General features: G+C 58.7%; 60 protein-coding genes, 1 tRNA gene and 22 pseudogenes. 23 read left to right on the top strand and 60 right to left on the bottom strand.

The window, feature by feature from the left end:
• Window positions 1–17: 17 nt before the first annotated feature.
• The gene (locus A3AS_RS49310) at window positions 18–254 is read right to left on the bottom strand and encodes a helix-turn-helix domain-containing protein (RefSeq protein WP_245283305.1); all 237 of its coding nucleotides are present in this window, start codon (window positions 252–254) and stop codon (window positions 18–20) included.
• Between the two features lie 107 nt (window positions 255–361).
• Between A3AS_RS49310 and A3AS_RS45690 the strand changes: the two genes are divergently transcribed.
• Window positions 362–1,015, top strand: a complete 654-nt coding sequence (locus A3AS_RS45690) for a plasmid pRiA4b ORF-3 family protein (RefSeq protein WP_245283302.1) — start codon at window positions 362–364, stop codon at window positions 1,013–1,015.
• Window positions 1,016–1,605: 590 nt separating this feature from the next.
• On the opposite strand, the gene A3AS_RS0128495 is transcribed toward A3AS_RS45690, so the two are convergent.
• Both A3AS_RS0128495 and A3AS_RS0128485 read right to left on the bottom strand, forming a co-directional pair.
• Window positions 1,606–2,337 (bottom strand): FkbM family methyltransferase, encoded by a 732-nt coding sequence (locus tag A3AS_RS0128495; RefSeq protein WP_018320914.1) that lies wholly within the window; start codon window positions 2,335–2,337, stop codon window positions 1,606–1,608.
• 871 nt (window positions 2,338–3,208) lie between these two features.
• Complete coding sequence (locus A3AS_RS0128485; protein WP_256375107.1) at window positions 3,209–3,922, bottom strand: M24 family metallopeptidase; 714 nt, start codon at window positions 3,920–3,922, stop codon at window positions 3,209–3,211.
• 84 nt (window positions 3,923–4,006) lie between these two features.
• On the opposite strand from A3AS_RS0128485, the pseudogene A3AS_RS45685 reads away from it, so the two are divergent.
• Window positions 4,007–4,592 (top strand): annotated as a pseudogene (locus tag A3AS_RS45685) (transposase); the annotation flags it as partial.
• 331 nt (window positions 4,593–4,923) lie between these two features.
• On the opposite strand, the pseudogene A3AS_RS50155 reads toward A3AS_RS45685, so the two are convergent.
• A pseudogene (locus A3AS_RS50155) lies at window positions 4,924–6,147 on the bottom strand (IS110 family transposase).
• A 243-nt stretch (window positions 6,148–6,390) separates the two neighbouring features.
• Between A3AS_RS50155 and A3AS_RS47710 the strand changes: the two are divergent.
• A pseudogene (locus tag A3AS_RS47710) lies at window positions 6,391–6,629 on the top strand (IS256 family transposase); the annotation flags it as partial.
• A 723-nt stretch (window positions 6,630–7,352) separates the two neighbouring features.
• On the opposite strand, the gene A3AS_RS0128470 reads toward A3AS_RS47710, so the two are convergent.
• The 6 genes from A3AS_RS0128470 to A3AS_RS0128450 form a co-directional block, all read right to left on the bottom strand.
• Window positions 7,353–8,588 (bottom strand): NAD(P)/FAD-dependent oxidoreductase, encoded by a 1,236-nt coding sequence (locus tag A3AS_RS0128470; RefSeq protein WP_018320911.1) that lies wholly within the window; start codon window positions 8,586–8,588, stop codon window positions 7,353–7,355.
• Complete coding sequence (locus tag A3AS_RS43960) at window positions 8,585–9,418, bottom strand: TIM barrel protein (protein WP_018320910.1); 834 nt, start codon at window positions 9,416–9,418, stop codon at window positions 8,585–8,587. The genes A3AS_RS0128470 and A3AS_RS43960 overlap by 4 nt, the downstream gene beginning before the upstream one ends.
• A gap of 69 nt (window positions 9,419–9,487) precedes the next feature.
• A complete protein-coding gene (locus A3AS_RS0128460; RefSeq protein WP_049815015.1) occupies window positions 9,488–9,808 on the bottom strand; it encodes a Rieske 2Fe-2S domain-containing protein in 321 nt (106 codons plus the stop codon).
• Window positions 9,809–9,916: 108 nt separating this feature from the next.
• On the bottom strand, window positions 9,917–10,927 hold the full coding sequence (locus A3AS_RS0128455; protein WP_018320908.1) for a sterol desaturase family protein: 1,011 nt from the start codon (window positions 10,925–10,927) through the stop codon (window positions 9,917–9,919).
• Window positions 10,928–12,382: 1,455 nt separating this feature from the next.
• A complete protein-coding gene (locus A3AS_RS47705) occupies window positions 12,383–12,619 on the bottom strand; it encodes a hypothetical protein (RefSeq protein ID WP_157644412.1) in 237 nt (78 codons plus the stop codon).
• 44 nt (window positions 12,620–12,663) lie between these two features.
• Entirely contained in the window at window positions 12,664–13,833 is a 1,170-nt protein-coding gene (locus A3AS_RS0128450) for a M20 aminoacylase family protein (RefSeq protein ID WP_018320907.1), read from the bottom strand.
• An 880-nt stretch (window positions 13,834–14,713) separates the two neighbouring features.
• On the opposite strand from A3AS_RS0128450, the gene A3AS_RS0128445 reads away from it, so the two are divergent.
• A complete protein-coding gene (locus tag A3AS_RS0128445) occupies window positions 14,714–15,190 on the top strand; it encodes an Lrp/AsnC family transcriptional regulator (RefSeq protein WP_026202460.1) in 477 nt (158 codons plus the stop codon).
• 765 nt (window positions 15,191–15,955) lie between these two features.
• Here the strand turns inward: A3AS_RS0128445 and A3AS_RS0128440 are convergent.
• Window positions 15,956–16,708 carry a GntR family transcriptional regulator gene (locus tag A3AS_RS0128440; protein ID WP_026202459.1) on the bottom strand — a complete coding sequence of 251 codons (753 nt, stop codon included), beginning with the start codon at window positions 16,706–16,708 and terminating at the stop codon, window positions 15,956–15,958.
• Window positions 16,709–16,799: 91 nt separating this feature from the next.
• Here A3AS_RS0128440 and pcaB point away from each other — a divergent pair, with 91 nt between their 5' ends.
• Entirely contained in the window at window positions 16,800–18,161 is a 1,362-nt protein-coding gene (pcaB, locus tag A3AS_RS0128435; RefSeq protein WP_018320904.1) for a 3-carboxy-cis,cis-muconate cycloisomerase, read from the top strand.
• A 604-nt stretch (window positions 18,162–18,765) separates the two neighbouring features.
• Here the strand turns inward: pcaB and A3AS_RS0128430 are convergent.
• The 7 genes from A3AS_RS0128430 to A3AS_RS0128405 all read right to left on the bottom strand — a co-directional run bounded on the left by A3AS_RS0128430 (window position 18,766) and on the right by A3AS_RS0128405 (window position 25,385).
• On the bottom strand, window positions 18,766–19,560 hold the full coding sequence (locus A3AS_RS0128430) for a 3-hydroxybutyrate dehydrogenase (RefSeq protein ID WP_018320902.1): 795 nt from the start codon (window positions 19,558–19,560) through the stop codon (window positions 18,766–18,768).
• A 36-nt stretch (window positions 19,561–19,596) separates the two neighbouring features.
• Complete coding sequence (locus A3AS_RS43950) at window positions 19,597–20,433, bottom strand: acetoacetate decarboxylase family protein (RefSeq protein ID WP_198293733.1); 837 nt, start codon at window positions 20,431–20,433, stop codon at window positions 19,597–19,599.
• A 488-nt stretch (window positions 20,434–20,921) separates the two neighbouring features.
• A complete protein-coding gene (locus tag A3AS_RS0128420) occupies window positions 20,922–21,500 on the bottom strand; it encodes a MaoC/PaaZ C-terminal domain-containing protein (RefSeq protein ID WP_018320900.1) in 579 nt (192 codons plus the stop codon).
• A 123-nt stretch (window positions 21,501–21,623) separates the two neighbouring features.
• Window positions 21,624–21,788, bottom strand: a complete 165-nt coding sequence (locus A3AS_RS47700) for a hypothetical protein (protein ID WP_020508754.1) — start codon at window positions 21,786–21,788, stop codon at window positions 21,624–21,626.
• A gap of 152 nt (window positions 21,789–21,940) precedes the next feature.
• Window positions 21,941–22,180, bottom strand: coding sequence for a hypothetical protein (locus tag A3AS_RS0128415; RefSeq protein ID WP_018320899.1), 240 nt, complete (start codon window positions 22,178–22,180; stop codon window positions 21,941–21,943).
• Between the two features lie 144 nt (window positions 22,181–22,324).
• Window positions 22,325–24,130, bottom strand: coding sequence for an ABC transporter permease subunit (locus A3AS_RS0128410; protein WP_084674932.1), 1,806 nt, complete (start codon window positions 24,128–24,130; stop codon window positions 22,325–22,327).
• A 76-nt stretch (window positions 24,131–24,206) separates the two neighbouring features.
• On the bottom strand, window positions 24,207–25,385 hold the full coding sequence (locus tag A3AS_RS0128405) for an ABC transporter ATP-binding protein (RefSeq protein ID WP_157644411.1): 1,179 nt from the start codon (window positions 25,383–25,385) through the stop codon (window positions 24,207–24,209).
• Between the two features lie 920 nt (window positions 25,386–26,305).
• Between A3AS_RS0128405 and A3AS_RS45675 the strand changes: the two are divergent.
• Window positions 26,306–26,695, top strand: a pseudogene (locus A3AS_RS45675) (MFS transporter); the annotation flags it as partial.
• 6 nt (window positions 26,696–26,701) lie between these two features.
• Here the strand turns inward: A3AS_RS45675 and A3AS_RS0128395 are convergent.
• From A3AS_RS0128395 to A3AS_RS0128340, 9 genes and pseudogenes are all read right to left on the bottom strand, one after another.
• Window positions 26,702–26,965 (bottom strand): annotated as a pseudogene (locus A3AS_RS0128395) (transposase); the annotation flags it as partial.
• A gap of 270 nt (window positions 26,966–27,235) precedes the next feature.
• On the bottom strand, window positions 27,236–27,838 hold the full coding sequence (locus A3AS_RS0128390; RefSeq protein WP_018320895.1) for a plasmid pRiA4b ORF-3 family protein: 603 nt from the start codon (window positions 27,836–27,838) through the stop codon (window positions 27,236–27,238).
• Window positions 27,835–28,291 (bottom strand): annotated as a pseudogene (locus tag A3AS_RS0128385) (transposase); the annotation flags it as partial. The pseudogene A3AS_RS0128385 and the gene A3AS_RS0128390, both read right to left, overlap by 4 nt.
• Window positions 28,292–28,620: 329 nt before the next feature.
• Window positions 28,621–29,733, bottom strand: coding sequence for an IS110 family transposase (locus A3AS_RS0128380; protein WP_018320894.1), 1,113 nt, complete (start codon window positions 29,731–29,733; stop codon window positions 28,621–28,623).
• 341 nt (window positions 29,734–30,074) lie between these two features.
• On the bottom strand, window positions 30,075–31,430 hold the full coding sequence (locus tag A3AS_RS43940) for an LLM class flavin-dependent oxidoreductase (RefSeq protein WP_018320893.1): 1,356 nt from the start codon (window positions 31,428–31,430) through the stop codon (window positions 30,075–30,077).
• A 1,394-nt stretch (window positions 31,431–32,824) separates the two neighbouring features.
• A pseudogene (gene ribB / locus A3AS_RS0128355) lies at window positions 32,825–33,977 on the bottom strand (3,4-dihydroxy-2-butanone-4-phosphate synthase).
• 258 nt (window positions 33,978–34,235) lie between these two features.
• Window positions 34,236–34,724, bottom strand: coding sequence for a flavin reductase family protein (locus A3AS_RS0128350; RefSeq protein WP_157644410.1), 489 nt, complete (start codon window positions 34,722–34,724; stop codon window positions 34,236–34,238).
• A gap of 147 nt (window positions 34,725–34,871) precedes the next feature.
• Window positions 34,872–35,372 (bottom strand): flavin reductase family protein, encoded by a 501-nt coding sequence (locus A3AS_RS45670; protein ID WP_157644409.1) that lies wholly within the window; start codon window positions 35,370–35,372, stop codon window positions 34,872–34,874.
• A 1,015-nt stretch (window positions 35,373–36,387) separates the two neighbouring features.
• Window positions 36,388–37,458 (bottom strand): ABC transporter substrate-binding protein, encoded by a 1,071-nt coding sequence (locus tag A3AS_RS0128340; protein ID WP_245283298.1) that lies wholly within the window; start codon window positions 37,456–37,458, stop codon window positions 36,388–36,390.
• Window positions 37,459–37,883: 425 nt separating this feature from the next.
• Here A3AS_RS0128340 and A3AS_RS0128335 point away from each other — a divergent pair.
• The 3 genes and pseudogenes from A3AS_RS0128335 to A3AS_RS0128325 all read left to right on the top strand — a co-directional run bounded on the left by A3AS_RS0128335 (window position 37,884) and on the right by A3AS_RS0128325 (window position 41,012).
• Window positions 37,884–38,276 (top strand): annotated as a pseudogene (locus tag A3AS_RS0128335) (Lrp/AsnC family transcriptional regulator).
• 604 nt (window positions 38,277–38,880) lie between these two features.
• Window positions 38,881–39,324 carry a hypothetical protein gene (locus A3AS_RS47695; RefSeq protein ID WP_157644408.1) on the top strand — a complete coding sequence of 148 codons (444 nt, stop codon included), beginning with the start codon at window positions 38,881–38,883 and terminating at the stop codon, window positions 39,322–39,324.
• A gap of 8 nt (window positions 39,325–39,332) precedes the next feature.
• The gene (locus A3AS_RS0128325; protein ID WP_026202455.1) at window positions 39,333–41,012 is read left to right on the top strand and encodes an MFS transporter; all 1,680 of its coding nucleotides are present in this window, start codon (window positions 39,333–39,335) and stop codon (window positions 41,010–41,012) included.
• A 1,390-nt stretch (window positions 41,013–42,402) separates the two neighbouring features.
• Here the strand turns inward: A3AS_RS0128325 and A3AS_RS0128320 are convergent.
• Entirely contained in the window at window positions 42,403–43,761 is a 1,359-nt protein-coding gene (locus tag A3AS_RS0128320) for an LLM class flavin-dependent oxidoreductase (protein ID WP_026202454.1), read from the bottom strand.
• Between the two features lie 1,471 nt (window positions 43,762–45,232).
• On the opposite strand from A3AS_RS0128320, the gene A3AS_RS0128300 reads away from it, so the two are divergent.
• Entirely contained in the window at window positions 45,233–46,033 is an 801-nt protein-coding gene (locus A3AS_RS0128300) for a class II aldolase/adducin family protein (RefSeq protein WP_018320882.1), read from the top strand.
• A gap of 279 nt (window positions 46,034–46,312) precedes the next feature.
• Here the strand turns inward: A3AS_RS0128300 and A3AS_RS50150 are convergent.
• From A3AS_RS50150 to A3AS_RS47680, 4 genes and pseudogenes are all read right to left on the bottom strand, one after another.
• A pseudogene (locus A3AS_RS50150) lies at window positions 46,313–47,154 on the bottom strand (IS630 family transposase).
• Window positions 47,155–47,445: 291 nt separating this feature from the next.
• Window positions 47,446–47,940 (bottom strand): tyrosine-type recombinase/integrase, encoded by a 495-nt coding sequence (locus A3AS_RS43930; RefSeq protein WP_245283297.1) that lies wholly within the window; start codon window positions 47,938–47,940, stop codon window positions 47,446–47,448.
• A 1,302-nt stretch (window positions 47,941–49,242) separates the two neighbouring features.
• The gene (locus A3AS_RS0128275) at window positions 49,243–50,022 is read right to left on the bottom strand and encodes an HpcH/HpaI aldolase/citrate lyase family protein (protein WP_084674935.1); all 780 of its coding nucleotides are present in this window, start codon (window positions 50,020–50,022) and stop codon (window positions 49,243–49,245) included.
• Between the two features lie 21 nt (window positions 50,023–50,043).
• A complete protein-coding gene (locus A3AS_RS47680; protein ID WP_157644406.1) occupies window positions 50,044–50,193 on the bottom strand; it encodes a hypothetical protein in 150 nt (49 codons plus the stop codon).
• A gap of 843 nt (window positions 50,194–51,036) precedes the next feature.
• Between A3AS_RS47680 and A3AS_RS47675 the strand changes: the two genes are divergently transcribed.
• Window positions 51,037–51,309 (top strand): hypothetical protein, encoded by a 273-nt coding sequence (locus A3AS_RS47675; RefSeq protein ID WP_157644405.1) that lies wholly within the window; start codon window positions 51,037–51,039, stop codon window positions 51,307–51,309.
• A gap of 335 nt (window positions 51,310–51,644) precedes the next feature.
• Here the strand turns inward: A3AS_RS47675 and A3AS_RS43925 are convergent, their stop codons facing one another.
• A complete protein-coding gene (locus tag A3AS_RS43925; protein ID WP_018320875.1) occupies window positions 51,645–52,535 on the bottom strand; it encodes a LysR substrate-binding domain-containing protein in 891 nt (296 codons plus the stop codon).
• 1,200 nt (window positions 52,536–53,735) lie between these two features.
• A pseudogene (ald, locus tag A3AS_RS0128255) lies at window positions 53,736–54,841 on the bottom strand (alanine dehydrogenase).
• Window positions 54,842–55,318: 477 nt separating this feature from the next.
• On the opposite strand from ald, the gene A3AS_RS0128250 reads away from it, so the two are divergent.
• The 3 genes from A3AS_RS0128250 to A3AS_RS49295 all read left to right on the top strand — a co-directional run bounded on the left by A3AS_RS0128250 (window position 55,319) and on the right by A3AS_RS49295 (window position 57,239).
• The gene (locus A3AS_RS0128250) at window positions 55,319–56,041 is read left to right on the top strand and encodes a LuxR family transcriptional regulator (protein ID WP_018320874.1); all 723 of its coding nucleotides are present in this window, start codon (window positions 55,319–55,321) and stop codon (window positions 56,039–56,041) included.
• Between the two features lie 276 nt (window positions 56,042–56,317).
• Window positions 56,318–56,797 carry an acyl-homoserine-lactone synthase gene (locus tag A3AS_RS43920; RefSeq protein WP_256375105.1) on the top strand — a complete coding sequence of 160 codons (480 nt, stop codon included), beginning with the start codon at window positions 56,318–56,320 and terminating at the stop codon, window positions 56,795–56,797.
• A gap of 142 nt (window positions 56,798–56,939) precedes the next feature.
• Window positions 56,940–57,239: a LysR substrate-binding domain-containing protein gene (locus tag A3AS_RS49295; RefSeq protein WP_026202451.1), complete on the top strand. Its 300-nt coding sequence runs from the start codon at window positions 56,940–56,942 to the stop codon at window positions 57,237–57,239.
• A 716-nt stretch (window positions 57,240–57,955) separates the two neighbouring features.
• On the opposite strand, the gene A3AS_RS0128230 is transcribed toward A3AS_RS49295, so the two are convergent.
• The 3 genes from A3AS_RS0128230 to A3AS_RS45660 all read right to left on the bottom strand — a co-directional run bounded on the left by A3AS_RS0128230 (window position 57,956) and on the right by A3AS_RS45660 (window position 61,065).
• Window positions 57,956–58,651 carry an SDR family oxidoreductase gene (locus tag A3AS_RS0128230; protein ID WP_026202450.1) on the bottom strand — a complete coding sequence of 232 codons (696 nt, stop codon included), beginning with the start codon at window positions 58,649–58,651 and terminating at the stop codon, window positions 57,956–57,958.
• An 84-nt stretch (window positions 58,652–58,735) separates the two neighbouring features.
• Window positions 58,736–59,590, bottom strand: a complete 855-nt coding sequence (locus tag A3AS_RS0128225; RefSeq protein WP_049815013.1) for a CmcJ/NvfI family oxidoreductase — start codon at window positions 59,588–59,590, stop codon at window positions 58,736–58,738.
• Between the two features lie 485 nt (window positions 59,591–60,075).
• Complete coding sequence (locus A3AS_RS45660) at window positions 60,076–61,065, bottom strand: threonine/serine dehydratase (RefSeq protein ID WP_157644404.1); 990 nt, start codon at window positions 61,063–61,065, stop codon at window positions 60,076–60,078.
• 253 nt (window positions 61,066–61,318) lie between these two features.
• Here A3AS_RS45660 and A3AS_RS50145 point away from each other — a divergent pair.
• From A3AS_RS50145 to A3AS_RS0128210, 3 genes and pseudogenes are all read left to right on the top strand, one after another.
• A pseudogene (locus tag A3AS_RS50145) lies at window positions 61,319–61,588 on the top strand (autoinducer binding domain-containing protein); the annotation flags it as partial.
• Window positions 61,577–61,691 (top strand) — tRNA-OTHER (locus tag A3AS_RS47670). The pseudogene A3AS_RS50145 and the gene A3AS_RS47670, both read left to right, overlap by 12 nt.
• A gap of 668 nt (window positions 61,692–62,359) precedes the next feature.
• On the top strand, window positions 62,360–62,665 hold the full coding sequence (locus tag A3AS_RS0128210; protein WP_026202449.1) for a hypothetical protein: 306 nt from the start codon (window positions 62,360–62,362) through the stop codon (window positions 62,663–62,665).
• Between the two features lie 473 nt (window positions 62,666–63,138).
• Here the strand turns inward: A3AS_RS0128210 and A3AS_RS43915 are convergent, their stop codons facing one another.
• The 3 genes and pseudogenes from A3AS_RS43915 to A3AS_RS45645 all read right to left on the bottom strand — a co-directional run bounded on the left by A3AS_RS43915 (window position 63,139) and on the right by A3AS_RS45645 (window position 66,338).
• Window positions 63,139–64,356 carry an ATP-binding protein gene (locus A3AS_RS43915; RefSeq protein ID WP_084674927.1) on the bottom strand — a complete coding sequence of 406 codons (1,218 nt, stop codon included), beginning with the start codon at window positions 64,354–64,356 and terminating at the stop codon, window positions 63,139–63,141.
• Between the two features lie 1,404 nt (window positions 64,357–65,760).
• Window positions 65,761–66,110 (bottom strand): annotated as a pseudogene (locus tag A3AS_RS0128200) (hypothetical protein).
• Window positions 66,111–66,123: 13 nt separating this feature from the next.
• Window positions 66,124–66,338: pseudogene (locus A3AS_RS45645) on the bottom strand (hypothetical protein).
• A gap of 131 nt (window positions 66,339–66,469) precedes the next feature.
• Between A3AS_RS45645 and A3AS_RS47665 the strand changes: the two are divergent.
• Both A3AS_RS47665 and A3AS_RS47660 read left to right on the top strand, forming a co-directional pair.
• Entirely contained in the window at window positions 66,470–66,613 is a 144-nt protein-coding gene (locus tag A3AS_RS47665; protein ID WP_157644403.1) for a hypothetical protein, read from the top strand.
• Window positions 66,614–67,060: 447 nt separating this feature from the next.
• A complete protein-coding gene (locus A3AS_RS47660; protein WP_157644402.1) occupies window positions 67,061–67,228 on the top strand; it encodes a hypothetical protein in 168 nt (55 codons plus the stop codon).
• Window positions 67,229–68,329: 1,101 nt separating this feature from the next.
• On the opposite strand, the gene A3AS_RS49915 is transcribed toward A3AS_RS47660, so the two are convergent.
• The 8 genes and pseudogenes from A3AS_RS49915 to A3AS_RS49270 form a co-directional block, all read right to left on the bottom strand.
• Window positions 68,330–68,725 (bottom strand): methyl-accepting chemotaxis protein, encoded by a 396-nt coding sequence (locus A3AS_RS49915; RefSeq protein WP_305803870.1) that lies wholly within the window; start codon window positions 68,723–68,725, stop codon window positions 68,330–68,332.
• Window positions 68,670–68,960, bottom strand: coding sequence for a methyl-accepting chemotaxis protein (locus A3AS_RS49285; RefSeq protein ID WP_305803869.1), 291 nt, complete (start codon window positions 68,958–68,960; stop codon window positions 68,670–68,672). The genes A3AS_RS49915 and A3AS_RS49285 overlap by 56 nt, the downstream gene beginning before the upstream one ends.
• A gap of 138 nt (window positions 68,961–69,098) precedes the next feature.
• A complete protein-coding gene (locus A3AS_RS49280) occupies window positions 69,099–69,626 on the bottom strand; it encodes a HAMP domain-containing protein (protein ID WP_245283296.1) in 528 nt (175 codons plus the stop codon).
• Window positions 69,627–69,708: 82 nt separating this feature from the next.
• A pseudogene (locus A3AS_RS49275) lies at window positions 69,709–70,629 on the bottom strand (TauD/TfdA dioxygenase family protein); the annotation flags it as partial.
• Between the two features lie 158 nt (window positions 70,630–70,787).
• The gene (locus A3AS_RS0128170; RefSeq protein ID WP_026202445.1) at window positions 70,788–72,563 is read right to left on the bottom strand and encodes an ABC transporter permease subunit; all 1,776 of its coding nucleotides are present in this window, start codon (window positions 72,561–72,563) and stop codon (window positions 70,788–70,790) included.
• Between the two features lie 11 nt (window positions 72,564–72,574).
• Entirely contained in the window at window positions 72,575–73,624 is a 1,050-nt protein-coding gene (locus A3AS_RS0128165; protein ID WP_018320868.1) for an ABC transporter ATP-binding protein, read from the bottom strand.
• 305 nt (window positions 73,625–73,929) lie between these two features.
• On the bottom strand, window positions 73,930–75,036 hold the full coding sequence (locus tag A3AS_RS0128160; protein WP_026202443.1) for an ABC transporter substrate-binding protein: 1,107 nt from the start codon (window positions 75,034–75,036) through the stop codon (window positions 73,930–73,932).
• Between the two features lie 623 nt (window positions 75,037–75,659).
• On the bottom strand, window positions 75,660–75,737 hold the full coding sequence (locus A3AS_RS49270; RefSeq protein ID WP_245283304.1) for a hypothetical protein: 78 nt from the start codon (window positions 75,735–75,737) through the stop codon (window positions 75,660–75,662).
• A gap of 24 nt (window positions 75,738–75,761) precedes the next feature.
• On the opposite strand from A3AS_RS49270, the gene A3AS_RS49265 reads away from it, so the two are divergent.
• Window positions 75,762–75,914 carry a hypothetical protein gene (locus A3AS_RS49265; protein ID WP_245283306.1) on the top strand — a complete coding sequence of 51 codons (153 nt, stop codon included), beginning with the start codon at window positions 75,762–75,764 and terminating at the stop codon, window positions 75,912–75,914.
• Here the strand turns inward: A3AS_RS49265 and A3AS_RS49260 are convergent.
• From A3AS_RS49260 to bioB, 9 genes and pseudogenes are all read right to left on the bottom strand, one after another.
• A pseudogene (locus A3AS_RS49260) lies at window positions 75,915–76,040 on the bottom strand (pantoate--beta-alanine ligase); the annotation flags it as partial.
• A gap of 51 nt (window positions 76,041–76,091) precedes the next feature.
• Window positions 76,092–76,140, bottom strand: a pseudogene (locus A3AS_RS50140) (hypothetical protein); the annotation flags it as partial.
• Between the two features lie 8 nt (window positions 76,141–76,148).
• Window positions 76,149–77,020: pseudogene (gene panB, locus A3AS_RS43910) on the bottom strand (3-methyl-2-oxobutanoate hydroxymethyltransferase).
• Between the two features lie 395 nt (window positions 77,021–77,415).
• Window positions 77,416–77,751 (bottom strand): hypothetical protein, encoded by a 336-nt coding sequence (locus A3AS_RS47645; protein WP_157644399.1) that lies wholly within the window; start codon window positions 77,749–77,751, stop codon window positions 77,416–77,418.
• A gap of 848 nt (window positions 77,752–78,599) precedes the next feature.
• Window positions 78,600–79,856 (bottom strand): annotated as a pseudogene (locus A3AS_RS43905) (adenosylmethionine--8-amino-7-oxononanoate transaminase).
• Window positions 79,853–80,485, bottom strand: a complete 633-nt coding sequence (gene bioD / locus A3AS_RS0128125; RefSeq protein ID WP_018320865.1) for a dethiobiotin synthase — start codon at window positions 80,483–80,485, stop codon at window positions 79,853–79,855. Before bioD ends, A3AS_RS43905 begins: the two are co-directional and overlap by 4 nt.
• Window positions 80,485–81,637: pseudogene (locus tag A3AS_RS43900) on the bottom strand (8-amino-7-oxononanoate synthase). Before A3AS_RS43900 ends, bioD begins: the two are co-directional and overlap by 1 nt.
• Window positions 81,638–81,697: 60 nt before the next feature.
• Complete coding sequence (gene panD, locus A3AS_RS0128105; RefSeq protein WP_018320864.1) at window positions 81,698–82,051, bottom strand: aspartate 1-decarboxylase; 354 nt, start codon at window positions 82,049–82,051, stop codon at window positions 81,698–81,700.
• 12 nt (window positions 82,052–82,063) lie between these two features.
• Window positions 82,064–83,077 (bottom strand): annotated as a pseudogene (gene bioB / locus A3AS_RS0128100) (biotin synthase BioB).
• Window positions 83,078–83,301: 224 nt separating this feature from the next.
• On the opposite strand from bioB, the gene A3AS_RS0128090 reads away from it, so the two are divergent.
• Window positions 83,302–83,940 (top strand): GntR family transcriptional regulator, encoded by a 639-nt coding sequence (locus A3AS_RS0128090; protein ID WP_018320863.1) that lies wholly within the window; start codon window positions 83,302–83,304, stop codon window positions 83,938–83,940.
• Entirely contained in the window at window positions 83,937–84,185 is a 249-nt protein-coding gene (locus A3AS_RS43895; protein ID WP_018320862.1) for a Dabb family protein, read from the top strand. Before A3AS_RS0128090 ends, A3AS_RS43895 begins: the two co-directional genes overlap by 4 nt.
• Here A3AS_RS43895 and A3AS_RS48535 read toward each other — a convergent pair.
• Entirely contained in the window at window positions 84,093–84,413 is a 321-nt protein-coding gene (locus A3AS_RS48535) for a hypothetical protein (protein ID WP_198293734.1), read from the bottom strand. The two genes, A3AS_RS43895 and A3AS_RS48535, sit on opposite strands and share 93 nt — an antisense overlap.
• Between A3AS_RS48535 and A3AS_RS45625 the strand changes: the two genes are divergently transcribed.
• The gene (locus A3AS_RS45625; protein ID WP_371260726.1) at window positions 84,309–84,980 is read left to right on the top strand and encodes a hypothetical protein; all 672 of its coding nucleotides are present in this window, start codon (window positions 84,309–84,311) and stop codon (window positions 84,978–84,980) included. The genes A3AS_RS48535 and A3AS_RS45625 overlap by 105 nt on opposite strands.
• A gap of 862 nt (window positions 84,981–85,842) precedes the next feature.
• On the opposite strand, the pseudogene A3AS_RS45620 reads toward A3AS_RS45625, so the two are convergent.
• Together A3AS_RS45620 and A3AS_RS43890 are read right to left on the bottom strand one after the other, a co-directional pair.
• Window positions 85,843–86,043, bottom strand: a pseudogene (locus A3AS_RS45620) (ATP-binding protein); the annotation flags it as partial.
• A 23-nt stretch (window positions 86,044–86,066) separates the two neighbouring features.
• A pseudogene (locus tag A3AS_RS43890) lies at window positions 86,067–86,596 on the bottom strand (IS21 family transposase); the annotation flags it as partial.

Raw genomic sequence — 86,596 nt, 5'->3', positions numbered from 1 at the left:
GGTCACATGCTTGCGCCTTAGCTCGCGGGCAATAACGGACCAGTCAGGCTCTGCCACCTGCGGCGACCCGGCTTCACGCCGGGCACCCCGTACAGCCGTTGCTCTAGCTCGGCGTCGCTTATCGCTTCCGGGACTGGCCATACCAGACCCGCGCGCCCAAACCGCTTCAGTGTGTCACGTACCGTCGTCGGCCCGATGCCGACGCGCTCGCCAACCACGCGCGTCGAGAGCCCAGCCTCAAGGCTCAGCCTCATAATCTCGCGCACCTGGCGCATGATAACCCTCCTCGTCGGCATCCAATCCTCCCAGCTGCTTCCAGCCGGAGAAATGGCCCAACGATCGGGCCTCACACCATCCGAAAGTGCGCGCAATCAAATCGGAATGCTGCGCGGACAATGCTCGGAATGCTGCGCGCGATCATTTCGGAACCCTGCGCGCCATCAACTCGGTACGCTGCGCACCATCATCTCGGAATCGGCAATGCCTCGTCGTACCGGTGACCCTGCGTCTTGATCGGCTGCATCTGACGCTTCAGGCGGCGTTTGGCTGGACGGATAGCCATCTCTTCGAGTTCCTCGCTGGCGAAGAACATTGGGGCATCCCTGATCCCGATGGTGATTTTGGCCCCCAGCCCATCGATGCTCGCAAGGCGCGGCTCTGCGATATCGTTCAAGAGACCGGCGCCAAGACGATCCATTATCTCTATGACTTCGGCGACAGCTGGGACCATGTGATCAAGCTCGAAAAATGGTTCGACAACACGCCAACGGACGGTCTTCCACTCTTGCTCGATGCCGTCGGCCGCTGCCCTCCAGAGGATGTTGGAGGTGCGCCCGGGTATGCCGACTACCTCGATGCCATCGGCGACCCTACCCATCCGGAACATGAAAATATGCGCCTCTGGGGGCCAGAACAGTTCGATCCCAACGTCATCGATCGGACTGCGCTCGAGGCCGCCGTCAACGCATTGTCCGAAAAGTGGAAGCCACGCAGGCACAAGCTGCGATCAAAATAGACGTCAAGCCCAATCAAAAGGGCCGCAGAGCCACGCTTACGGTCTACGCCGGATGCATACCTCAAGACGCTCGGCTACCGCTTCGATCATATGGAAGGTTCTAGTTTCAGAACTAGGCGCCGACATAGACGCTCACATCGGCTCACAGACTCCGCAGCCGATAACTGATCGCTCATCCACTCCGCCAGATGGGGTCTCTTTGCCGCTTGCCGACTACGCGAGTCTTGCAGAGTTGAGAAATCGACGAGGATACTTCGAGCAGTGTCTGGCTCGATTTGCGGAAAGCATCTGCCGTGGCGGCTTTTCGGGCAGACACTACCCAACTCTGGAGCACCAGCGCCGTCGAGGGGCAGATCAACCGCCTCAGGGAAGCGCCAGATGTATGGTCGTTTAGGATGCGCTGCTCAGAAGGCTACTGGCATTCGCCTGACAACACACAATCGTTCAGGATCAAATGCAAAGGGGAGACTTGCAGCAGTGGACGCCCCCGCTCGGCTGCCATCCCCAATTGCCCCCGGAATATATCTCTGAGGGCCGCCCCCAATGGCCGTGCTTGATATATGTTCATCTTGTTGATTTGGGCGGTTGCATTACGTCAATCGCTCGAAGATGACGTTGTGGTGAGTGATTGCAGTAAGCCGGTATGATCTGCATTCCATCAAATTGATGATCCTAGCCCTGTTGCCCTTTAGAAAATGCTCACTTGGCTCGCACTGGACGATAGCAGGTCTGATGCGCTCGTAGTCAATAGCCTTAATGAGATCGTGATCCAGTCCTTCGCAATCGATCGACAAGTAATCGACCTTGTTGGCATAGGGGATCAATAGCTCATTGATGCTGAGAGCGCTCACCTCGATATGTTTTCGGATACCTCCTATGCCGTCGAGGTCGTCGAAACTTCTAATATGTGCTTCATCTAGAGACGAAAGCTCATGAGCGTTTCCTATGAAGAACTTGGCAGACACCTGTGGAGCAGGCAAGACAGCAGACGGCACGAGAACGTCGTTCGGACGCGCAGTTCGGATCAGTTCTCCCAATTCAGGATTGGGTTCAACTAAAATACCTCGTGCGCCTCTTTGGTACAGAAGGTAGGTATTCGAGCTAGAGATGGGGTGATTGGCCCCGATCTCAACATAGAACACACTGGCCCAGGATCTTTGGGTTTTGCAGAGTCTTGCCTCCAAGAGCCCTTCCACAATAACGTCTTCTCCGGCGTGTGCATAGCTAGCCATTGCGAAACGCTTGATCCGAGAGTGAGACCGCGGAAGATTGAGCCTGTCGATCTCCCGGAGTATGCACTGGTTCTCAATGTCGTAAAACATAAGTTCACCTCCATTGTAAGCTGCGGCCTTGGGCGCGAGCCGCCACGACTGGTTCTGCCCTGCTCGTCATCTCAGCAATCGGCGTGCCACGTGTGGAATGCTGTGCGCGCTTGCTTAGGCAGTGAAACCCACATGCGTCCCAGCATGCCCGCTGGCTGGCCGGCCGCGACACTTTGTCAGCTTCGCGACATCGAGGCCATCAACCTGACACGCGTAATGGACAAAGAGTTCAAGATGATGTCCACCCCTCTACCAAACTCGAACATCTGATTAAGGACGAATTGCGGTATGACGATCTCACATTGAGGCGCTCAGCGGTTGTGTGCCAAAGACCATCACGCAGTTAGGACCACTCGGGTCAGCGGCGGAGGTCTATCGCTAAATAGGAATTGCTCCATAAGCATGGACTTGATTTCGATGATACCCGTAGAGTGCGCCCTCGCGACCGAGCCCGGATTCCTTGATCCGCCAAACTGGGCGACGTCGGTGCCGAGCCCCCCCACTCGGTTCGCGCGCTCGGTTTGGCTGAGTTCGGTCCGATAGCCTCACCTGCCGAATGGCAGATGCAATGGCATACGGATCGGCTAGGCCGAGATGCTTGAGGCGAGCTCCATCAATCCTCGTGCCTAGCACTGTATCGCAGAACGATATCGACATACAGAAGTGAACGAAGCCGCGCTGCCGAATGACCTTACCGATACAGCTGTTCGTGCGGGCGCCCGCCGCGCTGTAGACCCAGGCACCATCGTGACCGCTTTTCACAGTGGCACGAGAATCAACGGGAATGGTGCGGGGTGCGCACCATTCCTGTCGTGCCCGGAGAGAAATGAGAGACGACGTGGCTTGCGCAAGTGCCCAGCACGTATCCATCCTACCGCTTGAGGATATCGTATTCAGGCGCTAGCGCCCTCTCAAACGACGACCGGTATCGTTCGAGAAGCACAGACTTAAGCAATTGCGCCCCATCTTCGATCACGACAACAACATCTTCGTGGACCATCAACTTCGGCGAGCCATCGAAATATGATGGATAAGTGGTGCTTGGTTCAATGTTGACGATCATGCGTTTAAGAATGGTCCTATCTTTGGGATGGACCGATGGCAGCTCTGGCATCCACAGACCCATCGAGTGACCCATTCGTCCGATTGTGCTCGCTTTGCCTCGATTCTCTGGGCTGTTTAGTACATCTGACATCGCTGTCCTAATATCGCAAATCGGCCTGCCTGGTTTCACTGCGGCAATTCCCGCCTCCATCCCGTTCCAAACGACTTGATAAGCATCTTGGGTATGCGGACCGGGTGCACCGAAGGCAAAGTGCCGATTGAAGTCGCTCCAATAAAGATTGAACAAACAGCCGGCATCGATAAACAGCAGATCTCCCTCAGAGAGAACCTTATCTGCCGGGACGCCGTAAGGACGCGTATAGCCCCCGCGCCCGGAGACTGCCGTTATCCTGGGCATCTTGTCGACACCGCGAGTGAAGCATTCAAGCTCGAAGATGCGGCAAACCTCTCGCTCCGTCATGCGGCGACGCAATTTTGGGAACATATTATCAAATGCTTCCGAGACACATCGGCATACAATACGAATTAGAAGTAAAAGGTGTGTCCGAACGGCCCCAAGCTACGACGTTCGCCCCGTGGGCAACGTGTCCGCCACATGAGCAAGTCCTCAACCTCGGTCTCCGAGGCTCTGGCGGCGCTGCTCGGCAAGGATTGTCGGCATCAGCCATCGGCCGTCTGAAGGACGGTTGGCTTGACGAACACACCGCGTGGCAGAGGCGCGATCTGTCGGCGAAGCGCTACGTCTACCTCTGGGCCAATGGCATCCATCTCCAAGCACGCCTCGAAGACGAAAGGCAGTGCATCCTGGTGCTGATCGGCGCGACACCGGAAGGCCGCAAGGAACTGGTCGGTTTTATCGATGGCGCCCGCGAGAGCGCGCAGGACTGGCGCGATCTGCTGCTGGACCTAAAGCGACGCGGGCTCGACGTGCCGCCGCGGCTCGCCATCGCCGATGGCGTGCTCGGGTTCTGGAAGGCCGCCGATGAGGCAGCAGCCGAAGGCCACGCGTTGCGGGAGATCTGGATGGCTGAAACGAAGGTCGCCACCGAGCTGACGTTCGACGCCCTTCATCGAGAGCTACGCGCTGAGATACGAGAAAGCGGCCGACTGCCTGAGCAAGGATCGAGACACGCTGCTCGCTTTCTACGACTTCCCGGCCGAGCACTAGAAAACACTTGCGAGCGACTGATGAGACGGATTAGCGATTTCTTTAGTGACCGAGATGACGATTGCGGAGATCGCTGCCAGTCCATTCTTTTGTTCGGCCGCCCTGCGGGCCATTCTTCCGTCCCGGCCATCGATCTCGCAGCCGGCGCGCGCAGGGGGGTCAAAAGCTGGTCGCATTTGCCGCCCACCGCAAGGCTTGGCTTTGACCGGCCCGAGCACGGCAGTACGCTGCCGTGGAACGGGACTGCACTCCTGGTATGGCTGGAATTTGCCATCAGCGGCGATTATGGTTGTCGGGCGCGGGCGACCTCGTGGCGAAGTGTGACGCGTCCGCCGCAAGCGTCACCGGACTGCCTATTTTGTCCTGCCGAGCTGAGGCGCCCGCGCGCCGGTTTTTGGCCGCCGCGGTTTCCACTGCGCCACGAATCGTTCGTAGCTTTGCTCCGCCTGGGCGGCAATCAACATCTCGCGGTCGCGCAGCACCTTGATGTTGTAGGCATAGGCTGGTCCACGCCAGCTGCCCTTCTGTTGCGGATGTCCGGCTTGAAGTTGCATCGCGCGCGTCTTGTTGACGACCAGCGCTGGGCGTGCGCACAGATAATCCTCGCCCTTCGTCAACAAATGCCAGCAAAGCACAGTGAGCTTGCGAGCCACGGCTACCGCGGCGATCTGATGGCCACGCCGGGCGTGGATTCGCACGAAAGAAGCACGCATTGGACCGGCCGCCTTTGCCGCTGCCCAGGCCGCCTCGACCAGCATGGCGCGCGCGTGACTGCGGCCGATCTTGCTGATGCGACCGTGATGGGCCGCTCCTAGTTCCGACTGCCGCAACCGCGGGTTCAGCCCGAAATAGCTCACCAGCTTCTGCGGGCCGTTAAACCGGCTGATGCCGCCGATCGCCGCCACGATCCCGGCCGCGACCGCCAGATTCACGCCGGCGATCGTCATCAGTGTTGACCGCGGAATCCTCGATTGCGTCCTGCGCGATCTCGCGGTCGAGCATGGCCAGGTCTTTCGCCAGCCGGTCAAGCTGCGGACGTGCCGAGCGATGGCCGCTCTCTCATCGTCCGGCAGCTGTTGAGCGGCCAACCACGCCCAGCCGCGAGCGTTGAAAAGATCGGCATGTGGGCACTTCGGGATCAGGTGTGCGTACAGGAATGCACCTCGTTCTTCAGCCGCGCGCGATGCCGCACGATCTGGTAGGGCCGCGCCACTATTCTGCGCTTGCGCTCGGTCTCCGCGTCAGGCGTCCAGATCCCCGGCAGGTATCCCGCCGCCTGCAGACTGGCGAACGTGCCGGCATCGATCTTGTCGGTCTTGACGTGAGCCTGGGCGATCACCTTCTGCAACGGATTGGCGAAAATCACCCGCGCCACGAATGGCGCCAGCACTCGCGAGACCGCCATGCTGTTGCCAGTCGCCTCGATCACCAGCTCATCACTGGCCAGCAGGTCTTGCCAAATCCCTCCAGCGCAGTCCGCGTCATATCAATGCGGCCCGCATGTCGGAGCCTGCCGTTCTCCCAAAGTACCACTTCCCGAAGGTTCGGTGGACATCAATGCCAATTACCTGTCGCATTCGCACGTCCTGCCAGACACATGACGGGAGCTGCGGGCGACACGACAACTACGGATTCGCGCTCTCGGCGCAACCGGGCGAGTCGCAGAGGCGCCCAGCTACTAACTCGAGCTCTCGGCTCATCGTGTGCATCGGCCTGCCCGCACATCGTGCTCCCGGTGCCTCTGTCCCGATGGTCGCACCATACGCCACGATGTAGAACACCGCAGCGAAACGTTGACACCGAGAACTCTCATACCGGTTACCAAGCCCATCAAAAGCACCTTCGCCAACGAGCGCCACCGCACCATCCGATCGCAGGGATGTCTGTCGAACGGGGCCGCGCTCGTCATGATCTTCAAACTGCTCGAGGGCGCACAGAAAAGCTGGCGCCTTCTCGATGGCCACAACCAGTTGCCAAAACTCATTCTTGATGTGACATTGGCGGGATCGAGGTCATCGCCGAGCCGACCGACCGTCAGCCCATAACAGCCGTCGCCTGACCGGCCCCGCCATCACCAAAAGTTGACGATAGCTCCGTTGGCGTCTGATCGGAAGGCTCAAAGAAAGGCTTACCGGGCGCCATTCGCACGAGAAGATCCCCTAGGGCGGCCAGCTCTTCGGTCCTGTCCACCGCATACGTGTGATAATATGCAACGGTGTAGGCCTGCCGCGCGATCGCGCTTGTGCCCGAAAGAAAGAGCGCCGAACCACGTCGTCGAATGAAGTGGGGAACGCGAGTAAGGCAGCCGAAATGATTGCAAGGACGCCAGGACAGGCAGCGTGACCTTCCAGAAGGCGCGTACAGAACCCGCGCCCTCGGTCAGGGCGTTTCATGTGTGCCTTTCACGCCCGCCGAAACTGTCATAGTGCGAGAATGATGTGAGCCAGAGCAAGCCCTGTTGCAGCTCCGATCAAACCAAGCAGCCATAGAGAGCCTAGAGCGGGATCGCGAGAATCACGCCGGGCACGATCATCGGCAAATGAGAGTTGCGGCAATGATTCCCTTTCCAGGAAACTGACCCGGATGACTGCGTATGCAGCTCGGACGGCAATCAGAATCGCAGCAGGGCTTGCAGGAAGCCCCACCTTAAGACTTGTCATGGCGTGATCCAGTCGTCGCGCTGGAGGGAGGACGTGCCTGAATGCGCGGCTGTGGTCGGTGCCGCGCGGCCTCGCCCTCAACGCGGCCGAATACAAAACTCGCCGCAACGCGGAACTTGATCCTAAACCAGTAGAGATTTCATATTAACCGCCGGGTCTGCGAGCGCCTCAGCCTTTGGAGCAAGCCGCCTGCCGATCATCATCTCGGCGAAGCGTATTTCCTTCGCGATGGCGCCCAGGCTGCCGAAGCCGCATGCGGCGACCAGGCGTCCGTCACTGGCCAGGTAGAAGAAGAGCTGGCCCTTCCCGCCGAGGTTTCTCGCTACCGGGACGTCTTCTTCACGACAGAGACCGGCGATTTGGAGCGTCTCGTCGTATTGATCCGACCAGAACCACGGCACGGTCTCGTAGGGGCGGTTCGCGCCCAATATGTTGGCTGCGGCCGCCGCACCCTGTTGCTGCGCGTTGCGCCATGCCTCCAGCCTGATCCGCTTGCCGTAGAGGCGATGCGGAAACGAACAGCAGTCGCCTGCCGCGAAGACGTGCGGATCCGAGGTAGCCAGCGTCTCGTCTAGCATGATGCCGTTGTCGACGGCGAGCCCCGCCGCCTGCCCGAGTTCGACGTTCGGCACGACCCCCACCCCAACGACCACCAAATCGGCGAGATGAGTGCGGCCGCCCGCGAGCACGACCTTGGAGCGTCCTTCGTTAACGTCGATACGCTCGACCATGGCGCCGGTCTCGATGCGCACGCCCGAACGCGCGTGCTTGGCCTTGATAAGTTCGGCCATCGGCGCTGGGACTGCCCGCATCAGCAGCCGCGGTCCGGCCTCGACCACGGTTACCGAAGCGCCTCTCGACACCGCGCTTGCGGCAACCTCCAGCCCGATGAAGCCGCCGCCGATAATGACCAACTCGCATCCTCCGCCAATGATGCGGCGAATAGCCAATGCGTCCGCATACGTGCGCAGCGTCGCTATTCTGCTTCCTGAGGCCGCCGGGATGCTCAATTTTCGAGGGCGGCCCCCGGTGGCAAGCAACAGTCGCTCGTAAGCCAGCCGCGCCCCGTCCGAGAGTGTGACCATGTGTGCCGCGCGTTCTATCGAGGCAACGTTGCGCCCTTGGAGATAGTCGATTCTTAACTCCGCTAAGCGCTCGGGCGAGACGAGCAGCTTTGGTCCGGGGTCCGCCTCCTCGATCAGGACCGCTTTGGACAGGGGCGGCCGCTCATATGGCAGCACAGTTTCGTTGCCGATCAGGACAACAAGGCCCCGCCAGCCGCCCTCGCGCAGGCCGATCGCGGCTGCCGTGCCGGCCTCGCCCGCTCCGACGATCACTATTGCGGGTTCGTTACTCAAGCGACCGAACCTTGATCGAAAAACGGTTGCGTATCAACAGCCGTACGCTCAAACACGTCGCGCACTAGAGACTTGATCAACAGAGCTTCCTCCCAGCGGTCGGTGGTGTCGTTACCCTCGCGATCAGTAATCGCATACGGCCGTGGGCCAAGTTCGCATGTGAAAGAGAGAAGCGCATCTGCACCCGCACGCTTTCGCCAGCTTCTGAAGCCGTATTCCCACCATCGCAGGAATAGGTCGAGCCAAACCTTATGCTGTGGGAACGTGATCTCAACCTGTATCTGCTCACGGGATGCGACGCGGCCGTGAAACGCCCATGTCCGACCGAGCACCTGCCGCACCAGGGCTTCGTCCTCGTCCGAGATCGGGTACCAGAATTCACGGCCGAGCAATACGTGCGAGAGGTCCGCCAGGATGCGCATCTCAGGAACCGCGTCGAGGAGATCGAGTGTAAACAGGAGGTCCGTCGTCATCCTGTTCCGATGCGTCTCGAAATAGATCGGCAACCCCGCCTCTCGTGCCACCCTGATCCAGCCTTCCAGCAGCGGGACGCAGTCCTCGACGCGGCGCGGGCGGACGTCGGGCTGCACGTTGAGATACAAGGCGCCGAGTTGCTGGCCGAGATCAATGGCGGCTTTCAGGTCATCAACCGTCTGTGGGAAGCACATACCCTCGACCGCGAGCCCACTACCAGCGAGGGCACGCGCGATCAGGGCAACATGCGCGGGATCCGTGCATGACGTGCTAACGCCATCGAACCCGGCTTCCATAATCCTCGTCAGGTTAAGCTCGATCGAGTGCTCAACTCCGTCGGGATGGCGCCGCTCCATTGCCCAGAGTGACTGCAGCACAATCAGACTCTGCTTCGACACGATCCTGTCTCCCTGCGCTGGCCCCGCTCAGATCTTGATCAAGACGGTGTCGCCCTCTAGCTTGACCTCATAGCTGCGCAGGTCGATGCATGCGGGCAGAGCGCGAGCCTCGCCAGTTCGGTAGTCGAAGGTTCCGAAGTGCTTAGGGCATTCAATGATTTGGCCATCGACAATGCCTTCCGCGAGATGAACCTTCTCGTGAGAGCAGTGGCCGTCAATCGCGAAGTAGTGGCCCTCCGGTGAGCGAACAATCACAAACGTGCGTCCTCCGTGGTCGAAGCGAAGCGCCTCTTCGGGCCCCAATGCATCGGCGGCGCAGGCCGCCACCCATTCTTCTGCGGCAATCAATTTAGCCTCTTTTAATTCCGGCCTTCGATAGCGTCGACCTCGACAGCTCGGTATATCTGATGCTGGACTTGGCGCTACCGACGGGCATAACCACCAGCATTTTCACCATCAATGCGACCCGCCGCGCGCGTACTTCTTTGCCTTGATCCGCTCATACATCGCCACGTCGGCCTCCGGCGAACCGTCATGTGCCGTGCCGAACCACTCATCAAACGGGATCATCTGGTCACCATAGTTCACCTCAAAGTACTTGTGATGCAGGTAATGCATGTATTCATCGGTGTCGATGAACTTCCCGTCGCCCGTCACGATGTGATGGAAGCCGAGATGACCCCGCGCTGGGCTCAGCGCCTTACCCATAAGTTGGAACATTGCGTGCAGCGGGTGCGAGGGCACGACGAAACAGATCAGCACGCTAGAGAAGTAGATGATGTGCTCAAAAGTGTGCATCGACAAGCCAGACCAGGGACCCGGATTAACGTTGTTATGATGCACCTTGTGGATGATGTGGTAGAGCGGTCCGACGTGGATTAGGCGGTGGATCAAATAGAAGTGCAAGGTCGCCCACATCTTCCCGAGCAGTAAAAGCGCGATGAAATAGGCCGGATGCTGTCCAAGATCGACATAAGGGATGTAACCATTGGCGAACATCCACCAGGTGAACACCTCGTAGGCCGTCCACACAGGTACGCCGCTGCACATCGTCCAGAACACGTTCTCGGCGGTCTGGTTTCCAAACATGAACGCCGGATTGTCCGTGTCGGGCCATTTAGCATTGTATTTGAAGTCGGTCTGCTGACGTCGCTGGATGTAGAGCACGGTATGGAAGCCGCCATAGACCAGAAGTGCCAGCGCCACATTGCGGAGGAGGATGAGTGAGATCCAACCGGCGCTGAACTCCCGCATCGTATTCAGCGAAGGCGTCAGATAGATCCACGCAACGAGCGAGATTGCAAAATAGAGTGAATTCCAGGGCCACAGAAACCCCGGATAGCCGAACAGCCAGGTTAGGAATTTCTTCGGCTGGGCCGGCCAGACGAAGACCGGCGCGCGCTTCGGCCGTCTGTTAGGTGTCCAGTACCCCCGTCTATCACGGGCGCCGTGTTTCGTGTCAGCCATATCTTTCTCCTAAATCGACATGCGCGGGTCGTGCTGCCCCATCCGGATGGTGGCTGGTCAACGAACTCGGCAAGCTCCTCCTCCCGCATTGCACGCCATGCTGTTTGTCAGGTTAGCAGAGAGCGGCGCCTGACGACGCCAAAAACCCGTTCAGATTGCAGCAATTCTGCAAAATGAGGCGACTTTGTATCGGATCTCAAGCCGAGCGGAGAGCCTTCCACCGGCTTCTCTTTATCGTGGTGCCCCCGAGAACGTGCATGTCGAATGCCGTTGAGTGTTTAGGAATGCGACTCCCGATGTCCAAATCCAATTACTCCATCGTACGATTGTGTAGGCACGGCTGATCGATATGCGAGCGCAAGCACGAACATCATCGTGTGCTCCGCAAGTGCAACCGCTTGGAACCGCGAACATTTGCAAATTTCGCGACCGCGCTGCTTCAATCTAAATGGAGAAAGCGCCCCCACTTGGCCGAGGTCATCAACGCCAGCACGCACCAACAAAATACCCTGAGTGCGGCTCGACTCAGCCCCCGCGTCGATTGGTGGACTTGCCTGCAGAAAGGCTACACCCGCAAGCACTTAATCGCTATGCACCACAGAAGCTTTCCTGCAGTCGCACCAATCCGGCGGCGCTCCATTCAGGTCAGGACGCTCAAAGCCGTTCACGATAAATCCACCTTCTGTGTTGGGGCAGGACTGCCTTAGTGGGGCAAGTCACGATCCTCTGTTTGGCTGAGAGCTGCCGGACTTGGCTTGGCGTAAGCAAGCACGGCGAGGTCTGCTGGCAGCTCACCATCAGGTCCAGTGACCGCGGCGTCTTCATGGGACCGTACATGGCGTGCGAAATCAATCCTTGCGAATGATCCGAGCACCCGCCGGATCAATGGTGGCGACATTGATTGCTCCAAGAGCCACATTCTCCGAATGTAGGCCTCGGGTGGTCGAAATTCTGCGTTTGAGCGGGATATGCGAAGTTTTTTATTCGATGGAGCGTTTATTCGCTGGAGCTGCCCGACCACGGCACGACAGGCGATCTGGGGTTTCCCGCCATGGACGCATCGCTGTCAAAGCCCGAAGATCATCGCGCTGTTCATCGCGGGGACAGGTCTGCGCAAAGCACAATGTGCTTGGACCCGTTGCTGCCGTGCGCATGCCGAGCATTCGAGCTTACAGGCAGGTCGAGAGCCAGAATTATGAAGGTGCACCGCCCGGTTTTCCGGGAATGGGGTCGCAATGTCGCGATCGGTAAGGCGCTCTGAGGCGACAGCTGATATTTCGGCAGCTCATCGGGATGTCGACGAGTCGTAGATCGCGGTGCAGCGGCGCCGGAAGTGGCTATGCGCGACCGATGTCGTCGAAGAGGACATCTCGATCGTGACATTCAGGGCGCCGGCCGCTCCCTGTATCCTTTTTTCGACAACGCTGGAGCTGCAGCTTGCGGCAACAAAAAGCTTTAAATAGCCGATACCGGCTCGCAACCGAGATCATCAACCGCCAACAGACTCATCGGGGAGTCGGAATGCTGCCAGTCGAGGCCAGGCAGCTGCGGCGCCTGATAGCCAAAGTTTATATTGGTGCGGCCGGCGAAGCGTTGCAAACCGCGAATCGAAACGCAGATCGCCGCAGCAGTGTGGGCTGCATGTGGCGGGATCGGCCCGCTTGGTCCGCTATTCCGCAAAATGCGGATCAAGATCGCGCTCGCCCGGCTCTGACAGCACTAGCCCGGCGAAAGTTTCAGACAGCCAGTGCCGTCTCAACTAAGTTCACCCAATAGCCGATGCCATAAGGCAGAGCTTCGTCGTTGAAATCATATGCCGGGTGGTGCAGGCCAGAGGTTGATCCATTGCCAAGGAGAATGAAAGCGCCGGGCCGGGCCTCAAGCATGTAGGAAAAATCCTCCGCGCCTATCCGCGGTTTGATTTTATTGTCCACGCAGACAGGCCCCACGAGATCGCGAGCCACCTTGATCGCCAGATTAGTTTCCTCCGTGTGGTTGAAGGTAACGGGGACAGATCGACGGTACTTGAACTCGACGTCCGCGCCAAATCCGCGTGCAATGCCTTGGGCGGCCGCAAGAATCTGCCGTTCGGCAAAGTCCCGCAGAACGGGTACCAGGGTTCTGACGGTGCCGGCCATTTCAACGCGATCAGGAATGATATTGTAGGCCTGAGCGGCGTTAAACTTTGTCACGGAGATCACGAGCGCCTCGATCGGGTTCGTGTTCCGCGAGACCAAGGTTTGCAAGCCGATGATGATCTGTGCTGCAATGACGACCGGATCGATGGCTTCATGCGGCTTGGCCGCATGACCGCCCTTACCTTTCACGACAATGTCGAAATCGTCCTGCGAACCCAAGATCGGGCCGTCGCAAATGCCAAACTTGCCGACCTCCATGCCAGGCGAGTTGTGCATCCCAAAAACCTGGGAGATGCCAAAACGATCCATGATTCCTTCCTGGACCATCCTTAGGCCACCTGATGGCAATTCCACTTCCTCCGCGGGCTGAAATATCAGGGCGACAGAGCCCTTGAAGTTACGGGTACTCGCAAGGTATTTCGCGGCGCCGAGCAGCATGGCCGTATGGCCGTCATGCCCGCACGCGTGCATCTTGCCAGGTATTTTCGACGACCAGGGTTTGTTTGATGCCTCAAGGATTGGCAAGGCATCCATGTCAGCCCTCAACCCGATCGTCGGCCCGTCTCCGCCTTCGCCCAGGATCAACGCGACAATACCCGTTTCAGCTATCCCGGTTTCAATATGATTGATACCGAACGAAGCCAGTTTCTCGGTCACGAACCTCGCCGTGTTGTGCACTCGATAATCGAGTTCGGGGTTTTCATGGAGGTAGCGGCGCCACGCGGCTGCCTCGGTCTGCAGATCCCGAAAAGTTTCAATGCTGCGCATGTCTGCTCTCAATCTTACGAAATCACACTCGATAGAGGTGTGCGGGTGCACTGCTAAGTATTTCCGCGCTGGGCTCCGTCACGATGACGAGCTCCCTAATCCAAAGCAGGTAGCCACTTTCGAACAAAATGGTTGGCCGGTGCGCGCGTCAAGGCCGGCGCGAGCCATCCGTCAAGCACCTTCTGGCCGGCGTTCGCAATTTGATCTCGAGACACCAGTTAGAGGAATCGCTGATGTGGCCATATGTCACCTCCATTGGTCTTGGGGAGGTTAGACTTGCACTTGTGTTCTTGTCGTGCGTTTTTTGGAGTGAAATCGCAGCATTGCTGCGCTCTATCGTATATGGCGCACGAAGACGGCGAGATTCGAGTTGCGATCACTCCATGCTGATTATTCCACGGATCTCACCAATTCGGAACGGCTGCCGCGCCGGCCATGCGGCGGGAGGCAAGAAGTGAACCGGAGCGGTCGTCAAGGGCGTGATCGCGATGAGCACGACTGCCGATGCGCGATGATGTGATCAAATCCCAGCATCGCGGTCGCGGCACCTCAACGAGCCCGCAATTCATTTTCCGGGCAAACGAGACGATGGAGCACAAACGTGCTTTTGCTCGCCCGCCGGCGATCGTCGATAAGCGAGGTCCCGCAACAAATCGCGATGGCACATACTTTAGAGCTGCCTCCTAGGAAGAGCGAGCATACGGGCTTTTGTGTCGAGCAGTTTGAAAAGCCATTGAAAGTCTCACGCGCCTGTTGAAATTGCCTGTTTACTCAGCATACTGCTGCCATAAATGTATTCTGCGTCGCACTTTCCTGTCGTTCGGAGGATTTCCTGCATCGTACAGGCATTTCGCGAAGCTCACCTCAGGTTGGAACGATGATGGAATACGACCGAATAGACGCTCGCATCCTCGAGATCGTGCAAAAGAACAATCGTCTAACTTCCGAGACTATCGGCGAACTGACGGGGCTTTCTGCTACCGCTTGTCAACGACGATTGAAGAGACTTCGCTCAGAAGGCATCATCGAGGCCGATGTCTCGATCGTTTCAGCGAAGGCGGTGGGAAGAGCTATTCAAATGCTTGTACTGGTAACTCTGGAGCGGGAGCGTTCAGATATCGTCGATAGATTCAAGAAGGCCATCAAATCGTCAGCTGAAGTCGTCAATGGGTTTTTCGTCACCGGCGACGCCGACTTTGTCCTATACATTACCGCGCGTAGCATGGAAGATTATGAGCAGTTCACTCGGCGATTCTTCTATGAGAACCCGGAGATCAAGGGTTTCAAGACCATGGTCATAATGGACCGGGTAAAAGCAGGGTTTGCCATTCCAATTGAGCCTCCGTCCGAGGATTGATGCGAGTATCTCACCCCGCAGATATATGCGTCTGCGCACATTTTCGTCGCTCACAAAGAACGCAAAAATCTGCACTTTCGGTCTCCTCCTCTATAGCGCTGTCTATCTTGAGCTGAGGGAGTTCTTTGCAGATTGGTTTCCTAGCAAACTTTAAGTAACGCGTTGGACTCATTTCAAATCCTGTTCGCGAATTAGCCACCAGCGGACACAGGGTTGTCGTCGAGCGCAGGCGTGTTGCGGCTGGTCACGGCTCCAATCCGGATGCGCCATTGCAGCATAGAGTGACAAACGGCTTTCAATTCCACGCACAGCGGGTCGTAACCACTGCGTAACACGCTAACAATCGATCGAGGCATGCTGCGACAAGGATTGTTCGTTTGTTCTCCGGGAGGTCGAAGCGCACCGCGACAAAGCTCTCAAGACATCGAACTGACGCCGCCGAGTTGCTACAGGATTCCTCCAGCGAATGAGACGCTGTTCAGGTCACTGGCCCAGGCCGCTAGCGGACCGATTACTACGATGTACAACACACTCGCAGCTCGGCTTCAACCGCCATCCCGCTGCGCTATACCGAAGATTCCGCGCCAGCTCCCGTCGCCACTACCGCCTGCGGGGCAAATCCAGCCGACGGGCGAACCCAGCATTGGGTAAAACTGGAGGGGAAGGTCAGAGTGCTTCGCGAGAAGTCGCATTACAGGGCCGAGCTACTCTGCTCGCCATCTCGCCGGGCCACGCGTTACCGCCTTGATCGCATCAGGCACCGGCTCACTCGGCTGTCCGTGCCTCCGGCCGGGTCAGCCGCGTCGAATATTGAAAGCGGTCGGCGGGATGATAGCTGACGGAGATCTCGATGAGCGAGCCCGGGCTTAGGATATATTGCCTGCGGATTTCGAGCGCATGGTCGCCCGGTCTGGCGGCGAGCGGACTCGCGATGTGATCCGGCAGTCCGCAGGCCGCGATGTCCTGCTGGATCTCGACGATGCGCCGGCCGGTGACGGTCTCGATCAGGTCGCCGAAGATTCCGCGATATTGCTTGAGCCGTGGCGCGATCTTCTGCGACAGCGACGCGTCGATATAGACGTCGGTCCAGCAGATCGGTGGCGCGCTACGCTTCCCGGGCACGCGCCGCAGGCTCGAGATGCGTAGCCAGCGGCTTCCCGGCTTGCAGCCGAGCTTTGTTGCGAGCGCATTGTCGGCAACGGCCTCTCCGATCTCCTGGATGGCGCGCTCGGTTTCGACACCGAACTGCTGGATCGCCTCAATCGAGCTCAGCGACTGCGCGAACGAGCCGCCGGCGCGTTGTGCGCTGGTGGCCTCGACGCGAGTACCGGCGCTCTTCTTGCGGCTGACGAGGCCCATGGCCTGGAGCTCGCGCATGGCGGCCCGAACGGTTGAGCGGCTGACCGAAAACTGCGCGGCCAGGTCGAGTTCGTTGGGGAGCAGCGATCCGACCGCATAGCGGCCGCTGGCGATCGCTTCCGTCAATTTCCTTGCAACAAAGGCATATCTCGTTTCCACGGCACCCGCTCCAGACCCAGTAAGGCCTTCTTGACCCGGCCACTATGTTCGTACATATTCTTATGTACGAACATATTGTAAGGAAGTGTCCATGGCGAGCACCGTTTTCGATTCTGCGCTCTTCCGCGACATGTTTGGCACGGGCGAGATGCGGGCCGTGTTCACCGACGAGGCGTTAGTGGGCCGCTATCTGGAGGCCGAGGCAGCGCTTGCCCGCGCCCAGGCGCGGGTCGGCGTCGTGCCGAAGGATGCCGCGGCAGCGATTGATACGGCATCCCAAACGATCAAGCTCGACTTCGACAAGCTGCGCCACGAAACCGAGATCGTCGGCTACCCGATCCTGCCGCTGGTCCATCAGCTTGCCGAGGCCGCCGGCGAGGCCGGCCGCTATGTCCACTGGGGCGCCACCACGCAGGACATCATGGACACCGCCAACGTGCTCCAGATCCGCGCCGCGCTCGACATCGTTGCGCGCGATCTGAAGGATTTGCGCGAGATTCTCGCCGACCTTGCCCGCAAGCATCGCGACACGCCGATGGCCGGCCGCACCCATCTCCAGCAGGCCCTGCCCGTGACCTTCGGCTACAAGGTCGCGATCTGGCTGTCCTCGATCGATCGCCACATTGAGCGCGTCGACCAGGCGCGGCCGCGCATCTTGCTCGGTGAATTCTCCGGCGCGGCCGGCACGCTCGCCTCGGTCGGCGAGGGCGGTCTGGAGATGCAGCGCCTGTTCTGCGAGGAGCTGGGTCTGCACCAGCCGTCGATCACCTGGCACGTGGCGCGCGACGGCATTGCGGAAGCGGTGACGCTGCTCGGTCTCGTCACCGGCACGCTCGGCAAGATCGCTACCGACGTAATGCTGATGTGCGCGACCGAGTTCGGCGAACTCTCCGAACCTTTCGTACATGGGCGCGGCGCTTCCTCCACCATGCCGCAGAAGCGCAATCCGATCTCCAGCGAGCTGATGCTCGCCGCCGCCAAGGCCGTGCGGCAGCACGTCGCCACCATGCTCGACGGCATGATCCACGACTTCGAGCGCGCGACCGGTCCCTGGCATCTCGAATGGGTGTCGCTGCCGGAGAGTTTCCTCCTCACGGCGTCCTCGCTCGCCAACGCAAAATTCATGCTTGCGGGCCTGGTCGTCCACGAAAGCTGCATGCGCGCCAACCTCGGCCTGACGCACGGTCTCATCGTCGCCGAAGCCGTGATGATGGCCGCAGCTCCCAGACTCGGCCGGCAGCGCGCGCATGACGTCGTCTACGACGCCTGCCGCAAGGCCATCGAAGGCGGCGGCGATCTCGCCGACATCCTCTCGGCTGTGCCCGACATCGTCGATGCGCTTGGCGGCGTCGAGGCCGTTCGTCGCCACTGCGACCCTGCAAACTACCTCGGCCTCTCCGGCCAGATGGTCGACCGCGTGCTCCGCCTCTCATCGACGGCCCGTCCTGTCTGAGATAGCCGACCGCCCATTCACACCCCGCAGATGTCCTGCGAAGGCGCCGCCAGAGCGCCGCTGCAAACGCATGTTTGCAACGAGGAAACGATGGCTGCCACAATGACGAATGTCGGCAACACTAGGATGAGGCCGCCCCCAGGAAGACGCCGATCTGGCGCAATCTGGGTTTTCAGGTCGCATTCAGGATGGTGCTGGGCATCATCGTCGGACTGAACTGGCCGGGCTTCGCGGCCTGCTGAAGATTGTCGGGGACATCTTCCTGCGCCTGATCAAAACGGCGATCGCGCGCTGGTCTTCCTTACCGTCGTGGTCGGCATCATCGCCGCCGGTGATTTCAAGCGCACACGCAAGGTGGGCCTGCTCGCGTATGGAACTGCGGCGCACCGGATCATGCAGCATGTGGGTTTCTCTATAGCGCAGCAAAGCATGAATTGCTCGGACGCTACTCTACTGACCTGCGATCCTCGGCACCATTGCCAAAAATGGGCTCCCTCTCGCCGTAATTCAGTGTGTCAGTTCGAGGGCCGGATCGATCCGCTACAGCGCCCCGCGGACACGATCAGCATGGCGTATCCCACTTTGCCTCCGAATTACGGCGCCGCTAGCGCGCGAGGCGGCCACCGTCCATGTTCCAGCCCACACCGCGGACTTCGTCGGCATCTGGCGTGCACAGGAACGAGACGAGCCCCGCGACCTGCTCAGGCTTCACGAATTGGCCCGATGGATGGCTTGCCGATACCAGCTCAGTCCCGGCGGTTTCGAAGCTGACTCCATCACGGGCCGCCCGGGCTTCGATCTGTCGCTCCACGAGCGGCGTCAAAACCCAGCCGGGGCAGACCGCGTTGCAAGTTACGCCCGTTCGGGCAGTCTCCGACGAGACCACCTTCGTCAGACCGAGTAGCCCGTGCTTGCTGGCGGCGTAGGCCGCCTTGTGTGGGACGCCGAAATAGCCGCTAACCGACGCAATGTTTATGACTCGGCCCCAATTGCGCTTCAGCATCGCAGGCAGCGCGCGCTGGATGGTCAGGAATGCCGCCGTGAGGTTGACCGCGAGTACGGCGTTCCACCGCTCCAGCGAGAACTCCGTTATCGGGGAGACGTGTTGGATTCCGGCGCTGTTGACCAGGATATCGATGCTGCCGACAGTCTCCTCGACCTCCTCGACGAGACTGGTAGCGGCTGCTGGCTCGGTCAGATTGCCACCGAAGTGTCGCGGCCGCGGCCCCATTTGTGATGTAGCGGCCGATATCGCTGCCTCGATCTGCGCAGCCTCGCCCAAGCCATGCAGGCACACCGTAGCGCCATCTTGAGCAAGACGTTGGGCAATAGCTAGACCAATACCGCTGGTCGATCCGGTGACGAGCGCGACGCGGCCTTCAAGGGACGTGTGAAGCATAGGCGGGACTTCTTCTTTGGCTGATGGAGACTGTGGTCAGGCCAGAGGGCGCTGTTGCGACAGGTCCGAATCGCCGCGGATCTCGACGCACCAAGCCTCGCGCTGCTCCAGAATCGGCAGAGCGGAGAGGGCCTGAACGATGTGGAACTGCGTCGGCATCTGCTCCCACGTCGCGGGACGAAAGTTCACCCGCCCCTTCCCAACACGCAATCTTTCGACGATAGGGTTGCCAGCCGGCGGCGTCAGACAGGCATGCGCAACGGCAGCTTTCCCCCACTCACCGGTTTGCGGGATGTACTTGTAATGCAGTGTGCCGTCACTGGGATGCTCGCCAAGGCCCGGATAGGCCGGGATTCGAGGCTCGGCTTCGGTGAGATCCGTGAGCTCCAGGATGGCGAACTCATGCCCCAGCCAAGACGCCGTACAGGTCACCCGATCGCCCATAACCCGGGGCGGCGGGAGCTCACACCAAAGTTTTGCAAAACCAAGCTCCTCCCGGCCGCTTAAAATTGGATCCGCGAGGTTTTCCCAAAGGACTGAGCAGAAGCTGCCGACCGCTTTTTCGCGCTCGCCATTGTAGGCTGCAGGGAAATTCACCTTCAGTATGGAATAGCCGCGCCCCGCAAGCCAAGGCAGCTCGCTCAGCACACGGAATTCCACTGTCACGATGGGATCGCCGGTCAGGCTGAACCCCGGGGGCAGCAAATGATTGAGGTGATCTCGGTCAGTGAGGAAGCTTACTGCCGCCTGCCACCGGTGAGGCGCTCTCGACCAGTCGAAAGGCTTGTTGTTCGGCCCCTGACGAGGTCCTGCCGTAGGCCCAAATCCATACGGCATTCGATACATCAGGCCCTGCTTATGGGCGTGAACCACGGGTGATCCTCCAGCTTCTCTCTACGCAAAATCTAACGTGACCAACGGGGGGCTTCCGCTGTCGCTGAACGCCGCCTACTTGACCACGAAAACAAACGAAAACTTAAGCTGCCACCAAGAATAAAGTCGTCAAATTCGGCCGTCGCGCGCCCCACATCAGGCGAATTTTGCTGGTTTAATGCAGAAGTTCGTCTCGCGCAGAGCCGTTGACGCAACCGAACCATAAACGGCTGAAATCCCGGTCAACTCATTGAGATCGTGAACCTGTGGCCGACCGCCGCACAAGGCAGTCGCGGGCGCGGTTGGTAGCGATCTACCGAGAACTAGCCTCGCCATTTCCGCGAGACGGTCCGGTGGCGGTCGGATCGATCCCCAATTGTGATGAGATCTCCGCTCGGCCGTGAAACGAAGAATACCATCGATATGACCGCAGCACAGTCAGGCCGCTTTTTACGACGGGTGAGATTATGAAGCGTGAATGGTGCCCTCTAGTGACCAACAATCTCTATTAATCCCCCTGCCAGGATCGGGGCTCCCTTTTCGTTTTGCGCCGAGAACCTGACCACCGAACCGTGTTTCTGGCTTACCAAGACGGTCATAGGACGACCTGCGATGATCGGCGCTCGGAAGCTCGCAGCGAGCCGTTTTAGGCGGCCGAGATTCTCGACCCCACTCAACCGAAAGGCTTCTCTCGCTGAGAGCGCCCAGGTGATGGTGCCGTGCACAATGATGTCTTCGAGACCTGCCGCAAGCGCAACTGCACGTTCCGTGTGGATCGGATTCCAGATCCGCGCACACTCCGAATAGGTGTGCGGCAACGAACGATCGAGGGAAAGCGGCACTTTGTGACTGTCGCTGTGCGAAACTGCCGTTAACTCGGAAAATCCTGCGGGTAGTTTGCCGACGGAAGCGGTGCCCAACGGAATCCCGCGCAGCATTCCGCCGGAGAAAGAGGTGCAAATTGGCTCGCCAGTTTCGTCGTCCATGTGATCAAAGCGGGTCAGCGTGAACGTCCCGGCGCGAGTTTGCCTCATAAAGATGACCGCGCTTGTGGTCGTCACGCTCATTCCAATTCGGAAAGGCCTGATGAAACGCGAGTCTTGAAGTGCATGCACTCCCATCCTGCGCTCTTCCGGCGTAAGCCCAATGGAGCTCGAACCCATTTCCAGGTCCGGCAAGCTCCATTCAAGTCAAACACAGAAGGTTGGAGGGACGATGAGTTCACACCCACGTGCATCGTCGAAATAAGTGTCTGACGTCAGCCCGAGCGAACCGGCGTACGCCAGCGCCCAGCGCGGCGTGATCGTGTTGGTCTTCTTGCGGGTATATCCGATCGCTCCGCTATTGATGGGCATCGCGAATCAAATCCTTTCAAGAAAGCGACGAGCGCTAGTAGGGGCGAGCACGTTACCGCACTGGTGGCCACGTTTAGGAGATCTACGTCCAACGCGGACCGGCGTCGCGGACACACACTCCAGACCAATTGACGCATCACCTGTGGACACCATCAGTCCCTGTCCTCGATGTGCTCGTGAGAAAGGATAATCGCTGTCGTATCAAGGGACCGGCCGGGATGCGCCTTGTCGAGCGCAGCAAGCAGGTCTTTGCTCGAATGCGTCTTGAACATTGACGATAGCGGCGGCTCAAGATGCAGAGCGTTCTGAACCCAGTCGACGGACTGCCCGACCTGACTCTCTTTTAGGTAGTGGATGCGGCAGTTGCGGTTGTCGATAGCTTCGAAAGCCAAGCGGCGGTGCGCTGGTTCAAAAATGGGCGGCAGGCGCTAACCGCGCTTGTAAATGAGGAGGCCAGAATTGCGTGCAGGTAATGGCCGTCTGCTGTCGCCTCCCGCTGCATCACCTTCGAATGTTGGATTGGGATTGAGCTAGGATCACGTCCTTCCGATTTCGGTAGGTTGCATGACCGGAGCCTCTCCCTTTAACTTCGCGCCTCTTTTGGCGGGCCATTCCGCGATGAACTTGAATCCTATCGTGGTCAGGATGAGCATCACCGACACAGCAGCGATAGTTGGATCAATTTCAAATCGAATACCTTCCCAGATCTTCACGGGGAGCGTCTTGGCACTTGTGCCCGAAAGGAAGAGCGCCAGAACCACGTCGTCGAATGATGTGAGGAACGCGAGTAAGGCAGCCGAAATGATTGCTGGACGCAGCACAGGCAGCGTGACATTCCAGAAGGCGCGTACAGGACCCGCACCCATTGTCAGGGCAGCGGCTTCTAACGTTTCATCTGTGCCCTTCAAGCCCGCTGAAACGGTCACGACTACGTATGGAAGTGCGAGAATGATGTGAGCTAGAGCGAGCCCAGTTACAGTTCCGATCAAACTGAAGCGGGCATAGAGAGCATAGAGCGCGATCGCGAGAATGACGCCTGGCACAATCATGGGCGAAATGAGAGTTGCGGTAACGATTCCTTTTCCAGGAAATTGCCCGCGTACGATTGCATATGCGGCTGGGACACCAATCAGAATCGCACCCGGGGTTGCAAGAAGACCGACCTTGAGGCTTGTGATCGTTGGTGTGACCCAGTCCTCGCGCGAGAAGAAGTTCTCAAACCAGCGCAAGGAGTAGGTCTGCGGAGGAAAGTGAAGATATGCCTCACCGGAAAGTGCAAGCGGAAAGATGATAAGGAGCGGAAGCACGAGGCAAACAAGCAACCCAAAGGACCAGCATTTTACAAACAGGTGGCGCGACACCAGCCGGGCAGATTGCTTACTCATTGCCGCTTGGGACGCGCGCAATGGGAAGAGTGCCGCCAGGATTCGCTCGCGCCAGACAAGGAGGTGGATTGGCCCGCGCTGAAAGACATGGCGCACGACCTGACCAAGGATTCCGGATGATGTTTCGATGTTCAGTGTCCGCTCATAGAGCAGCGAAAGAATACCAGTCACGCCGAGCAGCAATACCGACATCGCAGCCGCCAGGCCCCAGTTGCTCAATTCGTTGACCTGCTTTTCAACGGCCATCATGTACGTAATGTCGGAGAGTCCTCCCAGCACTGCCGGTATCACGAACATTCCGACTGAAAACATGAACACTAAGAGCGCACCAGCGAGAACTCCCGGCATACTCAATGGCAGCACAATCCAGAAAAACGCTGAAATCGGGCGCGAGCCGAGGCTTTCGGCAGCGGACAGCAGGCGCAGGTCGATTCGGCGCAGGCTGTTGTAGAGCGGCAAGATCAGGAACGGCAGCCCGATGTGTACCATGCCGACGTACACCCCCACCGTGTTGTAGACAAGCTTTAAAGGCACATTGATGAGCCCCAGGTCGGAGAGCACCGTGTTCACGATGCCGTTGCGGCCGAGTATCACAATCCAAGCAAAGCAACGTACGAGAGCGCTAGTCCAGAGTGGCAAGAGGATTAGCAGCGTCATGGTCCGGCTTGTTCGCTGCGACACGACACACATCGCATATGCAATTGGATAGCCGACGAGGACACAAAGTACCGCAACGACCAGTGAAAGTCGCAGAGTCTGGTTCAGGACGCGCAGCAAGAACGGATCGCGGAACAGCTCGACATAATTGGCGGTCGACCAGTCCTGATCTCCGAAGCTGAGGGATCCGATCTGAATAAGCGGGTAGATGTAGAGCGGCACAAGGAGCAGCATTGCTGGGACCAAGAGGCTCACGACACCAATACGGCGGCTTGCTCGCAATAACATGGCTCTGTTCATGTGTTGGACGTGCTTTGGATTGCAGGAGCGTGTGCCGCTCCGGTGTTGGGGTCACGACCGCTAGTGTTGCGGTGCACTATTCGGTTGGCGGCTCAAGAAATACGTGGACATCTTCCAAGCGCCACCCAACTGTCGCGTCACTGCCGATACTGGCCTGCGGAACGTGCCCGGGTTTGTTCTGCAATGTAGCTTCAATGATATCCCGTTCATTGAGAGCTACGCGGTACCGAATGAGATCTCCCGTGTACGCAATCTCCGTGATCCTCCCTTCGAAACGTTCTTGTGTCGCCGCAGCGTCATTGAGCACGATGCGTTCCGGCCTCACCATCAAGTGCGCCGGGCCTTTTGATGTTCGCGCCGCCTCAGGAACACGGCAGCGCAAGCCCCCAGCGGTGACAAGGCTCCATCGGTCTGCGTCTCCCACTTTCTGGAGCTCGCCCTTCAGGAAGTTAGATGTCCCGAGGAAGTCAGCGACGAAGCTCGACTTTGGGTGTTCATAGAGTTCGCTCGGCGAGCCGGATTGGACAACCCGCCCATCGCGCATGATGATCACACGATCCGACATCACGAGAGCCTCGGTCTGGTCGTGTGTAACGTTGATCACGGTAAGCCCGAGGTTACGATGGAGCTCGCGAATCTCAAACTGCATGCTCTCGCGCAACTTCTTGTCCAATGCGCTCAACGGCTCATCAAGAAGGAGGACCGGAGGATCGAAGACGAGCGCTCGGGCAAGAGCGACTCGCTGCTGCTGACCTCCAGAGAGCTGCCCCGGCACCCGCTCTCCAAGGTTGGGCAAGCGAACTAGATCGAGCATCTTCGCCACCTTCCGCCGGATTTCACCTTGGCTCTTACGGCGCATGCGGAGGGGGAATGCAATGTTTTCCGCGACCGTAAGGTGAGGAAAAAGCGCGTAGCTCTGGAAGACGACGCCAAGGTTGCGATGCTGCGGCCTAACATGGGTGACATCGCGTCCACCAATCGTGATCAGGCCGGTCGAAGGCTCCGTCAATCCCGCGATCATCATGAGTACTGTCGTTTTTCCGGAGCCGCTTGGCCCTAGCATGGTCACGAATTCTCCGGCGGCGACGTCAATGGACACATCATCGACCGCCCGAAGGCCGCCATACTCCTTGGTCAGCCCCCGCAACTGCACGCAACCGGCCTTTGTTTCGGGCATATCTTGGGCCGGATCATTCACTTGAATCTGCGAACGCTCCGAGAGCACAGTTCCGTACATAACTTCTGCGCTAGTCATCTTCAAAATCTCTACCTTCGATATCAGCGGGGAGCTTGAGCTTGGCGACTAAATAGGTACCGCAGCAGCCAGACTCCTCGCGGATGGAGGCCATCCACCGAGGATACTGAGGCGCGCGGACTGGGCCGCCGGTCCCGCTTACGACAGAATCCAGGCGCTCCACAGCAGTTTGTCAATCTCACGGCCTCTCTCGTCAGAGCCATCCTCCTTGGTCTACTGAGCGAATCGAGGTCGCTAGCCTTAGCCGTCCAAAGCACACGCCTCAAACGACGTCCGATCTTACATATTGCTCGGCCATCATGATCGGAATTCCAAGCTTGTCACTGGCTCGCAGCCGGAGAAGACACAAAAATGTAAACGTACGCTGGCGCAGAAATGCCGCGAAAATCGGCGGAACTTTGAATAAATTCTGCAGGAGCAGACCTAAATTAGCGAGAACCGTCATACATATCCGGCCGCTCGCCTAACTCCGCTGGCGGGCATCTTCACGACCGGTCAACAAGACGGCGCGCGTCAGCTTTCTCGGCATCCACGCCGCTGCCACTCGATAAGGTCTTGTGAACTGAAGTTGTGAATCGATTCTACGTCACCGGCGATGCTGACAGCGTACCATGGCAGCAGTTAAAGCTCGTCGCTTTGTGATAACGCGGGACATCAAGGCTTCAAAACAATAGTGGGACCGCCTAACGGCAGGTTGTTGTGATTCCCATACAGGTTTCCCCCTAACATTGATGAGGCAAGTGGCGTGTCAGACCGTGTGTCTTTGCGCTTTTTTTTCGTCGCCCACATGTTATTCAAACGCGAAACACCCGCATCCTTGCTCATCTAACCTATGGTGCTGCCTACAGTTGAGCTCAGTAGAACGGGTCTGAAGTCGATATGACTAGTCCGCCAAAGTCCGGACGTTCAGCCTCAACGGCATCACCTCGCCGCTGCGTTATGCCACCTTCCGGCACATCTGGTTTGCAAGCCTGCTATCCAATCTCGGCGTTCTGATCCAGAGCGTCGGCGCGGCATGGGCGATGACCGAGGTGACCTCGTCCGCCGACAAGGTCGCGCTGGTGCAGACTGCATTATTGCTGCCGGTGATGCTGATCTCAATGCCCGCCGGTGCTTTGGCCGACGTGTATGAACGCCGCATCGTGGTGCTGGTTTCGCTCGGGATTGCTTTGCTTGGTGCCACTGCGCTTACGATGCTCGACTGGATCGGTCTCACAACGCCGAATAGTTTGCTTGCCCTGTGCTTCGTGGTCGGCAGCGGGATGGCGTTAATGTGGCCGGCGTGGCAATCGTGTGTTTCTGAGCAGGTGTCCGCCATCGTATTCCAACCGCTCCATCAGAAGCCGCTCGGAGCGGATCGAATAAAACGCCTGCAACAGCATCGCCCGCAGCAGCTTCTCCGGCGGGATCGACGGCCGCCCAATCGGCGAATAGAGCGCGGCAAACTCGCGCTCCAGCACCGCCAGCGCCTCGTCCACGATCGTCGGGATCGCTCGCAGCGGATGATCACGCCGCACCCGCGCCTCCAGAGATCAACGTAGCTAAACAGCTCGCCCGTTTCGATTGTCGCCGCCGCGCACCCACCGTTTCCGAATCTCATCGGAGCCAATGAATCATGGTCGCCGGTCGGCGGCGAGCGCGTTTTTCAACAGCCTGCTCCTGTCAAGGGACACGATCAAGCGGAGCCGCTTCCGGCTGAGCGCCCGGACGCTGGACTTCGAAGGTGCCCACGGTAGGAGGCAGGGCCAAAGACGACGGTTGATCAAGCTCTCATGCGCGGGTTGGCTACCGCATGACCGTGGTTTCATCGTAAGCGGAGCTCTGCGGCCCTGTTGATTGGTGCCTGACGCCTATTTTGACCGCGTGACGCGACGCCGCGGCTTCCATTTGTCGGACAAAGCGTTGACGGCGGCCTCGATCGCCTTCCGGTCGACAACGTTGGGATCAAACTGCTCCGGACCCCAGAGTCGCATTTGTTCGTGCTCCGGATGGGCGGGGTCGCCGATGGCATCGAGGTATTCGGCATAGCCTGGCGCACCGCCTACGTCTTCCGGAGGACAACGACCGGCGGCATCGAGCAGGAATGGAAGACCGTCCGTCGACGTGTTGTCGAACCACTTTTCGAGCTTGATCACATGATCCCAGCTGTCGCCAAAGTCATAGAGATAATGGATCGTCTTGGCGCCGGTTTCGCGAACGATATCGCAGAGCCGCGCCTTGCTGGCATCGATCGGCTGGGGGCCAAAATCACCGTCGGGATCGGGGATGCCCCAATGTTCTTCGCCAGCGTGGAACTCGAAGAGATGGCTATTCGTCCAGCCAAACGCGGCCTGAAGCGTCAGATGCAGCCGATCAAGGCGCAGGGTCACCGGTACGACGAGGCATCGCATCACCTCCGGTTTCACGTCCTTGAGGGTCACCTTGATCCGGACGGCGGTCGTGTTGAGGCTCATGCCGCCAACCTAAGCAGTTCGTCCAGTCGCGCCGCAGGCCAGCCATTAACGAGCTTCGCGAGGACGTCGGAGAGCCAGTGCTCGGCGCTGACGCTATTGAGCTTACAGGTCTCGATTAACGAAGCTAGTACTGCCCAACTCTCGGCGCCCTCGTCGCAACCGCAAAAAGGGAGTTCTTGGCGTTGAGCTTGATCGGCCCATTGCACGCTCGACCGCATTCGTGTCCATCTCGATGCGCCCGTCATCAAGGTAGAGCGTCAGGCCGTCCCAATGACGCAGCGCATAACGCAAAGCCTTCGCCGTGTCGCTCTTCTGCGCAAGGTGATCAAGCGTTGCCTCAAACCACTGCTTCAAGGCTGCAGCCAGAGGCTGGGCATGCGCTTGTCGGCCCGCGCGGCGCTCGGCATCAGATCGGCCGCGGAGGGCTTTCTCGACCGCATAGAGCTGGGCGCTTTCCGCGACGATCTGTGCCTTCAAATCATCCGGCCAGTGCTTCCGGCCTGCGCCAGCATACACTTCGATACGTGGCGACAACGGTCGTCTTATGTCGTCCGAATGGTCGTCCATTGTGAGCACTCTTGCCGAAGATGACTCTTCTAACGGTGCTCGCAAATTTACGCACAAGCAATATCAGGGGCCTCGGCACCACGCTTACGTTTCATCTTGGGGCTGCCTCGGTCTAGGGGGCGAGCGTCAGCAATGCCGGCTCATAACAGGCCACGAGGATTCCCCACCGCGCCCTGCTTCCTGCCCTGGGCACCGATATGGTCGAGCAGCGCTCTTCAGGCGGCCGGCCCGAGTTCTACTTGACGAGTGATCGCCCACAGGAAGCCGACCATCTCGCGTGCAATGGCGGTGGTGACGATCACCTTGCGTTTGCCGGCCGCCAACAAGCGGCGATAGCGGGCGCACAGCCTGACCTGGGCCTTCCAGGCGATATCGCGGATAGCTTCAGGCAGGCGCTCGTTACGGTCATGGAGCTTGCGACTGACGCGGGCTTGCATGCGATAGGTCCATGCCCCCTCAATCAGAGCCCGCCTGGCCAGAGCGTTGCCAGCCTTGGTGATGCCGCCGCGTCGGATGGTTGCGCCGCTCGAATACTCCGACGGCACGAGGCCGAGAAAGGCCATCAACTGACGGGGGTTGTCAAAGCGAGAGAAGTCGCCAACCTCGGCAACCACCGTCGCGGCAACGATGAAGGCGACGCCGCGCATGGCCTGCACGGCCTCTACGAATGGCGTCATCGACCATTGTGGCGCCAGCTCCTCGATCCGCTTGGTCAAGCAGTCCACACGGGCCTCAGCGTTGGTCACGGCATGAATGTAGTCCTGCAGAACGATTTGGCTCGCCGGGTGATCGAAGCGCACCGTGGTGAGCCAGCGATGATAAGCCAGAGTCCATCCCCTCTTCCCGGCATAGATGCGCCCATGTCGCAGCAGGAAGCCTTGGAGATGTTGCCGCGCCTTGCCGAGCACACGCATCGCCGTGGTGCGGGCTCTCACCAAGTCGGGCATAGCCTCATGCGCAGCATCAGGAACCCACACGGCTGTCAGCTCGTCGCTCCGGTGCAGCTTGGCCAGCATCGCCGCATCGCGCCGGTCGGTTTTTACCCGATCCCCGGCTTTCATCGGGATCAGCGAGGGGGCCACCACGATGCAGTTGTGCCCCAGTTCCGTCAGTTGTCGATGCTGGCCATATCCGCAGGGGCCGGCTTCGTAACAAAAACTTACCTGCCGGTCACCCTTGCCAAGCTTCTTCGCCAGCTTGGCAATTTGATCGGCGCGATTATGGATGATCCCCAAGTTACGAACTTCCCCGCCGCGCATCGCTTCGGCCACTGCAACCGAAATCGTCGCCTTGTGCACATCCAGCCCCACGAAAATGCTATCGTTCATCAGGCCCGCTCCCCATGCTTGAGGCTCGGCGCCGGACCATCCGGCGCAACCCTCGATAGGAGCCTGCCGCGGGGCGGGCCGCCCGTCACCTCAAAGGGCAAACATACGGTCTAGCGGTGTCATGCCGTTCTTGATCATTGTGAGCCAGTATGACGGCTTTGACGCCCATTGGGCGTATCATTTGCACCGGCAACGCAGAGCGGCGTGGCAGGTTTCGTTCACCCATGCCACTCCATTCTCGCGCACAAAAGGCGGCACACTCGGCAGATCGAACTGCCGCAACATTTCCGAGAGCACGTGGGGCTTGAAGGCGCCATGAGCTTGGCCTGATCGCTCTGCGGCTATTCGCCAGTCACCGCCACGCGCTGGCGCTCTGCGAAGTATCGGTTGACGTGCTTTGGCAGACCGAGATTCCCTCGCAAGGTTGTGCTCTCGTATTCACTGCGGAAGCGGCCGCGTCGGCGCAGTTCGGGCAGTACAAGTTCGACGAAATCCACGATCCCGTGCGGTAGATGGGTCGGCGTGAGGTTGAAGCCATCGGCGGCCTCCTCGTCAATCCACGTCTCCAGGACGTCGGCGATATCCTCAGCCGTGCCAATCAGTACTGGGCCAGCACTGCCAACCGCCTGCCTCTGATAGAATTGGCGGACGGTCATATTCTCGTGTTGCGCAACCTTCCACATCTTGTAGGCGAGACTGCGAACGCGGGGGTTGACTGGTTCCGGCACCGGCCCGTCCAGCGGATAGCTGGATAGATCGCCGTACCAGTTGAACAGGCTGGCAAAACCTACGCGCGGATCGATGAGCTCCTGCAGCTGGTCGAATGTCGCCTGTGCCGCCGCGCGGGTGCGTCCGACGATCGTGGTGACCCCAACCATAACTTTCAGCAGCTCCGGTGCGCGGCCGTACTTGGCCATGCGCGCCTTCAGCCCAGCGTAGTAGGCCTTGGCATCGGCGAGATCCTCACCGGAGGCAAAGACGACGTCGGCGTTGGCTGCAGCAATCTCCTGGCCCTGCTCGTTAGCGCCGGCCTGCACCAGGATCGGCCGCCCCTGCGGAGTGCGCGGGGCGTTAAGCGGACCGCGCACGGAGAAAAACTTATCACGGTGATTAAGTATATGCAGCTTGGCTGGATCATAGAACTGACCTGAAACCTTGTCGTGGACGAAGGCATCATCTTCCCAGCTGTCCCACAGACCCGTGACGACATCGACGAACTCCTTCGCCCGATCGTAGCGGGTGTCATAGTCCAGATGCGTGTCGCGGCTGAAGTTCCAGGCCTCCTGCTCCGACCAGGAGGTGACGATATTCCAGCCGGCACGGCCGCCGCTGATCTTGTCGAGCGAGGCGTACTTCCGGGCGATGTGAAAAGGCTCGTTGTAAGTGGTGGAGGCGGTCGCAACTAGGCCGATATGGCTGGTCATCGGCGCCAGTGCGGCCAGCAGCGTCAGCGGTTCTAGCTCGACGTTCTGACTGGTGCGGGCGAGCGATCCCGGCGGATTATCGTCAGCCCGGATGCCGAGGCCGTCGGCGAAGAACAGCATGTCGAATTTGCCGCGCTCGGCGATGCGCGCGCTGTTGAGGAAGTACTTGAAATCTGTCGCGCCTCCCGCAGGGACCTCCGGATGCCGCCACGCCGCGGCGTGGTAGCCGAGGTATCGCATGGACAGTCCGAGTTTCATTTGGCTCTTGCTCATCGTGCAGTTTCCTTCAGTAAGTATAGCTGGCTTTTTCAAAGTGCTTGGGCACCAGATCGTGGTCTCAGGCGATCGGCTCAGATTGTGGCTCCAGGCCGGCGACGCCATAGCCGCTGGCAATTTCGTTGGCGATCAGCTCGCACTGCATTGCGTGGCTGATGGACTGAGATCTAGACGGCGGTCTCTGCCGGTGAACTTCACGTCGGCAGCCGCGCCAATGATGATTTGATCCGCTTCCTGCATTTTGTCTGCTCTGCGTCAGGTAACGTTAGGGGCGGCAGAGTGGAGCGTCAAAGAGCAAATCTTCGATGCCCTATCCAAGAAAGTTATAGGAAGCGGCTCCACGATGCCGCAACCCCGCGGCAGCCCAGCCTATCTCGTCGCGTAGGCAGACCGAAGGCGCTTCGTCACCTAGATACCGCTTGATGCAGGCCTGCCCACAGAATGACGAATCTTCGCCAGATCGAACTTTTCCGTGCTGTCATGGAAACAGGCTCGATCAGCCGGGCTGGTGAGTGGCTGTCAATTCCCACTGCGTCGGCTGATCCGAAATCTTGAATTCAGCGTCGAACTGGTGTTGGTCGAGCACTGAGCGCGGCATCACGCGACCTGAACGGGCTTTGTGCGATGCTGCTCACCGGGATAAGGCCGAGCTTGTTTCGGGATGTCCAAAAACACGAGTGAGCGGCTTTCGCTTATGGGCGCTGATCTTGCTGACGAATATTGGTGTCTTTCGTGCTGCGCTAAAGCCGCTGTCCATCGCCGGAACGTTCGAGACGCTGGGGTAAAGCCAAGGTCGTACATCTATGCCTTATCGGCCCGACTGTTCCCAATGTGCAGCTGCTGGTGTGCCGATTCGATCAATGACGAGGGCTACCGCCAGAATCCTCTGGTAAGGCGCGCTGGAAGACAAGGCGGGGCGAGCGGCTTCCTCAGCTCACCTCGAGAATCGCGAGCTGCAGCTTGTCGACCTGGTCTGGCCGAGAGTGTCTCAAAGTTTTTCGGCCAGGCCCACTGGCGGAGCTGCATGGCATATTTCTCTCGCGACGTCTTCATGCCGGCCGGTAAGCAGTGCGACGTCGCTCTGATCACGTCATGTACGATACGCCGACGGACGCCTTTAGTTTGTGCATCTCCCGATGCAACTCGGCAACAATCTCCAAGCCGCCCGACTGCGCCACATCGGCGGCACGCGCTGCGCGACCAAACGATATCTGAATTTATGACTGCTCAGGCAGTGCAACTGCCATCATCATTTGACCAGAGCAAGCCACTGAACAAGAATGCGAACGATTCTGGATGCTGTATCCGACATCCATGATCAGGATGTATGCCTCCTTGGGGCCGACGGGACCCGAGGTCGCACCGACCTCTCGATTCTTGTCGACCTCCTGTCAGAGGTTCGCGCGACCTGGAATGGGCTTCTGGCCGACCACTTTGAGATTGAAGCCTTCAAGGCCCACCATGCTCTTCTTGCTGTTCGTCAGCAGCACTAGCTCGCTGATCCCGAGATTGATTAGGATCTGCGCGCCCACTCCGTATTCGCGCAGTTCCTGGCCCGCCGGAGCTATCGGCTCGCCGGCGCGGCGGCGCTGCTCGGACAGTAGCAAGGTGAGCGGCTCGCGGATCAGCACGATGATGCCCCGGCCCAGCTCGGCGATATATTTCATCGAAGCCTCAATTTCGCCGCCGCGGCCACCGCTCCGCTGCCCCAGCGCGTCAGTGAACAGATTGACGGCATGCATGCGCACGGTGATCGGTCCCCCCACGGCGGGATCGCCCTTCACGAGAGCAACATGGTGCGCCTTGGTCACCTTGTTGAGATAGACGACGCACCGAAAGTCGCCGCCCCAAATGCTATCGAACGACGTCTCGCTGATGCGCCGAACGATCGAATCGTAGCGCCGACGGTAAGCGATCAGATCAGAGATGGTGCCGATCTTGAGATTGTGTTTCTGGGGCAAATGCAATCAGATCGTTGCGACGGGCCATTGTGCCGTCATCGTTCATAATCTCGCAGATCACGCCCGCCGGCGTGAGGCCGGCCAAGCGGGCGATGTCGACGGCGGCCTCGGTGTGGCCAGTTCGCTCGAGCACGCCACCCTCGCGCGCCACCAGCGGGAAGACGTGGCCGGGCGTCACAACGTCCTGTGGGCCGCACGAACGATCGATGGCGACGGCGACTGTACGGGCGCGGTCCGCGGCGGAAATGCCCGTCGTGACACCTTGGCGCGCCTCGATGGAAACGGTGAAGGCGGTCTCGTGGCGGGTGCTGTTGCTTGGCGACATCAGCGATAAGCCGAGTTGCTCGACGCGCTCGCGGGTGAGCGCGAGGCAGACCAGGCCGCGCGCATGTTTGGCCATGAAGTTGATGGCTTCCGCGGTTGCCCACCGGGCAGGAATAACCAGGTCGCCTTCGTTCTCCCGGTCTTCGTCGTCGACAAGGATGAACATCCGGCCCCTGCGGGCCTCCTCTATTATACCCTCGGGGGCCGCCTTCACCTCGCTGAAGGTGATGCGCCAAGCCTCCTTTTCGAGCGCATTCATGACCTACCTGCTCCATCTGTCAGCAAACGTAACGCCCGATGCTGATCGTCCCAGGGCTCGCGCGTCGATTGCGTCCCGCAATCAGCCGTCATAGGCCATGCACAGTTCGCGATGCTACGCCGGGCGAACAGGGCGAACAGGGCGATGCGGTTACCCTCGAAGACGCTGAGGCCAACAAATCGCGACAGCATTTTCGGTAGAGACATGAGCTTGGCCGATTTCAAATGAACGCTCTCCCGAAACGGAGCTCGCCCGGCTTCAGATTGTAGTGTAGCTTCCGGCGAAGCTTATCAACAGCAGCCTTGAGGCGTTCTGTACCCAATCAACAATTCGCCCCAAAAAAATGATGACGTCGTGGCGCTCGATCGCGTCTTCGACACGACAGTCGATGCTGCCGACGGCGCCAACGAGAATTGGCGCACCTGTCGCAAGAACCGTCCATTCGCCGGGCTTGAACCTGTCTGCGCCTTTCTCGTCACCTTGACCTCCGAACAAGCTCGCAAGATCGTCGCGCTCTTTCGGCAGGTAGTTGATTGCGAAATTGCCACTTTCGCTGATTGCGGAAAGTGCCGACGTCTTCCGACCGATCGACACCAGCATGGTAGGTGGGTTTGCCGTTACGTGCGTGGTAGACAAGGCCAGAAATCCTGCTGGCCCCTTCGATCCCTGCGCGGTCACGGCGGCTGCTCCGATCGCACGCATCCCAAGCAATCGCCAGAAGGTCTTCGTATCGATGTCTTTATCCATGCACGTCTCCAAATTCGTCATGGGTATTCCACAGCCAGCCTTTTAGGAGAATGCCCGGCCGCCTACATGCGGCGAACCATCAATCCCAGTTAGACGCTTCGAGCCGGCCACGGCGGCGCGCAGAGCTAAAGGAAGTCGAAGGTCCACTCAGGCTGGCTCTTCCAATCTCCGATACTGACCATTGCAATAGAGGAGACCTTGACCGTCTCGACACTGCATGGCCAGAACACGACCCACAAATACGTAGTGAGTTCCGTACAGAATATGAGTGGCCACCTCGCAATCCAAGCTGGCAAGTGCATCTGCTAGGACGGGTGCTCCAGACTTTAATTCATGCCAGCTAGCGCCACAGAACCGCTGTTCTGGCGCAAGCTTTGGTGTTGAGAAAAGGCTTGCGATCTCCTGCTGGTCTTGAGCCAAAACGTTGACCGCAAAGCAACGGCTCTGCAGAATGAGTTCTGCCGCCGATGCGTCTTTATTGACACAGACTAGAATCGATTGGGGGTCCATCGATAGCGAGCACATCGCCGTTGCAGTCAACCCATTCTTCTGTCCGCCACTGCGCGCGGTAATGATCACGACGGAAGAAGCAAGTTTCCGCATTACCGCGCGGAAGGAACTGTCCGCGGAAAAGCTACTGGCTGACAAAAATCCCTCCCGCGAGCTCAGTGAATGGCCGGCAGCACGACGCGATCGCCGAAGCGGCAGTCGCAGCCGACAAATATGCAAGCGATTGGATGGTACCTATCCACGTGAACGCGCCTGGCCGCCGTTGTCATCTTCCAGAGCCGCTTGCCCCAAGCAACGTCAGGAACTCCGCTGGAGCGACGTGTAAAGTGAGTTTTTTGTAACGGCGTTCGCCGCCATAATTCTTTCTGGCTTCCCGGACCAACATGCTCTTGCCCACACCGCATAGTCGGCCGGCAAGCGACGCGTCCACGCTCAGCCGTGGCGTCGCTCCGCGAGTTTCGGCCGCCGCGTTCCGGGAAGAGGGGGAGAGATCTTGCAATTGTCCAGCTCCTGTCCATTTTGTTTGCTTGCGCGTTGCGCTCGCAGTTAGAAGTAATGATATTGTTGGGGCTTAAGACAGCGAAGATCACCTACCATTGCAGCAATTCTGCAAAACATGCGGCGCTTTGTACCGATTTCGTCGCCCGAAACTCGGCATGACACACGCAAGGGATTGGAAGGTCCATAGATGCACAGTCATGCCCTTGTGACAGAGCCAGAGATGCCCACCTTTATCCTGGCCGTACGCGAACAATCGAACTGATACGCGTCGCCCGGCGCGAAGCTCAGAGCGCATAGGGATCCCGTTGCAGCGCTGCCAGTCGTGCATAGCGCCCCACCGCGTCTTAGCCGCCATAATAGCGGGCGGCGGGGAGGATCTCGCTGAGCCGCCCTAGGGCCAGTTGCTTGCGCGCCAGTTTCGCCGCGTTTAACGCCAGCTTCGCGCGAGTTCGTATTGCCTTGACCCAGCTTCGGACCACTGACAACGACTTGAATCAGCAAGCTCGCGCAATAGCAGGCCCACCAATACTTTCGCGCTATGGGGCGTCGCACTCGGCTGGGCGCTCGGCGGCATCATCGCGCGTCCATCGGATCTCGGCCGGCCGAGCTCGGCACCCGCGAGCTGCACCGGCGCCGCGCCAGGGCACTCCGCTCACTGCAGGATCCAAGCGTTCCACATTGCATTGTTTTTCTCAACATTGCTCTTTCCTGAGCCGTCGGTCTGGGCCCACCAACCGGGAGCCAAGTAGATCGCATGCGCCAAATTCTCCGCATAGGTGGGCGCCAGTTTCGCCCGCTCCGTGAGATCAAAGGCGCGCTTGTTGAGAGGACCTACCGCCTGCAACTTGGCCATGCCAGCTTGGCTTTCGGGTCGGGACGCGAACTCGATGAACGTTATGGCATTCTTGTAGTTCGTCGTCCCTTTCAGGATGGTCCAGTAGTCGTTCAGCAGGAGCGCCTGGTTCCACACGTAATCGACGGGCGCCCCCTGCTCCTTGGCTTGCTGGATACGACCCATGGGCGCCGCTCCGATGAACGCTTCGCCGGAGATCAACGCCTCAGGCCCCATCGCCCCCGTCGTCGTCCATTTGACAACGTTCGGTTTCAGTTGCGCGAGGGAATCGTAGGCGCGCTTTAGATCGATCGGATAGAGCTTATCAGACGACACGCCCTGGGCGAGAAGCGCGGCCTCAATGGTCGCAAGCACGCGGCCTTCCCCAGCATCGAGGATTCGCGGACCGGGAAACTTCTTGACGTCCCATACATCAGCCCAGCTCTTCGGCCCGTTCTCTCGAGAGTAATGCTTTGTGTTGAAGGAAATAACTTTAGCATAGACGAAAGTGCCGACCCCGTAAGGAGTTACTTTATCCTTCGGAAAGTCGGTGAAGGTCTTCTTGTCGACTGAATCATAATCAATCTTTTCGAGCACGCCCTCCCTCGAGAGGACGAAATAATTGTTCGACGTCAGCATGACGACGTCGCATCCGGGATTTCCGGTGTTAACCATCGCCCGCAACTTCGCCAGCGGCTGCTCGACCGTCTCGATGACCTTGATGCCAGTCGCCTTCTCAAACGGCCTGAAAATTGATTCGCGCAGCGCGTCCTGAAAGGTGCCACCGCTTGCAGACACGCAAACTTGCGCTTGATCCTGAGCCCGGCCAGGCGCGCCGGACACCAACGCAGCCAATCCCACTCCAAATGAAAGCAGCAGCTTAGCCCGCATTCACGCCTCCTTTTCCCTTGTTTTCGCCTGGCCCGCAACTCCGCTAGTGATGATTCTCGCGATGCAGGAAAAGCTCGTTCAGCCATGGCGAGCGCCAAATTGATATCCGCGGTACTCGCAACAAGCGACATCTGGGGCCCAGCGGCGGGATCGACAACAACTTCTCACTGCTTGTAGTCCAGCGGCAGTCGGCCGCTGCGGTCCTCGCGACAAAATCGCGGCTATGCCAGCCTCGCCGGCACTCCTAGCAAAACCTACTAAATGCGGATGTTTGTGCCGAACCATTGAGAGTCCCAAGCGTCATTTGTTCCGTCACGAATTTAGGGTACTAATGCCTCAGACAGATTTGCATCGCATTTCGCCGTCTTCTGTTGATTTCCTGCGTCGTACACTCTCTTTGCGACGAAATGCGCACGGATTCACGTATCCAATACGACCGAATAGACGCCCGCATCCTCGAGATCGTGCAAAAAGAATAACCGCCTAACTTCTGAAGAGATCGGAGAGCTCACGGGGCTTTCTACGGCGTGCCAGCGAAGACTGAAGCGGCTCCGTTCGGAAGGCATCGTCGAGGTCGACGTCTCTATCGTTTCGGCGGAGGCGGTAGGAAGACCTATTCATATGCTTGTGCTAGTGACTCTGGAACGCGAGCGCTCGGATATAGTTGATAACTTCAAGAAGGCATTGCTCGCGGATTATGAGCAGTTTACTGGGCGATTCTTCTATGAGAACGCGGACATCAAACGATTTAAGACAATGGTCGTGATAGACCGCGCAAAAGCGACTTTGCGATTCCATTAGAAATTCCGCAAGATTGACGCGACGCGAGCCGATGTCTCACGCCGTCGATCTGCACTTTCTCGCTCTTTTTCATCGTTTACTCGCATAGAACGACGAAACTCGGCACCGTCGCTCTTCTACTTTCTGGCTCTATCAGAGTCGCACTGGTATTCCGAAGGAAATTAAGGCCCTCGATAATCCGAACTCACTCGCGAACTAGTCCCCGGACACGGTTTGGTCGTCAGGCGCAGCTGTCGCGCACGAACGGCTTAGGCCTACGAACCCCGAGGACGCCATTGCAGCGTGATTTCGGCTTCAGACATTGCGCGTCGTAACCACTTCGCAAACAGCGAACAGGAATGGCTAAAGTAGGCCGCGAAGCCGATAGTTTCAGGAGAAGAGGAAATCCTGGGCGAGGCTTACTGCGGCGCTAAGACCGAATGACGTCTATCCACTGCTATCAGACTGGTCATCCTATCCGACCCGAGCGTCGCGCGTCCAATATTGCGAACGCAAGACTAAAGATGGAAAGGTCTTGAATCAGAGCTGTACTTCATACCCGAGTTACTCGATCACGAACTTTACCCATCCGCTCGACGAGACCATTGAAAGCACAGGAACTTGAGCCTTCAAGAGCTTCAGATGAGGTTCAGCCTGACCAAATACAATCTCGCCTCCGGCAAGCGTGACTTTGATGCAATGTTCACCGGATACAGCAGGAATTTCGCAGTCGAGACCATGGTCGAGCCGGAAGTGCCCTACCTGAGCGCGGTGAACTCCGCTCAGGGGCGGGACATCCTCGTATCCCATCCCGACAATGGCGCTGCTATTTCGACGAAGCTGACAAGGCTGCGTGCGAAAGGCCTCACGCTCACTTTCACCAGGGAGACAGGCAGATTGTCGCGCGCGAGTGACAAGTACCAGTTCCCAGGAGCACCTCAGGGCGTTAGCGGACCTCCTGAGGCTTTCGGACCCAAATTGCGCGAAGTAGAGGCGGTTGGAAAAGCACCTGCCCCCTTGTTAGCAGCACACTTTTCCGGACCAGCACTGAGTCCGGTGTCAACTCGATTATTGCAAGCGAGGTAAGAGCCGGGATGACTGATCTGCCCAAAGCCCAGACGTTCAGGGTTGATGGCATCACCGCGCCGCTGCGCTATGCAGCCTTCCGACATATCTGGCTGGCAAGCCTGTTGTCCAATCTTGGCATCCTGATACGGAACGTCGGTGCGGCGTGGGCCATGACGGAAATGACGTCGTCGGCTGACAAGGTCGCGCTGGTGCAGACCGCCTTTATGGTTCCGGTAATGTTGATCTCTTTGCTCGCGGGCGCTATTGCCGATATGTATGATCGCCGGCTCGTGGCGCTGGCTGCACTCTGTATCGCGCTTTGCGGCACGACCGCGCTGACTGCGCTCGAGTGGCTGCGTCTCACCACGCCGGATCTGTTGCTTGCACTTTGCTTTCTGGTCGGCAGCGGCGCAGCGCTGATGGGGCCCGCCTGGCAGTCCTCTGTCAGCGAGCAGGTTCCGGCCGAGGCGCTGCCGGCGGCGGTTGCGCTCAACGCCATCAGCTTCAACATCGCACGCAGTTTCGGACCCGCGATCGGTGGCATTGTGGTTGCTATCGCGGGTGCAGTCGCGGCGTTTGCACTTAACGCCGTGCTCTACGTTCCGCTCGTAGTGGCGCTCTTCCTCTGGAAGCGTGTGGCGGAGCCGTCGCGGTTGCCGCGCGAACACCTGACCCGCGCCATTGTTTCGGGGGTGCGCTATATCACGAATTCGCCGTCGATCAAGGTCGTGCTGACTCGCGCCATGGCAACCGGCGCGATCGGAGGCTCGATCTCGGCGCTCCTGCCGCTGGTAGCGCGCGATCTATTGCACGGTGGTGCGCAGACCTACGGGATCATGCTCGGCGCCTTTGGTCTTGGCGCTGTCATCGGCGCACTCTGTATCGGCGAGATGCGCAAGCACATGAGCGGCGAAGCCGCTGTGCGCGCCTGCACGCTCGCCATGGGCGGCGCGACCGCGGCCGTAGCGATGAGCCGTGAGCCAATTCTGACCGCAACCGCACTGGTTCTGGCCGGCGCGATGTGGATGATGGTGTTTACGTTGTTTGATATCGGCGTGCAGCTCTCCGCGCCTCGCTGGGTCGCAGGCCGATCGCTTGCGGTCTATCAGGCTTCGTACTCTGGGGGCATTGGGATCGGGAGCTGGGGCTGGGGCCGCCTCACCGATGCTGCTGGCGTCGAGATAGCGCTGCTTGTCTCCGCCACGCTGATGTTGCTCTCGGCGTTGCTTGGGCTCTGGCTTAGGATGCCGCGCATTAACGCGCGCAGCGAGGACGGCGAGGCACTCGCCGATCCCGAGGTGCGTCTCCCGCTCACCCACCGCAGCGGACCGCTAGTGGTGGAGATCGAATATCGCGTCGCTCCGGATAATGCGCGCAACTTTCACAATGTGATGCAAGGCGTACAGCTGTTTCGCCAGCGTAACGGGGCCTATGGCTGGTCAATTGCGCGCGATGTCGCCGATCCCGAGCTGTGGACGGAGCGCTATCACTGCCCGACATGGCTGGATTATTTGCGCCAACGCAACCGCTCGACGCAGTTGGAGCGCGCGCTGGATCAACAAGCTATGGCTTTCCATATCGGCCCTGAGCCCGTCCGCATCCGACGCATGCTGGAGCGCCCGTTCGGATCGGTGCGCTGGAAAGAAGACGTGCCCGACCGCGCGGCTGATGAACTCCTGGCGGTTGATTGCGAGCGCGGTAAATAGTGATGTCGCCAGAAGACCTCTTGGAGTGGATCCGTGGATCGACAATCTTCGTCGGCGGACGGCCAGGTCGCGGGGCGAAGACGTGCATATTGTCGCCCATTCCCGTTTTTTTCACAGCAACATCCGCTCGTGCGGCTGCAGCTCTGTTGGAAGGCATCGCCTCATCGATCTCGGCCAGCAGAGGAATCGAGCGTCTATCTGCGGCCGCGATGCTCTCCCGGAATACGCGCTGCCGGGGCGGTTTTGGCCCGTCATCTGAGTCGTCAGCTATGGCCCGCATTGCTTCGGTTGTGCGAAAGATCCCGCAATTATCGACCAAAGCGCGACAGTCCTCGCGCAGCCGGTTTATCGCCAGGCGTGCTCCCACAAGCTGATCGGCAATACACAAATCGCGGTAGCTCAGGTCGTAATAGGAGCCGTTCGGGCCGTGCGGTTAGATGCGACTGAGGTCGCGCGGACGTAACGGATGATCATCTCCGGATGTGAGATCAAGGTGCTGAGCACGTCGGCCAAATATGGAATCGGGTGCAGCGCCTTACGCCGGATCATGTGACGTGTAATCGGAGCAAGTCGATCAGTGGTCGCCTGAGGGCGCAATGATTGCGGCAAGGCGCGCGCGGCAGAGTCGCGATAGGCGAGCCCTGAGAATGCAAGGCTTGGCCGCGTGAAACCTCCACACGCCGGAGGACTTGCGCAGAATTTCGGAGATAAGGGCGCTAATACGGGAGTTTCTCGCTTTATGGCCTGCTAAACTCTTGCACCCTGCGGTGCGCGCTGAGCGGGCGGAAGAGGCGTCTAGTTAGACCCCAGGTTCGCTTTGACCTCAAGGCGGAGATGTCGCGGTTGGTTACAGTGGGGAGCTGGATGGTACGGTAGCCAATCGGCGCAGCTACACCGTGCCACGCACAATTGGAAGTCTGAACCTCCTCCGAATTAACGGACACCTAGTAGGCTCGAAGAGCCAGGAGGTGACGGATGGAAGGACGTCAACGTCGGTTGTTTACGGACGACTACAAGCGGCAAGCGGTTCATCTCGTAGCGTCGAGCGGGCGCTCGATCGGTTCTGTGGCCAAGGAACTCGGTCTGGCGATTCCGTGCTGCGGCGGCGGGTGGAGCACAGCGAGGGGGCCCCGGGCAGTCACCTCTGACTGCTAGACGTTGGGCGGGAAGGTAGGAAGCACCGAGCGGTGTGCATCCGCCATAGCCGATGTTAGCGCATCCGTTCCTCGCAACGATCTCGTGTCAAACTCCTCGAATTCTCGTTGGGCCAGTTGTAACGCCTCTTCTTCAGGAGGCATGGCAATCTGGTGAACTTCGATCCCAGATGATTTAATATTTCAACAATAGCCGTAGACGATGCCTGGGACCGAGGGTCCCAAGCATCGATTGGCTACTTCTGTCGGGCAGACGGCTCGCCGAAAAACTGGTTCGACGGCTTGGACAGGCCGAGATTTTCGCGGAGGGTCGCACCTTCGTACTCGCTGCGGAATACGCCACGGCGGCGGAGTTCGGGCACAAGTTTGCTCAGGTGCTCGTACGCGGACCCTGGCAGATAGGCCGCTAGAAGATTCCAGCCATCGCAGGCTCCTGTCTCGAACCATTCCTGCATGGCGTCGGCAACGGTTTCCACAGTTCCGCCTATCATCAAATGGCCGGCAGACATGGTAATCGACTCATAAACTTGGCGGATGGTCATCGGTGTTTCCCTCAGGCGCCGCTCCCACTGCTCGCGGGCACTCTTTACGCCGTTGGCAGGCGGAAGGGGCAGCGGCATGTAGTCGTCAGGCTCGTAGGCGCTGAGATCGCCGAAGATGTCAGCTATGTACTGCATGCCAACCCGGGGATGGACGGCTGCATTGAGAAGGGCGATCTCCTCATCAGCTTGTTCCCGCGTATCGCCAAGAATGGGCATGATGCCAGGCATGATGAAGACCTTGTCTGGGTTGCGGCCGGCACCGCCGATGCGCGACTTCATGTCGGAATAAAATTCCCGCGCGATTCTGACGTCCTTCTGCCCGGTGTAAATAATGTCGGCCGTTGCCGCACCCAGCTCGCGGCCTGGGCCTGAGCCTCCGGCCTGCGCAATGACAGGGTACCCCTGCGGAGGCCGCTCGATGTTCAGCGGACCACGCACCTTGTAGAACTCACCGCTATGGTTGAGAATGCGAAGGCGTTCAGGATGGAAATAGCGCCCTTCCTCCTTGTCGCGGACAAAGGCATCGTCTGCCCAGCTATCCCAGAGTCCTTTGACCAGCCCGACAAATTCCGCCGCGCGCTTGTAGCGCTCGGAATGCTCCACCAGCATGTCCTTGCCAAAGTTCATCGCCTCTTCTTCGCTCCAGCCGGTCACCACGTTCCAGCCGGCGCGACCATGGCTGATGTGGTCTAGCGAAGCGAACTTGCGGGCAAGCACATAAGGCGCATTATAAGTGGTGGCGGCGGTGCAGATGAGGCCAATGTGTTTTGTAACGGCTGCAAGTGCCGACAAGAGCGTCAACGGCTCGAACCGGTCGATATGACCGTGATAGCTCAACTCCTCAGCGTTCTTGTGGCGAATGCGAACGGCAGCTCCGTCTGCGACAAACATGAAATGTAGCTTCTGCTCCTCCGCTGCCCTGACCACGTTCGCATATGCTTCGAAGTTATTTGCAACAGCGGGATCCGCCTTGGGATGGCGCCAGCCAGAGTTGTGGCCGCCGTTGCTCACCAAGTTGATCCCCAGCTTCATCATCCTCTTATGTTTTGACACCTTGATCGTCTCCTATGGTAGCAGGCCTTCGCCTGTCATCTGCTCGAAGCACCCCTCTCCGGGGACCGCGCAAACCGAGCGCAGACGGAAAATGAAACTCCGCGGAAACGCCAGCTGAATAGGCTGCAAAGCCGCGCCAGCGCTGTCCTTCGAAAAGCGCTCCATAATGATCGTGCTTTGGAGGCCGAAGATTGAGAACCCATCTGATGGCCGCAGGGGGGTTAGAAGCACGGCGGCTCGTTACGGCATCCTGGATCGGCAAATGGTCGATGCCCCCTCGCAAGTCGACCGGAACTGTCCATCGGATTTCACTGGCCCTGCGCGGAAATCGACTACTAAAAAATAAACTAGCAGCGGGTTATCGACGAAGCACAACGTTTCTTTGTCGCTTCACGCAGGTAAACGACATAAATTCGTGATTTTTGCACGTTTCCTAAAAGCTTAGCGGCAGCTCGGGAGGAGATCCCTCGCGCTGTCATGCCGTCCTTGAGCCCCTATGACGGCTTTGACTCCATTGGGCAGTCATCCGCACGAGTAAGGCAGAGGAGCGCGGTAAGTTTCCTTGACCCGCGCCACTCTCCAAAACTTCTCAACAGAAAATGAAGCACACTAGCACATCGAACTGGCGCAGCATTTCCAAGAGCACGTGGGGCTTGCCCGCACCTCCACGACCTGGCCTGAGAACTCCGCGGCTATTCGCCGGCTAGCGGCGAGCGCTGGCGCTCTGCGAGGTAACAGTTGACGTGCTTCGGCCGACCTAGATTCCCTCGCAAAGTTGTGCTCTCGTATTCACTGCGAAACCGGCCGCGACGGCGCAGTTCGGGCACGACCAGTTCAACCAAATCCTGGATTCGGTGTTGAAGCCGTCGGCGGCCTCCTCGTCGATCCACGTCTCCATGATGTCGGCGATATCCTCGGCCGTGCCCTTCAGCAATGGGCCGGTAGCGGCGGCCAGCTGCCTTCACGGATGGTCATATTCTCGCTTTGGGCGCGGTTCCACATCTTGTAGGCGAGACTGCACACGCGTGGGCTGATCGGCTCCGGCACTCGCCCGTCCAGCGGATGGCTAGACAGATCGCTGTACCAGTTGAACAGGTTCGCAAAGCCTACACGCGTATCGATGAGTTCTTGCAGCTGCTCGAACTTCGCCTCTTCCTCCGCCCGGGTGCGGTCGTTTCGCTCCCACTCAACACGTCAACACTGAAGCAACTTCGGGATGTCGCCACCAGGGGTACTGCGGCTAGCTTGCTCATGGATGTTTGCCTGCCACCAGCCACCATGTTTGCCAGCCTGGTGATCCTTCTGCTGGGCCAAACGACAAAACCAGCTGCCGCGGGGTTGACGCATCGAGAGCACGATTCCCATAACTTTCACGGATAGCATACCGAAGATTTGTTCTTTGACTCTCTTCACTGCCGCTGGTAGCCGCACTTTGATAAAGGCCGGCTAACCTATTGAAGGAGACTACACGATGCGCAAGGGTCAAGCGAACCTCGGACCGTCCATTTCAAGCGGAAACACCCCCGAAATCGAAGCGACGCAATGGCAGACGCGCATCGATCTCGCAGCCGCTCACCGTCTCGCGGTAATGCACGGCTTGAATGAGGGCATCTTCAACCACTTCACCACCCGCGTGCCCGGCCACAGTGACCTCTACTATCAGATGCCTTTCGGACTCCACTGGTCGGAAGTCACCGCAAGCTGTTTCATGGAGGTCGGATACGATGGTACGCTGCACGTCGGCGATGGCGTTATCGAACCCTCCTGCTATTGCATTCACGCCCCTATCCATAAATTGGTCCCGCACGCCGACACGGTGCTCCACTCTCATATGCCATTCACTAGTGCGCTGGCGCGTTTGGATGATCAGAGTTTTCTCCCAATTGGCGGGACAGAGCTTAGAATGATGACGCGCACCGCATACGACAACGGGTACCATAGCACGGCCTTCTCGGCAGACGAAGGCGTACGTCTTGCGAACCTAATTGGCGATAAAGAAATTCTCGTGATGGCAAACCATGGCGTCAGTATCGTGGCGGCTTCTGTGGCCAAAGCCTACGACCTGCTTTACTATGCTGAAAGGGCGGCGCAGGTGCAGCTCTACGCAATCTGGACAGGTCGGCCGCTCAAAGTTATGCCCGAGCAAGTAATTCAAAGATCGTCGGCCGAGTACGGCAAGGGGGACATCTACGGCGGGCGCAAGTCGTACGACTGGCACTTCGATGCGCTCAAGCGGATCCTGGATAAGCGAGAGCCTGACTATAAAACCTGAACCGTCGCGCGGCGCTGGGAAGGCGCGGTCTAACCACATTTGGGCAAATGGGCGGAGCACGCAGAAACATCCGTGCCCTCGCACGGAGACCGCAAATCTCCAAAACCGATCAGGGCCCGCGGCGCAACAGCACCCCTGCGCTTCGCCAATCGCCAACACAGCACAACCTCGCTCTTGGCTTAATCAATCGGTAGTGTGAGAAATGCGGGCTAGCGCGCAAGGCGGCCAGCGGACTTCGTCGGTATCTGGCGAGCAAAGGAGACGAGCCCCACGACCTGCTCAGGCTTCACGAAGGGCGGCCAAGGCAACGGCGATAACGTTGACCAAAGCCTCAATTGATCTGGCGGCCGCCTTTCGAAGGGCGGCCTTGACATTGGCGAAGGCCATTTCGACTGATTGAGGTCGGGCGAATAAGGCGGCCGATAGAGGAGCCGGGCGACCGCCGCATCGATTGCGACGCCGACTTTGCCCGCTTGTGTGCTGCGAGATTGTCCATCACTACGATGTCGCCTGGCCTGAGTGTCGGCACGAGGGCTTGCGTCACGTAAGCCTCGAACGCCGAACCATCCATGGGGCCATCGAGGACGATCAGCGCCGTAATGCCGGTCGCCCTGCGCGCGCCGACGGAGCTCCCCATGTTGCAATGATCATGCGGGAGCACTGCAACATAGCGCTAGCCGTACGGCGAACGGACATAGAGCCGCGCCATCTTGGTCGAGGCTCCGGTCTCGTCGATGAACACCAACCGGTGGATGTCGATCTCAGGCTGGGATGCCTTCCACGCCGCGCGTTCAGCGGCCACTCCGGGCGATCCTGCTCGCTGGCATGCGATGTTTCTTTGAATGTGATGTTTCGGCGATCGAAGAACCGCCAGACTACGCTCGGCACGAAACGCTCGCCATGGACTTTGAAGAGATGATCGGCGATCTCGGCCAGCGTCATGTCAGGGGTAGCCTCGACCAGGGAGAGGATCTCTGCAGCATGCCCCTCGATCTGAGCTGAACGCCGGTCGCCACCCTGCGCTCCCGCCTCACAGGCGCCGGTGCTCCGCCGCTCACTGACCAGTCGATCGCTTTCGACCGCGCAACGCCGAACCGGCCGGCGACGCCCCGACAGCTCATGCCCTTATCTTCCACGAGCCGAACAAAAGGCGAAGGTCCGGCGAGAGGGGTTTAGCCGTGGGGGCTGGGGTCCATCACCAGCCCTCAGGGTGAATCACGATTTGCCCTGGAAGGGAATCTTGAGGGTTTTTGCGAGGTCGCGTGGCAGGCGCGAGCCGCGCGCTCTTTCAGGCATGCGACCGCATAGAAGCCGGATTGAACGAAGCTGCGGAGTTGTGGGCTTTATGGGAATAGTGCAGCAGGGACGGCTGCTGGGAAGGCGCGCCTGTGATCGCCGCACGTTGGCTAGATTCAGCGGATGTGAGTGACCGCATTGATGGGGCCAAGAGCGCGATGCAGCGAGCGAGTGATGTGCTGCGCTCGGATGCGCGACCGACGACTGGCAGGCTGTTTGGGATCTCGCAAGGCGCCGTTCTCCAGAAGATGGGTCACAAAACTTGGCCGCAGCGTGTGCACCGTCACGTGCTTGCTCAGGCTAGCTGTGCGGTGCGAGCTGAGCGGCAGGTCGCCGCAGCACGGTGGGCTACAGCGGCCGCTCGCCATGCGACCAGGAAATAGCCAGCGCGTTGGTCGGGTCAAGCGCCAATAGGCCCGCAGAATGCTCAGAAGCTGTGGCGAGAGCATGACGTAACGGTGCCTGTCGCCTTTACCCTGCTCGACCCGGATCACCATCCGCTGTCTGTCGATATCCGCGATCTTGAGGAAAACGACTTCCGATACCCGTAATCCGGCGGCATAGACCGTCGTCAACGCAATCCGGCTCTTCAGGTTCGGGATCGCCTCCACAAAGCTCCGGCGCTTCCTCCATGACCGCGTACCCCTCTCACCAACGATCGCTGCCGAGAGAGGGGCACGTAACTGGACGTCAGAGCGCCTAGAGCGGGATCGCGAGAATCACGCCGGGCACGATCATCGGCAAATGAGAGTTGCGGCAATGATTCCTTTTCCAGGAAACTGACCCGGACGATTGCGTATGCAGCTGGGACGGCAATCAGAATCGCAGCAGGGGTTGCAAGAAGCCCAACCTTAAGGCTTGTGATGGTTGGCGTGATCCAGTCGTGTCGCGCTGGAGGGAGGACGTGCCTGAATGCGCGGCGGACACACTCCTGCCTCGTTGATCGCAGCCTAGCGAATGGCCGCCCATCGGGAGGTCTGACGTTTCTGTTCGAAGTCGATTTTGTGCAGGCAAGCCCGCCGGCAGCGTTGCGGCTCCGGCCCCTTTGAAGTTCGGCCAGCTGATGGCTTTCGCTACGACTGGCGAGCACGCGTTAGGGAGCCTTCCATGAACACCTCTGCGGCGCGCTGGCGCTTCGTGGCATAGCGGTTGTCGGGCTTGGACACCCGGGATTGCCGCGCAAAGTTGTGCTCTCGTATGCAGTGCGAAAGCGGCTGGCGATATCCTCAGCCTTGCCAATTAGCACAGGGCCAGCACTGCCGACCGCCTGCCTCTGCCGGGGTTCGATCCCGCTTGCGTTCAGTTGTAATCGCGAGTCCTGAATGATGCCGATCTTGTCGTCGATGGCCGTGTGTTGCTGAAGAAGAACGCTTCACGGCGCGCCCGTAGCGGACATTCGTCGCCATTGTATCGCAATCGGCCGCAGAGACCCTAACGCTATGGCTCTGCCGGCCATCTTTACTTAGCTCCTGTCTTCTCCTTTCTCGCTCACCACATCATGCACTTGTCGTTCGGCAGGGCTTATCTAACTCACATTGCCACGGAACAACAACAAATCGATGTGGGCTTACTTCGCTTCACGGAGTCTTCCGCTTGAAGATCCGGCGGAGCAGCGCTTGGCTGCAGCCCAGCCGACGCAATCACGTCCTGCGCTTCGGCCGACAAGTCAAAGGATTGGCGAAATGGCCTAGGCGATGACGACGTGCGAGAGACAGAGTATTCCTAGTTGGAAGTGCTGTTTTAAGCCTTTCGGCTGTGCATTGAAGATCATTGCGTTACGCGTCAAGAATGGATTGAGCTTATGGTCGCGACGAGACTCCGATCACCTTGCAAGAAACCATTCCGGTCAGCGCCAATTGCGCAAGCGGTTCCGGCCGCGGCTGGCTTGACGACGAGCGAATTCGGCGAGAGCGTTAAGAACGCCTCGTCCAGCCGCTACTTGCCTCCATCACTCCGATATCGGTCTTAAGCTGGCGCACGAAGATTCCCAGATCCGTCGCGAGGATTACAAAGTCGAAGCCTTGCTTGACGAAAGCAGCGCACTGCTCGGGCGTCGAACCGAGCACGCCGACCTTCGCGCCGATTCTCTTGCCTGCGGCAAAGCCCTGGGCGATCTGGCCCTGCACATCGGCATGCAGCGGATTACCGATGAGGCCGAGCGAAGCGGCAAGATCGGACGGTCCGAAAAATATGGCGTCGACTCCCGGCACGGCCGCGATCTCGTCGATGCGTGATAGTGCCTCCTTTGTCTCGATTTGCATGATTACGCAGGTCTCCTCGTTCGCGACCTTCATGTAGTCGGGCCGGGCGCCGTATCGGCTCGCACGCGTCATTGCGGCGACGCCGCGCACGCCTTGGGGAGGATAGCGCACGGCTGCAACGGCGCGCGCCGCCTCCTCCGCCGTCTGGATGAAGGGCACCATGATTGAGCGTCCACCGGCGTCGAGTATGCGCTTCAACCACACAGCATCGTTCCAGGGCGCGCGCACGATCGGCTCAGCGCCGCCCGCCTCAGTTGCGGCTAACAGCATCACTAACGTCGAGATGTCGTTCGGCGCGTGCTCGAGATCGACCATCACGAAATCAAGGCCGTGGCATGCCATGGCCTCCGCAGTGGCCGGTGCGCAGACCGAGGCAAAGCTGCCGATCTGAGGCGGACCTGAGGTTAACCGTTCCTTGAAGTGATTGGGCATATCCATTTCCCTACCGTAATATCAGGCATACGGAACCAGCGCGGTGGAGGTCGAAGGCGGCGGCGGGCAATGCGCAGGATTCGCGAGACGACACTCGGGGCGAGGCTTCGAACAACCGCCGAGCACTTTTTCGAAACTTTGGTTTTTCGTCTCGGCCACGATCTCGTCCACCCGCCCTCTCCGTCAGGTAGCGCGAAACCGCAGATTCTGACTGGGTTCGGCTACTCGTCCGCAGGGCAGGACAGAACGCCGTCGCCAAGTAAAACTTACCCACTGGCCAAGATGTAGCTCAGCTAATACAGCTCTAGGCACGCATATTTCAGGCTAATTTCTCAGTTTCACGCCAGAATCCATCGTAGGCACTTACTGCCCACGAGGAGGGAGCCTGCCGGCGCGCGGATGTTTGCGGCGCCATGACGTGATCCGACGCGCTGCTCTGGCGGCGAAACCTAGCTTGGCCTGCCCCGCGATGGTCTTGCCCCACGGCCGGCCCAGCCAGCATCTCCCACTGGGACCAGTCCACATTCAGAGATTGATCGGGATAGGCGATGTCTCGCGACACCGCCCCTTCCTCACTATAGCGAGCAGCTCTATGCAATGTGGACGGTCGGAAGCTCAAATGCCTTCCCGAGAAGGTGATCCAGGCCGCCTGGGCCGGATACAGCAAGGACGACACCTACGGCGGGCGCAAGCCGTACAACTGGCACGTCGACGCGCTTAAGCGCAATGCCCGCGGCCGCCGCGGGCCAAAAGCGATTCGATCCCGCTCTCAGGTCGGACCGCGACACGAGCCGGTCCGCTAGAGGCGACGCTCGGCCACTAGCGGGTAACCGGGAGATGACTCATTCAGCAAGTCATTCCGCGAGCGCGGAATGGCGGTTCAATGCGAAGTGGTTGGGACGTTAACCTGGACGTTGTCCGCGCCGGGCACTCTCAACATCGGAGCCACATATCGGGCAGCCGACACGCGATTTTTCCGTCCAGCTGCGCAGTCACGCGCCTTATGTGAACTCGTTGCCCGAAGCCGTGCCAGCGGCGCCCGCAAGCTTCCTCGCGATCAGATCGCGCGACATGAGGGAATGGATGATCGGCTTATCAAACCGACGCCGCATGGCTACAGATCCAGTACCACAACAGCTCGTCACGGACCCGCTCGGACACAATTCACGCGAACGCCATGTCACGCCCAAGCGCAAGCTGGCCAGCCTTGATCTCCGCGTCCGTGATCCGCACCGCATCCTTTTCGATCGCATCGATCGCCGTTTATTGAGGATCCAGGAGACCTAGGCGGTCATCCCACCCGAAATCTGCAGGATGCGCCGTGGCGCCGCGTGCCGATAGCACACTCGATTGGCGACTTGCGGACAATGCCAGCAGTTGGTACTCAAATCCATCTTCGGCCAACTCGGCAATGGAAACTCTTCCGCGGTCGTGCCAGCTGACACCTCCGCTGATCTCCTTACGTGTGTTGTTACGCCAAAGCAGACGAGTGAAGCTTTCAGCTTCTTGTGAAATACCGCCGCGCGTCAGCACCACTCGCTGTTCGCGGGAACGCGTCGGCGGGGAGTTGTGAACCTACACCATAGGGTCCGGATAGCGTCCAATTCCTCGCCTGCGTCAGGTTAAGGGACTTCGGCCAAACTGGCGACAACCGACTTCGCACTGTCGATGAAGGCTCGCGTCGCCAAAGATTGCGGCCGATGGCGCGGGAGGAGGATCTGGATTTCAGATTCGACGGTTGGGACCATGGGCCGGCTGGCGACCACGCCTTCGAACCTACCAATATAGAGGGGATTGATCAGCGCCACGCCGAGGCCAGCTGCTACCAGCGCACAGACAGTCGGACCCGTCGGGGCCTCAATCTGCAGTCTACGCTTTACCCCGGCCATTTCGAATATTCGGTCGATAGGCTGGCTGTCTTCAGGGCCGAAGGAGATAAAATATTCATCTGCGAGATCGGCAGGCACTAGCGAAGGGCGCTCACTCAGCCGATGGCCATTGGGCAAGATGCAAACGTAGGATCGCCGGCACAACGGCAGTTGGATCACCTCAGGGTGATCGAATGACTGTGAAGAAATGCCGATATCGATGCTGCCGGACAGCAGCCAATCGATGATTCTCACCGTACTTCGGGCCTGGACCGTGACGCGCATTGACGGATGTGTCTTTGTATACTTAATTAGGATATCCTGAATAAACCCGACGGATAGCGCAGGACTCACCCCGATGCGCAGCATCGCATGGTACATCGCGCGGACATCGGCTACGTAGCGCTGGAGCCCGTTCAGGCCCGTCATGATGCGCTCGATTTCTTGGAACAGTAGGAATGCCTCAGGGGTTGGCATTACGCGGCCCGGACGCCGCTCGAACAATGCCAACCCGGCGCTCAGTTCAAGATTTTGGATTAGCTTGCTGACCGCTGGCTGAGAAATTGACAACCGCTCGGCAGCCCGGCTGATCGACCCGGTTTCCATTACAGCACGGAACGCTTCGATCTGGCGAAGATTCAGCATGGTGTGGGCAGGGCCTGCACTGATCGTATCACAGGATGAAAGCGCCTTCCGTTTGGCCAGGCGACAAAATCATTAGCCGCGCGGTTCACGGCAATTCCAAATTGGACCGTTCGAGGTGGCCCACGAGCGCATCTGTCAGGATAGGTCCTCCAGATTTCAACTGAGGCCGCGCCAACTTTGGCGTTCAAAATCGTGCGATTTCCTATTGATCTTCTCTTAATTGCTAAACAGCGGCCTGCGGAATAAGCTCGGCAGCTGATGCGCCTTTGCTGACGCAGGCAAGAAGATTGGGGGAGATCTCACATCAGCTCCTATCCCGCGCACGTTGCGCACGGCGCAAAATAAAAAACATCGTCTGCGCCTAACGACAGCAAACATCGACCCGTTATCGCAGAAATTCTGCAAAATGCGCCGTTTTTTTACCGATTTCTCCGAAACATCTGCATGGCACGCTGCAAGGCAAGGACAAGCTGCAGTTCTGGCAACCGCCGGGCGAGGCGTATCAGTTCGATTGTTCGCCCGTGATCGTCGTGCTGAACGCGTAACGGCGACGGCGGGACGCCTGTCCGGCGCGGGCGCGAAGCTCAGCTTCGGCCGTTGCGCCGCGACGTGCCTGTGCTAGTCGCGCGTATAGCGGTGCATGGCGTCGTAGCCGCGCCCGCACAAAACGTCGAAGAGCCGCACCACGTTCAGCCAATCACGCCGCAGTCTGCGCCGCGTTCGCCACTAGCATTCAAGTTGGTATTGCCATAGTTCTAGCTTCGGGCACGTCGCACCTGCTTAATGCCGTCGCATTGAGCGCAGCACGTTCCGGTTACGCGGCACCTTGGGTGCGCGCGATCTCCTTTGTGACCAGAGACTCACGCGGATCTGCGCAATCCAGACCAGCATCCGTCCACCCGCTTGCTACCGTGGGGCTAGCCGTGCAACACAGACCCAAAGCGCTCAAAATAATCTGATTCACTCTTCGTACAACGACGCGCCGATTGTCTGTGGCCTCAGCGATTTGCGTTGAGAAAGCGAGCCTCGCGCGGCCATTGCGGTGGCTTTCCATCGGCCTGAGCCGTGTGCATCCGCCCGTCACTAAGATTCATACAGGACGATAATATTGAGCCGGCTGATGGAGCTATAAAAAGGGCCACTCCGAAAGGAGTGGCCCGCCAAGTCAGGGAGGAAAAGTCCCCAAGGGGACCTCTGGGATCAGGCCGCAGCCTGATCGATCGGCGAGAATGGTAACCCGAGACTCTCGGCCACGGCTTTATAAGTTAGCCGGCCTCGATAGACATTCAGGCCCGCGCGCAGGTGCGGATTTTCGAGCACGGCTGCAAATCCTTTGTTGGCGACGGCCAAACCAAACGGCAGCGTAGCGTTGTTCAGTGCCTGACTGGAGGTGACCGGGACAGCTCCGGGCATATTGGCAACGCAGTAGTGAATGACACTGTCCACCTCGTAAGTTGGATCGGCGTGTGTCGTCGGACGCGACGTCTCGAAGCATCCGCCCTGATCGATAGCTACGTCCACAATCACCGAGCCCTTTCGCATCGACCGCAACATGCCATGGCTGACAAGTTTCGGCGCGCTCGCCCCGGGAACGAGCACTGCGCCAATGACAACATCCGCGGCGAAAACCTCCTCCTCAACAGTTTCTATTGTCGAAAACCTGGTGCGAACGCGCCCTTTGAATAGTTCATCCAGTTCGCGAAGCCGGGGTATCGAACGGTCGAGGATCGTGACCTCGGCACCCAAGCCCGCCGCCATCCGCGCCGCTTGCGTGCCGACAACGCCGCCTCCGATCACCACGATACGCGTCGGCTGAACCCCGGGAACGCCGCCGATCAAAAGCCCCCGGCCCCCCGCATGCCGTTTGAGAGACACGCCAGCTGCTTCGATCGAAAGCCTGCCCGCAACCTCGGCGCAAGCAGCGGAAGCCCACCATGCGCATCAGTGACGGTTTCGTAGGCGATCGCGGTGCACCCAGAATCCATGAGGCCCTTAGCCTGCTCCGGGTCTGGCGCCAGATGAAGGTAAGTGAAGAGGATCTGGTTCTCTCGCAGATGGCCCCATTCGGAAAGCTGGGGCTCCTTCACTTTCACGATCATCTCGCTCGACGCGAATACCTCGCGAGCGGAGCTTACAATCGTTGCGCCGGCTCTGCGATAATTGTCGTCTGTCGCGCCGATGCCGGCGCCGGCATTGGCCTCAATCAGTACGGTGTGGCCGGCGGCTACATATTCGCGGACGGCCCCAGGCGTCAGGCCGACGCGGTATTCGTGCGTCTTAATTTCCTTGGGAACACCGATCTTCATCTGGAAACTCTTCGTTAGGCGGCCTCTTCTAATCGGAAGGCCGGCGCAAACCTGCGACGCAGATGGCCAAATGCCGCAGAAATTCTGCGATCTTTGCGGGATAGCGCAGGATTTCGGATAGATGGGCGCCACCGAGACCGATATGGCAATTCTCGCCGCGGATCAGTCAGGCCGAACTTCCGAATCGAATGGTATTATCCCTCAGCTCGGCCGCGCCCGCCGGAAAGAAGGATAGCGCAGAGTTCAAGAGGTAATTGATCTGAATCGATTTGGCCTCAACACCGCCTTGGCCATCGCGCCTCAAGATGTATACTGCGACAGGATCGATCGAAATGTCAGGAAGATATCTCTTCCGGCATTCGCGCTAAGCCTCCAGCAGCAGGTCTCCGGAACGCATAGCCTGATCGAACCCGAAACTGCGCCCGGTAGTTATAGATATGGCAAAGGACCGGTTGCCAGAACGTGTCTTCATCCACGATGTATCGCGCCTTTCAGAAATTCGTCGATCGGCTGGCCGAGAGCACTGATCGAGATGCAGCGCAGCAAAGCATGGCGGATATGGCGGCCGCGCTGAACCTGTCTTGCTTTGCATATCTTGCTTTACCCCACGAACCGGGCGGCGCCCCCAAGCTGATCTCGACGTATCCCCCACCCTGGACAGGACACTATCTGCAGCACCGCTATCAATCTTTCGACCCCGTGGTTCGCTGGGCTATCCGCCATACTCACCCCTTTCAATGGGGTCTTGGGCTCGGACCGCCAGTTACGTCGGAATCCGAGCGTGACTTATTTGAAGAAGCCGCCAAGTTCGGCATTCGGTGCGGCTTCACGATCCCTATTCACGATAACGAGGGTGGAATCGCCGCCGTGACCTTTGCGACCAACGAGCGGCGAATTGATTTCGAGCGCTTGATTAACGAGAACACGCAGGTTCTGCAGGTTGTGGCGATACTATTCCATGCGCACGCTAGGCGGATGTCGGGGTCCGATCGCGCGGTCGGGGGCGTTTTGTTGTCGCCTCGTGAGTTCGAATGTCTCGAATGGTCTTCTCGCGGCAAATCTGCATGGGAGATCGGGAATATTCTCGGTATCTCCCGAGGGACTGCTGCCTTTCACCTAGATAATGCCCGGGCAAAACTCGGCGTTCGTACGATTCGTCAAGCCGCCGTGCTACTTGCTCAATCGAAATCTCGAAGATAGGCGACGGGTGTTTCACCTATGCATCTGCACAGGATGCGCTAGCCTACGCTACTCTGCTTTGGTTACCGATACAAAGCAGGAGCCTGCTCGTCAAGCCGATGCACCGGCTACGTTATCGCGTTTTCAAACGGCATCTAGGATGGGATATCCAAGTCAGCGGCGACATGGAAGAAGCCGACGAGTTGACGTCCTTCGACCGGTGCATTTGCTGCATCGCGCGACGGATGGAGGGATCCAGGGCCGCGTGTACGGCTTCTGCCCTCGACCGGTCCGACTATGCCTAGAAACACCTCCCCTATTCTTCTGGATGAAAAGCCGGCACCACGAAGCGATCAGGTGTGGGAGAGCAGCCGCTTTGCTCTCGATCTTCTTTCAGATGCGCTGAAAGCGGATGGTGGACAGACTTTCTGCCGCTACTTACGAACTCTTATGATCGAGTTCGGCCTTTCCATTCGGCTGACCGAGATCGTGACGGTGACCGACGCCCGCATGGAGCGCATTCTGCGGCGCAAAATGGCCGCTTCGTCCGATCGGAAGAGTTCGACCGCTCGGAAACACTATGGAAAAAGCTGTCGGCCGATGCCTTACAACACATCTGCGAGGGGGGCCGCATCTCAGGGCCGTGCTCTGGGCAGCAGTCATGCGATCGGCCGCCTAGCTAGGCCTTTCGGGATGAAGCACATGCCCGAGACACTGCTGCACATCGAGCGGTTTTCCGCTTCCAAAATGTGCGATTTCCAACAAGCAATCCTTTAGCAGCAAAAGCTTTCAAGCTAGAGCAGCTCCGGTCAACCGCAACCGCGGCCGATTGTGGCAGTTTTCATTCAGCCGCGGAGATGCTGAGGCCGTCGAGCCTCAGCCGATCAATTCGGCTGGTTGAGCATGATTTGGGTGTTAAATGTTAACTGTAGCAACCGCAAAGTCCGTTGAAACCAGCGAGATCGGTCGGCTGGCAATCGGCTTCTGTGCGTCGCTTTCGGCAGGTAATCTGAAAGCGTCTTGCTCGGACATCAAGCAGAAATTTCCACGGACAGACCTTGCGACCGTCGAAGGATCGCAGACGCGTCTGGCAACGGCACTTCGCAATGGCAGGCTCGATATCCTAATCGTCACATGGAGACTGCCGCTATTGGACTGCAGAACCATGCCGCTGTGGAGCGAGCGTGTTCTTGTTGCCCTCCCCAAGACGATCGCTTAACTGCCCACAAGATTATCTACTGGACCGACTTGCGCGGCGAGACGACGCTGCTAAGCAATTACGATCCCTGACAGGAATTTGAGAATCTTCTGGTTTCGAAACTCGTCTCTCCTGACGATCGTGCCGATATCGAGCGCCACGACGTCAGCCACGGTACTATCAAGAGCATGATCAGCATGAAGCCAAGGCATCAGCTTGGTGCTCGACTCTGACATTGGGACCAGCGATGCGGGCTTGACCTACCGGGGCTACGCGATGGGACCGGCCTAGCCGGTTTGACTTCTCGGCCTGTTAGCGGGCCGACATGAGAGTCCGACCTTAGATGCCTTCCTTAAGATGCTCTCGGAGCGCTACCCCTTGCCTCAACTGGCAATATGACTCTTTGCTCAACTCCGCCTCACTGGCTGCAACGCGCTACCACTGAGCATGATCGCATTCAAGTGCGCAGTCTGGCACGGGCCGGCATCGGCCATCACAAGATTCGCGAGGGCGCGTGACGCTGCTGAAGTTCTCGTAATGGAGCTCCTGGATCCCGAGGACAAAGATGTGCATCGGCCGCTTCGCACTTTTCTCGGAACTCCGTCTCGTTGTGACGCTCGCCGCGACGGCCGGGGTTGCTGAGCCTACCGGTCCGGTTTGCCGCCTCGGCGGGCCGGCGGAGCGCGCTCGCGGGCCGGGCCTTGCGTTTCAATCGCTCAGCCTAGAGCGGATGGCATTCACCACCGGATCGCTACGCCCCGGTAGTCCTGAAAGGCGCCGCTGGTCGTTGGCATGAGCTCAGCAATCCGGCGGATGAGGCCACGCGCACTCTCCTCGGCCGAGACGAAGGCGACTTCGCCGCCGCCCATGTCGGTCCGGACCCAGCCGGGATGCAGAATCCCGACCAAGATTCCGTCGGACGCCCAGTCGCGCGAGAGCGCGCGCATGCCATTGTTGAGCGCCGCCTTCGAGGCTTGGTAGGCGTAATTGCCGCCGCCAGCGCGGCTGGTGGAGCCACGATTGCTGCTGATCGCCGCTAGCTTCTTATGAGAGCCCCGCCTCAAGTTATCGCGCAGCGCATGCGCGACGAGCATTGGGCCGAGAGCGTTGACACGTAGCGTGGTCATCCAGGTTTCAGCTTCGATCCGGTCGGCGGACCGAGCGCTGGGGTCGCTCATTCCCGCATTGTTGATGAGGATGTCGATCGGCTGATCGCCAAGCGCGAGCTTGAGGGAAGCGATCGAAGCCTCATCAGCCACGTCGAGCTGCATGATCCGGACGCGGCCGCGGGAGGACGCCGCGAGCTCCTTTAGCGCGTGGGCCTTTGCTGGATCGCGGCAGCAGGCGATCACTTCAGCTCCCTCGACCGCGTATCGCCGGGTGAGCGCAAGTCCGAGGCCCCGGTTCGTGCCCGTGATTAGAACTGTGGTCATCTAAGAACACCTCTCATGTGGACCGACGCCCGCCATCAGCAAGTCCTGTGAGTCTGGTGAAACCGTCGAAGCGATCTCGGCCGCTCAGGCGTAGTACACGAAGAACAAACCCTCCATACTCTTAGAGGGCTTTGCATTGGGATAGGCGCGATGATTATCAAATGGCGAGTGAGCTGATCTCGGATTGCAATTGTCTTCGGAATCATAGCCTTTAAACAAAATGAACTCGTCCGGCGTCATCTCCGGGAAGTAGTACCAACGATGAAAAGGATTGTAGTTAAGAAGCCGCGTGTTATGCCGAATGCCGTGCCCGTTGTAGACCGTATCGACGAGATCAGTATCCAAAATGGAACTTCCATCGCACAGCGCCAAAGGGAAATCCTGCGGGGGTTGCGAGAGTGCATGCCAAGCTTGAATGATCATCAATCGCGAATACGCCCGAATCGGAGTGCCCTGTAGTTGGTCTTCGCGCGCGGCTATCATAGGGCCGGCGATCGGCGCGTAATCAATATGGGCAAATCCGGCCACCTCATTTGTTAGCAGACCGCGATTCCCCTTCCCTGCCGGACGGGGAAGGCCGGCTGAACGAACGACGACGGCATCTCGTTTGGGCACGACCCATGACGCATTGAAGTGGTTCTTCAGGAACGGCACCATCTTTTCCAAATACCCGTCGCGCCTGATCTCTGGATCACCCTCGTTCGCACATGGTATCTTGTGCTGAACTAGAGTGAAGCCTTCCATATCGAGGGATAGTTCGTCCACGATCGGACGGCCGTCACGAATAACGACGTCGTAGCTGACCATGGGAAGGTCGTTATTGTTAAGAGCAATCATGGGAGCTTTTTCGTCAGATGTGCGCCGAACAAAGCCGATTTGACCTTGAACGCACTCCAACTGCTCGCGGTTTACCCGCGCAGCTCTCGCCGCATTTCGCATGGCTGTTTCGCTCCCTCGTGCTACATTCGGGCAAACTATTGCAACGCTCGACGCCACGGACCGCGAAACTCAGGCCGGTTGCGCGGAAATTCTGCAAACGGCTGGCGGGTTAGGTTACTTTTCGACGCTTAGGATCGCGCTTGGCCGCTGCCGCCTCCTTGCTTTTTAATCGATACAGGGGACCCGCCGCTATTGGATTGGAAACTATGCCGGTGCGTAGCCAGCGTTTTCTGGTTGTTCATCCAAATGCCATCCGCTCACGGCACGCAAAGAAGATGTCCACGAGACAGACCTGCGCGGCGAGACGGTTCTGCTAAGCCATCACGATCCGGGCGCGAGTTTGAAGATCTTCTGGTTTCGAAACTCGTCTCACCTGAAGATCGTCGCAAAATCGAGCGCCGGTCCTGCCATCATCAAGAGCCTGATAAGCATGAAGGCCGTCAGCCTGGTGCCGCTAAAGGCGCTTTATTTGTCGCCTGCGTTGCTCAACCCAAGCCTGGTCCCGCGAGTGCTTGTCGCAGATGATTCATCGGAATATTTGCGCCCGTCACTATGACGACGACGCGCCTTCGCTTCAACTCTGCCCGACGTAGCCAGGCTCCGGCAAGCCCGGCGGCCGCTCCTGTTTCTGCGAGGACATGAGCATCAGACACCAGCGTATGAACGGCCGAAAGAAGTGCCGCGTCGCTGACGAGATTAGCGTCATCGACGTATCGCAACATACTATTGAGCGCCAACACAGCCGGTACGCGGCACGTGATACAGTCGGCGATCGTGTCGACTGGCCGCTCAATCGTGCTACTTGCATGGAAACTCTCCACCATCGCAGGCGAACGCTCCGATTGTACCGCGACGACACGCGCCTTTGGCTGCAATCCCTTCAGCCCCGCTGCGGTGCCGGACGCAAGAGAGCCGCTTCCCAAGGGAGTGAATACCCAATCAATATCGGAAAGATCGCTACCAATTTCGAGTCCAATTGTGCCAGCGCCCTCGATCACATGAATATCTTCGCCGTCATCGACAAAGGTACCGCCCATTGTCGCGCAGAATTCTCGCGCGCGCCGCTTAGCATCATCTATATCATAACCGCCGACGTGAATCGTGCCGCCGAACGCGGCAATCATGTCCCGCTTGGTGGAATTGGGGTTATCTGGAAGAAAAATATCAGCCGGGACTCCTAACGTTTTGGCCGCAAACGCAACGGCTTGACCGTGGTTTCCGGTCGAGGACGTTACGGCTCGTTGCAGAAACGATGTTTCACTCGTTGCCAACAATGCGTTGAACGCGCCCCGCAGCTTGAATGAAGCGATGGGCGTCGCCGTCTCAATTTTCAGCCAGACTTCTGCTTCGAATCGTTTGGAAAGGAGCTCTGATTTGATGAGCGGTGTCGTTCCCGCCCGACCCCTCAGGCGTGCGCTCGCTTTCACTACGCCTTCAAAGGATGGAATTCGTGCAGTTTGGTCGATCAATCCCACGCCAAAGCCCCTCCAGATTGCAATCTCCTAATTTTGATGGACCTCCTATAGCCGGAAGAGCCATGCAAACCTTGGACTAAGCGCCCAATTCCGCGCCGAAATTCTGCGAGCTTTCCTCAAGTGCGCAGCATTTCACCCAAAAACTGAAGCAGATGGGATCGAGATCACAACTCTCAGCGATTCAGCGCCGACGCGGCAAAGAGCCCATATCAGAGACAACGCATTTTCACCGACGACCTATCGCGCTTTTCAGATGTTCGTCGATAGGTTGGGTGAAAGCCCCGATAAACATGCCCCTCAGCAAAGCATGGCCGGTGTTGCCGCGGCACTGAAGCTGCCCTGTGTTGCATACCTCAGTCTGCTAAAGAAGGCCGGACGTCCTCCGAAGCTAATCTCGACATATCCGCCATCCTGGACAGCGGACTATCTGAGGTCCCGCTATGAACGCTTCGACCCTGTAGTTGGCCGGGCGATCCGTCATACACAGACCTTCCAGTGGGATATTGGGCTAGGACCGCGGCCTCAGTCGGAAGACGCGCGGGCGCTCTCTGAAGAAGCCGCCAAGTTCGGAATACGTTTTGGATGCCCGGGAGAGGTCCAAGGTTCGATCCCTTGTGCGTCCACCATTATCCCCTTCGTTTCAAGAACTTAGCTGTTCATTTCCCTCGCGCTGTGCCCCAAAAAACCTTGGGCACAACAGGACAGATCAGCAACCAAAAATTGTCCGCCGGCGCGTCCGCCAGGCTCTCGCGTGGGATCAGCGGTCACACACATCGCGTTTGCCCACCCGAATCTGGCTAAGATGGCCCTCCTGAAGAAGGGCTGTGCCAGTGCTCGCTGAGTACGAATTTGTCAGTATTCTCAAACAGAATATCCGGCCAGCGCAGCCCATTGACGTACCCGAACTTCCTTAGGGACATTCGCCGCACTCTTCATTCGCCCGGCATGCACGTGTTCGTCCACGGCGAGCGCGGCATCGGCAAGAACTTCAATCACCCTGACCGCAGCGACGGCGTACCTGCGCGCTGATCCGCCTTGGGTCGGCTGTGACGAAAAATCGACGTTTGAAGGTATCGTGGGTGACGTATGCGGAGCGCTCGTCGAGAAAACATATTTGCAGAAACCGCGCGAGCTAAGCGGGACTGCCGGTATCAACGTCGGCTTCTTCAAGCTGGAGGGCAAAATCGGGGTCCCCGGCTAATGTGTCATTCCCGAAAAGCTGCCGAGCATCAACCACGCGGCAAACCTCATCAAGGAGGCGGCGGCAACGCGAGATCCTGACGAGCCGATCCTCGTGATCGACGAGATCGACCGGATCGAATCTCACGAGGTCAAGGCGCAGCTCGCTGAACTGATAAAGGCGATGCGCGTGCCGCTGAAGCTGATGATGTGCGGCATCGGGAAGACGCTCGACGAAATCATCGGCAGCCACCTTTCGGCCAGTCGTGCGATCACGCCATTCGAGCTGGCACCGATCTCATATGACGCCCGCTGGGCGATCGTCACTAACGCGGCCGCGAAGCTGGGCTTTGAGGTGGATCGCGACTTCCTTATCCGCACAGCCAGATCAGCGACGGCTTTCCATATTACATCCACCTGATCGCAGAAAACTTGCTGTGTGAAATTTTCGACCACCAAAAAGCTAGTACGAGGCGTCGAGCGATGATTTCCATAAGGCTATCAGCCGCGCGATAGAGCGCGCCGAGAGCCCGCTTCGCGAAGCGTATAACCACGCTATCAAGACCACGAACTCGGAGGACTACGAGGAGGCTCTCTGGGCCATCGCGGAATCAACGCACCTCGAACGGCAAATCAAGGACATTTACGAAAGGTCGTATCTGCCAATCATGGATCACCGAAGGTCAAAAGGGCGCAAGCCACTTGATATCGAGAGATTCCGGACCGGCTGTATCGATTGTGCGACCAAGCAGGGGCATTATCGTCCGGAAGCGAAACTCTTGTTACGCCTTCAAAGAGAATGTGCTGCGCGGCTATGTGCGGCTTGTAGCGGAGCGAAAACGGCGTCGCCCTCGGAGCCGATCATTTTTGAGGCCTATTACACTCGCTGAGGCTTCATGCCACCGGCGTTCGAGCAGCATGCTCGGCCGAAGCGATCTCGTCTGGTTCTGGAGGTACAGTGAACTGAAAGACGGCACCCTGAGGCTCATTCGTACCCGCCCACATCCGTCCTCCGTGCGCCTGGATGATCGAACGGCAGATGGCCAGTCCCATTCCCATGCCCAGGGCTTTGGTGGTGTAGAACGGATCGAAGAGGCGGTCCAAACTCTTTGGATCCAGCCCCGGACCGGAATCCCGCAAGCTGACGAGTACGCCGTTCGAGCTATATCTGCCAGTGCTGATCAGCAGTTCCCGCGTCCCTTCGCTTACCCCGCTCATAGCCTCGACGGCGTTCATGATCGAGTTGAGGATGACCTGTTGGATTTGAACCCGATCCGTTCGAATGAGCGGCAAGTCCCTCGCGAATTGCGTTTGCACCGACACGCCGTTTTTCACCGCTTCTGCACTGGTCAGGGCTATGACCTCAAGCACCGCATCGTTGATCGCGAGAGGCTCCTTCTGGGTGGGTGCGTTCCGGATAAGCGCCCGGATCCGACCGATGACATCGGCGGCTCGCGTGCCGTCGCTGATAATCCAACGGAGCGTCTGCCGGACCTGCTCCAGTTCTGGCGGTTGAGCATTGAGCCAGTTCAACCAGGCCTGCGCGTTGCTGACAACTGCGGCGATTGGCTGGTTGATTTCATGGGCAATCGAGGCCGTCAGCTGCCCCATCGTGGTGACGCGATTATCGTGTGCGACCTCCATCAGGGCTTCGCGGTACCGCCGCTCGCTTTCGCGGGTCTCGGCTTCCGCCCGCTTGCGCTCGGTCAAATCGAGGACGAAACCCACACCTTGGCCTCGTCGTTCGTCGAACGCGGCCGAGCTGATCAGCGCCGGCACAGTCGCTCTCCCGATCGAAGATAATGATCCCGATGATGCGCAGGACCTTACTGAGCCGCTGTAGGAACTGTTCCGCATTTCTCGCCTCCTGCTGGCATTACGCGGATAGCCGCCTTTTCTTCGCTGCAGCACCACCCGCACGTGAAGTGCGGCGTCGGTGACGCCAAGTCTCGCAGCATGTACGGACACCGGGCGCAAGAGTTTGACTCTGATCTGCGCCTCCTTGGCGAAGCGGCACGCTCCATTGGAGTATTTCGCGGAGATTGCTGACTGTAACGACATTTCCATCTTGATTAATGCAATGAGTAGCCAGTTGCCGCCGAATTCCTGCATTTTCTCGCGCCCCTTCGACGGATTGCAACCGGCTTGGCCATTGCGGTGCGAGTAGCAGCAATAGCAGCACTCCCCTGCAGTCCTGAGGCCGCCTCCTTGCCTTTTCGCGGTCAAAGGGCGGGTTCGATTTGCACCGCCAGCTATTCGAGGCGCGTGGTCACTCTGGTAAAATGCAGGGTATGCGCCTGCCTTGGCGAAGCTGAGTGCTTTAGTCCTCAGAAAGTCCGCGGAGTTTGCGGAAAGGTCGCGTTCTCGATATCCCGCCTACAGCGGGTCATCGGGCGTGAATCAAGAAGCTCGGGTATGTGTTCCAACCTCCATGGGCTTACGAAGGCAACTTCGGTACGCGTCGATATCTGAAGCGGCGCGGGCCAAAGCGTCAGCGCGGTCACCGGCCTTAGGAGAAGGTAATGATTGAGCAAGCAGTCTCATACGAGTTACCAATTCTCACTGCCAATGCACGACCACGATCGTATGTGGTTCGAAAACACCAACTTACTGAGGTGCGAAACCTAAGTTATGCGGGGCTCCATCGGAGAGATCGATACCGCAATTGCCGTGATCGATCGCCCTACTGCGCCGCAGCGGAAACCGCGAGAGACAGCGCGGGGCTAAGATCTGGTGGCGCGTTTTCAGTGATGCCAATCGCGCCTTACTTTTCTCGGGATATTTGCTAGGTTTCGTTTCCGCCCCACCATTGGGTACACCCGTGGAAGGGCCATGAGAACTGGGGCCTTCGGATGCGAAGCCGGACCTGCTAATTCCCGCGCGATCTTTTCGGGCGAAGGCGCGGACCGGCGTGCCACTGCCGGCGAAATCAACGCGGACAACCCGCGGATCGTCGCAGCCGACGTCCTCCTTCCACAATGTCCGCCGCACCGCCCCAAAGTCATTCTGCGGGCAAATCACCTCAGATGGCGGCTCGCCGCTGTATTTGCAACTGACGATGAATTGTCGAGGCGAACCGAAGCGCTCAGGTACGGTGCCAGGGGCGACAGCGGGGTGATCGAGGGAGCGTCGCGGAATCCAGCCTCAGATAGCTGGATTCTAGGCTGATGTACCGAAGATGCAGCCGTCTGCATCGCGATTGTAGCGGAAGCAAGGGGACGATAGTCAACTGAGACGGCTAGCAAACCTTCTGCATGCCGCGGGGAGCGGGAAATACAGATGCTGCAGCAGGCAGGTATATCGACCGCTTCGGCCGAACTGCTGCTTGTCCGCATGTGCGCCACGCCCGATGACCTATGCAGAGAACGAAGCACCTTAGGCAACTGGTCAAGCCTCTCTCGTCGACAGAAACGACCCATAGCCCCAACTCCGTCGTCGCACCACGAGCGAAGAACGCAGAGCTAAGGCTTGGTGGCGCGTCTTCGATTGCCGGGCCTGCGACCTTGCTGCGGGCGTTCATGTCGCCGGCCTGCTGACAGGAACCAATCGAGACATCATGGGCCTCGGCGGCTCGGGAGCGTCCACCTCCACCCCTACCGACACCTCCGCAGCGATCGGGCGCGCTTCCATGAATTCGAGGACGGAACGTCCCTTGTCAGTGATGCGCCAACCGCCGTTTATTCGCTCACGAGTTTCTGCGAAAAGATGTCGAGGTTCGGCACACGGGCGGCCAATCTCCTGGTGTGCTCGGCCCAGTCCCGACCGCTAGTCGCTAAAATGGCCATGTCACGTTTGAGCTCTGCCATTGGTGCGAACCCGTCCGGATAGCTCACCAAGATCTTCAGAACTGTGAGCTGGAAGTTCACCTGAGTGACGACATCATCGTGCCTGCGCCCAACGCCACATAGTCGCGCTTCGTTAAGCGCTTCGCGGCCGATCTGTCTGAGGCGGTCGGGCGCCGTCTCACCTTTGATGGAGGTTTCCAGAATCTTGGAGGCGACATGCGCCCGGGCGCCGGTCTCGTCCCGAGAAACGCTCTCGCAGACCTCGTCGAGGATTGCGCGCAGAAGCGCGGTGGTAGCGGCATCCAACATCTCGAGATCTCCCCCATGCTCTACGGAGGATGATAAGATGGGATCGCGCATTCCTGAATTGAAATGAGTTAATCAGGCAGATATCTAAAACTGCGTCCTACCCCGCGCCCGCTGCGCGTAGCGGGCGCCTTATGACTGTCGACGACGAGGACGCAATCAGCTTGATGAAGCGTCTCGCAAATCCGAAGGATGGCGATCGCTCCGACCAAACACTGCGCGGCAAGATTGGTCTCTCGCGCGAGCGCTGGTCAACGCCGTGCGGCCAGCCTTCTTGAGGAGCCTCGACGAAGGTCTCTCCTCGGGTGGTGGCTTCCAGGATTTTAGAGGCGACGTGCGTTCGGCCGCCGGGGTCGTTAATATAGACTCATTTCAAAATCCAGAACTCGCACTTTAGGTGGTGATCGGCGTCGATGGCGAGAGAACTAGTTGCAATAGCTGTGACCGGTTGTAGTCATTTTTGCACAAAAGCTGCGAACCATATCCGAGAATCGCCGCCAAGCGGCGCCTGAAATCGATTACTCGATCGTTCCCTCGCGCGATTGGAGCCGACAAAAAGGCGTATCTCGCAACACTGATATTTTCGAAAGCTTGGAGTTCTCGATGGGTGATCGACCTGCTCATCTCGATCCATTGGGGCGTTTCGTCCCTGACTTGGCTACGCGTAAAGTTCGAGCGGTCTTTTTCTACATCCAGCAAAGGATGACGATTGAAATGCGGGATTCATGAACAAAAAGAAACGCATCGAGCGAATGGAACCAAGTGGAATGATGATGCAGTTTCAAATTGCCTATCAAGACGACTCGGATGTGATGAAAATTGGAGTGGGGCAACCACGCACAGGAACCAGCGCCCGTGGACCGCAGTTGAAAGGCACAAACTGCGAGGGTTGATCGATCGAGGACTGTCGGCAAGCACAATCGTGCGAACTCTCAGACGACCGTTGGTTTCGATCACCGAGATGGCGACGTGCCTAGGCTTGCTCTTGGATCGCGAATAGGCGGTTATATCCAAGCGATCGCAAGCGCAACCGAAAGGCAAACGAAACCAACCAGCATATTGGCGAAGCAGCAACGTTAGTTTTCCGCCGACTTGCAATTCGGCGGATCGCTCAGAAATGCTGCGTCTGGCTAACATCGGCGAATTTCACACTTCCATGATAGCGGCACATACCGGTCGACCTGCCTATCCATCCGCGCTGAGACGCGGACTGATTGACTAGCTCATCGTTGAGGATGTTGAAAGTTGCTTTGTGCATCCTGATGAGCTCCAGGGTCTCGTCGCCGAAGTCGGTAGGCTGTGTGGCTGAAGGGCGCGTTTTGATCGAGAGTAGATCAGCCGATACTGAGAGAGCGGGAATTGTCGCGCTGGAAAAGCAAGCTGCGGATGGTCTCCGTCGCGCCAGACCGCCGCCCGTTGGCTCGAGTCGATACGCTCTGCGCCAGCTCGCAATCCGGCTTCTTTGGCTGCCTCGAAACGGTATGGAACCTATGGTCTGCAAAACGAAGGCGAATCAACATGAGATGAGTCGCGCGTGTCGGTCTAGCTGAGGGTTGTTTGATGGATCGCAGTCGGCGTCGGCCTTTGGTCAGACTAGAGCAGAGAACGCCGTCAGTGCCAGAAGGATACCAGAGACCGGGTCATGATTGCGCATAAAAGACCCTCGATTGCATCGCGGAAGAGACGGCAGCGCCGCTGTCTCGCGCAGTTTGATTGGTTAATTCAGAAATCATTAGTCAAATCCGCCGCACTATTCCTGCCGTTTTGAAATGATGCGTTTTTTCCAGCGCTACACCATAGCTCGCCGTCTTACGGCTGAGGCAAAGAGATCGAGTTTGAGAACTCCCAAAGATGAGGATCCTTGGCGCTTCGGCGTTTGCAATCCTCACTGGTCGGCTGCCTGAACGCCGCGCATTTGCAGGCCGATCCCAAAACTGCTGGAGCCGACCTGGCTTGGAAGAAACATCGATTTTCAGCGAAACTGCCATGCCACCTTAGGCGGCTTGGACCCTGCCGAGGAAGATGTCTAGTTCGTGCTTCAGCCGAGAGCTTTCCTCAGACAGCAGTTCGGCAGACGTCAGCACCTGCATCGAGGCCCCGCCGGTTTCTTTCGCACGGTTGGTGAGTTCGCCGGTGCTTGCTGCCATCTGAGTCCTGGTCGCCGCTTCATTCAAATTGAATGCGATGCTCTTGCTCGTTGCTTCCTGCTCTCCGATCGAATCGACCACGCGCATGGCGATCTCCGAGATACAACCGATGATGACACCGATTTCGGTAATCGCACCGACCGACTCAGTCGTCGCCGCCTGAATGCCGCCGATGTGCTCACTGATCTCAAGAGTCGCATGCGCGGTTTGAGCCGCGAGAGATTTCACCTCCTGGGCGACCACCGAAACCTCTGCCAAAATCCCCAGCGCGCGCGGCCTCAATCGTCGCGTTCAGCGCGAGCAAATTGGTTTGGTGCGCGATCGCGGCGATCAGCTGGACCACGCTGCCGATCCGCTCCGCCGCGACCGCCAAACTAACCATACGCTGGTCACTGAGCTCAGCCTTGCGAACAGCTTCGCGCGCCATATTGGCCGCTTCTTCGACCTTTCGGCCGACATCGGCGATGGTTGCCGCCATTTCGCCCGTCGCCACGTTGAACGTTGTTCGACGCTTCTTCCGATGAGGAGGCGACCTCGACCGAGAGTTGCCGGCTGTGACCAGCCGTGCGGGTAAGACAGCGTGCGGAGGCTTCAAGTCTTGTGGAGGCGGACGAGATCATGTCGACCACGTTGCCCACAGCGGTTTCGAATTCGCCGGCGAGCCGGGCGATATCGGCCTTACGCTGCTCGGCGGCCGTACGATCCTGTTCGGCCTTTGCATCGAGCTCGGCCTGGCCTTCTCGCGCGCTTTCAGCTTGAACATTTCGACCGCTTTGGCCATCTCGCCGAGCTCATCCGTTCGGCCAAGGCCCGGCAGAACCACATCGAACCGGCCGTCGCCGAGCTGGCGCATCGCCGCCGTCATCGAAGCGACAGTTCCGGCGATGCGCTGGCCGAATAAGAAAGCGAGCAGGCCTACGAGCATCGTTGCAAGCCCAATCAACCAGATGAGCGCTCGCCGAATTTGTTCGGCTCTTATTTCGGCAGCCTGCGAACGCGCGTTGGTGGCAGCCATGATCTGCATGAGCGTCGGGCGGATGCGGTCGTAGATCTGTGCGAGATCGTCCACCTGGTCGCCCAGTGTCTGCCGCGTTACCATGAACGACACAAAATTCGATTTGTACGCGCGGATCAGTTCGAGCATCTTGGATTTCACCTCGGCCGGTAGGCTGGCCTGAGCGAGTGCAGTCTCGAATTCCGCCTCCCGGTCCACTAGTTGATCGCCATGCTTTGTCCGCCTGCAGCTTTGATCTATTGACGCGAGTCAGGCTGCGAAGGCAATCGACGCCGAGCGGCACATCACCGCCGAGGGCGGCGCGGCGTACCCCACGATGTAGATCGCCATATTCACTGATGGCATAATTCTGGGCCGCGCAATTCTCCCAGATCGCAACGTCGCCCGCCTTCCAGCTCCAGCGCACAGTATTTTCCGGCGCCGTGATGTAGGACAGAAACAGATCGAACAGCTTTTGGCCAGTGCATTTCTGCAGGCCGACGAAGCGCTGCACGAAATTGCTGAGCACGAGCGCGCGCTCGTTCTCGGGATGGACACGAACGACTGGATGCTCGGTCTCGTAGATTGCTCCGGTGAAGACATCGCCAAAATGCTTCGCTTTCGCCTCGGTGGTGCGCACCGTCACGGCGTAGTCACAGGCACTGCTGTGAACCGCCCAGAGATCGTCGGCAAGCATGCGCAGGGGTGCCGGAAGATCGAGATATGCAGCCGCAGTGTTCGACCAAACGGTGTCACGGGCATCAGGCGGGATCACCACGCGGCGCAGGACCGAGATTTTCGGATAGGAATCGACGAAGGTGACATCGATATGCCACTGCTCCGTGCGACGGCTGCCGCGTCCCGAGATTAGTTCCACGATCGACGACGTCGCCCTGGCAGCCGCACCGACTATGGGACGCGGAACCAGCGTGCCGAGTCGGACGGCAAAGCGCTCCTGCTCGGCATCATCGAGGTGTCCCTGGTCACGGAAGAAGATGACCTTATGCTCAAGCAGGAGCTGGTTGATGGCTCGGATGACCTCGTCGGAGGCTGAGGCCCGGTGGCGCACATCCGCCTTCTCGGCCGCGCTGCGTTGCTCCTGACGTTCAGGCCGTCGCCGGCCTGCTTCGACAAGAGTCAATCGAGCCGTTATGGGACTCGAGGTCCGTCGATGAAGATCCCGTTCCATAGTGTGCGGGCGTGTCGTAGTTCGTGCTGGCGATCAGCGCCAAGGGCAAGAAATATTAGAGGAGTTCAGCTTTTCTCCTGCGGCATAAGGGCAACTGCCTCTGAAGCTCCTAGGCCAGCGACTCAGTTCGCGGGGTCTGAAGGCACGCGCTTCATCCTCGGCCTCGACCACCACGTGATATAGATGGCAATCAGCCAGAGCACGGGCAGAAGCATCAGCAGCGACGCGACCGCGGCAATCGTCGGGTCGATCTCGTGACGAATATTTTCCCACATCTTTAGCGGCAGGGTCCGGATTGACAGCCCACTGATAAACGAGGAGATGACAACCTCATCGAAGGAGTGAATGAACGCGAACACGGCGCCCCCGATGACGCCGGGCGCGATGAGTGGTAGCGTGATTCTCCTGAAGGTCTGCAATGGTCCGGCCCTCATGCTCTTGGCCGCCTGCTCTAGCCGCCGGTCGAAATTCGCGAGGGTCCCAGAAACGATGACGACGACGTAGGCGATGGCGCCGATGCTGTGCGCCAGGACGATGCCGGTCATCGAGCCGATCAGTCCGAGATTGGCCATCCCAAGGTAAGCCGCAATGCCGACAACAATTACCGGAAAGGTTATCGGTGTTAATATCACCATGGTCAGCAAGCTGCGAAACCGTGGAGAGGTGCGGCTGAGGCCGTACGCCGCTAGGGTTCCGACGATGGTTGACAGGATGGCGGCCGCAACGCCGACCTGGATACTGGTCCATGCGGCGCCCTTCCAGGATGGATCACCGAAGAAGGAGCGGTACCACTTTAGCGAAAGGCCCGAGGGAGGGAATTCCAAAAACATCCCTGCGCTGAACGACATGATGATAACGACGAGGCCAGGAAACAGCAGGTAAACCATGACGAGTGCGACAAGAGCCGTGCCAGGGATCTGCGACCAGCGGCTGTCGCTCTTGGCCTGGTAGAGCTTGGCCGTCCAGCGTCTCGCCCGATATGGTGTGGCAAGCTCATTGAGATACCGCGTCAGCGTGCTGAGTGACGGCAGCCGGCTTAGCCAGGAGCTCCGCGCAGGTCGCGCCGCGCCGCCCTGGGTATCGGAAAGATCGAGCCCCAGAATGAAGAGCATGACTGCGGCGATGCCCAGGAGGATGAAGGCTGCGGCGGCGGTCCGCGCCATGTTAAAGGAGCTCGAGACCTGCGCCGCGATGAAGGTCGACAGCATGGCATCGCGCAATCCACCGAGGGCGGCCGGCGTGATGTAGAAGCCGAGGCAGAGCACGAATACTAGCACCGAGCCGCTCCGCACGCCCGGCAGGCTGAGCGGCAGGAACACGCGCCAGAAGGCCGCAAAGGGGCGCGCACCCATGCTGCGGGCCGCTGCTGTCAGCGACTTGTCGATGCCGAGCATGACGCTGACCAGCGGCAGAATCATCATGGGCAACATGATGTGCACCATGCCGATATAGACAGCCATGCGGTTGTAGATGAGTGGCAGTGGGCTGGAAATTAGCTCGAGTTCGAGGAGCAAATTGTTGATCAGGCCGCGGTCTCCGAGGATCACGATCCATGCATACGTGCGCGCCAGCAGGCTGGTCAAATAGGGGATGATGACGAGGACGATCAATGTCATACGTAGGCGCTTCGAGGCGGCTGCGATCAGATAGGCCGTGGGATAGCCGATGATGACGCAGATAGCCGTGGCTATCACGCTCACCTCGATCGTCTGGAACAGCACGCGGACATTCGCCCGCTGCCCGAGAAACGCCTGATAGTTGAAGATCGAGAAGGCGGGCGCATTGAGGCTAGTCAGGAAGAGCAGAACGATCGGTATGCCGAAGACAACCAGCAGGATGGTGAAGGCCGGCACGATGATCCCAATAGGCGTTCGGCCAAGTTTCAAAAGCGTCTCCATCGCCTTGCACCTCAGACCGTGACGAAGCGGAGGTCAGATCGGAGCCAGTCGAGCCGCACCTCGTCGCCGGGCCGGAATATCTGCTGGCCCGATGCGACTGGCTCGCGCACAACGAGCAGGCTGCTGCCGACGCGCACGTGGTATTTGCGCAATGGGCCGGCATAGATCATGTCGTCTACGGTACCACTAACGGACTGACGATTGTTTGCATCCGCGCGCTTCGGAGCCGCGGGAGCGGCGACCCAAATACGCTCCGGCCGGAGCATCGCCACTGTGCCGGACGGCTGCGCCGCGTCGGTTTCAACATTGAAACCGGGATTTTCGAGGATGTTGGCCTCGCCCAGAAAACTCGCCACGAAGCGCGTCGCCGGCCGGTCGTAGAGGGCCTCTGGCGTGTCAGTCTGCTCGATCCGCCCGGCGCGCATGACGATGATGCGGTCAGACAGCGTGAGCGCTTCTTCCTGGTCGTGCGTGACGCAGACGGTCGTGATGCCGAACTCCTTGTGAAGGCCCTTGATCTCCCCCTGCATCTGCTCGCGCAGATTGCGGTCGAGCGCCCCGAGTGGCTCGTCGAGCAGTAGGATCGGCGGATCGGCAATCAGCGCGCGAGCAAGCGCCACGCGCTGCTGTTGGCCGCCACTCAGCTGCGAGGGCAAGCGGCCGCCGAAATCATCTAGGTGCACGCGCTCGAGAATGCGGTCCACCCGCTTTGCTCTCTCGGCGGCCCTCATGCCGCGCATTTCGAGCGGAAATTCGAGATTTCGACGCACCGTTAGATGAGGAAATAGCGCATAGCTTTGGAAGATGATACCCTGGTCGCGTCGGTAAGAAGGCACTGCGGCGACAGACTTTCCGGCGATCAGGATGTCGCCCCGATTGGGCGCCTCGAAGCCAGCAAGCAGCATCAGCGTCGTGGTTTTACCGCACCCGCTGGGGCCCAAAATGGTTAGGAACTCGCCGCGGCCCACCGTAAGGGACAGATTCCTGACGGCTGCCACCTGTCCATATATCTTGGTGACATCTCGGAATTCGATCTGCGCAGGGATAGGCTTGTTTTTCAACACTTTCGTCCTCTGCCCGTACGAAGTTACTTCTGACAGCACATTTACAAGGTGCTCTTGAAGGATTTGATTCTGGCCATCTGCGCCGTACTGCGGTCCTCGAATCCGGCTCGGGTGACGATCATTGGCTATCCCCCTTGGGGGTTAGGTGGCTCGCGCGTGGCGCTTGCGCGTGCAGGAAAATTCATTCGGCGAACGGCTTACCGGCGATTGCCAGGCCAGCGTCGGCGAGCGTTAATCTAAACAAGACGACCACGACGCCGACCAATCACGCTGTCCATCCTGCGAGATTGCCGCTTTGATATTCACCTGAGAATCCACTCGTTCCAGCGCTGTATGAGCCGTTCAGTATTTGTCATGCCATCCGATGCCACCTCCCCGTACCAATGCATGTTGATTGGAATGCTAGAAGCCACGTAGTCAGGGTGGCTGGCAAATTTTCGTCCCAGGTCCTCTGGTATCAATTTATAGGCATTCCGGTTTGTTGGGCCGTAAGGTATCAGCTGCGCAAAGGCTGCCTGCCTTTCCGCGCGGGTAGCGAATTCAATGAACTTTTGCGCGTTCTGCGTATTAAGGCTGCCCTTCGGAATCATCCAACTTTCCACGGTCATCTTTGACTGATTTCGATTGATCTCTATCGGCGCACCTTGGTCGATCAAGAGAGTCGCCCGGCCGTCGTACGAATTCGTGAGATCGGCCACCTTATCGTGCATCATCTGCTGGATCTCAGATCCGGTCCCCCACCATTTCCGAATATGCGGCTTGATCTTGTCCAAGCTCACAAAAATGCGGTCGATGTCCATTGGGTAGAGAGCGTCCTTCGCCACGCCGTCCGCCAAGAGCGCTTCCTCCCATGGACCTTCGGTTCCGTGCTGGCCTGATACCAGCGAGCGAACTCCAGGATACGTACCGACATCCCAGAACTCGGACCACGAGCCTGGCCGCGCCTTGCCGGCCGGAAACTTCCTCGTGTTATAAACCATGACGTAAGCATAGATGAGCGACCCGACACTGTAGGGGCTCTTGGCAAAGTCGACGATCGCGTCTAGTTCGTCCTGCTTGTAGATAGAGTAATCGATTTGTTCGACGTAACCTTTCGCAGCAGCTTGAACGCCTGTAGCTTGGCTCCCGGGGAATACGTCAACCGAAACGCTATTGGTCGAAATCATAAGCTCAAGCTGAGCCAAGCCGACCTGGTCCATTACAGGGGTCACTTTGATTCCCGTCTCAGCTTCGAACGGTTTCACATAGGCTTCGATGTATGCCCTTCCCAAATCACCGCCGTTGACCAAAACTCTCAATTCGCCCGAGGACTTCGCAAAAGCGCGATCAGGAATGCAATCTAAGGCACCAAAGATTAATGGTGCAGAGCTCGCCTGCACGAAACGTCTGCGGTTCAGCAAAAAGCTCATTGTTTCCCTCCTTACTTCTTGATTCTATAAACCCGTCCCTTGCGCAAAATATTACGAAGCGCCAATGCCGAATTTCCCTGAGATAAGACTGCTCACTGCCGAGATTCTGCGCCTGATACGAAGAGATGAAGATTTTATGCGGTATGTCTGCCTCGGAGTTTATCCAGGAAGATCTGAGCTTTGGAACGATGGAGGGGTACAATGGGTTGCTCGTTAATCTGGCGGCGCGAGATTCGGCATGCTGACGCGGTAGGCGCCGGGCAGGCATAGCAAGCCATCGTGACATTATCGACGACAGATCGAACAGCGCGCGTCTTCAGATGCTTGGCATGTTGCCGCCCCTCACGACCGGGCAACATGAGCTTTGCATTGCTCCTTGGTGCCGAGCACGAGCACTGGATTGAGTCCGAACACGTTTATGTGGATGGGGCCCGAGGTCCGGCGCCGGCGATCGTGCGCGCCGTGCCACCTCGCCGTCGTACTCTTCGGAGATGCAGATAGCAAAAGCAGCAACGGCCGCCAGCACCTTGTGAAGCCGGCCGGCAAGCTCCTGATCTCGACTGCACGCCCGTGGACCCATGCCTGATGCTGGCGCTCAACGGTTCCAGTCCGCCATGGAGTCATTACGACAGTATCACGTTATCGATCAACCGTGTTGAGCCGACGTAAGCCGCGACACACAGCGCAGCGGGGCGCTGCAGAGGACTGTCTGCGGGCCTGAGTGTATGAGCGTCGACAAGCTCAAGGTACTGCAGTCGATCGACCGCAGTCAGCGGCCCCTGGCGATCGCAATCAGCGTTTCCACATCGCGCTCTCCCGAGCGATTGAAAATCCTTTTGTCCAAAAAAGGCGACATCCGGCTGCACCATACTGAATAGTTTGCAGACGACAGTGGCGACACCGCGAAAATGCCCTGGCCTGAAAGCCCCACATAGAAAAGATGCTAACGACGGTGAGGTCGCACTTTGTTCGGCTCGCCTCGACCAGCGCCAAGTGGCCGTCATGCAGGTAACCCATGGTCGGAACGAAGCCGACGCGTTTATCCGCCTTGCGATTTTTTGCGAGAACGTGACGCAGCTCAGCGACCATCGAGATTGTCTGCATGTTGGAAATCAGGTTGAGTTGGAAGGCGCCCAGTTTGCGATCGTGCCACCTAGTCCTTCGGCAAGTCGATAGGACTCTTGTGGAGCCGGGAATGTATCGCTACGGATATCGGCAGCCCAGCGCGACAGTGCCTCCTGCAACAGCTGAAAACCATTCGCGTAGGCGCGAACGAATTTTGGGCGATGACCTTCGATCAGACCCAAAACATCATGGAATACGAGCACTTGTCCCGAGCAACCGGGGCCAGCTCCGATTCCAATCGTCGGTATCGTTAGGGATTAGGTCGCTCGTGCGGCGAGCTCGGCCGGGATGCCTTCCAGTACCAAGGCGAAGCATCCGGCCTCCTGCAGACGGTGCGCGTCGTCGAGCAGACGCAAGGCGTCATCGGCTTTCCGGCCCTGCACCTTAAACCCACCCATGACATTGACGCTCTGAGGGGTGAGGCCGAGATGGCCCATCACAGGAATTTCGCAATCGACCAAGGCGCGGACCATTTCGACACGCTTAGCACCTCCCTCAAGTTTCACGGCGTTGGCGCCACGCTGAAGGAAGCCTCCTGCGTTGCGGATTGTCTCCCGGGGCTGAGATGGAAGCTAAGAAAAGGCATATCAGCCACCAGCAAGGCATGAGGCCTTGTGCGCGCAACGGCTTCTAAGTGATGATTCATCATGGTCACGCTGATCGGCAGCGTGTTGTCGAATCCGAGGCAGACGTTGCCAACGCTATCTCCGACCAGGATGACATCCACGATGGGATCGGCGATGCGTGCCGTAACCGCGTCGTAAGCGGTAGTCATTGCGACACGCCGTCCCTCCACCTTCCACTGCCGCAGCATTGGAATCGTGACACGCTCAACAGGCTGCTCTGAAATGTGGCTCATCTTGGATCCCTGCCCCGCATTCCCGCAGTTAGCGCCTTCCTTGGGAATTAGAGAGAAGACTGTCAATGGTAAGAACGAAGAAGGTTTTTACCTCTCCAAACTAGCGCAGGACGCACGAAAACATCTAATGGCCGCGCGATCATCAGTCGAGAACTTCTCGGTCGCTGCTTCATCACTACGATCCGCTTGGATTCGCTTGCAACGGCAAGTGGGAACGCAACCACGTCGCCCACCAATCGAAAAGCCGCTGGGCACCTTTGGGGGCCGGGCGACTCTGATAGGAGCTGGCTTGTGGTGTCTTCGTCTCAAACTTGGTCTGCGACCAAAGGGCAACGGTTGAGCCAGACGTGAGCGTGCGATCACGCTCAGGGCAGGGCGAGTGCTCTCGTTCATTTTCAGGCCGCCGCGGAGGCGATCGATTCGGAAGAGCCGCAACGATTTTCGGTGCGATCGCAGCCGGCGCATATAGGCAGCGTCAACAAAAAGGATGAACAGAATTCGCTGACAAGCTCTCCGCGAAACCGAATTGCGTCACGACACTCCTGTTTAGACGCGGGCAGACACAGCAAACGGAACGGGGTCCAGGCCAGGAAAAGCCAGAAGAAATAATAGGATGCGATCGCACCGTGGGGCGCGGCCGAGCAAACCGTGTCGCGCGACAGCTTAGCTACAGTCCGCTTGTTCAACCTGTAAGCACTGAAGTCGATGATTGTTGCCGAGCTCGCAGTCACTTCATACCTCCATGCCACTCTTGAACGCGTCACGTATAATTTGCATGAGAAGTTTGGGTCTATGCCTTTTGCCGTGAGCACTTTGTGCCGTCGCAACTCGGTGCCACGTATCAAGCCGCTCGCAACCAGCAAAGCCAGTTGTGGTCGGCCTCCCGCCGCGCCTTTAGGCGCTCGAGGCATTTCTTGGAGCAAAGCGCTGTTCGCCAGCAGTAGTAGCGGATCAGCCCGAGTTTTCCGCCGCATATTGCGCAGCACCTGACTGGACCGTGATAGTGGGTCGGGGAGCTGTTGTACATTCTCGCCTCCTGTGTTGGCATTACGTGGATCGCCCCCGTGTACTGTCTATGCGGCGGCACCACACCCACACGTGAAGTGCGGCGTCGCCAATCCCGATTCTCGCGGCATGTATGGATACCAGGCGCAAGAGTCTGACTCTGATGTGCGCCTCCTTGGCGAAGCTGCAGACTCCAGAGGAGTGCTCGCCGAGATTATTGACTGTAAGGCGCATTCTGAGCTTGATGATGCAATAAGCAGGGCATTGACGATTAAATGCTGCTTTCTGGCGCTTTTTTCTATGGATTTCCACCGGCCGGGCCAATGGGCGTCGTGTAGCAGCACCTCGCCTGGGTAATCGGTGCCCACCTTCTTGTAATGGGCTATCAAAGGTGGCAATCCAATTTCGCTTCCAACACTTAGACGCATGCTTGCTGTGGGCTAGGTGGGACATAGATTCTGCCGGTGCCTCAGCGAAGTTGAGGTGCTCGCGTTCTTCGAGAAACGCGTGGAGAACCGCGTCTCGCACCTAGACGGCTAAACGCTCCCTGTGACTATACACGCAAATCGCATCCTCAAGCCAACGCATCGGCAGCGTCGCGGATAGCGGCATAGATTTGATCAATATCTACTGCCGTGACACAATAAGGCGGCATCACATAAATCGTATTACCGAGCGGGCGCAGCAGCAGATTCCGGTCCTTGAAGTAAGCCTGAAGCTTGGGGCCGATGCCCGCGAGATAGCCAGCATCGTTCGTTTCTAAATCGAGTGCTGTGATGGTTCCGGTCCGGCGGACGTTTGCAAAGCGGAAGTCACCACGGAATGGCTCGATTGCCTGTTCCTGCATCGTAGCTACTGAGGCCACGCGCTGGAGAGAGTTCTGATTCTGCCAGAGATCCAGATTGGCCTTGCGGCGGCGCAGGCCACTGGATCTGCGCTATATGAGCTCGAATGAAAGAACGTCCGCGTGCGATCTTTCGAATAATGCGCATCGAAAATATTCGCGCGGCAGAGTGTCACCGCGGGTGGGAGCGCCCCTCCCGTGAGGCCTTTAGAATAGCAGGCGATATCGGGCGTAACGTTGGCCTGCTCGCACGCGAATAATGTTCCGGTGCGGCCCCAGCCCGTCATGACCTCGTCGGCAATGAACAGGACGTCCGAGGCTTCGCAAATCCGCTTCATTTCTCTTAGCACCCAGGCTGGGTACATCAGCATTCTGCCCGCCCCCAGTATCAGAGGCTCCACAAAAGGCGGCCGGCATTTCGTTTCGACATGCGGACTCGAGCGCATCGAGCGTCAGTTGCTCACGATCTGTCGCAGGGAAGGGCATTGACGTAACATCGAACAGCAGAGGGCCGTAAGTCGCGTTGAACACGCCCCGGGCGCCAACCGACATCGCTCCAACCGTATCGCCGTGGTAGGAATGTTGCATCACTACAATGCGGACTCGCTGATTGCCGATGTTATGCCAGTAGCCGAGTGCCATTTTTAACGCGACTTCTACACTGGCTGACCCACTCTCGGAGAAGAACACATGGTCGAGGCCACGAGGTGCGAGTTTCAAAAGCAGCGCCGCGACCTCCTCGGCCGGATCGTGCGTGTAGCCAGCGAAGATGATTGGTTGAGGTGCCTGTTCCTGAATTGCGCTCACAATATGCGGATGGCAATGACCATGGGTCACGACCCACCATGATGAGATTGCATCGATGATTCGATGACCATCTGCGGTGTGGAGATAGGCGCCGTCGCCACGCACAATCTTTGTCATCTCGTCTTGGAGAGCGTGTTGCGTGAATGGATGCCATATTAACGACGTCTTCTTTGGCATCATGGCTTGAAATCATTAGGGATAAACGCACCTCTGAAGACAGCCTGAAGCCTGTCTGGCGTGAGAGGAGAAAGCCAGGGCAATCGCCCTAGCCAACGCACCCGACCGATGTCGCAAATTGCGCTCTCCGTTTCAGCATTTCTTTCGCCAATGAATGCAATTCCAAGAATCGCGATGTGGCGCTTTCGCAAAGCCTCTATCGATAGCAGCGAGTGATTGATGGTCCCCAGTGCTGTGCTCGCACAAAGCACGACCGGAAGCCGCCATCGCTCGAAGATGTCAATGTAAAGTGCGTCGCACCTCAGCGGAACCATCAGCCCGCCGGCGCCCTCGATCACGAGCGGCCGCTCCCTGGTATCGGGTACTTGGAGCAAGTCCACATCGATGCGGGTTCCGTCGACTTCGGCGGAATAATGGGGCGAAGCCGGCGCTCGAAGACGGTAAGACTCCGGAACGATCCGATCGGCGGAGAGATTGCCCAATCGCGCGACGAGCTGGGTATCGGTCTCTCCTTCGAGGCCGGCCTGATTCGGCTTCCAATAATTCGCGCCGAGGAGATTGGCGAGCCCCGCGGAAAAGACTGTTTTTCCGATCCCGGTATCCGTACCGGTCACCACAATCTTCTGACTCATCAAGACCAGCCCTTCGTCTCGTCAACCAGCGCACCGAGCATTGCACACACGTCATCCTCCCCGACGTTGAGTGTCAGTGAAATTCGCAAACGCGCCGTACCCGCCGGCATGGTTGGCGGCCGGATTCCCCGAATATCGAAGCCGCGAGCCTGCAATGCAGAGGCGAGCCGCATCGCATGCGCATTGTCGCCAACGATATAAGGGATGATCTGCGACTCCGAAGGACTTCGCCGACCGCGCTGACAGATCTCCCGATGCGTGAACGCGACCAGCTTGGCCAGACGCTGCTGACGCACGGGCTCCTCCTGCAGGATTAAGGGTGCCTCCCGCACGGCGACGGCCATCAACGGTGAGGGTGCCGTGGCGAAGATGAACGGACGGCAGCGATTGACTAAGAAGTCGCGCAGCACGGTGGACGCAGTGACAAGCGCGCCTGCAGCACCCAGCGCCTTGCCGCAGGCATGAACGACGACCAGATTTTCGCGCCCCTCATAGGGCGCAGTGAGCCCTCAACCCTGCTCGCCGTAAACGCCTGTGGCATGAGGTTCATCCACCATCAGAAACGCATCGTACCGGTGCGCAATCGCGATGACCTCTTTGAGCGGTGCGAAATCGCCATCCATGCTGTAGATGCTTTCGACCACGATCCAAACGCGGCCGATTCCGCCGTTCGCACGCCAGTCGCGAATCGTTTTTTTCGAACGAGTGGGGGTCGTTATGGCCGACTATCCGAAAGTCGGCCCGGCCAGCCCGCGCGCCTTCGTGAACACTCGCGTGCACAAGAGAATCGAGAACGAGCAGATCGCCCCGCTGCGGCAGCGTTGTCAGGAGAGCAAAGTTTGCGACATAGCCGCCGCCAAAGAAAAGCGCGTCTCTGCTCCGAAGAAACTGAGCCGCCTCCGCTTCGAGACTTTCGTGCTCCTCGCAATTGCCGCGCAGAAGCCGAGACCCACCGGCTCCGATCGATGTGCCGGCGTGAAGCGCGGCTGAGACGGCCTTTTTCATACGTGGCGCGCTCGCGAGTGCCAGATAATCGTTCGATACGAAATCAATCCCCGCGCGCGGCTTGAGGCCGCGCAGCCGGCCGTCTTCGTTCAGAGCATGCAATGCTGCAGTATGATTGCCAAGTTTGGCAGCATGGATTGGCCGCATTCTTCACTCCCAGAGGTGGTGATCCGCAAAAATTCCGTTTGGCCGCTAAGCAGACACACTTCAACCTGGTAGGATGCGATTTTCTCGGTCAACCAGCACAACGCGTGGCCTGAAGGTTTTTGCTTCCGCCTCGTCATAGGAGGCATATGCAACGATAATAACTCTGTCTCCGGGCATCGCGAGCCGCGCAGCCGCACCATTCAGGCCTATGACGCCTGAACCCCGGGGCGCTTCGATTACGTAGGTGGCAAACCGCGCTCCAGTTTCGACATTGTAGATTTCAACGCGTTCGTTGATTAAAAACCCCGCAGCCTCTACCAGAGTACTATCGATTGATATTGAGCCCTCATAGTGCAGATCGGCTTCGGTTACCGAGGCGCGATGGATTTTGCCTTTCATCAACGTGATCTGCATGTCTCACCTAAGCTAGATTTTGCGCACAGCGCTCTCGCTGCCCTGTTTCACGCAGGTAAGCCCGGATGTGATTCCGAGCCGGTCGAGCAATTTCGCGTCGCGGTCGCGCTGCGGGTTTTTGGTGGTCAAGAGCACGTCGCCGATAAAGATTGAATTTTGCGCCGGCCAAGAAGCACAGCGCCTGCAGTTCATCGGTCATATACTGCCGTCCGGCGGACAACCGCACGCGCTCTTCGGCATTATGATCCGGGTCGTCGCGACCGCGACCGGATCGGGACGCTCCGCGATGTCATTGATCGGCACGCCCTTGACCTCGTTCCACAAGTTGATCGGCACGCTTTCCGGATGACTGGGGAGATTGGCGAGCAGGACGAGCATGCCAAGCCGGTCTTCGAGGCGCTCGCCCATTCCGATAATGCCGCCACAGCAGACCTTGATACCGGCCTCGCGCACATGTGCAAGCGTGTCGACGCGGTCCTGCAAGGTGCGGGTGATTATGATCTTGCCGTAGAACTCCGGCGAGGTGTCAATGTTGTGATTGTAGAAGTCGAGGCCGACCTCGGCGAGCCTTGCGGCCTGCTTCGGCGTCAGCATGCCAAGCGTCACGCAGATGCCCATCCCAAGACCCTAAACCGCGCGGATCATGTCGCAGACCTGATCGAGATCGCGATCTTTTGGACTGCGCCAGGCTGCGGCCATGCAGAAGCGGGTCGCGCCGGCGTCCTTGGCGCGCTGCGCACTGGCGAACACATCGGTGCGATCCATCAGGCGGGTGGCTTTCAAGCCGGTATCGTAATGCGCGCTCTGCGAGTAGTAGCCGCAATCTTCCGGACAGCCGCCGGTCTTGATGCCGAGCAGGCTTGCGGTTTCGACGTGGTTTGGATCGAAGTTCTCGCGGTGAACGCTCTGCGCCTGAAACATCAGGTCAGCAAACGGTAGGCCATAGAGCGCTTCGGCCTCGGCGAGCTCCCAGTCCCTGCGAACCGGCGCGCTGCTGCTGCTGCTGTCGTTGTCTTCCGCTCCCACACAACCACCCTAAAACTTGCTTTCACGCCGAGCCATAGATAATAACCATGATTATCTATAGGACGATCCGGAGCAGAAGTGTAAATCAGGGTTAGCGCTAATAGTTTGCGAAAATTAGGCTGTGAATGTAGGAATACTGCAAGAAGAAGCCCGCTTCTTTACCGAACTCGGCGGCCATTATCATGTGGCCACCTACAGATGCAAGCACGGATGATAGATAATCTATGATTACCTGCAACGAAACGACGGTGGCGGGACGGATTGCGGACTCAATCGGCGAGCGCATCATCAGCGGCGAACTCGAGCCAGAGGCCCCGCTCCGACAGGATCATGTCGCGCGAGAATTCAATTCGAGCCATGTCCCAGTGCGGGAGGCCTTTCGACAACTGGAGGCTCAACATCTTGTCGTCGCTGTGCCTCGCCGTGGCGTGCGGGTTGCCCCACTCGATACCAATTCAGTGAAGGAGATCGCCGAGATGCGCGCCGCGCTCGAAGTGGTCGCGTTGCGTAATGCGGCGCCAAAGCTTACATCAGCCCATTTGGCACGGATCGAGCTCGCCCTGATTGAAGGAGATAATGCGCAGACGGTTCAGGACTTTGAGATGGCCAACCGCGCGTTTCATCACGCGCTCGTGGCGCCCTGCGCGATGCCGCACCTGCTCGCCAGCCTCGACGGACTACAGCTTGCCAATTCTCGATTGGTGTTCGTGATGGCACGCAGTGCAGGCTGGCGACCGCGGTCCAATCAGGATCACCGGCTAATTCTGCAAGCGCTGCGAGCGCGCAATATTGAACAAGCTTGCAACTTGCTCGCGCGCCATATTCAAACGATTGAGCGCCTTGTCCTTACTGACCAGAAGTGAGAGGGCTATCGGTTCTCACCACAACCCCACATGCACGCCGGCTCGAGATTGCTCGCAACCGCAAGACAGACCAGCTCGGCAACGACATCGACGTTGTGGTCTATGGTGAGTTCGACAACGAGATGGAGCTCGCAGCTTACAAAGCGCATGATCTATACCAGGAAACGGTCAGGCGGGTGCGACCACTCCGGGAGCTGCGCTTTGCGGCCGACTACAATGTATCGACAGATGCGCGTTTTGGCTGAACGGCAACTATAGGCCAGCTTGCTCGACGCATCGAGACCAATGGCGAGGCTGAAACTGAGAATCGATTTCACAAACGTGCGGATCCTGACGAGCGTCGCTCTCGTTGCGGTCGGGATCACGATATGACCGGGTCTACTGGCGCGCCAGTGCTCGGTGGCCGACAGCCGATGCACGTCCGCGAGCTGCAGTGGATTGAGCCTGTCACAGCAATGCGAGCTCTCGCGCATCGACCTCACCTCACGTTTCTCGATAGCGCAGCACGGCATGAGTTGCTCGGACGCTACTCATATCTGACCTGCGATCCGTTCAGCAGCTATATGGTCGCGGACGGACAGGCGAGTTGCAACAGAGAGGCTATCGAGGGAGATCCATGGAGAGTTCTTCGCAGCCTTCTCGCCAAGTATCCGCAAGAGCATCGCCCCGATCTCCCGCCGTTCCAGGGAGGCGCGGCCGGCTTCCTTGCTTACGATCTGAACAGGACATTGGAGCGATTGCCGGCACCGGCGATTCCCGGTCAGCGTCTGCCCCAATCTATTCTGCATTTCTACGACGTAGTCGTCAGCTTCGACCACCGTGACGGCAGATGCTGGATTGTTTCTACCGGATGGCCGGAGCAGGATCCCTCATGCCGGAGAGAGCGCACACACCGCCGAGCCGACGAATTTGCGGCAATGCTTGTGAGCCCGAAGCCGCCGCCGAATGCCTCCGTCGGCGCACCGGGCGCATGGCATTCAAACTTCAGCCGTGATTGCGGCGGTACAGCGCGTCATCGATTTGATCCTGGCTGGCGATAGCCACTCTCGATTGGGTACGGCAGGGCGGCCGCGTCCTCGTATACGGCCGTCGATGGGTCGATCTTCACCGAAGCAAAAGCCAAAAAGGACAACCCACCATATTTTGCTGGGCCAGTGCAGCTCCAACCCGCTCGCGAGTTGGATGGGATTGGGCCGGGAAGGTGGCCGAATCTGGGCAATAGACCGCTAAAACAGAAGTGCTGGAGCGTGCCGCGGATCCGCTACCGTCTCTCTCATTCGGCGCAGGAGAGTTTAGCTTGGCGACGGCAGATCGATAACCGCGTCGCCAAGCGCCAGACGCCGCGTAAAACGCATTTGCTTTGAGCTTTCATCTGATCGGTCGGCCTAGCGCCGTCCATAGATGAAAGTTACCGCGCCGCGAAGAAGAAAGTCAGCCAACTACAGCCTGGTTGCGCCAACATCAGGCTAATTTCTGGGTTTAGTGCAGAAGTCCATCGCCGAACTGGATGAGTGATTACACGCAAACTTGACGGCATTGGGTGCCGCTCCCAGCTAAACGCGCTTCGGAATTGGCCCAGGCCGTGTGAAAATCCAGCGACTTGGGGCGCTCCGGCGCATTTCGTGGCCGCCGCGCTTCTCATTTGCGGATTCCGATGATCGCGCGCAGCTATTCCAATCTGATGCCGCGCAGCATTCCAATCTGATCGCGCGCATGTGAAGCTCCCGATCGTTAAAGGCAATTGGCACTATCGGNAGCCCGTGGTCAAGCGGCGGCCGAAGAGATCACGTCTGNNGTCACTCGATGGAGCGAAGCTGACTGGACGCGCACCCCCAACAGTGCCGTAGCGGCCGGTCAGCTTCGCGGGCTGCAGTCCCGNTCTTCATCGGGCCGNCGATGTAATCAAGGNCGAGGAAGAACCGGCGNGCGACGCATGGAGTCACCGTTCAGTTCGAGCCTGTGAGCATTGTGAAGCAACCGATCAAGTATGGCATCAGCGTAGGTTGGGTCATTTATGAGCTCATGCCATTTGGCAATTGGAAGCTGGCTGGTGACGAGTGTTGATCGACGGCCGTAGCGGTCCTCAAGGATTTCGAGCAGATGATGCCGGGCATTGGCGTCGCAATCAGCAGGCGCAGCATCGGGCCGATCCGGCTTGCCTCGCTGCGGATCTTTGCCGGCGTCCACTCGCCATAGCGCCGATGGCTGGAAGGCATGTGGGCGCTGATCGTCGTGTGCCGNCCGTTGCCGCTGCCGCGCATGTGCGCGGCGATACGCTCGCCCCCCAGGAAGATTTCAATCGTTCGCGCACAGATCCGCGCTTCTACCTCGCGACGGGCGAAGCGGTAGGGGCACCGAGTAGTAGTGTCGTTCGATCTCGACNTGATAGTCGAGCCCGACCCGGCATCGGCGCCATTCGGCATGGACCCACGGCTCGCCGGGAAGCGGCTTAAGATTCGGCGCGTCAATTTCCTCGAACAGCTGGCGCCGTGTGCGACCATACTGGCGCAGCACCCGTCCGTCATTGAGCTTGGCCAGCCACTCAGCGATCGCACCGTTGAGTTCGGCCAGGCTGTAAAAGGTTCGGTTGCGCAGCCGCCCCAGCAGCCAGCGCTCGATGATTCCGACGCAGGCCTCAACTTTCGCCTTATCTCTC

It is taken from the genome of Bradyrhizobium sp. WSM2793 (genome assembly GCF_000379585.1).
Lineage (GTDB): Bacteria > Pseudomonadota > Alphaproteobacteria > Rhizobiales > Xanthobacteraceae > Bradyrhizobium.
Note: the sequence above shows the minus strand (reverse complement) of the source record. Positions and strands in the feature narration are given on the sequence as shown.

What these genes read in the sequence shown, in the direction of transcription:
- A3AS_RS0128230 (WP_026202450.1), bottom strand. Translation starts at nt 58,651, where the DNA reads ATGACCACAGTTCTAATCACGGGCACGAACCGGGGCCTCGGACTTGCG.
- A3AS_RS43940 (WP_018320893.1), bottom strand. Translation starts at nt 31,430, where the DNA reads ATGAGCAAGAGCCAAATGAAACTCGGACTGTCCATGCGATACCTCGGC.
- A3AS_RS49280 (WP_245283296.1), bottom strand. Translation starts at nt 69,626, where the DNA reads ATGCTCGAACTGATCCGCGCGTACAAATCGAATTTTGTGTCGTTCATG.
- A3AS_RS0128325 (WP_026202455.1), top strand. Translation starts at nt 39,333, where the DNA reads ATGACTGATCTGCCCAAAGCCCAGACGTTCAGGGTTGATGGCATCACC.
- A3AS_RS47695 (WP_157644408.1), top strand. Translation starts at nt 38,881, where the DNA reads ATGAGGTTCAGCCTGACCAAATACAATCTCGCCTCCGGCAAGCGTGAC.
- A3AS_RS0128455 (WP_018320908.1), bottom strand. Translation starts at nt 10,927, where the DNA reads ATGGCTGACACGAAACACGGCGCCCGTGATAGACGGGGGTACTGGACA.
- A3AS_RS47700 (WP_020508754.1), bottom strand. Translation starts at nt 21,788, where the DNA reads ATGCCCATCAATAGCGGAGCGATCGGATATACCCGCAAGAAGACCAAC.
- A3AS_RS0128170 (WP_026202445.1), bottom strand. Translation starts at nt 72,563, where the DNA reads ATGGAGACGCTTTTGAAACTTGGCCGAACGCCTATTGGGATCATCGTG.
- A3AS_RS43920 (WP_256375105.1), top strand. Translation starts at nt 56,318, where the DNA reads ATGCCTAGAAACACCTCCCCTATTCTTCTGGATGAAAAGCCGGCACCA.
- A3AS_RS49285 (WP_305803869.1), bottom strand. Translation starts at nt 68,960, where the DNA reads ATGGCGGCAACCATCGCCGATGTCGGCCGAAAGGTCGAAGAAGCGGCC.
- A3AS_RS0128420 (WP_018320900.1), bottom strand. Translation starts at nt 21,500, where the DNA reads ATGAGCGTGACGACCACAAGCGCGGTCATCTTTATGAGGCAAACTCGC.
- A3AS_RS47660 (WP_157644402.1), top strand. Translation starts at nt 67,061, where the DNA reads ATGAACAAAAAGAAACGCATCGAGCGAATGGAACCAAGTGGAATGATG.
- A3AS_RS43925 (WP_018320875.1), bottom strand. Translation starts at nt 52,535, where the DNA reads ATGCTGAATCTTCGCCAGATCGAAGCGTTCCGTGCTGTAATGGAAACC.
- A3AS_RS0128275 (WP_084674935.1), bottom strand. Translation starts at nt 50,022, where the DNA reads ATGCCCAATCACTTCAAGGAACGGTTAACCTCAGGTCCGCCTCAGATC.
- A3AS_RS0128090 (WP_018320863.1), top strand. Translation starts at nt 83,302, where the DNA reads ATGATTACCTGCAACGAAACGACGGTGGCGGGACGGATTGCGGACTCA.
- A3AS_RS49310 (WP_245283305.1), bottom strand. Translation starts at nt 254, where the DNA reads ATGAGGCTGAGCCTTGAGGCTGGGCTCTCGACGCGCGTGGTTGGCGAG.
- A3AS_RS0128300 (WP_018320882.1), top strand. Translation starts at nt 45,233, where the DNA reads ATGCGCAAGGGTCAAGCGAACCTCGGACCGTCCATTTCAAGCGGAAAC.
- A3AS_RS0128405 (WP_157644411.1), bottom strand. Translation starts at nt 25,385, where the DNA reads ATGACTAGCGCAGAAGTTATGTACGGAACTGTGCTCTCGGAGCGTTCG.
- A3AS_RS0128410 (WP_084674932.1), bottom strand. Translation starts at nt 24,130, where the DNA reads ATGAACAGAGCCATGTTATTGCGAGCAAGCCGCCGTATTGGTGTCGTG.
- A3AS_RS43915 (WP_084674927.1), bottom strand. Translation starts at nt 64,356, where the DNA reads ATGCAGGAATTCGGCGGCAACTGGCTACTCATTGCATTAATCAAGATG.
- A3AS_RS0128340 (WP_245283298.1), bottom strand. Translation starts at nt 37,458, where the DNA reads ATGCGGGCTAAGCTGCTGCTTTCATTTGGAGTGGGATTGGCTGCGTTG.
- panD (WP_018320864.1), bottom strand. Translation starts at nt 82,051, where the DNA reads ATGCAGATCACGTTGATGAAAGGCAAAATCCATCGCGCCTCGGTAACC.
- A3AS_RS0128350 (WP_157644410.1), bottom strand. Translation starts at nt 34,724, where the DNA reads ATGGATAAAGACATCGATACGAAGACCTTCTGGCGATTGCTTGGGATG.
- bioD (WP_018320865.1), bottom strand. Translation starts at nt 80,485, where the DNA reads ATGAGTCAGAAGATTGTGGTGACCGGTACGGATACCGGGATCGGAAAA.
- pcaB (WP_018320904.1), top strand. Translation starts at nt 16,800, where the DNA reads ATGGCGAGCACCGTTTTCGATTCTGCGCTCTTCCGCGACATGTTTGGC.
- A3AS_RS48535 (WP_198293734.1), bottom strand. Translation starts at nt 84,413, where the DNA reads ATGCGCGAGAGCTCGCATTGCTGTGACAGGCTCAATCCACTGCAGCTC.
- A3AS_RS49295 (WP_026202451.1), top strand. Translation starts at nt 56,940, where the DNA reads ATGTTAACTGTAGCAACCGCAAAGTCCGTTGAAACCAGCGAGATCGGT.
- A3AS_RS0128390 (WP_018320895.1), bottom strand. Translation starts at nt 27,838, where the DNA reads ATGAGCCTCAACACGACCGCCGTCCGGATCAAGGTGACCCTCAAGGAC.
- A3AS_RS0128495 (WP_018320914.1), bottom strand. Translation starts at nt 2,337, where the DNA reads ATGTTTTACGACATTGAGAACCAGTGCATACTCCGGGAGATCGACAGG.
- A3AS_RS0128225 (WP_049815013.1), bottom strand. Translation starts at nt 59,590, where the DNA reads ATGCGAAATGCGGCGAGAGCTGCGCGGGTAAACCGCGAGCAGTTGGAG.
- A3AS_RS0128450 (WP_018320907.1), bottom strand. Translation starts at nt 13,833, where the DNA reads ATGCGCAGCATTGAAACTTTTCGGGATCTGCAGACCGAGGCAGCCGCG.
- A3AS_RS0128445 (WP_026202460.1), top strand. Translation starts at nt 14,714, where the DNA reads ATGGAATACGACCGAATAGACGCTCGCATCCTCGAGATCGTGCAAAAG.
- A3AS_RS0128380 (WP_018320894.1), bottom strand. Translation starts at nt 29,733, where the DNA reads ATGAACGATAGCATTTTCGTGGGGCTGGATGTGCACAAGGCGACGATT.
- A3AS_RS43960 (WP_018320910.1), bottom strand. Translation starts at nt 9,418, where the DNA reads ATGGAGCGGCGCCATCCCGACGGAGTTGAGCACTCGATCGAGCTTAAC.
- A3AS_RS0128250 (WP_018320874.1), top strand. Translation starts at nt 55,319, where the DNA reads ATGTATCGCGCCTTTCAGAAATTCGTCGATCGGCTGGCCGAGAGCACT.
- A3AS_RS49265 (WP_245283306.1), top strand. Translation starts at nt 75,762, where the DNA reads ATGAGCGTCGACAAGCTCAAGGTACTGCAGTCGATCGACCGCAGTCAG.
- A3AS_RS0128160 (WP_026202443.1), bottom strand. Translation starts at nt 75,036, where the DNA reads ATGAGCTTTTTGCTGAACCGCAGACGTTTCGTGCAGGCGAGCTCTGCA.
- A3AS_RS47665 (WP_157644403.1), top strand. Translation starts at nt 66,470, where the DNA reads ATGACTGTCGACGACGAGGACGCAATCAGCTTGATGAAGCGTCTCGCA.
- A3AS_RS0128430 (WP_018320902.1), bottom strand. Translation starts at nt 19,560, where the DNA reads ATGCTTCACACGTCCCTTGAAGGCCGCGTCGCGCTCGTCACCGGATCG.
- A3AS_RS45625 (WP_371260726.1), top strand. Translation starts at nt 84,309, where the DNA reads ATGACCGGGTCTACTGGCGCGCCAGTGCTCGGTGGCCGACAGCCGATG.